Here is a 114,109-nt window from a genome sequence, read left to right as displayed (position 1 = left end):
CGAGCTCTTCGTGAAGCTCCCGGACAAGCGCCTCGGGCTGCGTCTCACCGGCTTCTACTTTTCCGCCTGCGAATTCCCACATGCCCGGCTGGTCGGCATGAGCCGGACGCTGGGCCAGTAAAATTTTGTTGTCTTTTTCGATGATTGCCGCAACGACATCGACTGTTTTTAGCATGGTCGTCAATACTTGTTAGCGAAAAACACCATATTATCGTGCCCTTTCTAAGAGTCCAGCCATCAGGAGAATCAGGTGAAAGAGACGTCCACCTGGGTAGATCCCATCGCCACCCTTCCGGTCAGCATAAAACCGATTGCCGCCATGCAGAAAAAACACTTTGGTGCCGTGCTTAACCCCACGCGCTGGTGGGGAAGGATGCCACGTCTTTTCTGGCTGGTGGCATTGTTCGTCGGTTTTCTCGAACGTCGTCACGCGCGCCTGTCGCCGGTGCTCCGTTCGCTGTTAATGACCCGGGTATCGCAGCTTTGTCACTGCGCTTTTTGTATCGATGCCAACAGTTTGCGCCTGGCGGAGCGCTCGGGCGCATTGGATAAGGTTCAGGCCGTCAACGCGTGGCGTGATTCCGCTCTTTTTAGCGAAGAGGAGCGTGCAGCGCTGGCCTATGCCGAGGCTGTCACCGCGACGCCGCCCCGTGTGAATGACGAAATCAAAAGTGAGATCAAACGCCATTTCAGCGAGGACGCGATCGCCGAAATGACGGCGCTGATTGCGTTTCAGAATCTCTCTGCACGCTTTAATGCCGCGCTGGACATCCCGGCGCAGGGGTTATGTGCCACGTTTAAAGAGGATCCCCATGCTTGATCGTCATCTGCACCCGCGGATTAAACCCACGCTCAACCGACTGGTGTCAGTACTGGATAAGCCGGGGATCACGCCTGACGGATTAACCCTGACCGGGTTTGCCATAGGCGTTCCGGCCTTACCGTTTCTGGCCCTCGGCTGGTATCCGGCGGCGCTCGTCGCCATCGTGCTGAATCGCCTGCTGGATGGTCTGGACGGTGCGCTGGCGCGCCGGCGCGGGCTGACGGATGCGGGAGGCTTTCTTGATATCGCCCTCGATTTTCTGTTTTACGCGCTGGTTCCCTTCGGATTCGCGCTGGCGGCCCCCGCAGAGAATGCGCTTGCAGCTGGCTGGCTGTTGTTTGCCTTTATCGGTACCGGGAGCAGTTTTCTGGCATTTGCCGCGCTGGCAGCGAAACACAACATCGATAACCCCGGCTACGCGCATAAGTCGTTTTACTATATTGGTGGGTTAACGGAGGGGACGGAGACGATCGCGCTGTTTGTGCTGTGCTGCCTCTTTCCAGCGCACTTCAGCGTGCTGGCGTGGATATTTGGCGCGTTGTGCTGGCTGACCACCACAACGCGCATCTGGAGTGGGTATGTGACGCTGAAGTCACTTATCCGTTAGCGTGAACTTTCTGGCCCGCGTTTTCCGCTGGAGACGGGGTTCTGTGGATGACTGCTCCACTCGTACCAGCCGCCGTCATAGACGGCGACATTTTTCCAGCCCATCGCCCGTGCGTACATAAACGTCTCGGACGCACGCCAGCCGGTGCCGCAGTAAAACGCGACGTGCTGTTCCGGCAGGATGTTCCAGGTTTTCCACATGGCGGCGATGTCGTCAGCGCTGCGCATGGTGCCATCCGGATTATGGAAATCTTCCATATGAGTGGCGTCGCTACCGGCATGCCCCCAGCGGGCACCGGCAATCTCACCTTTTGGCTTAATGTAGCTGTAGCCGCTGGTTTCGCCGATGAACTCCGGCCAGGAACGAATGCTGACCAGCGACGCGTCCTGGCGATGCAGCATCCCGCGTGCTTGCGCCATATCCACCATCAACTGCGGCTGGCCAGGGATCGGTGCACCAAAATCGGGGGCGGGCTTCACGTCTTTGGGCATTCCCCGTTCAACCGGCAGACCCGCGTCAGACCAGGCTTTCCAGCCGCCATCAAGAATGCGGACGTCCTTCACGCCCGCATACAGCATGATCTGCGCCACGCGGGCGGCGGCATATACGTCACGGCCATACAGAATGACGGTCGTATCGTGACGGATCCCGTGCTTCGCCAGCATCGCTTTTAGCGTGTCGTCAGAAACTTTATTCCACAGCGGTTCGCTTTCCACTTCGTTGGTATCAATGTAGCCGGCACCGGGAATATGGTTCAGCAGATAAAACTTCGGCGCACCCCATGCGGCTTCAATGACTTTCCAGTCGCCCGTCGGCGCGGCAGTGACGGGGTTACCCTGCTGAAGCTGGTGGATCCACTCCGGGTAGACGAGTTGTTCAAAGTGCGGCAAACGCTGCAGACGCTCAGGTACCTGCAGGGCATCGTTGAGCACGGAAATCTGGTGGTAGCCGGCTTTTTCCAGCCGCGCTTTGACCGCCTGATTATCGGCGTCGCGGCCGTAGAGCGCGATCGTCATGGCCGGCGTAAGCTGGTGCTGTCTGGCCCAGACGGCAATCTGGTCATCGCTCATCGCGCCAAGCCAGGAGGCGGAAAGGTTAAGTGCGGCGGGCTCATGCCCGGAGGGCGCGCTCAGCGTTTGCGGCCAGCCGTTGTAAAACGCGCTGGCGCGGGTGTCGATCACCGCGCCGTGTTGTGCCTGAAGTTGAGACAGCGTCATGGCGTGCGGCATATCAGCAGCCAGAGAGGAAAATGAAGCGAGGCCGCACAGCATGGCCAGCGCGGTCAGTTGAGAAACACGTTTCATCGAATAACCTGACGTCAGTAAAAGAGGGGGGCATTGTCGTCTCTCCTGAAAGGTAAAACATTGCGTTAGCACATTATTGCCAGCGAGAAATCTCAATCACTTCGCCGCCCGGGGGCATGTCTTCGTCGTCATGCGTGACCAGAACCACCGGAATATTGCGTGCGCGGGTAGTGTCAAATACCCATGCCCGAAACGAGGCGCGTAACGCATTATCGAGACGGCTGAACGGTTCATCCAGCAGTAACGCCTGCGGCTCTGCAAGCAGGGCACGCAGCAGACTGACCCGGGCACGTTCGCCGCCGGAAAGGGTCGCCGGATCGCTGGCGTAATACCCGGCAAGCCCGGCAGAACCGAGCGCCTGCTCGACCGCTTCCCGCCGTGCTCGTCCGACAATCCGTTCAGGTAATGCCAGCAGCAAATTTTGTCCGACGCTGAAATGGTCAAACAGCAGGGCATCCTGAAAGAGGATCCCCAACCCGCGGGCCTCCACGGGCAGTCCGTCGCAGCGACGTTCATCAAGCCACAGTTCGCCCTGAGCCTCGAAGTCGTCTGACAGTGCGCCCACCATCCAGGCAAAAAGGGTTGATTTTCCGCTGCCGGAAGGGCCCATCAGCGTGACTATTTCGCCGCGTGGCACACAAAAATTGACCTCGCGGAAAAGCGGTTCAATGGTGAGATTGCTGACCTGCAGCATTAACGTAATCCTCGTCGGTAACGGCTTGCGAGCCGGGATAGCAGGGCGGCAAGGCCAAACACGCTCCCCGTGACCAACAGCAACCCCAGCGCCCGGTTAGCCAGAAGCGGAATGCTGCCTCCACTGCTGAGCGCCACGGTTTCAGTGGTCAGCGTCGCAAAACGGCCTGCGCCCAGCCAGAGGGTTGGCATGTATTGCGCCATGCTGACGGAAAACCCGGTCGCGAAAGCCAGCAGCGCCGGGCGTACCAGCAAGGGGCATTTCAGCCAGCAGAAGATTTTTCCCCGCCGCCAGCCGAGCGTTCTGGCGGTAAGGATCAGCCGGGGATCGATCCTCTGCCAGGCTGGCTGGAGGACCAACAACATCCACGGTAAAACCCACAGCAGATGGCTCCATAGCACGGCGGCATAGTGTCCGTCGATACCCAGTCGCAACGCGATAACATATTGTCCGGTAACGAGGGGCAGCGCCGGCAGCGCCAGCGGCAACCACACCCACTGTGTGCCTCGCTGCGGTCCCCACTCAAGCCAGAGAACAATTACCCCCAGCGAAATCAGGCTGGCGAGCAGGCCAAAGGTGAGACTGGCGCCAACCGCACCGATGTCGTCCCGCTGCGCCAGCATGAGCAGCACGACCGCGCAAAGCACCCCGCAGGCGGGCAGAAATCCGCTGAGCAGACGCGCTGGTGGCGCGATAAGCGACATTCGACGGCGTCCGCTCAGATCCGGCAGCGTGCGACGCCAGAGTCTCCATGCGCCGTAACCCAGTGCAGAAAGCGCGGCCAGCAGCAGAAGGAGAAGCAGGCACAGCAGCGTTCCCTTTGTCTGCTGCTGCGCATCGCCCTGACTGAGCCACTGCCACGCCAGTACGGCAAGCGTCGGGGGATTGCCGGGCCCGAGCACCATCGCCACGTCCACTACCGACAGGGACCAGGCCAGCACCGCCAGCATCACCGCGCCAAGAGCCGGCGCGATCGTCGGAAGGATGAGCCAGTTCAGCGCCTGAAAACGCCCGTAGCCGAAGGTATGCAGCACGACCTTTTGCTGCGCAAGGCGTTTTTCCGGCAGGACGGCGTAAAGGGCCCACAGCACAAACGCGCTCTCTTTTACCGCAAGCGTCAGCCCCAGCCCTGCACCGTATCGGTCAAGTGGTGGCGTACAGACGCTACACACCTGATACAACAGGCCCCCTTCGGCAAAAAGCAGTAAAGCGCTGGTGGCAAAGGCCACATGAGGAACGGCGAGCAGCCACGGCAGCCGGCTGCTGAGCCGTCGCCAGCGCTCGCCCGGCCACAGGAGGGCCACGCTCACCAGAGCGATAAACATCGACCCCAGCGTCGCGATAAGCGTTGAGACCAGCGTGGCGACCGTTGCCTGTGGCAGCTGCGGGTCGTTAAGCAGCAACTGCCAGTTGTTCAGCGAGAATGCCGGGGCAAACAGTATGGCGGCGGCGGGAAGCAACGGCATATAGATGACCGCCATCGCCAGCCAGACGAGCCAGCTCAGCGGGTGCCGTAACGACGCAGCCATTCCTGCTCCAGCGCGTTAACCCAGGCAGCGTGCGGCTCGGGAAGCATTTTCGGCAGCCCTGCCGGCGTATGGGCAGCGAGCTGCTTCGCTTCTTTTTCGGGCAGTGTTTTCGCATCCAGTACGCTCGGGTCTCCCCAGATGGCCGGGTCGGCCTTGCGAATTTGCGCCTGCGGTGAAAGGAGGAAATTGGCGACCACCTTCGCACCTGCGCTTGCGCTGGCATTCGACGGAATGGCCACAAAATGGACATTGCCTATCATTCCGTTGTCAAAACCAACGCTGTAGCTGTCGGCAGGCAGTTCACCGCTGGCCACTTTTTGCTGCGCATGTGCCGGGTTAAAGGTCAGGGAGAGATTGAGGCTACCGCTGGCAAGCAAGGTATCCATTCTGGCGGGCGAGGGAGGAAAGTCCTCTCCCTTTCGCCACAGCAGCGGGTGTAATTTGTCCAGGTAGTGCCACAGCGGAGCCGTCACCTGGGCAAAGGTGTTATCAGGGGCTTTTTGCAACGCCTCCGGGTTAGCGGTGAGGGTCAGGAGCAACTGCTCCAGAAATGCCGTACCGGTAAAATCGGGCGGGCGTGGGTAGCTGACTTTGCCCGGATGCTGCTGCGCATACGCCAGTAACACCTGAGGATCGTTTGGGGGCGCAGGCAGGCTTGCGTGGCGGGCAATAAAGGTGAGCTGTGCACCGCCCCACGGGGATTCCGCGCCATCGGTGGGGAGAGCAAAATCCTCCATAACCGGTTTACGGGTATCGACATAGCGCCAGTTGGGCAAGGTCTGCGCCCATCCGGTTTGCAGCAGGTTAGCGGCTTTCAGGGTACGGAAGTTCTCACCGTTGACCCATAAGAGGTCGACTGACCCGTTCGTTTTCCGGCCTGCGGCGGCTTCTGTTTGAATACGTTTGACCGCATCGGCGGCATCCGCCAGTGGGACGATTTTAAGGGTTATGTCGTAATGCGTTTTCATCTCACCGCTTACCCACTCGAGGTAGCGGTTTACCGCCCGATCGCCGCCCCAGGCGTTAAACCAGACGGTCTGGCCTTTGGCTTGTTGTTGGATAGCCTGCCAGTTGTCCGCTGCAAACAGCGGGGCTGCCAGCAGCAGACCGCTCAGAAACGTGCAAAAACGCACACGGCGCATAATGCCTCACTTTTTTGATGAAGGGGTAAAACGGGAAAACAGCCAGCGCGTCGCCAGCGGCAATAACCCCAGTAGTGTAAAGGCGAATATCAGTCCCGGCGATAAAATATCGCGAAGCGAATTCACTTTCCCCAGCGCGCGTCCGGCGTTCAGAAAGATAATGGTTGCAGGCAGCATGGCGACCTGGCTCACCCACCAGTAGCGACTGACCGCAATACGGGTCAGCCCCATGAGCAGATTCACCAGAAAAAACGGGAACAAGGGCATCAGACGCAGGGCAAAAAGATACCCTGCACCGTCCCGCGCCATACCGGCGTTCACCGTATTCATCTGCGATGTGAATCGCCGCTGTACCCAGTCGCGCAGCAGATAACGGCTGGCAAGCATCGCCAGCGTGGCGCCGAGGGTAGAAGCAAACGAGACCAGTAGGGTGCCTTCCCACAGCGCAAACAGCGCTCCCGCCAGCAGCGTCAGTATCGCCGCACCGGGTATCGACAGGGCGGAGACCAACACGTAGAGGGCGAAAAAGAAAAACGCGCTTTGCCACGGTGCCTGTTCCACGTGCGAGAGGAGCGACTGCTGGTGCGTTTTGATGGTTTCCAGGGAGAGCGTCCCCGGCGGAAGAAAGACGAAGGTCAGAACAAATGCGCCCAGAAGGGCGCACATCAGGAGTATTTTTTGCGTGTTCACACGAGGTTACAGTTTGAATTTCGCCCAGACCGGCGCATGGTCAGACGGTTTTTCCATGCTGCGGATATCGTAGTCGATGCCGGTTTCGATGCAGCGTTCCGCCAGCGGCGGGCTGGCCAGCAGCAGGTCAATACGCAGACCGCGGTTGTCATCAAAGCCTTTTGAGCGGTAGTCAAACCACGAGAAGCGATCCTGCGTTTCCGGGTTGGCGGTGCGGAAAGTATCAACCAGACCCCAGCCGAGCAGGCGTTCCATCCACTCGCGTTCTTCCGGCAGGAAAGAACATTTACCGGTACGCAACCAGCGTTTGCGGTTCTCTTCTCCAATGCCGATATCGAGATCGGTCGGGCTGATATTCATGTCGCCCATGATCAGCACCGGATTCTCTTTTTTCAGTTCGGTGGTCAGGTAATCCTGCAGATCCTGGTAAAACTTTGCTTTGGCCGGGAATTTTGTCTCATGGTCGCGGCTCTCACCCTGCGGGAAATACCCGTTAATCACCGTGATATTGCCGAGTGGTGAAGGAATTTCCGCCATGATGATGCGACGCTGCGCTTCGCCATCATCGCCCGGGAAGCCACGACGTACGGAAACCGGCGTCTCTTTGGTCAGCAGCGCCACGCCATAGTGACCTTTCTGTCCGTGATAGAAGACGTTGTAACCGAGCTTCGCCACCTCTTCGAGGGGGAACATATCGTCGTGAACTTTTGTCTCCTGCAGGCCGATCACATCTGGCTGATGTTGCTCAACAATTGCTTCAAGCTGGTGAGGGCGGGCACGCAGGCCGTTGATATTAAAAGAGACAAATTTCATAGTCGCTGCCAATGCAAGGTGAATAGTGCATGGATGGTAGCAGAATTTGCGTCAACTGTTACGGGGTTCGACCAATAACTGCGACAGATCATGCCAACGGTGCAATATTTGCACCATTCTGACGCGCATTGCCCCCCAACAGGGCGTAAAGAACCGATAAATTTCGCGAGCGATCACAATTCCAGAATTATATTTGGCTTCTGCATACTCTTTCTTATTTTCGTGCGGCAAAGCGCCGCTTGCCGTAAAAATATTCACTTTTTATGCAATAACAGTGAATAACTCCATATCGTAACTTATTGATATTCTGTAACCCTAACCCGTTTATGCATTTTTATCGCTGGCTGGCACGAAGGCTGCAATCTACATTCACAATGCAAACACTCAATTATTTAACATCTAAATAACCTTTTATTTACCGGATGAGGTCGCTATGTCTCTGTCAATTACGCGTGAAAATTTCGATGAATGGATGATGCCGGTTTACGCTCCGGCGGCTTTTATTCCGGTACGGGGGGAAGGCTCACGCCTGTGGGATCAACAGGGCAAAGAGTATATCGACTTTGCAGGCGGGATTGCGGTAAACGCTCTGGGTCACGCGCACCCGGCACTGCGCCAGGCGTTGAACGACCAGGCGGCGAAGTTCTGGCATACCGGTAACGGTTTTACCAACGAGCCCGCTCTGCGACTGGCGAAAAAGCTGATCGACGCAACGTTTGCCGAAAAAGTCTTTTTCTGTAACTCAGGTGCGGAAGCAAACGAAGCGGCCCTGAAGCTGGCACGCAAATATGCACACGATAAATTCGGCGTTCATAAGAGCGGCATTGTGGCGTTTAAAAACGCGTTCCACGGCCGCACGCTCTTTACCGTCAGCGCTGGCGGTCAGCCGTCATACTCGCAGGATTTTGCGCCACTGCCGCCGGATATTCGTCACGGCGTGTATAACGATCTGCAGTCCGCCAGCGAGCTTATCAACGACACCACCTGTGCGGTGATCGTCGAGCCTATGCAGGGTGAGGGCGGGGTCCTTCCGGCACAAAAAGCGTTCCTGCAGGGGCTGCGTGAGCTGTGCGATCGTCATCATGCGGTGCTGATTTTCGATGAAGTCCAGACGGGGGTGGGGCGTACCGGTGAGCTGTATGCCTATATGCACTACGGCGTAACGCCGGACGTGCTCTCTACGGCGAAAGCGCTGGGCGGTGGCTTCCCGATTGGCGCCATGCTGACCACTGATAAATTCGCCAGCGTAATGACCGTGGGTACGCATGGTACAACATACGGTGGTAACCCGCTGGCTACCGCCGTGGCCGGACAGGTTCTCGACATCATTAACACGCCGGAAGTGCTCAAGGGCGTTAAACAACGTCATGACTGGTTTGTTGAGCGCCTGAACGCCATCAACAGCAAGACGGGACTGTTTAAAGAGATCCGCGGTCTGGGTCTGTTAATTGGCTGCGAACTCACACCTGAGTTTGCCGGAAAAGCTAAACTTATTTCACAGGAAGCGGCAAAAATGGGCGTGATGGTACTGATTGCCGGTGCCAACGTGGTGCGTTTTGCCCCTGCGCTGATTGTCAGCGAGGAAGAGGTGAGAACCGGTTTAGACCGTTTTGCACTGGCCTGTGAACATGTGAAGTCCGGGGTGTCATCATGATGGTCATCCGTCCCGTTGAGCGCGGCGATATCGCCGGGCTCATGCAGCTTGCCGGTAAGACGGGAGGCGGGCTGACCTCGCTTCCTGCCGATGAAAAAACGCTGTCGGCGCGCATTGAGCGCGCCCTGCAAACCTGGCAGGGGACGTTGCCAAAAAGCGAACAGGGTTATGTGTTCGTTCTCGAAGATACCGACACCGGTACCGTGGCCGGCATTTGCGCAATCGAAGTGGCCGTCGGGCTTAACGACCCGTGGTACAACTACCGTGTCGGTACGATGGTTCACGCCTCAAAAGAGCTGAACGTCTATAACGCGCTGCCCACGCTTTTTCTCTGTAATGACCACACGGGAGCCAGCGAGCTTTGCACGCTGTTCCTCGATCCTGCGTGGCGAAAAGAGGGCAACGGTTATCTGCTCTCCAAGTCGCGCTTCATGTTTATGGCCGCGTTCCGCGATCGTTTTAACGAAAAGGTCGTCGCCGAGATGCGCGGCGTAATCGACGACACCGGCTATTCACCTTTCTGGGAGAGTCTCGGCGAGCGCTTCTTCTCGATGGAGTTCAGCCGCGCGGACTATCTGTGCGGCACCGGGCAGAAAGCGTTTATCGCCGAACTGATGCCGAAACACCCCATCTATACCCATTTCTTAAGCCCCCAGGCGCAGGCGGTGATTGGCGAAGTGCACCCGCAAACCGCGCCGGCCCGGGCGGTGCTGGAAAAAGAGGGTTTCCGCTACCGTAACTATGTGGACATCTTTGACGGCGGACCCACCCTGGAGTGCGATATCGACCGCGTGCGCGCGATCCGTAAAAGCCGGCTGGTTGAGGTTTCCGAAGGCCAGCCTGCACCGGGTGAGTGGCCAGCATGTCTGGTGGCTAACGAGCAGTACAACAATTTCCGCGCCATGCTGGTGCGAACCAACCCGAAAAGTGAACGTCTGGTGCTGACGGCCGCGCAACTGGATGCCCTGAAATGTAACGCCGGCGACACGGTTCGCCTGGTGCGTCTCTGCCCTGAGGAGAAAACAGCATGACTTTATGGATCAACGGTGACTGGGTCACGGGCGAAGGCGAGCCGCGCATAAAGACCAATCCGGTCGGACAAGAAGTGCTCTGGAAGGGAAATGACGCCAGCGCCGGGCAGGTCGAACAGGCCTGTCACGCCGCCCGTCGCGCCTTCCCGGGATGGGCGAAACAACCGTTCTCCGTACGTCAGGGAATTGTCGAGAAATTTGCATCACTGCTGGAGGCCAATAAAGCCGAATTGACGCGCGTTATCGCTCAGGAAACCAGCAAGCCGCGCTGGGAGGCGGCCACGGAAGTGACGGCGATGATCAATAAAATCGCCATTTCGGTGAAGGCGTACCATACCCGGACCGGCGAGCAACATACCGATATGCCTGACGGCGCGGCCACGCTGCGCCACCGTCCGCACGGCGTGCTGGCGGTATTTGGCCCCTATAACTTCCCGGGGCATCTGCCGAACGGGCATATCGTGCCCGCGCTGCTGGCGGGCAATAGCGTGATTTTCAAGCCGAGTGAGTTAACGCCACTGACCGGTGAGGTGGTGGTGAAGCTCTGGGAACAGGCTGGTCTGCCGCACGGGGTGCTCAATCTGGTGCAGGGGGGACGTGAAACCGGCCAGGCGCTGAGTGCGTTGAGTGATATCGACGGCCTGCTGTTTACCGGCAGCGCCGGAACGGGCTACCAACTGCATCGCCAGCTGGCGGGGCAGCCGGAAAAAATTCTCGCGCTGGAGATGGGTGGTAACAACCCGCTGATCGTTGAAGATCCTGATGATATCGACGCGGCGGTGCATTTGACCCTCCAGTCAGCGTTTATTACCGCCGGACAGCGCTGCACCTGCGCGCGTCGTCTGCTGGTGAAACGGGGTGCACAGGGCGACGCCTTCCTCGCGCGGCTGGTGGAAATCAGCGCGCGTCTGGTGCCTGCGCAGTGGGATGCCGACCCACAGCCGTTTATTGGGGGGCTGATTTCCGAGCAGGCCGCGCTGAACGTGCTGAAAGCCTGGCAGGATCACGTGGCGCGCGGTGCGAAAACCCTGCTTGAGCCAAAGCAAATCAAGCCCGGAACATCGCTCCTGACGCCGGGCATTGTTGAGATGAGTGGCGCACGCAACGTGCCGGATGAAGAGGTCTTTGGCCCGCTGCTCTGCGTCTGGCGTTATGACGATTTTGACAGTGCCATTGAGATGGCCAATCACACCCGCTATGGCCTGTCGAGCGGTCTGATTTCCCCGCATCGTGAGAAATTTGATCAGCTGCTGCTCGAAGCACGCGCCGGGATCGTGAACTGGAATAAACCGCTTACCGGTGCGGCGAGTACGGCACCGTTTGGCGGGGTAGGCGCTTCGGGTAACCACCGCGCCAGCGCATGGTATGCCGCAGATTACTGCGCGTGGCCGATGGCGAGCCTGGAAACGCCTGCGCTGACGCTGCCGGAAACGCTGAGTCCGGGGCTGGATTTTACTCAGGGGGATCGTCATGAAAGCGCGTGAAGTTAACTTTGACGGGCTGGTGGGGCTGACGCACCACTATGCTGGCCTCTCGTTTGGTAATGAAGCCTCGACGAAGCACCGTTTTCAGGTCTCCAACCCGAAACTGGCAGCGAAGCAGGGGCTGCTGAAAATGAAAGCTCTGTCGGATGCCGGTTTCCCGCAGGCGGTGATCCCGCCGCAGGAGCGTCCGAACGTGGCGGTGTTACGTCAGCTCGGCTTTAGCGGCAGCGATGAGCAGGTTATCGAAAAAGCGGGTACGCAGACGCCGCACCTGCTTTCAGCGGCGAGCTCTGCCTCGTCGATGTGGGTGGCAAACGCTGCTACCGTTGCACCGTCGGCCGATACGCTGGATGGCAAAGTGCATTTAACGGTGGCGAACCTGAATAACAAATTCCACCGTGCTACCGAAGCGGAGACGACCGAGCGCGTACTGCGTGCGATTTTCCGTGATGAGGCCCACTTTGAGGTTCATCAGGCGTTGCCACAGGTGGCCATGTTCGGGGATGAAGGAGCGGCAAACCATAACCGTCTTGGGGGGGATTATGGCGATCCCGGCGTACAGCTGTTCATTTACGGGCGAGAAGAGGGCGGCCATTCGGCGCCTGTCCGTTATCCCGCCCGCCAGACGCTGGCGGCAAGCCAGGCCGTCGTGCGGCTGAACCAGGTGAATCCCTCACAGGTGATTTTTGCTCAGCAGAACCCGCAGGTGATTGACCAGGGGGTTTTCCACAATGACGTCATTGCCGTCTCTAACCGCCAGGTGCTGTTCTGCCATGAGCAGGCGTTTGCCCATCAGGAGAAGCTGCTCGCTACGCTGCATGAGCGGGTGCCGGGATTTATGCCGATTCAGGTGCCGACCCAGGCGGTCAGCGTGCAGGATGCGGTTGAAACTTACCTCTTTAATAGCCAGCTGTTGAGCCGTGAGGACGGCAGCATGATGCTGGTGCTGCCGCAAGAGTCGCAGGACCATAAAGGGGTGTGGCGTTATCTGTCTGAACTGGTGAAAGCCGATAACCCGATCGATGAATTGCGCGTCTTTGACCTGCGCGAAAGCATGGCCAACGGCGGCGGTCCGGCCTGTTTACGCCTGCGCGTAGTGCTGACGCAGAACGAAATGCAGGCTGTTAATCCAGCCGTGATGATGAATGAGACGCTGTTTAACTCCCTGAATGACTGGGTGGATCGTTACTATCGCGACAGATTAACGCAGGCCGATCTGGTCGACCCTCAGCTACTGCGTGAAGGGCGTGAGGCACTGGACGCGTTAACAACAATCCTGCAGTTGGGAACGGTTTATCCGTTCCAGCGCTAAAGGAGTGGCTATGGAAAATTTACTGGCGTTGACACTGGCCGATGAAACGCCCGAACAGCGTGAGGGGGAGGGCCCCTCATTTCACTGGCGGTGGCTGGGTCGCGGCGTCCTTGAACTGACACCGGCCGCGAAGAGTGAGTTATCGCTGCTGCTTTCAACCGGCATCCATGGTAATGAAACCGCGCCGGTTGAAATTGTCGACCTGCTGCTTCGCGCGTTGTATCGGGGAGATATCACCCTGCAGTGCCGTCTGCTGGTGGTGCTTGGCAACCCGCCTGCGCTGGCGCAAAACAAACGTTATCTTGAGAGCGACCTTAACCGCATGTTTGGCGGCCGCTGGTCACAGTTTGTGCCGGGCGATGAAACGTCGCGGGCGCAGTGGCTTGAGCACGTGGTTGCCACATTTTTCGCCGCGGCCGGTCCCGTGCGCTGGCATCTCGACCTGCATACGGCAATTCGCGCCTCTTATCATGTGCGCTTTGGTGTTCTGCCCCAGCGTAACCAGCCGTGGGATGAGGCGTTTCTGAGCTGGCTGGGCGACGCCGGGCTGGAGGCTCTGGTGTTTCATCAGTCGCCGGGGGGCACATTTACCCATTTCACCTGTGAGCATTTCGGCGCGCTGGCCTGCACGCTGGAGCTGGGAAAAGCGCTACCGTTTGGCCAGAACGATCTCGCGCGCTTCGCGCCAACGCATCTTGCGCTTCGCGCGCTGCTCGGGGGATTGGCACCCGAGCCAACGCAACAGACTGTCGTGCGTTATCGGGTCGTACAGCAGATCACTCGCCGCAGCGAGGCCTTCCGGCTGCATATGGCCGCCCACACGCTGAACTTCACCCCTTTTCGCAAAGGCGTTCTGCTGGCGGAAGATGGCGACGAGCGCTACGAGGTGCAGAAAACCACTGAATATGTTCTGTTCCCTAATCCATCGGTAGCGTTTGGCCTGCGCGCCGGACTGATGCTGGAAAAAGTGTCCTGAACATTTCCCCTCTCATTGCCTGAGAGGGGAGCGTCAAAATATTTTTCTTAGCGATTAAAGCGCAATGACAACTATTGCAGAATATTCCTGGTGAATTGCTTTATTATTGGTCTTCACTTCGCTATACTTTTCTAAATTGCTTTGAAAATCATCATTTTGAATATTTTCGTTGCAACTCTCCATCCTTTATCCTTAATTCCTCCACATTTGGCGATAATTTGTTTTTTACACTTTCATTGTTTTACTGTTGCTCTGATTAATTGACGATAAACCCCGTAAAGTTAATCTCGTCAACACGGCATAGCGCCGAAGAATAACTGAAAGTAAGGAAATAAATTATGCGTAAGTTTACTGCACTGTTTGTTGCTTCTACCCTGGCTCTGGGCGCTACCAGCATGGCGTTCGCTGCAGATACCGCGACCACCACCACTGCCGCGCCTGTCGAAGGCAAAATGATGATGCATCATAAAGGCAAGCCGGGTATGCACCACGAGATGATGATGTTTAAAGATCTGAACCTGACGGATGCACAGAAACAGCAGGTCCGCGACATCATGAAAAGCCAGCGCGACCAGATGAAACGTCCGTCACTGGACGAACGCCGCGCGATGCATGACATCATCGCCAGCGACAGCTTCGATAAAGCAAAAGCCGAAGCGCAGATCGACAAAATGGCTGAGCAGCATAAAGCCCGCATGCTGGCGCATATGGAAACCCAGAACAAGATCTACAACATTCTGACGCCGGAACAGAAAAAACAATTTAATGCCAATTTTGAGAAGCGTCTGACAGAACGTCCAGCAATGGAAGGTAAAATGCCAGCACCAACCGAATAATCGGTTCAACATCTTAAGACCGCCGGGATCCTGTCCACAAAAGCGCTAACGCTGTGGACAGGACCGGCGGTTTTTCTTTCCTGCCCTCTTGTCTGCCGCCGCCAGAGCGGTATTCTCCTGTAGTCGCTTCAGAGAATGTTTGCAGAGTCATGGCGTTATAATTTTTATTAACGTTCCGCTAAGGCCTGCCCGCTCTGCTGCCGATACTGTGTCTGTGAAAACCCAACGATAACAAACAAGACAGCAACGATAGCGATATCCTTGCCCTGGCACAGGTTGTGCCTTTCAGGAGTGGTGATGGAGTTCTTTGATATCCGTAAGATGCCGGTCAGCCTCTGGCGCAATGGCGCAGGCGAGACGCGGGAAATTTGTTGTTTTCCGCCCGCAACGCGCGATTTTTACTGGCGTGCCAGTATCGCGACCATCGCCAGCAATGGCGAATTCTCCTCTTTTCCCGGTGTCGATCGGGTGATTACCTTGCTTGAAGGGGGTGAGGTAACGCTGGATGCCGGTCAGGCGTTCTGCCATACCCTGAAACATCATCAGCCATACCATTTTTCCGGCGATCAGCCGGTGAAAGCGCTGCTTTCCGAAGGACGGATGTCGATGGATTTCAACATCATGACCCGGCGTGACCGTTGTCAGGCGAAAGTGCGTGTCGCTGACCGCACCTTTACCACGTTCGGCTCCCGCGGGGGCGTCGCGTTCGTGTTAAGCGGGGCGTGGCAGCTTGGCGATAAGTTGCTGACGGCCGATCAGGGCGCCAGCTGGGAGGAGGGCGTCCATACTCTCCGCCTGCTGGAGGCTCAGGGCACCTTATTATTCAGCGAAATTAATTGGCTGCCGGGGCACTAAGCTCTATGACCTCATACTTGCCGGTTAACACGGGCTTGCAGAGAATTTTGTAGCCATCGTGGTCGAAACCGGCGGGTGTGCGCAGCAAGGTTGCCGCATCGTTTACATCGTCAACAGCGCCCAGCCAGAGCCAGTTGTTGATGATGTGATACTGGGTCATCGCGTCACCGACTTCTTTTAGCGCAACGGCACCCTCCCACGGCCAGCAGTTAACGCTAAGCGCCGCCAGCCCTGCGAGGAGCCGGGCGTGGTGTTCCTCAATGCTTTCTTTCCCACAGCAGGCCCCTGCGCAGCGCTTTAACGCTGAGCGGAAACAGGCCCGCCCGCGGGTGGTTGCTTCGAGGCCTAGCAGGCTGTAGCACAGCTGTAACTCATCGGCCAGCGTTTGCAGAGCCTGCAGAGCCGCCCGTTTATTTGCGAACAGCCCGTAGAGATTGGGGGCGTGAGAAAAATCGACTTCGCGTGCGTAGACAACCTGCGGCTTACCGGCGTTTATCTGCAGGGAGCAGAGCTGCCGGTTGCGGCGCAGACGCTTATTGAACAGCGGCTGTTGCTCTTTGATCAGCCGGGCTTCCAGTAAGAGCGCGCCCATCTCTCCGGCGGTACGAAACCAGGTGATGCGTCGCGACTGGCGCAGCATTGCCGCCTCGTCTGGCGTACGCAGATGAGACATGACCCGGCTGCGAATATTTACGCTTTTGCCAATGTAGAGCGGAAGGGTGTCACTCTCACCGTGAAAGATATACACGCCCGGCTGTTTAGGCAGTTCCTCAAGCCAGGGGCGAAGATGTTCGGGATATTCGTAGATAGCCGCCGCTTCAAACTCAAGACGCGGGGCGGATTGACGCCTGCTCACATACTACTCCATATACTGTTCAGGCATACAGTGTAGCAGAGCCGGTTTGGTTAAAAAAGAGCCGGATGGCGCAACGGACGGTGCGGGAGAACACCCCCTCCCCAGAGAGAGGGTGCCAGAGTGTCACTTTTTCCAGAAATCATCGAACACGGTGATCGGTGGGCGACGCTTGTGCTCGGTTTTCAGATACCAGCTTTCAATGATCTTCGCGGTACCTTCATCCAGTTTTTTGCCTTCCAGATAATCATCAATATTGTCATAGGTGACACCCAGGGCCGCTTCATCCGGCAGGGAGGGGCGATCGTCTTCCAGATCTGCCGTTGGCGCTTTCTTGTAAAGGTGCTCCGGGCAACCCAGCGCGGCAAGCAGCTGCTTACCCTGACGTTTGTTCAGACGGAAGAGCGGGTTAATATCGGTACCGCCGTCGCCATACTTGGTGAAGAAACCCGTGATGGCTTCTGCCGCATGATCGGTACCGACCACAACGCCTTTGGTCATCCCGGCAATGCTGTATTGCGCTTTCATACGTTCACGGGCTTTTTCATTGCCGCGGACAAAATCGCTCAACTCAATGCCTGCTTCGCGAAGCGCCTGCTCGCTGGCCAGCACCGATCCTTTGATATTGACGGTGAGTACGCGATCGGGCTGGATGAAGGCGATGGCATCCTGGCAATCCTGTTCATCAGCCTGCACGCCATAGGGAAGACGCACGGCAATAAACTGCAGCGCGTCATCACCCGTCTCTTCGCGGAGCTCTGAAATTGCCATCTGGCAGAGTTTACCGGCCAGGGTAGAGTCCTGACCGCCGCTGATGCCCAGCACCAGGGATTTCAGGAACGAGTGAGTTTTTAAATAAGACTTTAAAAAATCCACGCTGCGGCGGATCTCTTCTTGTGCGTCTACCGCGGGCTTCGCGCCCAGCGCCTGAATAATCTCTTGTTGCAGAGCCATCACGCCCTCCATATGCAGAACATAAACAGATTGTGTTAACTGTTAAAACTAACCCTTTGAACGAGAAACGACAAGGATCACAGTTTCGAGTGCGCTAAATTGCGGCGATTTAGCAGGTTATCGTTGTTTTATTAGAATTTTCCGAAATTCGTCTGGCGGAATTCACAAAGTTGAACAATAGTACTTTTTATTCCATGCTTAGATAACACGCTGATAAACAAGAGGACGGAATATGAACAAGAACGTAGCAGGAATTCTTAGCGCAGCGGCGGTACTGACTATGCTGGCAGGGTGTACGGCCTACGACCGCACCAAAGATCAGTTTACACAGCCCGTAGTGAAAGATGTCAAAAAAGGCATGACCCGTTCGCAGGTGGCTGCGATTGCCGGCAAGCCTTCTTCTGAAGTGACAATGATTCATGCACGCGGTACCTGCCAGACCTATATCCTGGGTCAACGTGATGGTAAGGCAGAGACCTACTTCGTTGCGTTGGATGAGACCGGTCATGTGATCAACTCCGGTTACCAGACCTGTACTGAATACGATACCGATCCGCAGGCACCTAAGGCGCAGTAACCCTTCTTGCCTGAATATGTTAATAAACCGGCCGTTGGGCCGGTTTTTTTTTATACATACGTAAATCTTATTTCTTCTCGCGAATTATTTGCCTGAAATGTGAAGGTAGTCAACACACCAGGTCAATGAGAGACAATTTGACCCTGTGCAGAATTATCTCCTGTCTGTACCATTGCGTATACTCACTCCAACGACAAACAACAGTAAGCAAACTACCTGTCTGCCAGGATAGCGAGTCGAGTGATAGCGCGATGGCAGGTAGTCATACGAGAGGGAAGTTACTATGGAAAAGAAACATATCTATCTGTTCTGCTCAGCAGGCATGTCAACCTCGCTTCTGGTGTCAAAGATGCGTGCTCAGGCTGAGAAGTATGAAGTCCCGGTGGTAATCGAAGCGTTTCCGGAGACGCTGGCGGGCGAAAAGGGCCAGACAGCCGACGTCGTTTTACTGGGGCCGCAAATTGCCTATATGTTGCCCGAAATTCAACGTCTGTTACCCAATAAACCGGTCGAAGTGATCGATTCGGGATTGTACGGCAAGATTGATGGTTTAGGTGTATTGAAAGCTGCTGTTGCAGCAATTAAAAAAGCTGCTAATTAATTTTTATTTTTCCCGTCAAAGAGTTATTTCACACACAATACGCCGTAACCTGCGTTGCGGCATTTAAGGGTATTTTCCTATGAGTAAAGTCATCGCTTCACTTGAAAAGGTACTCCTTCCTTTTGCTGTTAAAATAGGAAAGCAGCCTCACGTTAATGCCATCAAAAACGGTTTTATTAGATTAATGCCGTTGACGCTGGCTGGGGCAATGTTCGTTTTAATTAACAACGTTTTTCTGAGCTTTGGTGAAGGTTCCTTTTTTTATTCATTAGGAATTCGATTAGACGCTTCCACAATTGAAACCCTTAATGGTTTAAAAGCCATCGGCGGCAACGTATATAACGGTACGTTAGGTATTATGTCGCTGATGGCACCTTTCTTTATTGGCATGGCACTGGCGGAAGAGCGGAAAGTGGATCCGCTGGCCGCAGGTTTATTATCCATTGCCGCCTTTATGACCGTGACGCCATACAGCGTCGGTGAGGCCTATGCCGTAGGGGCCAACTGGCTGGGGGGCGCTAATATCATCTCCGGTATCGTTATCGGCCTGGTGGTTGCGGAGATGTTCACCTTTATTATTCGTCGCAACTGGGTTATCCGTTTACCGGATAGCGTGCCGGCGTCCGTTTCTCGTTCATTTTCCGCGTTGATTCCAGGCTTCATTATTCTCTCCATCATGGGGATTATCGCCTGGGCGCTCTCTCATTGGGGCACTAACTTCCACCAGATCATTATGGACTCTATCTCAACGCCGCTGGCGTCAATGGGTAGCGTGGTCGGTTGGGCGTATGTGATTTTCACCTCCCTGCTGTGGTTCTTTGGCGTGCATGGTTCACTGGCACTGGCGGCGCTGGACAGCGGTATTATGACCCCATGGGCACTGGAAAACGTTGCACTTTACCAGCAGTACGGCTCCGTTGACGCGGCGCTGGCAGCCGGTAAAACCTTCCATGTGTGGGCGAAGCCGATGCTTGACTCTTATATCTTCCTGGGGGGTACCGGGGCGACGCTGGGTCTGATCATCGCGGTCTTTATTGTTTCTCGTCGCGCTGACCATCGTCAGGTTGCGAAGCTGGCGCTGCCGTCAGGCATCTTCCAGATTAACGAGCCGATTCTGTTTGGTCTGCCAATCATCATGAACCCGGTAATGTTCATTCCGTTCATTCTGGTTCAGCCACTGCTGGCGGCCATTACCCTGACGGCCTATTACCTGGGCATTATCCCGCCCGTCACCAACATTGCGCCGTGGACCATGCCGGCGGGTCTGGGGGCGTTCTTCAACACCAACGGTAGCGTGGCTGCCTTCCTGCTGGCGATATTCAACCTTGGGATTGCAACACTGCTCTATATGCCATTCGTGGCGATAGCAAACAAAGCTGCAACCGTTATCGATGAAGAAGAGAGCGAAGAGGATATCGCCCTCGCACTGAAATTCTAAAATTGCACGGCGCGGGTCAACCCGCGCCAGCCAAAAGGAGCTTAAAAATGTTAGATTTGGACAGTATTGTCGCAGAAGAAACCGCAGAGAACGATCTGGAAGAGGTGGTGATGGGGCTTATCATCAATTCCGGGCAGGCGCGTAGCCTGGCGTATGCCGCGCTCAAACAGGCCAAGCAGGGTGATTTCGCAGCCGCGAAAACCATGATGGAACAGTCCCGTACGGCGCTGAACGAAGCGCACCTGGTGCAGACAAAGCTTATCGAAAGCGACCAGGGTGAAGGCAAGATGAAGGTCAGTCTGGTGCTGGTGCATGCGCAGGATCATCTGATGACGTCGATGCTGGCACGTGAACTGGTGGCCGAGTTAATTGAGCTTCACGAGAAGATGCAGTAAGGCAGAGTTTGCAGCAGGAGGTCAGCGCGATGGAAATAAAAACCGCACTTGAACAGCAACTGTTTAATGGCAAAAATTTTCACGTGATTATTTACAACAAGACGGAGAGCGCGAGCGGTCTGCATCAGCATGACTACTATGAGTTCACGATTGTTCTGACCGGTCGCTACTACCAGGAAATCAACGGCAAGCGCGTCCTGCTTGAGCGGGGAGATTTCGTCTTCCTGCCGATGGGGTCCCATCACCAGAGCTTTTATGAATTTGGTGCAACCCGCATTCTTAACGTAGGTGTCAGCAGACGCTTCTTTGAGAAACACTATCTGCCGCTGGTGCCGTTCTGCTTTGTGGCCTCGCAGGTCTATCGCATCAAAAACGAGTTCATGACCTGGATTGAAACGGTTATCGCCTCGCTTAACTTTCGCGAGAATGAATTTGATGAGTTTATTGAAACGGTGACGTTTTATGTGATGAACCGTCTGCGCCACCATCGTGAAGAGCAGCAGGTGAGCGATGATATTCCGCAGTGGCTGCGCAGTACGGTTGAACTGATGCACGATAAAGGGCAGTTCAGCGAAAATGCGCTGGAAAATATGGTCGCTTTGTCCGGTAAATCACAGGAATATCTGACCCGAGCAACTCAGCGTTATTATCGTAAAACGCCAGTGCAAATTATTAATGAAATCCGCATTAATTTTGCTAAAAAACAGCTGGAAATAACTAACTACTCGGTTACCGATATTGCTTATGAGTCAGGCTACAGTAGCCCCAGCTTGTTTATTAAGACTTTTAAGAAATTGACCTCGTTCACACCGAACAGTTACCGGAAGAACCTGACGGTAATTAATTAAATTTCGGCGGATTTACCCGCCACAAATATTGCCTTGATTGCTTGCCCACAGAGCGGGAAGAGTACGCTACACCTTGCAGGCGATTAACCTGATATGCTAAGGGAGATATTATGCAGAAGAAATTAAAAGTCGTAACCATTGGCGGCGGCAGCAGTTATACCCCGGAATTACTCGAAGGTTTCCTGAAACGTTATCATGAATTACCGGTCAGCGAATTATGGCTGGTGGACGTTGAGGAAGGTCAGGAGAAACTGAATATCATTTTTGAGCTCTGCAAGCGGATGGTCGCGAAAGCCGGTGTGCCATTGACCGTGCATAAAACCCTCGACCGTCGCCTGGCGCTGCAGGATGCCGACTTCGTGACGACTCAGCTGCGCGTCGGTCAACTCAAAGCGCGTGAAATGGATGAACGTATTCCACTGAGCCACGGCTATCTGGGGCAGGAGACCAACGGCGCGGGCGGCCTGTTCAAGGGGCTGCGTACCATTCCGGTCATTTTTGACATCATCAACGATGTGGAAGCGATCTGCCCCAACGCGTGGGTGATTAACTTCACCAACCCGGCCGGGATGGTGACCGAGGCGGTCTATCGCCACACCGGTTTCAAACGCTTTATCGGCGTCTGTAATATTCCGATTGGCATGAAGATGTTCATCAGCGATGTGCTGGAGTTGACCGATACCGACGATCTTTCTATCGATCTCTTTGGCCTGAACCACATGGTGTTTATCAAAGATGTCATCGTGAATGGTCAGTCTCGCTTTAGCGAACTGCTTGACGGCGTAGCCTCCGGACGCCTGACCGCTGCGTCAGTGAAAAACATCTTTGACCTGCCGTTCAGCGAAGGGCTGATCCGCTCGCTTAATCTGCTGCCTTGCTCATACCTGCTTTACTACTTCAAACAGAAAGAGATGCTGGCCATCGAGATGGGTGAGTACTATAAGGGTGGCGCACGCGCTCAGGTGGTGCAGAAAGTTGAAAAGCAGCTGTTTGATTTGTATAAAGATCCGAACCTGAACGTGAAACCGAAAGAGCTTGAGCTGCGCGGCGGAGCGTATTATTCCGATGCGGCGTGCGAAGTGATCAACGCCATTTACAACGACAAGCAGGCCGAGCACTACGTCAATGTGCCGCATCACGGCCATATCGACAACATCCCGGCTGACTGGGCCGTTGAGATGACCTGCATTCTGGGACGTGATGGCGCCAGGCCGCATCCACGGATTACCCACTTTGACGACAAAGTGATGGGGTTGATCCACACCATCAAAGGGTTTGAAGTGGCAGCCAGCAACGCGGCGCTGAGCGGTGAACTCAATGACGTTCTTCTGGCACTCAATCTCAGCCCGCTGGTCCATTCCGATCGCGATGCCGAGCAACTGGCCAGCGAAATGATTCTGGCGCATGAAAAATGGTTGCCTAATTTTGCCGCCACGATTGAGAAGCTGAAATTCAAACAGCACTGAGAGGATGTGTGATGGAAAACCTGCTGATCGTCAATGCTGATGATTTTGGTCTCTCAAAAGGTCAAAACTACGGCATTATTGAAGCCTGCCGCCGGGGTGTGGTGACCTCAACAACGGCACTGGTTAATGGTGACGCGGTTGAACACGCCGCGCAGCTCAGCCGCGAAGTGCCAGCGCTGGGCGTCGGCATGCACTTTGTATTGACGCTCGGGATGCCGCTTTCACCGATGCCAGGACTGACGCGGGACGGACAGCTGGGCAAATGGATTTGGGAGCAGGCAGAGCAGGGCACGCTGCCGCTCGAGGAGATTACCCGCGAGCTGGACTGTCAGTTCAACCGTTTCGTCGATCTCTTTGGCCGTGAACCCACGCATATTGACAGCCATCATCACGTGCATATGATCCCGGCACTTTTCCCGTCAGTGGCGGAATTTGCACAGCGCAAAGGCGTGGCAATGCGCGTGGATCGTGAGATGCAGGCGCTGCACGGGCTGTCATTGTCTTCTGTGTCCACAACGGACGGGTTCAGTAGCGCGTTCTACGGCGACGAGATTAGCGAAGCGCTGTTCCTGCAGGTGCTGGATGAGTCCGCCACGCGCGGGGAACGGTCGCTGGAAGTGATGGCACACCCGGCGTTTGTCGATAACATTGTGCGTAAAAGTGCCTACTGCTGGCCGCGACTGGCGGAACTGGATGTGCTGACGTCGGCATCGCTGAAATACGCCATTGCCGAGCGTGGGTACCGTCTGGGCACCTTTGAGGATGTATGAAAATAGCCCGGAGGCGCGGTGCCTGCCGGGCTGAGTAAACGATGTCAATCAGCACCGGGTCGGGCAAAGCCAGACCCGGCTTTTCTTATGCCGGTATACGATCAATCTTACTGCTGCGTGACCACACACGGTGCGCTGCGAGCAGATCGAACAGCTTGGTCATAAACGCATCATCGACATTATCGCCTTCGACAATGCCATCTTCGCCTTGCTCAGCCACCTTCAGGTGCGCTTTAAACTGTCGCGCATCGCCGGAAAGGGCGATCGGCTTCAGGTGCTTATAGGCTTCCAGCAGATAATAAATCGCATCGCCATTGTTCAGCAGACTGTCGATGTCGCCGCACGGCACAATCACCGCATCAACGGTGAGCGATGGTGCTCCGGCAAAGGTGGCCGCAACCGGCAGCACTGAACCGTCGTCGGCGGTCACTTCCCCCATGCGGGAATAGAGCAGTTTGGCGTGAACGCCTTTGGTTTTCAGCGCCTGCATAATCCCCAGCACGTCGCTGGCACGGGTTTTGTCATTCAGCAGAATGGCCACTACCCGGCCTTTTATCGAGCCACCCGGCACCGCATACAGACTCAGGGACGGATCTTTCTTCAGTCCGTTAACGTCTTTCGGTGGGGCCGCATTGCGTTGCTCGTCCGTCAGCGTAATGCCAAGGTTATCCGCCACGCTCTGGGCAAGCTGAATATCGATATGGGCGAGCTGATCGACCACGCGCTCGCGGATGTAAGTCCGCACCACTTTGCTCAGTTCAAAGCTAAAGCCGCCGATAATGTGCTGTTGCTCGATCGGCGTCTGGCTGTTCCAGAACAGGCGAGGTTGGGCATAATACTCGCCGAATGACGGGCTGCGCTCGCGGATTTTATTGCCATCGATGCGCTCCTGGTACGACTCAAAACCACCGCGTTTCGGTCCCGGCGGCGTTTCGCGCGGCCAGTTATCGTTGATGGAGTTCGGCTCATAGTTAGCCGGATTGGTATCGATATCCTGGCGATGCATCCCGTCGCGCTGGAAATTGTGGTACGGGCAGGTTGGGCGGTTAATCGGAATTTCGTGGAAGTTTGGCCCGCCAAGGCGACTGATCTGCGTATCGGTATAGGAGAACAACCGCCCCTGCAGGAGGGGATCGTTCGTGAAATCCAGCCCCGGAACGATATGCCCCGGGTGGAACGCGACCTGCTCATTTTCGGCAAAGAAATTGTCCGGGTTACGGTTGAGCACCATTTTACCCACCAGCTGAACCGGCACCAGTTCCTCTGGGATCAGCTTTGTCGGGTCGAGAAGGTCGAAATCGAAGTTAAACTCATCCTCTTCCGGGATCAGCTGTAACCCCAGTTCATATTCCGGGAAGTCACCGGCTTCAATCGACTCCCACAGCTCACGACGGTGGAAGTCCGGATCGCGCCCGGTCAGCTTCTGGGCTTCATCCCACACCAGCGAGGCTTTGCCCGCCACAGGCTTCCAGTGGAAGCGTACGAATGTGGCTTTCCCGTCCGCGTTGATCATCCTGAAGGTATGAATACCAAACCCTTCCATCGTGCGGTAGCTGCGCGGAATGCCACGGTCTGACATCGCCCACATCACGTTGTGTAACGTTTCTGGTTGCAGTGAGACATAATCCCAGAAGGTGTCATGCGCACTTTGTCCCTGCGGTATGGCCCAGTGGGGCTCCGGTTTTACCGCATGGACAAAGTCAGGAAATTTATGCGCATCCTGAATGAAAAACACCGGGGTGTTATTGCCGACGAGATCGAAAATACCCTCTTCGGTATAAAATTTGGTGGCGAAGCCGCGGATATCACGCACGGTATCTGCCGAACCAGCGCCGCCCTGCACGGTTGAAAAGCGGACAAAGACCGGTGTGATTTTGTCCGGATCGGAAAGGAAATCCGCTTTGGTTATCTCTTTGAGGCTTTTGTAGGGCTGGAAGTAGCCGTGTGCCGCGGAGCCACGCGCGTGAACGATGCGCTCAGGTATACGTTCATGGTCAAAATGGGTGATTTTTTCCCGCAGAATAAAGTCTTCCAGCAGGGTCGGTCCGCGTGTTCCCGCACGCAGCGAGTTCTGATCGTCAGCAATGCGCACGCCCTGGTTGGTGGTAAGTGCAAAACCTTCGCCGCCTTTACGGTGGGACTCAAGGGATTTCAGCTTCTCGTTTCCGGTATCCGGGGATTTCATACTTCCCGGCGCGGTAGGCTGTTCGCCAGGTGCGGAAGGGCCGGGGGACGGGCGGTGAGAGCCGTCCGCTGGGGCCAGAGAGTCCATGCCTGGTTGAGATTCTTCAGTGCCATGAATGGGTGATTGATGTGTTTTATCTTTGTTCGACATTGCACGCTTCTCCTTTATCCATTGCTAAAAACCTTGTTAACTATAGAACAATGTGGCGAAAGGGCGGGCGAACTAAGAGTTTTCAGATGACCTGGTTAAGGAATGCGCTATCAGAGCGATGCAGGGCGCGACGCGTGGGGGGAGGATCGGCTATCATAGAATTTTCCTGCTTCCAGAATGTGCTTTAGTGAACCCGTCGCTTATGAAACCTTTTCGTCAACAAAACCGCCCTGTCATTAGCTACGTGCCCCGCGTCGAACCCGCGCCGCCCGAACACGCCCTGAAGGTGGATGGTTTTCGTGATGTCTGGCAACTGCGCGGTAAATACGTAGCGTTTGTTCTGATGGGAGAACACTTCCGCCGCTCGCCCACGTTTTCGGGGCCGGAGTCGGCCCAGCGATGGGCGAACCAGGTCCGCCAGGATGAAGAGATTGAAGAATAACAGCCAAAAAAAACCGCCATCAGGCGGTTTTTTTTATTCATCCGTGATTAACGGTGCGCCAGTTCAGCGTCGTCTTCACTTTCCAGAATGGTTTTATCGGTCTGCTTCAGCCACTGGCTGGTCAACGTACCGGCGGTCATGGAACCGCTCACATTCAGCGCAGTACGACCCATGTCGATCAGCGGCTCAACGGAGATCAGCAGGGCAACCAGCGTCACCGGCAGACCCAGGGCCGGCAGGACAATCAGCGCGGCGAAGGTTGCGCCACCGCCAACACCCGCAACGCCTGCGGAGCTGATGGTAACAATCCCGACCAGCGTGGCAATCCAGACGGGATCCAGTGGGTTAATACCCACGGTCGGAGCAACCATTACCGCCAGCATTGCAGGGTAGAGACCTGCGCAACCGTTCTGACCAATGGTGGCACCAAAGGAGGCAGAGAAGCTGGCAATAGATTCCGGTACGCCCAGACGACGGGTCTGCGCTTCAACGTTCAGCGGAATAGACGCGGCGCTGGAACGGCTGGTGAACGCAAAGGTCAGTACCGGCCACACTTTACGGAAGTATTTCAGCGGGCTAACGCCATTGACGCCCAGCAGGATACCGTGCACCACGAACATAATGCCCAGGCCCAGATAAGAGGCGACGACGAAGCTACCCAGCTTAATGATGTCCTGCAGGTTAGAGCCGGCAACCACTTTGGTCATCAGCGCCAGAACACCGTAAGGGGTCAACTGCATCACCAGACGGACCAGCTTCATTACCCAGCTTTGCAGGGTATCGATAGCCACCAGCACGCGCTCGCCTTTCGGCGCGTCGTCTTTCAGCAGCTTCAGCGCCGCCACACCGAGGAAGGCCGCAAAGATCACCACGCTGATAATGGAGGTTGGGCTGGCACCGGTCAGGTCAGCAAACGGGTTCTTCGGCACGAAAGAGAGCACCATCTGTGGCACCGTCAGGTCAGCGACTTTACCCACGTAGTTGGTCTGAATCGCGGTAAGACGCGCCGTTTCAGCCGTACCCTGGACCAGACCTTCAGCGGTCAGCCCGAACAGGTTGGTGACCAGCACACCGACCAGAGCAGCAATCAGCGTGGTAAAAAGCAGCGTACCGATGGTCAGGAAGCTGATTTTACCCAACTGGGTGGCGTTATGCAGACGGGCAACGGCGCTCAGAATAGAGGCAAACACCAGCGGCATAACGATCATCTGCAGCAGCTGGACATAGCCGTTACCGACGATGTTGAACCACTGAATAGAATCTTTCAGAACTGGATTATCGGAGCCGTAAATAGCCTGCAACGCCAGACCAAACACGACACCCATGGCCAGACCAACCAGCACTTTCTTCGCGAGGCTCCACTGTTTGTGGCGCGCTTGCGCGAGAAGCAATAGCAATACAACGAACACTACAATGTTCGCGATGAGTGGAAAATTCATCCCCGTTCTCCTGATTTATTATACGGTCGGTTTTTACCGATCCTGTTGGCGCAAGATTATCAGAAGTGTGATGTGGCGCTTATATCCAAATGGAATGGGTTATGACAAATGGAAATAATTTGTGTGCTTAGTGTTCAATCTGGTGATTAATGAACCGATTAAACTGAAATTGCAGCGAATTGATCATCTGGGATGACCAGCGCACTGCACTGTTTTCGGGCAAGGTTTGCGGCATCCAGACGGCGTAGGCAAAGAGCGCCATACACAACACACGCTCAAGCTGATTACCTTTCTGCGGCGCAAGAATGGGCAAACGGAAACGCCAGCGGCATGGCCAGAGCAGCGGCACGCCCGCAGGCGTCAGCATATCGGCAAGGATATGGCTTAAATAACCCAGCACCATTCCCTGGATAGCATCGGCGGGCACTATCCAGCTCTCAGGGACTTTTAAATAGAAAAGGGTGAGCAGGCCGAATACAGCCAGCAGGCTGTGGGTAAACCCGCGGTGACCAAACGCGCGGGCGATGGGTTTTGATATCCACTTTAGCCGCTGTCCCAGGAACGATTTTGGATGGTCGATATCGGGCAGCAGACAGGTCAACACGGCGGACGGGACAATATGCCACCAGTCCCCCTGTGCGAGCACAGGGGTAAGTTCAGCGTTTTTGGCAAAAACTGCGCACGCAATGGAAAAAAGCAGATGGCCTTCCGCCGTCATGATAAAACCCATAAAACTGTCAATACATACAGTATAGGGTTTTTATACAGTAGACGAAAGAGGTGACGGTGTAACTGTATGTCACAAACGCGCCTAGCGCGCCAGCCAGCCCCCGTCGACGGCTAACGTATGACCGTTCACGTAATCCGAGGCGGCGGAGGCTAAAAATACCACCGGTCCCTGCAGGTCTTCCGGAACTCCCCAGCGCCCGGCAGGTATCCGGTCGAGGATCTCCTGGCTGCGCTGCTGGTCATCTCGCAGTTGCTGAGTGTTGTTGGTCGCCATGTAGCCTGGCGCGATGGCGTTAACATTGATGCCGAGTGTCGCCCATTCATTGGCCAGCAGACGCGTGATCCCCAACACGCCGCTTTTGGACGCGGTGTAAGAGGGCACGCGGATGCCGCCCTGGAATGAGAGCATCGAGGCGATATTAATGATTTTCCCGCCCTGGCCCTGCGCAATAAACTGTTTAGCCACGGCCTGGGAGAGGAAAAAAAGCGATTTCAGATTCAGGTTGATGACGTCGTCCCAGTCCTTTTCGCTGAACGCGAGAGCATCTTCACGGCGTATGGTCCCGGCATTATTCACCAGAATATCGACTCGCCCCATCTCAGCCACCGCGCTGTCAACAACGTTCTGAAGACTCTCCTGCTGACTGAGGTCGGCCCGAATCGCCCTGAACCGCCTTCCGAGTGCGCTAATGCAGGCAGCCGTTTCCTCCGGCGCTTTGCGGTTAACACCCACGATGTCGCATCCCGCCTGCGCCAGCGCAATGGCCATGGCTTGTCCCAGACCGGTATCACATCCGGTGACGATGGCCACTTTTCCTGACAGAGTGAAGTTATCCAGTATCATACGCGCCTCAGAAGTAAGGTTATTGTCATTCTGACGCTAAGGATAGAAGCGGGGGATAAGAAAAGCAAACAAAATGAAACGATGTTTTGTTTTTAAAGCAGGCAGCCTGACGCTGCCTGAAAAGGGCGGGTTACTCGCCGCGCAGGTGCTGCGCCGTCAGCTCAACCAGTGAGTTCAGCTTTACGTCGGCAAGGGCAAAACGGGGATCGTGTCGGCCTTCCTCCGCGGGAACAACAATCGAGCGCATGCGCGCGGCCTTCGAGGCCACCATTCCGTTAACGGAATCTTCCAGCGCGACACAGCAGAGGGGATCAAGACCGAGCTTAGCGGCACAGTCGAGATAGACCTGCGGGTGCGGCTTGCTGTATGGCAACGTTTCCGCTGAGGCCAGCGCGTCGAAGCTGTCGCGCAGCTCAAACATGGTCAGCACTTTTTCCAGCATATGCAGCGGTGAAGCTGACGCCAGGCCGACTTTCAACCCCTGCGCTTTACACAGCGCGACGGCTTCACGCACCCCGGGCAGCAGGGGCTTGCTCTCTTCCACCAGTGAGATGGCGCGGCTGATAATGCGCGCGGTCACTTCGTCGCGATCGGGTCCCACCCACGGCTGCTGGGCATACCACAGATCCACCACCATATCGATGCGCAGACCAAGCGTATCCGGAAGTTCATTACGGCGGCTGATATCAACGCCCAGGCTGGCGATAACGTCCAGTTCGGCGCGATCCCACAACGGTTCGGAATCGATCAGTAATCCATCCATGTCAAAAATTGCGGCAAGAATCTGGCGCGGTGTCGACATCACAACGTCTCCTTATCCAGGGTGTACGACAGACGATAAATGCTAAGTGCACTCTGCAATTTAGCATATTGCCTTTAAAGAGCGGGCGAAAATGATGGTCAGCAGGTAGACTTAGGCAGAAATAACGCGTCTTTATGAAGGGGAACTGATGACGTATCAACAAGCTGGACGCATTGCTGTCTTAAAACGTATTGCTGGCTGGGTAATTTTTATTCCAGCCGTCATTTCGACGCTGATCTCTGTGCTTAAATTTATGTACGATCACAGTGAAAAACAGCCAGGTATTAATGCGGTAATGCTTGATTTTGCTCATGTCATGATTGAAATGATGCGTTTTAATACGCCGTTTCTGAATATCTTTTGGTTCAATTCGCCGACGCCGAATTTTCATCAGCAGTTGAATCTCGGGTTTTGGGTGATCTACGCGCTGATCTTTATTGGTATGGCGTTGCAGGCCTCTGGCGCACGCATGAGCCGTCAGACGCGTTTTTTACGCGAAGGTGTGGAAGACCAGATGATTCTCGAACAGGCGAAAGGCCCGGAAGGGATGAGCCGCGAGCAGATTGAGTCCCGCATTGTTGTGCCGCGTCACACCATTTTCCTGCAAATTTTCCCGCTGTATATCCTGCCAGTCATTATCATCGTGGCGGGTTACTTCTTCTTTTCGCTGTTGGGATTCCTGTAACCGATAAGGGTGGCGACATAGCCACCCGTCCCGCCATTACGCGGCAAGCACACGTTCAAGTGCCCTCTGGGCATTGACCAGATGCTCTCCGCCAAACAGAATGGCGCGGTTCATCAGTGTGTAGAGCTGATACACCGGCTGGCGCTCAAGAAAACCCTGCGGCAGAGGCAGCACGGACTGGTACCCGTCGTAAATTTGCGGCGGTTGCTCAGGGTGCAGTGGCAGCATCGCCAGGTCACACTCCCTGTCGCCCCAGTAACAGGCCGGGTCGAAGATATAGGGGCCGTCAGGACCCAGCGCGCAGTTATCTGACCACAAATCACCGTGCAGCAGAGACGGTTGAGGCTGGTGGGATGCCAGACGCTGCTGAATGTGTTCGACGATGGCATCGATATTGCCAAACTCCAGACCTTTCTCCGCAGCCAGTTCCAGCTGCCAGCCAATGCGTTGCTCAGCAAAGAATGTCGACCAGCGTCGTTGCCAGGCATTAGGTTGTGGAGTGGTGGAGAGGTCGTTGTCAAAATCGAGACCAAACTGCGGCTGGTCGCTCCATTGATGCAGTCGCGCTAACTGTTGGCCGAGAATGAAGGCGTTATGGGCGTCTAACGGGCGGGCAGGAAGAAATTCCATGACCAGAAAACTGTAGTCGCGGTCGCTGCCCACGGCCCAGACCTGCGGGACCGTCACCGTTTTACTGCGCGACAACAGTTCCAGCTGGTCGGCTTCGGCGGTGAAAATCGGAAGCAGCTCTCGCTCATCGCATTTAACAAAGAGATCGCGCCCGGCGTAGCGTAAGTGCCATGCGGCGTGGATTTCTCCGCCTGGCAGTTCGTTCCGCAGTTCAATTTCACCTTCACCCAGTTGCTCACTTAAAAGATGACTGATAGCCTGCCACATGTTGTCTCTCCCATGTTGTCTGCCAGATCATAAAGTTAGCGCATAATTGCGGTAAAAAAATACGAACTAACGCACACCTGAGCGGTTTAAATTCATGCAGGGCACTTATTGTTCTTTTTTCTGCCAGTTTTCCCAGGTATCAAGATCAATTTCTGCCGCTTTGTCGGTCACGCTTTCGACCAGACTGGCCGCCAGAGCGTGAACCTCTTCTTTACTCAGAGTGCTGATCAGGCCAAACGTCAGGGTGCCTAAATCATGGATATTGCCCTCGTCATCCGTGAGTGTGAGCAGGAAATTGGCCCGGGTAAAGGCGTTGTTGAGCTCATTAAGCTCAGTCAGCGACGCTTGATGAATGTTGATGGTAACGACGTAGCGGGTGATGTCACCACTGCTCATAATTCACCTCATTGTTATCTTGGAAGTTTTCTTAGCATAGTCGATAGGCTGCGTTTGGCGACTATGCCGCGTATTTCCCCTTCACAGAGAAGGGGAAAAGGGGGATTAATTTCGGGACAGGTAATCGACGATTTTTTGCGTGTCGCTAAGCGAACAGAGACGTGTGCCCTGGTTGATGGTGGCAGCGCTACCCGCTGCGACGCCGTAGCGTGTCATCTCCAGTAGCGAAGCACCCTGAGCCAGTTTCAGGGTCATCGCTCCAACCATGCTATCACCCGCGCCCACGGTACTCTGGCTTTTCATCGGCGGTGGGACAACCTGAACGGACCCCGTTTCGTCCACGGCCAGGGCACCCTGCGGGCCAAGGGAGACCACGACCCGTCGCGCTTTGCCGCTGTGAACCAATTCCTGCGCGGCGGTGAGGACATCGTCCGGCTGGTTCAGCTCGCGGTTCACCAGCGCGCTTAATTCTTTCTGGTTGGGTTTAACCAGCTCAAGATTGCCCGGCGTCAGGGCTGCCTGCAGCGCCTCGCCGCTACTGTCGACAATGCAGCGGATACCGCGTTGCTGCGCGGCCCGAATCAGCGCTGTCAGTTTTTCCGTGCTGACACCGGGCGGCAGGCTGCCGCTTATCACCAGCAGAGCTCCGCTCTCAATGGCCAGCACCTTCTCTTCAAGCTGACGAAACTCATCTTCACTGAGTTTTGCACCCGGCATGACGAAACGGAATTGCTCGCCGCTGGACTCCACGTGCACATGCAGGTTTTGCCGCGTCCAGTCTTTGGCCTCGACGGTCTGCGAGGCCACCTGTTCATCGGCCAGCAGAGAGACCAGGTGCTCACCGGTCGCGCCGCCTGCGGGGAAAATTGCTGTCGCCTTTCCACCGAGGTGCGTTATGGCTCGCGCCACATTGATGCCGCCGCCGCCGGGCTCAAACACCGGGGCGCTGCAGCGCAATTTACCTTCCGGGTAAATCTGGGGCGTCAGGGTGGCGGAGTCGAGGGAAGGGGAGAGCGTCAGGGTGTAGATAGAAACCATCATTACCTCCTTTTAGCGTGGGTTCCTTTTAGTCTGGCACCATTTGTCAGGAAGGCAATGTAAATAACAGTATGATTTTAAATATGAATACTGACATAAAGTCTGCTGCGGCTTATATAAAATAAAACGCTTTTTGAGATCGTTCTTATTCAAAAAATGAAATAAGAAATCATTGCTATGTTATTTGCGGCTTTTTATAATTTGTTACCTTTCTCTGGACGCCTTGTCATTGATCCTCAAGAAAGTTTCCGGGACCGTGTGGTCTCTTTTTTTGTTGTACGGACTCCTTAATAAAATGAAGCTTTTGAAGACAGTACCCGCTGCACTGATGCTGGCGGGTGGCGTGTTTGCTGCAATGAACGCGACCGCAGATGATTCCGTTTTTACTGTCATGGACGATCCAGCCACCGCGCAAAAACCGTTTGAAGGTAACCTGAACGCTGGCTATCTTGCACAATCCGGTAACACGAAAAGCTCCTCTCTCACGGCGGACAGTACGCTGACCTGGTACGGTAATACCACCGCCTGGTCTCTGTGGGGAAATGCCAGTAACACCTCCGCGAATGACGAACGCTCTTCCGAGAAATATGCGGTTGGCGGACGTAGCCGTTACAACATGACCGACTTTGACTACCTGTTTGGTCAGGCCAGCTGGTTAACTGACCGTTACAACGGCTATCGCCAGCGTGATGTGTTCACTGCCGGTTACGGTCGTCAGTTCCTGAACGGACCGGTACACAGTTTACGTTTTGAATTCGGTCCAGGTGTGCGCTACGACGAGTACACCGACGGCGAAACCAAAACTCAACCGCTCGGTTACGCTTCCGGCACCTATGCCTGGCAGATGACTGACAACACCAAATTTACCCAGGGGGTGTCTGTATTTGGTGCCGACGATACGACGCTGAACTCAGAAACAGCGCTGAACGTGGCTATCAACGAACACTTTGGCCTGAAAGTGGCCTACAACGTCACCTGGAACTCTTCTCCTCCTGATTCTGCTCCGGATCATACCGACCGCAGAACCACGGTTTCACTGGGTTATAAAATGTAATATTCTCGGGCCGATTACGCTATCGGCCCGTTTTTTATTTTTTGAAACTGTGCTGTTTTATATTAAACACTGTTTTGAAATATCTGGTCTGCTGATATCTCCATCATTTCTTCATAATGCATTTTCATTAATTTGCGGCTTATTTGACACGAATTGATAACGTAACAGGCTAGGCAAAAGTGTGATCTGGATCTACACTCTTAGCACGGGCTGAATTCGGCCTTAAGGTATTTAGCATTATTAGTATTAAATGTAGAAAGAGAAAAAACATTATGAAAAAAATCAAAACTGCCGCAGCAGCGATGGTGCTTTCCGCACTGTCTTTTGGCGTATTTGCTGCTGATGAAACCACCCCGACAGCCAGTGAGACCCACAGCCAAATCGGCATTGCGAAAGCCGCTGACGTTGAAGCCGGGTCTAACATCGCGCCAGCCTCTCAGTCCACCGGTCAGTCTATGAATGATGCTTTTGACGTCCATAAACTGGTTGCAGGTGAATGGTCCTGATGGGTTTTGCCGTGTTGTTATTGACGTTTAAACGCTAATTCAACGCGCCAAAAAAACCGGATTTTGTGGTACCGGTTTTTTCGCTGCAAACCTATTTGACGTAAACCTATCGTCCGTATTTCGTCCTGGCGGTGAATGTCCGCAAAATGGTATTACGGATAACGACGTTATTCCCTGCGCAGTTATTTATATCCACGTTCAGCCCCAAATCATTGCCGCCCAACGCAGAAGCAGCATCGCGCCGCAGATGGCAATCAGCACCAGTACCATTTTCCAGTGTTTTACGGCAAAGCGTTTTGTTGGCATAACCTGATCCTTGTAAGTTGATGCGAACAGTCTACCAAACAGGGCGGGGAAATGCCCCTTCTCCAGTGGTGAATCAGGTTATGCCAGCTTCCGGTTCGGTTAGAACCAGTGGAATCGTTCTGCAAGAATCAACAATAAACCGGTGGCTGAAAGGACGTTCAATATCACAACCGTTCTACTTGATACGTTCATGGTATGCACCTTTGGGTTTAAAGACTTGTTCAAGAGTAGCCCAGCATCTCTGGAATGCGAGCACCGGAGATATGCGCCCTGCAAATTCATGCGAAAGTGCCAGCGCAGCAATCTGCCAGCAAAGGGTGCAATCTCTCTTTTGTTAGTGTTACCATTGCAGGGCTTGCCGTAAATCCGCATTTATCTGATTTTCGGTGGGTGAATGATCGCGAGCCAATTTGACGATTGTTGGTCAGATGGTGTCGTAATCTATTGTCAAATCACGATTATTTTCTTTGTATATGCTCTTATGTGTGGGGCATCACTGCAAATAAGGATATAAAATGCCTGTAATTACTCTTCCTGATGGCAGCCAACGCCATTACGACCACGCTGTAAGCCCAATGGATGTTGCCCTGGACATTGGTCCTGGACTCGCGAAAGCAACCATCGCTGGCCGTGTTAATGGTGAGCTGGTTGATGCATCTGACCTGATTGAAAGCGATGCGCAGCTGTCTATCATCACAGCGAAAGACGAAGAAGGTCTGGAGATCATTCGTCACTCCTGCGCGCACCTGTTAGGTCATGCGATCAAACAGCTGTGGCCGAACACCAAAATGGCGATCGGTCCGGTTATTGACAACGGTTTCTACTATGACGTTGATCTTGACCATACCCTGACTCAGGAAGATATCGACGCGCTCGAAAAACGTATGCACGAGCTCGCCGAAACTAACTATGACGTCATTAAGAAGAAAGTCAGCTGGCACGAAGCGCGTGAAACCTTCGTGAAGCGTGGCGAGAGCTATAAAGTCTCTATTCTTGATGAAAACATCTCTCATGATGACAAGCCTGGCTTGTACCATCACGAAGAATACGTCGACATGTGCCGTGGACCGCACGTGCCGAACATGCGCTTCTGTCATCACTTTAAGCTGATGAAAATCGCGGGCGCCTACTGGCGTGGCGATAGCAACAACAAGATGTTGCAGCGTATCTATGGTACCGCGTGGGCCGATAAAAAAGCCCTTAACGCCTACCTGCAGCGCCTGGAAGAGGCGGCTAAACGTGACCACCGTAAAATCGGTAAGCAGCTTGACCTGTACCACATGCAGGAAGAAGCGCCGGGTATGGTGTTCTGGCACAATGACGGCTGGACTATCTTCCGTGAACTGGAAACGTTCGTACGCTCCAAGCTGAAAGAGTACCAGTATCAGGAAGTGAAAGGCCCGTTCATGATGGACCGTGTGCTGTGGGAAAAAACCGGCCACTGGGACAACTACAAAGATGCGATGTTCACCACCTCTTCTGAGAACCGTGAATACTGCATTAAGCCAATGAACTGCCCTGGCCACGTTCAGATCTTCAACCAGGGTCTGAAATCCTACCGCGATCTGCCGCTGCGTATGGCAGAGTTCGGTAGCTGCCACCGTAACGAGCCATCAGGTGCATTGCACGGTCTGATGCGTGTTCGTGGCTTTACTCAGGATGATGCGCATATCTTCTGTACTGAAGATCAGGTTCGTGATGAAGTTAACGCCTGTATTCGTATGGTCTACGATATGTACAGCACCTTTGGCTTCGAGAAGATCGTTGTCAAACTCTCAACGCGTCCGGAAAAACGTATCGGTAGCGATGAGACCTGGGATCGCGCAGAAGCGGATCTCGCCGTGGCGCTGGAAGAGAACGGCATTCCGTTCGAATACCAGCTGGGCGAGGGCGCATTCTACGGTCCGAAAATTGAATTTACCCTGTATGACTGCCTCGATCGCGCATGGCAGTGCGGTACTGTACAGCTGGACTTCTCCCTGCCGCAGCGTTTAAGCGCCTCTTATGTTGGCGAAGACAACGAACGTCAGGTACCGGTTATGATTCACCGTGCAATCCTCGGTTCTCTGGAGCGCTTCATCGGCATCCTGACTGAAGAGTTTGCCGGCTTCTTCCCAACCTGGCTTGCGCCAGTGCAGGTCGTGGTGATGAACATTACCGATTCTCAGGCTGAATACGTTAAAGAATTGACGCAGAAACTACAAAATGCGGGCATTCGCGTAAAAGCAGACTTGAGAAATGAGAAGATTGGCTTTAAAATCCGCGAGCACACTTTACGTCGTGTCCCGTATATGTTGGTCTGTGGTGATAAAGAGGTGGAAGCAGGCAAAGTTGCCGTTCGCACCCGCCGTGGTAAAGACCTGGGGAGCCTGGACGTAAGTGAAGTGATTGAGAAGCTGCAACAAGAGATTCGCAGCCGCAGTCTTCAACAACTGGAGGAATAAGGTATTAAAGGCGGAAAACGAGTTCAAACGGCACGTCCGAATCGTATCAATGGCGAGATTCGCGCCCAGGAAGTTCGCTTAACAGGTCTGGAAGGCGAGCAGCTGGGGATTGTGAGTCTGAGAGAAGCGATCGAAAAGGCTGAAGAAGCTGGAGTAGATTTAGTTGAAATCAGCCCTAACGCCGAACCGCCAGTTTGTCGTATCATGGACTACGGCAAGTTCCTTTATGAAAAGAGTAAGTCTTCTAAGGAACAGAAGAAAAAGCAAAAAGTTATCCAGGTTAAGGAAATTAAATTCCGTCCTGGTACCGACGATGGCGATTATCAGGTAAAACTCCGCAGCCTGATTCGCTTTCTGGAAGATGGCGATAAGGCCAAGATCACACTGCGTTTCCGCGGTCGTGAGATGGCCCACCAACAGATTGGTATGGAAGTGCTTAACCGCGTCCGTGACGATCTGATTGAACTGGCAGTAGTCGAATCCTTCCCTACGAAGATCGAAGGCCGCCAGATGATCATGGTGCTCGCTCCTAAGAAGAAACAGTAAGGCCTTCAAGCAGCAAAACCTGTGGAGCCTTCGGGTCTCATAGGTTTTGTTCGCCTATGTTTCGTTTATTTAACAATGCGAAGTGGAAGTAATTAAGATGCCAAAAATTAAGACCGTACGCGGTGCTGCTAAGCGCTTCAAAAAAACCGGTGGTGGTGGATTTAAGCGTAAGCACGCAAACCTGCGTCATATTCTGACCAAAAAATCTACTAAGCGTAAACGTCACCTGCGTCCAAAAGGCCTTGTTTCTAAAGGCGATCTGGGTCTGGTTATCGCGTGCCTGCCGTACGCATAAGCCGTTAACGTTTAATTTTTTACTAAGAATATAGATACAGGAGAGCACATATGGCTCGCGTAAAACGTGGTGTAATTGCACGTGCACGTCACAAGAAAATTTTGAAACAAGCTAAAGGCTACTACGGTGCGCGTTCACGCGTATACCGCGTTGCCTTCCAGGCTGTTATCAAAGCAGGTCAGTACGCTTACCGTGACCGTCGTCAACGTAAGCGTCAGTTCCGTCAACTGTGGATTGCGCGTATCAACGCAGCAGCACGTCAGAACGGTATTTCTTACAGCAAATTCATCAACGGCCTGAAAAAAGCCTCTGTTGAAATCGACCGTAAGATCCTGGCTGACATCGCAGTATTCGACAAAGTAGCGTTCACCGCTCTGGTCGAAAAAGCGAAAGCAGCACTGGCATAAGCCAGTTGAAAGAGGGGGCTTCGCTCCCTCTTTTCATTTAACACCATCAGAAGATTGACTTTTACCCGTGCAACCTTTTCAATAAGGTCTTAACGGTTTTTTACCACACAAGGTAACGCAAGCATGAATGCTGCTATTTTCCGCTTCTTCTTTTACTTTAGCACCTGAATTCAGGAGGCTAGCGCGTGAAAGATGAAACGAAAAACAGCGCCAGATAAGCCTCCTGATGGAGGCTTTTTTTGTGTCTAAATTCGAGAGAATAACTCCACCAAATCGGTGTCTGCACCGACATAATGAGGAAAATCATGTCACATCTCGCAGAGCTGGTTGCCAGTGCAACAGCCGCCATTAATCAGGCCTCAGATGTTGCCGCGTTAGACAATGTCCGCGTCGAATATCTCGGTAAGAAAGGGCATTTGACCCTTCAAATGACAACCCTGCGTGAACTGCCGCCAGAGGAACGCCCGGCAGCGGGTGCGGTCATTAACGAAGCCAAAGAGCAGGTGCAACAGGCACTGAACGCGCGCAAAGCTGAGCTGGAAAGCGCGGTGCTGAATGCGCGTCTGGCGGCAGAGACTATCGATGTCTCCCTGCCGGGGCGCCGTATCGAAAACGGTGGCCTGCATCCGGTTACCCGCACCATTGATCGCATTGAAAGTTTCTTCGGTGAGCTCGGCTTTACCGTGGCGACTGGCCCGGAAATCGAAGATGATTACCACAACTTCGACGCCCTCAACATTCCAGGCCATCATCCGGCACGTGCTGACCACGACACTTTCTGGTTCGACGCCACCCGTCTGCTGCGTACTCAGACCTCGGGCGTTCAGATCCGTACCATGAAGGAACAGGAACCCCCGATCCGCATTATCGCACCGGGCCGCGTGTACCGTAACGACTACGATCAGACCCATACACCGATGTTCCATCAGATGGAAGGCCTGATTGTTGATAAGAACATCAGCTTTACCAACCTGAAAGGTACGCTGCACGATTTCCTGAACAACTTCTTTGAGGAAGACCTGCAGGTTCGTTTCCGTCCGTCCTACTTCCCGTTCACTGAACCGTCTGCGGAAGTTGACGTGATGGGTAAAAACGGCAAATGGCTGGAAGTGCTGGGCTGCGGCATGGTGCATCCAAACGTTCTGCGCAACGTGGGTATCGATCCAGAAGTCTACTCCGGCTTTGCGTTCGGTATGGGCATGGAGCGTCTGACAATGCTGCGCTATGGCGTGACCGATTTGCGTGCATTCTTCGAAAACGATCTGCGTTTCCTCAAACAGTTTAAATAAGGGCAGGACAGAACAATGAAATTCAGTGAACTGTGGTTACGCGAATGGGTGAACACCACGCTTGATAGCGAAGCGCTTTCCAACCAGATCACCATGGCGGGTCTGGAAGTTGACGGTGTTGAGCCGGTTTCTGGCGCTTTCAATGGCGTCGTTGTGGGCGAAGTGGTTGAGTGCGGTCAGCACCCTAACGCTGACAAGCTGCGTGTGACAAAAGTTAACGTAGGCGGCGATCGCCTGCTGGATATCGTCTGCGGCGCGCCAAACTGCCGTCAGGGCCTGAAAGTGGCCGTGGCGACCGTGGGGGCTGTACTGCCGGGCGATTTTAAAATTAAAGCAGCGAAACTGCGCGGTGAGCCGTCTGAAGGCATGCTGTGTTCGTTCTCTGAGCTGGGTATTTCCGACGATCACAATGGCATCATTGAGCTGCCGCTTGATGCGCCTATTGGTACCGACATCCGCGAATACCTGAAACTTGATGACAACACCATTGAAATCAGCGTGACGCCAAACCGTGCGGACTGCTTAGGCATTATCGGCGTGGCCCGCGATGTGGCCGTGCTGAACCAGACTGAACTGAACGTACCGGAAATCGTACCGGTTGACGCTACCATCAGTGACACACTGCCGATTCAGGTTGAAGCCGCTGATGCGTGCCCACGCTACCTTGGTCGTGTGGTGAAAGGCATCAACGTAAAAGCGCCAACCCCGCTGTGGATGAAAGAGAAGCTGCGTCGCTGCGGTATTCGTTCTATCGACGCCGTCGTTGACGTGACCAACTATGTTCTGCTGGAGCTGGGTCAGCCGATGCACGCGTTCGATAAAGATCGTATCGAAGGCGGTATTGTGGTGCGTATGGCGAAAGAGGGCGAAACCCTGGTTCTGCTCGACGGTAGCGAAGCAAAACTGAATGCTGATACGCTGGTGATCGCGGACCACGTTAAAGCGCTGGCGATGGGCGGTATCTTCGGTGGCGAACACTCCGGTGTAAATGATGAAACGCAAAACGTTCTGCTGGAGTGTGCGTTTTTCAGCCCGCTCTCTATCACCGGTCGCGCACGTCGTCACGGCCTGCATACCGATGCCTCTCACCGTTATGAGCGTGGCGTCGATCCGGCACTGCAGCACAAAGCGATGGAGCGTGCGACGCGTCTGCTGATCGACATCTGCGGCGGTGAAGCGGGCCCGGTTATCGACGTCACCCACGAAGCGACGTTGCCGAAGCGTGCGACCATTACCCTGCGTCGTAGCAAGCTGGATCGTCTGATTGGTCACCATGTTGCTGACGCACAGGTCAGCGATATCCTTCGCCGCCTGGGTTGTGACGTGACCGAAGGACAGGACGAGTGGAAAGCCGTTGCGCCATCCTGGCGTTTCGACATGGAGATCGAAGAAGATCTGGTGGAAGAAGTGGCTCGCGTATACGGCTATAACAACATCCCGGATGAGCCTGTTCAGGCGGGTCTGGTGATGGGAAGCCACCGTGAAGCAGATTTGTCTCTTAAGCGTGTGAAAACCATGCTGAACGACAAAGGTTATCAGGAAGTGATCACCTACAGCTTTGTTGATCCAAAACTGCAGCAGATGATCCATCCGGGCCAGGAGGCGCTGCTCCTGCCAAGCCCAATCTCCAGCGAAATGTCCGCGATGCGCCTGTCCCTGTGGACCGGTCTGCTGGGAACTATCGTTTACAACCAGAATCGTCAGCAAAACCGCGTGCGAATTTTCGAAAGTGGTTTACGCTTTGTACCGGATAATCAGGCAAATTTAGGCATCCGTCAGGATCTCATGCTGGCTGGTGCCATCAGCGGTAACCGTTACGAAGAGCACTGGGACCTGGCAAAAGGCACGGTTGATTTCTACGATATGAAGGGAGATCTGGAAGCAATTCTCGATCTGACCGGTAAATTATCTGAAATTGAATTCCGTGCAGAAGCGATCCCTGCGCTGCATCCAGGCCAGAGCGCGGCTATCTATTTAGACGGCAAACGCATTGGTTTCATTGGCGTTGTTCATCCTGAGCTGGAGCGCAAGCTGGACCTGAACGGCCGTACCATCGTGTTCGAGCTGGAATGGAGCCCGGTTGCAGACCGCGTCATTCCTCAGGCCCGTGACGTCTCACGCTTCCCGGCAAACCGCCGTGATATCGCGGTTGTGGTCGCGGAAAATGTGCCCGCAGCAGATATTTTGGCCGAATGTAAGAAAGTTGGCGTAAATCAGGTAGTTGGCGTAAACTTATTTGACGTGTACCGCGGCAAGGGCGTAGCAGAAGGTTTCAAGAGCCTCGCTATTAGCCTTATCCTTCAGGATACCAGCCGTACACTCGAAGAAGAGGAGATTGCCGCTACCGTCGCCAAATGTGTAGAGGCATTAAAAGAGCGATTCCAGGCATCATTGAGGGATTGAACCTATGGCGCTTACAAAAGCTGAAATGTCAGAATATCTGTTTGATAAGCTTGGGCTTAGCAAACGAGATGCCAAAGAGCTGGTAGAGCTGTTTTTCGAAGAGATCCGTCGTGCTCTGGAAAATGGTGAGCAGGTAAAACTCTCCGGTTTTGGCAATTTTGATTTGCGTGACAAAAACCAACGTCCGGGCCGTAACCCAAAGACGGGGGAAGATATTCCGATTACAGCCCGCCGCGTGGTGACCTTCAGACCCGGCCAGAAGTTAAAAAGTCGTGTCGAAAACGCAACGCCCAAAGCAGAGTAATATGAACTAACTAAAAAGGCCGCTCACGCGGCCTTTTTTCTTTGCGCTCTCTGGCAAACCCGCCGTAAAATCAATTACATCACACGCTACTAAAACCATGTCCATGCTTGATTATGCCCATCGCCAGCACCGTTTAGATCAACGACACCTGCTTTTGCTCGTGCTGCTGCTCATTGTTACCGCAGGCGTCAGCCTGTGCGCCGGGGAACAGTGGATAGGGCCGGAACACTGGTTTGAGCCTGAGGGGCAGCTTTTCGTCTGGCAAATCCGTCTGCCGCGCACGCTGGCGGTGATCCTGGTGGGCGCCGCGCTGGCACTGTGCGGCACCATTATGCAGGCATTATTTGATAACCCGCTGGCGGAGCCCGGGCTACTCGGCGTGTCGAATGGCGCGGGCGTAGGGCTGGTGGCGGCGGTGATGTTGGGCGGGGGGGAACTCTCCTCATGGGGGATTAGCCTCAGCGCCATTATTGGCGCGTTGTTGATAACGGTAATCCTTTTGCGCTTTGCCAGACGGCACTTATCAACCAGTCGGCTGCTGCTTGCCGGGGTGGCTCTGGGGATCATCTGTAGCGCGCTGATGACCTGGGCGGTGTATTTCTCCACGTCCTTTGACTTGCGTCAGTTGATGTACTGGATGATGGGCGGCTTCGGGGGCGTAGACTGGCGCCAGGGCTGGCTGATGGCACTGCTGATACCGGTCTTGCTATGGGCAGGCCTGCAGGCACAGCCGCTGAATATTCTCGCGCTGGGGGAAACCTCGGCCCGCCAGCTTGGCATGCCAATAGGCTTCTGGCGTAACGTGCTGGTCATTGCCATTGGCTGGCTGGTTGGTGTGAGCGTGGCACTGGCCGGGGCGATTGGCTTTATTGGGCTGGTTATCCCGCACATGCTGCGTCTGTGCGATATCACCGACCATCGAACCTTACTGCCGGCCTCGGCGGTTGCCGGGGCGGTAACGCTGCTGGTGGCGGATATCATCGCCCGGCTCGCCCTGACAGCCGCTGAGCTGCCAATAGGTGTGGTGACCGCCACGCTGGGCGCGCCGGTATTTATCTGGCTACTATTAAAATCCGGACGTTAAATCACTACCCGTAAGATAACCTGAGGGAATGCTATGCAGTCTGATATTTTGAATACCGAAGTGACCACCATTGAGGGTGAGAAAACCACGCTGGAAAGCTATAAAGGCAACGTGCTGCTCATCGTGAATGTGGCCTCCAAATGTGGCCTGACGCCACAGTACGAGCAGCTGGAAAACATTCAAAAAGCCTGGGAGAAAGACGGTTTCACCGTGCTGGGCTTCCCGTGCAACCAGTTCCTGGGCCAGGAGCCGGGCAGCGAAGACGAAATCAAAACGTTTTGCAGCACCACCTACGGTGTGACGTTCCCGATGTTCAGCAAAATCGACGTTAACGGTGAACATCGCCATCCCCTGTATGCGAAGCTGGTGGCGGCCGCGCCGACCGCCGTTGCGCCGGAAGGCAGCGGTTTTTATGAGCGCATGGCCAGTAAAGGACGCGCGCCGCTCTATCCGGACGATATCCTGTGGAATTTTGAAAAATTCCTTATTGGTCGTGACGGACAGGTGGTGCAGCGTTTTTCACCGGACATGACGCCTGAAGATCCGATTGTGATGGAGTCTATCAAGCTGGCGCTGGCGAAATAATGACGTTGCTGATGCAGCTCACGGACGTCGCCGATACGGGGCGTCTGGAGCCGATAACCGGTGCCATCAATGCAGGCGAAATCCTGCATCTTGTCGGGCCGAACGGCGCAGGAAAGAGCACCTTACTGGCGCGCATGGCGGGGCTGACCGCCGGCGCGGGGGAGATAACCCTGCTGGAGCATAACCTTGCTGACTGGTCGCCAGTCTCACTGGCGCACAGGCGCAGCTATCTGGTGCAGCAGCAGGTCCCGCCCTTTGCGATGCCCGTCTGGCACTACCTGATGCTGCATCTGCACGATAAACAGCATACGTCGCTGCTCACGGAGGTGGCGGCGGGATTAGGGCTAGAAGATAAACTGTCCCGGCATGCCAGCCAGCTTTCGGGGGGCGAGTGGCAGCGCGTGCGTCTGGCGGCCGTCATTTTGCAGATTCACCCGGCCGGCAATCCACATGGCAGACTGCTGCTTCTGGATGAACCGATGAGCGGTCTGGATGTGGCACAGCAGGCCGCGCTGGACACCCTGTTAAGCTCCCTGAGCAGAAAAGGGATCGGCGTGGTCATGAGCAGTCATGACCTGAACCATACGCTGCGTCACGCCCATCGGGTGTGGCTGTTGGCGCGAGGAAAGATGATTGCCAGCGGCACGCGCGATGCGGTATTGACGCCGCCAAATCTTGCCCGCGCGTACAATATGTCTTTCCGCAGGCTGGATATAGAAGGGCATAAGATGCTGATTTCTACCGCGCAGGCGTAACCGTTTCTTGCCTGTTAACGCCGTTGCACGCTAAATTACGAAAAGAACAAAAAAAAGCAGAGGATTCGTCTGAAAATGCGATTCTGGTTTCTCCTGATGGCCGCGTTATTTCTTGCGGGATGCAGTAGCCATCGTGCGCCGCCGCCTAACCCGCGGCTTTCAGATTCTATTACCGTCATTGCCAGCCTTAACGATCAGCTGAGCAACTGGCGCGGCACGCCCTATCGCTATGGCGGCATGAGCCGTGGGGGCGTGGATTGTTCTGGCTTTGTTCTGATGACGTTTCGCGATAAGTTTGATTTACAGCTTCCGCGCGAAACGCGCAAACAGGCGGAAATTGGCACGGAAATCGATAAAGATGATTTGCTGCCCGGCGACCTGGTTTTTTTCAAAACCGGCTCGGGTGACAGTGGGCTTCACGTCGGTATTTATGATACCGATAATCAGTTTATTCACGCCTCGACCAGTCGTGGGGTGATGCGCTCGTCGCTCGATAATGTTTACTGGCGTAAAAACTTCTGGCAGGCACGACGTATTTAGTCTGTCAAAGAGCAGTCTCTTATGATGGCATGATAACTAATAAATCATGCCATTTTTTCTCAAATAAGAGGTTTAAAGTTAAATTTACGAAAAATGACTTATCTCCTCAGGTGTCTGTTTTATCTAAAACTGGCTATTACTGAGCAACCAGGATAAGATTATTTTAGATTCAGGGATAAATCTGAAAAATAATACGGAACTAATGAAATTAATCTTATTAAAATCAAGACAGTGGAATTGTGTCGGCAATTGCTCCAGGATGTCCTCTCTCATCTTTAATGCGGGGCGAGTGCAATGATTATTACGCTAGATAATGCTTACCAGTCTGAACTGATGCTTCTGCCTGCCCGTAATAGCGCCGGCGAGCTTAAAGGTTTAGAGGTTCTGGTTAACTTTACTGGCGTCGGTACCCACGTTCGGATCCCCACCGAACTCGTTATCCCGCGGCTTTCGGCTGAAGAAGAGTTAGCGTTGTTTAACGAGAAATTGCAATTGCTTGATACCTGTAAACTGTTTTTTATTCAGCATCAGTTAATTGCATGGATCAATATTACACCTGTAATTGTTGAATTTTTATTAAGTAATGGGAACGCTGTTTCAATACTTGAGCGTTATCCGTTTCTTGAGTTTACTGTTAATGAGAATTATCCAGGTTTAAATAACGGGAAGGACGATCTGCAACTGGCGAGAATGGCAATCCATTTTCCGCTGGTGCTGGCAAACTTTGGCGCAGGCGCAGCGTCGTTGAAAGCCGTTTATGATGGATTGTTTAAACGGGTCATTCTCGACAAGGGATTTATCCAGCAGCGTGCTTCTGAACTCTCTTTTGAGCCTTTTATGCGCGCAATCCTCTGGCAAATAACGCCTCACTGTCAGTCCGTGCTCGTCGGCGGCATTGATGACCACGGTTTATTGCAGCGCGTCTTGTCCTTTAACTTTGGCGCAATGCAGGGGGCGCTCTGGCCAGCCGTCTCTGCAGAGCACGTCACCACGCTCGTTCAGTGATAACCCTCTCTTTCGCCCGTGTTTAAGTCCGGGTAAACCCTCTACACTAAAAGCAGGAGGACCTATGACCCTGTCTTTTACTGCTCATTGGCATGACGAGTTGCCGGGTTTTTATACCGCACTCAAACCCACACCGTTACAAAATTCCCGTCTTATCTGGCATAACGATCGGCTGGCAGATGAGCTGGCTGTTCCACCTGAGATGTTTCAGCCCTCCGACGGCGCTGGCGTCTGGGGAGGCGAAGCGCTGCTTGCCGGTATGCAGCCTCTGGCTCAGGTCTATAGCGGACATCAGTTTGGCGTCTGGGCAGGACAACTGGGCGATGGCCGGGGGATCCTGCTGGGCGAACAACGGCTGCCCAACGGGGAGACGGTGGACTGGCACCTGAAGGGGGCCGGCCTGACCCCTTACTCGCGAATGGGCGACGGGCGCGCGGTATTGCGTTCGACTATTCGCGAATGTCTGGCCTCAGAAGCGATGCATGCGCTGGGGATCCCCACCACCCGCGCACTGTCGATTGTAACCAGTGACACCCCGGTGGCGCGTGAAACGATGGAAAAAGGGGCGATGCTCATGCGCGTTGCGCAAAGCCATCTGCGTTTTGGCCACTTTGAACACTTTTATTATCGTCGTGAGCCGGAAAAAGTCCGCCAGCTTGCGGATTATGCCATTCGTCATCACTGGTCTCATTTCCAGGACGAGGCCGATAAGTACATTCTCTGGTTCCGCGATGTGGTAGCCCTTACCGCAACCATGATTGCCCGCTGGCAGACGGTCGGGTTTGCCCATGGGGTGATGAACACGGACAACATGTCGCTTCTCGGGTTGACCTTTGATTACGGTCCGTTTGGCTTCCTTGATGACTATCAGCCGGGGTACATCTGCAACCATTCTGACTATCAGGGACGTTACAGTTTCGACAATCAGCCGGCTGTTGGCCTGTGGAACCTGCAGCGCCTTGCGCAAACTCTGTCGCCGTTTATCGACGTTGATGCCCTGAATGATGCGCTCGACAGCTACCAGGACATTTTACTGCGCGAATACGGCGCGTTGATGCGCAACAAGCTGGGGCTGGTGACGCAGGAGAGGGGCGATAACGACATCCTGAACGCTCTGTTTGCACTCATGGAACGTGAAGGCAGCGATTACACCCGCACCTTCCGGATGCTGAGCCAGACTGAGCAACACAGTAGTGCCTCACCGCTGCGCGACGAGTTCATTGACAGGCAGGGCTTTGACGACTGGTTTGCGCTTTACCGTGCGCGGTTGCAGCAAGAGCAAGTCGACGACGCAACCCGGCAGGCACAAATGAACGCGGCGAACCCGGCGATGGTGTTGCGCAACTGGCTGGCGCAGCGGGCCATTGAACAGGCAGAGCAGGGGGAGTATGACGAACTACATCGCCTGCATGTGGCTCTGCGTACGCCGTTTGCTGACCGTGATGACGACTATGTCAGCCGTCCGCCGGACTGGGGAAAACGCCTGGAAGTGAGCTGTTCGAGCTAGCCCGGGCGGACAAAACCTGACACCTTGCGGTGCCAGGTTTTTTTATGCCGATACCGCGGTCACTGTGCGACCCATCCGCCATCCATATTCCAGGCGGCGCCGCGGACCTGTACGGCGCTGTCACTGCACAAAAACAACGCCAGCTCGCCTAGTTGTTCCGGCGTAACAAACTCACCGGCGGGCTGTTTCTCTGCCAGCAGTTGCTCACGAGCGACATCCGGTGCGACGCCATCGGCAATACGTCTGTCGATTTGCTGCTGCACCAGCGGGGTCAGCACCCAGCCCGGGCAGATGGCATTGGCGGTAATACCGGTGCGGGCGGTCTCCAGCGCCAGGGATTTGGTAAAGCCCACCACGCCATGCTTGGCGGCAACATAGGCGGATTTCTCTTTCGACGCGACCAACCCATGCACGGAGGCGATATTAATGATGCGCCCCCAGTTTTTCGCCTGCATCGCAGGCAGCGCCAGCCGGCTGGTGTGAAAGACGGAAGAGAGGTTGATGGCGATAATGTCGTTCCATTTCTCCACCGGGAACGCATCAACAGGTGCGACGTGCTGTATACCGGCGTTGTTGATCAGAATATCGACTCCGCCATACCGGGTTTCGGCGTAATGCATCATGGCTTCAATCTGCTGGACGTCACGCAGGTCCGCATCGTGATAGCCCGGCGTTTTACCCCGTTTCGCGATTTCGTCTCTCGCCGATTCACTGTCGCCGAAACCGTTAAGAATCAACTGCGCGCCAGCCTTCGCCAGCACGCCAGCGATCCCAAGTCCAATACCGCTGGTCGAGCCGGTCACCAGTGCGGTTTTACCGTTCAGATTCATTTTATTCTCCTTACACAATGCCGGTGAGATAGAACACGGCAATGACAAAAAGCACCGCCAGACTTTTGATGAGGGTGATAGCGAAAATGCCGCCATACGCCTGACGATGGCTCAGACCCGTAATGGCAAGCAACGTAATCACGGCCCCGTTATGGGGAAGCGTATCCATGCCGCCGCTGGCCATCGAGGCCACGCGGTGGAGAACCTCCAGAGGGATATTGGCTGCGTGGGCGGCCGCGACAAACGTATCGGCCATGGCCGCAAGGGCGATGCTCATCCCGCCCGACGCCGAACCGGTGATCCCGGCAAGCACGGTCACGCTGATGGCTTCGTTGAGCAACGGGTTCGGGATAGCGGCGAGCGCTTTGGATAAGACCAGAAAACCGGGCAGCGCAGCGATCACCGCCCCGAAACCGTATTCAGATGCGGTATTCATTGCCGCCAGAATGGCGCCGCTGACCGCCGTCCGGCTGCCTTCTGCCAGCCGTCCCCGGATATTGCGAAATCCAAAAAGCAGTACCATGACAATACCCGCGATCAGCGCCGCTTCCACGGCCCAGATGGCGGTGATTTTGCTGACCTCGGTGACAATCGGCTTCGCCAGCCCGGGCAGGGTAAGCTCATGGTACGTCCCGTACCAGCCGGGGATCCAGCGGGTAAACAGCAGGTTGAGGATCCCGACCAGCAGCAGAGGGGAAATGGCGATCAGCGGATGGGGCAGATTAATGTTGTCCGGCGTTTCAGGTTCATTTTTCAGATCGGAACCGTAACCCTCATTGTTGTTGAGCGCCTTTCGCCGCTGACGCTCCAGCCAGAGCAGGCCAAAACAGAGGATAAACAGCGAGCCAATCAGCCCAAGCCACGGGGCGGCCCAGGCGTTAGTGCCAAAGAAGCTGGTGGGGATAATGTTCTGGATCTGCGGCGTACCGGGCAGGGCGTCCATGGTAAACGAGAACGCACCCAGAGCCACGGTCGCCGGGATAAGACGTTTGGGGATGCCGCTCTGGCGGAACAGTTCGGCGGCAAAAGGATAGACGGCAAACGCCACCACGAAGAGCGAAACGCCGCCGTACGTTAACAATGCACACACCAGCACAATGACCGGAATCGCATGGCGGCGCCCGAGGATCTGGATCGCTGCAGCGACGATAGCGCGTGAGAAACCGGAAAGTTCAATCAGCTTGCCAAACACGGCACCCAGCAGGAACACCGGGAAGTAGAGCTTGACGAAGCCGACCATCTTTTCCATAAACAGACCGGTAAACGTCGGGCCGACGGCCCCCGGGTCGGTCAGCAGCACGGCACCCAGCGCCGCGATGGGGGCAAACAGAATAACGCTGTATCCGCGATAGGCCGCGAGCATCAGCAATGCCAGCGCCGCCAGGGCAATCAACACACTCATTATGACTCCTCACTATCATTGTTATATTCGGGTACCAACGAGATGTCCGGGCGCGGTTAGCGCGCAAGGGTTAATGCAATGCCTTGCCCGCCTCCCACACACAGGGTGACGAGCCCTTTTTTCGCGTCGCGGCGTTGCATCTCATGCAGCAGCGTGACGAGGATCCGACAGCCAGAGGCGCCGATGGGGTGGCCAAGCGCAATCGCACCACCGTTTACGTTCACCTTACGTTCATCCCAGCCGAGCAGTTTGCCAACGGCCAGCGCCTGCGCGGCAAAGGCTTCATTTGCTTCAATGACGTCCACTTCATCCAGCGCCCAGCCTGCCCGGGCCAGAGCCGTCTGGCAGGCGCTGACCGGCCCGATGCCCATCACCGATGGATCAACGCCGGTCACGGCATAACTCACGACCCGTCCCAGGATCGGTAATCCGCTTTCACGCGCTTTTTCACCGCTCATCAACAGTACCGCGGCGGCACCATCGTTCAGGGTTGAGGCATTACCCGCCGTGACCGTTCCATCTTCACGACGAAAGGCAGGGCGCAACTGAGCGAGTTGCTCAGCGGTGGTTCCCGGCCGGGGTTGTTCATCACTACTGACCAGGCGCGGCGGCTTTTTACCCTCGCTCACCGTGACCGGAGCCATCTCCGCGTTAAACAGACCGCGCGCAATGGCCGACGCCGCTTTTTGCTGCGACCGGGCGGCAAAAGCGTCCTGCTGCTCGCGGGAGATGCCATACTGTCGGGCAACGTTTTCCGCGGTGATGCCCATGTGATAATCGTTAAATGCGTCCCACAGGCCATCCGTTATCATGCTGTCCTGCAACCCTGTATGACCAAAACGCAACCCTGACCGCGCTCCGTCCAGCAGGTAAGGGGCATTGCTCATGCTCTCCTGGCCGCCAGCGATAACCACGTCGGCATCGCCGCAGCGGATAGCCTGCGCGGCGAGCTGCACCGCTTTTAAACCAGCACCGCACACCAGATTGACGGTTGTCGCGGGGGTACTGACGGGCAATCCGGCCGTGAGAGCGGTCTGACGGGCGGGGTTTTGTCCGCACCCTGCCGTCAGCACCTGACCGAAAATCAGTTCGTCTACCTGATCTGCGCACAGCTGGCTGTTCTCAAGCAGGCGACGAACCGCTACGGCACCCAGTTCAACCGCGGAAAGGGAGGAGAGCGATCCGCGAAAACTGCCTACAGGGGTTCGCGTGGCCCCGACAATCATGACCTCATTCATGTTCACTCCTCAGTTGAAGCGCATCTCGCGCACGTCGTCCGCCACGATGATTTTCCCGGCTGTTTTACTGACGATGTCGTCAATACTGACGCCGGGGGCGTATTCCCGCAGAATGAACGCGCCGTCTTCAATCTCCAGCAACGCAAGGTCGGTTAACACCCGACGGATGCAGCCAGCGCCGGTCAACGGCAGCGTGCAGCGCGGCAGCAGTTTTGACTCTCCGTTTTTTGCGGCATGGGTCATCACCACAATGATGTTCTGCGCCCCGGCGACCAGATCCATCGCGCCTCCCATCCCTTTCACCATCTTGCCCGGGATCATCCACGAGGCGATGTTGCCTTCGACATCCACTTCGAACGCCCCGAGTACGGTCAGGTCAACATGACCGCCCCGGATCATGGCGAACGACTGGGCCGAGTCGAAAATGGCGGCACCGATCCTCGCGGTGACGGTCTGCTTACCGGCGTTGATCATGTCGGCGTCAAGGCTCTGCTCATCCGGAAAGGCTCCCATCCCCAGCAGGCCGTTTTCAGACTGGAGCATCACGTCCATTCCCGCCGGAATATAGTTCGCCACAAGGGTCGGGATCCCTATCCCCAGGTTGACGTAGTAACCGTCGCGCAGTTCTCGGGCAACGCGCATGGCCATCTGTTCACGGGTTAACATCTTCAGACTCCCTCTGCGCGCAGCGTGCGCTGTTCAATGCGTTTCTCGAACTGGCCGACAATCAGCCTGTCGACGTAGATCCCCGGGGTATGAATGGCCGACGGGGGCAGTTCGCCCGGGGCGACGATCTCTTCCACTTCCACTACCGTTATCCGGCCCGCGGTGGCCATCAGCGGGTTAAAGTTTTGCGCGGTATGGCGATAGATAACGTTGCCGTACCAGTCCGCTTTCCAGCCCTTGATCAGCGCAAAATCGCCGGTGATGGCCTCTTCGAGGACATAATGCTTGCCGGCAAACTGGCGAACTTCCTTGCCAGCAGCCACGGGGGTGCCATAGCCGGTGGCCGTGTAAAACGCCGGAATACCCGCTCCGCCAGCGCGAACCTTTTCTGCCAGGGTTCCCTGTGGGGTGAGTTCCACTTCCAGCTCGCCGCTCAACACCTGTTGCTCGAACAGCGCGTTTTCGCCCACGTACGACGCCACCACTTTTCGTACCTGGCGCGTCTCAAGGAGTATCCCGAGACCAAAACCATCGACGCCGCAGTTGTTTGAAACCACCGTCAGCCCCTGCACCTGACGGCGTCTGACTTCGGCAATCAGGTTCTCAGGAATGCCGCACAGGCCGAAGCCGCCCGCCAGCAATGTCATTCCGTCCGTCAGCCCGTCCAGCGCCTGCGCATAGCTGCCGACGCGCTTATCCAGTCCCGCCATAATCATCCCTCCCGTTATCCGTGCCGGTATCATTAGGGGCGGCGACTCATTTGTTAATTTTGAATTTGTGACCCACTCATTTGGTTTTTTTATTAATTTCTTGTTAACTAAATTTTTTCAATTAGTTAACAAGGTGAAAAATGAGAATGAGTGTCAAACAGTTACGCGCGTTTTTAGCGGTAGCTCACACTCTGAATTTCGCGCATGCCAGTGAACGGCTGAATCTTTCCCAGCCGGCGCTCAGCCTGACGATCAAGGGTCTGGAGGAGGCGCTGGGGGGACCGCTGTTGCAGCGCAGCACCCGCAAGGTGGCGCTGACGCAGGAGGGGGAGACCTTTTTACCGATGGCGCGGCAGCTGCTGGCAGACTGGGATAACGCCGAAGAGGCCATGCATCAGTGCTTTACGCTGCAGCGCGGCAAAATCTCAGTCGCGGCGATGCCGTCATTTGCGGCGAATGTCCTGCCGGAGGTGCTCAAGGCGTTTCGCGATCGCCACGCCGGGATCAACGTCACCGTGCACGATGTTATCAACGAGCAGGTAATTGAAATGGTGCGGGAAGGGCGGGTCGAAATGGGGATCGCGTTTGAACCGGCGCCGACCCATAACCTGCTTTTTACGCCGCTGGGTCTCGATCGATTTGTCGCCATTGTGCCGAAATCGTCCGCTCTGGCAGCCAAAAAACGCCTTTCATGGGAGGCGCTACTGACGCTGGATTTCATTACCCTGCAGCGCCCTTCGGCCGTTCGTCTGATGATGGAAGAGGAGCTGGCCCGCAGCGGTCGTAAACTGGATGTGGCGCTGGAGAGCCATCAGCTGGTGACGGTGGGCAGAATGGTCGCCAGCGGCCTGGGCGGCAGTGCGGTCCCGGCACTGTGTGAGGCGCAGATGACCTCGTTAGGGGCGGTCTGTATTCCACTCGATAACCCGCCGATTGAAAAATGCATCGGCGTGATCCACCCCGGGCACACGCAGCTTTCAAAAGCGGCGCATGCCCTGCTTGAGACGCTGAAAGATTTTTATCAGCCCGGTCAGGGGGCAAGAAACACCTGCGGCGAGGCGTGAACCGGATGTGGGCCAACGTATACCTGCGCGCCATACCACCGGGCCAGCGCATCGGCCTGTAAAACCGTTTCCGGCGTGCCCTGAGAAACCAGCGTGCCGTTATGCAGCAGCAGGATCCGGTCCGCCCACAGCGCTGCCAGATTAAGGTCGTGCAGCACCACGCACACGTGAAAATCGCCCTGACGGGTCAGGGATTTCAACAGCCGCAGCAGATGCTGCTGGTGGTAAAGATCCAGCGCGGAAGTGGGTTCATCGAGAAACAGCCAGCCGCGCGGACCGCCGTCATGCCAGAGCTGCGCCAGGGCGCGGGCGAGCTGGATCCGTTGTTGCTCGCCACCGGAGAGGGCCGAAAAGTGTCGGTCTGCGAGGGGCAGGCAGCCCGTTATCGCCATTACGGCTTCGACAACCGGGGCTTCCGGGTAACGCGTCCAGGGCGCGCGGCCCATACCCACCACCGCGTCGACCGGCCAGTCGAAACCGAGCTGCGTATTCTGGCGCATCACTGCCCGGCGGCGTGAAAGCTTTTGCGGGTGCCACGCCTCAAGCGGCGTACCCGCCAGGCTGCATTGCCCGCCAGAAGGCGTGAGATAGCCCGTGAGCAGGCGCAGTAACGTCGATTTTCCGGCACCGTTAGGCCCAATCAACGCCACCATTTCCCCCGGAGATAACGCCAGCGACACGTCGTTGATAAGCGTCCGTTGCCCGACCTGATAAACAAGACGTTCCGCGCAGTAGCGTTCAGCCATGTGCGCCTCCACGACGAAAAATGAGCCACAGGAACCACGGCGCGCCGAAGAGACTGGTCAGTAAACCGACCGGCATTTCAGCCGGCGCGACCAGCGTGCGCGCCACCGTATCGGCAACCAGCAGCAGCGACGCCCCGGCCAGTACGGAGCCAGGGATCACGGCCCGGTGATCGGCGCCCAGCCACATCCGTATCAGGTGCGGCACCACCAGACCGACAAAACCAATCACCCCGCTGACGGCAACCGCGGCGGCAACCAGTAAGGCGCTGCACAGCAACAGGATCCGCTGTACCTTCACTACCGCCACGCCAAGGTAGTGCGCTTCTTCTTCACCCAGCTGCAGTAAATTGAGCGCGCAGGCAAGACGCCAGATAATCAGAACGCCTGGCACCATCAGCGAGGTGACGGCCAGCAGCGTAGACCACTGTGCCTGACCCAGGCTGCCCATGCCCCAGAGGGAGAGCTGGCGAAGCTGGGCATCATTGCTGAGCCATGACAGCACGCCGACTGCCGCACCGCACAGGGCATTGAGGGCAATGCCTACCAGTAACAGCCGTGAAAGTGTGCTGTTACGCTGCTGGCTTAGGACGAAAATGACGAAAGTGGCCGCCAGCGCACCCCCAAATGCCGCGATCATGGGAGCGTAAAGCATCATCAGCGCGGGGAGCGAGAGGGGAATAACCACCCACAGCGCCACGGCCAGCGCCGCGCCGCTGCTGATCCCAAGCAGCCCCGGATCCGCCAGCGGATTACGAAAAAGCCCCTGCATTACGCAGCCTGCCAGCGCCAGCGAGCCGCCGGTGACCAGCGCCAGCAGGACCCGGGGGAGACGAATGGTTAGCCAGATCTGACGCAGGGTTTCATCACTGCCGCGCCACAGCAGACTGACCGGCAGATGCAGTGCGCCAGCCCCGGAGGCCGCCAGCGTCATGACCGTCAGGATGGCGGCCAGCATCCACAGCGACAACGCGATCCGTCTGGACATCAGGGCAGTTGCTCCGCCCGGGTGCGCAATTGCTGTATGGCCTGCGGCGTGCGCACGCTAAAGCCCAGCAGCGCCATATCGTCGATGGCCAGCACCTGCCTGTTCCGTCCCGCCGGCGTTTGCGCCAGGCCGGGAAGTGTCCACACATTCGCTTCGCCACCCAATGCCTTTACGCCATCTTGCGAAATCACCACAAGGTCAGGCTGGCTGGCAATCACGCCTTCCTGGGACAGCGGCTGATAACGGGTAAAGCCCTGCATCGCGTTTTGCAAACCCGCTGCGCGAATGGCTGCATCCGCGGCGGTCTGTTGTCCGGCAGCCATCGCGGTCATCCCGCCGTGGTTGAGGATAAACAGCACCCGTTTGTCGAGTGGCGAGGTGGGCAGGGCTGCCAGCGCCTGGCGCAGCGTAGCGCGCAATGCGTCCCCCTGTGCTTCGCGATGCGTCGCTTCGGCAATGACTCGCACCTTGTCGTCAATCACGCTCAGGTCATGACTGCCGGGAACGGTGACGACACTGACCTGACTTTGCTCGACCTGTTTTAACGCCAGCGAGGGCTGTGCCTGAGCACTGGCCAGCACCAGTGTCGGGCGCATGGATAAGATCCCCTCCGCGTTAAGCTGGCGCAAATAGCCGACGTCGGGCAGGGCGTTCGCCGCCTGCGGCCACTGGCTGGTGCTGTCGCGGGCAACCAGTGACGATCCCGCGCCAAGGGCATAAACAATCTCAGTCACGTCACCCCCCAGGGCGACAATTTTCTGCGGTGTGGCCGCGAACGTCACCAGCGGCAGGGCGCAGAGCAGGGCGAGCCATTTTTTCATGCGGCCAGCCCTTTTCGGGTCAGGGCGTCGACCTGGCTGCGCCACTGACGCTGCTCTGGTTCACCTTCGCTGCGTTGACCGTACAGTTGAGCGATTTGCGTCCCGTCGGCGGCGAAGAGCTCCAGGCTGGTGACGTGCCCGTCAGCGGTGGGTTTACGCGTCACCCATGTTTCGGCGATGGACGTATCCCGCAGATGCAGGGTAAAGGTTGGGTTGAAGATGTTGAGCCAGCCTTTCATCGGGACGACGTTTTCCACCACGCCGGTAAAGATCTGCACGCAGCCGCGGTTGCCGACGAAGATCATCATTTCATTCCCCTCCAGGCGGACCGTTTCCAGCAGCTGTGCCAGAGCGGTGTTGTCTACCCTGCAGGCCAGATCGTCACCCACCAGACGAAACGCCTGCTGACGGCTCAGATTGTGGCGCTTCAGCAGGCCGAAGAACTGATGCACGTCGGTCATGGCGCGCCACTCCTGATCAACGAGGGCGGCATCAGCCTTTTCGTTGTGGGCAGGGACATCGGCATGCTTCAGCGCCAGTGGCGGATTATCGGCAAAGATAAAGCGCGTAAGCAGGTCGCCCCAGGCAGAAATATCGGTGTTATCGGTCGTGTAAACTTTCAGCAGGGCATCGCCCTGAAGGTCGAAGAACTGAATGCTCTGCCGCTCACCGCGGGCGGTGGTTTCACTGATGTGGAACGCGCTCGCCCACTGGTTGAGAAACAGGCGCAGATCCAGCGCCCGCGGATTCAGTACCAGCACGGCGTGGCCGCTAAGGTGTTGATGCGTAAACGCGCCCACCTGCTCGTGAACTGCATAGTCGTTACGACAGATGCATTTGGTCTCGCCCACGGCTTCCAGCGCGCCGATGATTTCGCGGATGTCGCCGTGCAGGCGCCAGGCGTCGTGGCCCACGCGGGCGAAGGTCAGCTCTGCTTCGCTGATGTTCATTAAGCCTGCGATGTCACGTGCGTATTGACCCGGGTTTTCTTCTTTCAGCGCAAGCCAGCGTGTGTAGTGATTCATTGTCTCTTCCTTTCGAATAAGGGCCCCGGCAGGCCGGGGCGTGGGGATTACCACTGGTAACTCACAAAAATCTTACCGTTGCGTCCGTCCTGAGGAATGCCCTGAGGAGACCAGTACGCCTTGTCGAACGCGTTACCCAGCACCAGCGTCGTGGTTACCCCTTTGAGCTGCTCCTGGCCTTTATAGCTTACGTAGAAATCGTTAACCGCATAGCCAGGCTGTTCGCTGTAACTACTGCTGATATGGGTTGAGCGATCGACGAAGGTGCCGATCCAGCCGACGGAGAAACCGCTTTGCGCCACCGGGATATCCAGCTTGCTGGTGACGGTATCCGGGTTGATGCTGGAGATATACTCGCCCGTATCGGTATCTTTTCCCCGGGTGCGGTTATAGGCGACGTCGAGGTTGAACAGGTCGGCCGTGTATTTCGCCATCACGTCCCAGCCCCAGATTTTGGCGTGGGGAACGTTCATGGACATGGTGGTCGCAGCCGCAAAATCGACGCTGGTGGAGATGTAGTCTTTGGCTTTGGTGTCGAAGTAGCTGGCCTTGAACTCCAGCGCATCGTTAGCAAGCATGACGTTGTCAAAGCGCAGTCCGAAGCCAAATTCCTGCGTTTCATTGGTTTCCGGACGCAGGTTCGGGTTCGGTACCCAGTAGTTAGTGTAAAAGCGGCCGATGGAGAAGTGTTTGGCGTCGTTATACATTTCACCCATGGTCGGCGCACGGAAGGCCTGTGCGTAAGAGCCGAACAGCATCAGCCAGTCGGTCGGGCTGACGGTCAGTCCGGCACGGGAGGACCATCTGTCCGCGTTCACATCGTCGTATCCTTCACTGCTCCCGCGGTAATTATCGTAACGGGTACCGCCGAGAAGCGTGACCGGCAGGTCGCGCAGGGTGATCTCGTCCTGCAGCCAGCCGGAGCTGAAATCGATTTTAGCCTCCGGGAAGCCGGTGGTGGTGCCCCCCGGATGTTGCTCCTGACGGTAGTATTCGCCGCCATAGGTCAGAAGATGTGAGGCAAACGTGTCGCTGAACAGACGGGTGCGGTTTTCCACTTTGCCACCTTGGGTGGTCTGCTTGCGAAACTCGCCGGTGCCGTCAATGTTCTGGGCGTTAATGCGCGCTTCAGACCAGTAGAGTTTCGCATCGGCATTCAGCCAGTCGTTGCCCTGGGGAGCCAGGTGATAGCCCAGCTGAGCGTCTCGCTGAATGGTGGAGCGATCGGTCATGGGATTGCTGCTGGCGTCTGCGGCGGGGGTTTGCGGGTTTTTTGGCTCCTGCGCCGCGTTATTGTAATAGCGCAGGGATCCGCTCAGCGTCTGGGCCGGGTCGATGGCCCAGCGGCCTTTTGCCAGCATGTTGTTGATGGATTCGTCATTCGGTGCTGTTCCACCGTCGCTCTGGCGCAGATCGCCGCGATCGCGGCTCGACCAGGCAACCAGTCCGTCCAGGGTTTCGGTACGCCCGTAAGCGCTGGCCCCCATGCCCAGACTGTGATCGCCCGTCGCGCCCGTACCAAACACGCGGTAGCCGCTGTTTTTTCCCGGTTCCAGCAGGTCATTTGCATCGGCGGTGTCATACGCGATCACGCCCCCCAGCGCGCCGCTGCCGTACAGTAAGGCTGACGGGCCGCGAACCACTTCGATACGTTTAATCAGAGCCGGGTCGAGGAACGTGCTGTTCAGGTGGCCAGTGTCGGTCCCCTGGCGCACGCCATCCACCAGCACCAGCACGCCGCGGCGGTCGTAACCGCGCAGGTTGACGTCCTGACCGTTGGTGCGCCCGGTGCCGTCAAGCATCAGGCCTGGGACGTAGCGCAGCAGGTCGACGGCCGAGCTGGCGGTCTGGTTTTCCGGGGCCGCGGTGTCAATCACGCTGACCATCATCGGGGCTTCGAAGGCGCTGCGGGCGTTGCCGGTGGCGATAACGGTCATGTCATCTGTGGCCGCAAACGTGACGCCCGGCAGGGCGCTGACAACGGATAGCGCAAGGCAGGACGGGCGCAAAAATGCGGAATGCAGGTGTGGCATAGCAACTCTCCATAAAGAATCGAAAGCGCTGGCTGCCTGGGGATCACCTGGGTGGCTGGCGAAGGTATTGTGGTATTTATTTGGTGAGGATCAGCTTCCCGGCATGGGTCTGGCGCAACAGATAAAGCTGGCCGTCATGCTCGATGATCACGCGTCCCTCGTCCCCCAGCAGGCTTTTACTGTCGATCCGACGATCGGTGCGCGCTGGGGCAGGTGCTGTGTGTGTGTTTTCGGGCGTTGCCGCGTTGTTATCCGTACGTGACATAATGTTTATAAATAACAATCAATGTAACAATGATAATCATTATCAACAAAGTGAAAATTCACGGCAAGCGTTTTTGTGAAAAAACTGTGATGGGATCAAAACAGAAGAGGATGTGGCCGTGCGCGAACGTAGACCCTCTCCCGCAGGAGAGGGTAAAAGGCAAGGACTAAAAACGTGAATCGACCGCTGCCGCCAGTTTCTCCAGCAGCAGTTCGCTGTCTTCCCAGCTCAGGCACGGGTCGGTGATCGACTGGCCGTAAACCATTGGCTGTCCGGCTACGATTTTTTGCGTGCCTTCCCGGATAAAACTTTCGGCCATAATGCCCGCGATGGCGGTTGAACCGCTGACGATCTGCTGGCAGATCTCATCACACACATCCAGCTGGCGGCGATGCTGTTTCTGGCAATTGCCGTGGCTGAAATCCACCACCAGGTGTTCCGGCAGGTCGAACTCGGCCAGCGTTTCACACGCCGCAGCAATATCTTGCGCGTGGTAATTAGGCTTTTTCCCGCCACGCATGATGATATGCCCGTATGGGTTGCCGCTGGTCTGATAAATGGTCATCTGACCGCGCTTATCCGGCGACAGGAACATATGGCTGGCACGCGATGCGCGGATCGCGTCAACGGCAATTCGCGTGTTGCCATCGGTACCGTTTTTAAAACCAACCGGGCAGGAGAGGGCAGAGGCCATCTCACGGTGGATCTGGCTTTCCGTGGTGCGCGCACCGATAGCGCCCCAGCTGATTAGATCGGCGATAAACTGTCCGGTCACCATATCGAGAAACTCGGTGGCCGTCGGTACGCCCAGCTCATTGACCTGCAAAAGCAGTTTACGCGCCAGCTCAATACCATAATTAACACGGTAGCTGCCGTTCAGGTCCGGGTCGGAAATCAGCCCTTTCCAGCCCACGACGGTGCGCGGTTTTTCAAAGTAGGTGCGCATGACAATTTCAAGGCGATGCTGGTACTTGTCCCGCAGTCCCTGAAGCCGTTTTGCGTAATCCATTGCGGCATCCAGATCGTGGATGGAGCAAGGGCCAATCACCACCAGAAGACGTTTGTCTTCGCCATTAAGGATTTTTTCAATGCGACGGCGGGATGCCGTGACATGTTCCGCTACACCCGCGGAAACAGGATGCCGCTGTGCCAGTTCAGCCGGTGTGACCAGGCTGTCAATGCGCGCAGTGCGGAGTTCATCGGTTTTATTCATGAAATGTCTCAGAAAAATTTTTGCTTCATCGGCAGACTACCGGGAAGTGATGGGCATCACCTTAAACCAATCCCTGCTGAATTCAAGTTCGGCGCGTCTGCGCGCCGAGGATGTGGTGATGATACCCGATTCTGAGTTATTGTACTAGCATGTTAGTACATGCGGCGGTTGAGTCCCATGATATCGAGGATTTTGGTGGCGATCTCTTCTACCGAATAGTTAGTGCTGTTTAGCCACGGGATCTGGTTTTTGCGGTACAGCGCTTCCACCTCGGAAACCTCCATTCGACACTGGCGCATTGAGGCGTAGCGGCTGTTCTCACGCCGTTCTTCACGTATTGCCGCCAGCCGTTCCGGGTTGATGGTCAGGCCAAACAGCTTGTGCTGGAGCGGCTTAAGGGCGGCTGGCAGCACCAGATTGTCCATGTCGTCAGCAATAAAGGGGTAGTTGGCGGCGCGGATACCGAACTGCATCGCCAGGTAAAGGCTGGTCGGGGTTTTCCCGCAACGCGAGACGCCCAGCAGTATCACCTGCGCCTGGTCGAGGTTACGCAGCGAAATACCGTCGTCGTGCGCCAGGGTGTAATCAATGGCGGCGATACGCGCATCGTATTTGGTCAGGTTGCCGGGGTTCAGCCCGTGCGTTCGGTGGGCGATAGGCGTCGGATCGAGTTTCAGTTCGCTCTGCAGCGGGGCCACCAGCGCCTGGACGATATCCTGACAGAACCCTTCACTTTGCAAAATAATCGCGCGAATTTCAGGGATCACGATGGAGTAGAAGACCAGCGGGCGGACCCCCGTCTGCTGGAAGATGGCGTCAATCTGGTCCTTCACCGCCTTTGCACGGCTCTCATTTTCCACAAACGGCAGCGTGATGCTGTTAATCGAAACCGGGAACTGCGACATCACCGCATGTCCCAGCACTTCGGCGGTAATCGCCGTACCATCAGAAATATAAAAAACGTGGCGATCGACAGCATTATCCATTTTACCCACCCTGAATATCGTACGTAATTGTCTGAAAGCATAAATTAAAAAAGTAAATTACACAGCAAAGAACTTATCCTAATTATAAATGAAACGGTGTTTTTGATTTTCCTGAAAAGTGGATTTCATTTTTCAATTAGCGACTTTATTTTTAGGGTTTTTGGCTGAATATATAGGAATCATCGGGTTAGCGGATGGTGGGAAAGTATCCGAAAAGTTGAAAATTTAAATTGCTTACACGATTCACCGTTTTTTTAGCGGAAATAATTATGCCAGTATAAATACGTAGTCAGGTGTTTCTTACTCCGATCAAATATCACAAAAGGATTGTTTCGATGTCCAACAATGGCTCGTCACCGCTGGTGCTTTGGTATAACCAACTCGGCATGAATGATGTAGACAGAGTTGGGGGCAAAAATGCCTCCCTGGGTGAAATGATTACAAACCTGTCGGGTATGGGTGTCTCCGTACCGAACGGGTTTGCCACAACCGCCGATGCCTTTAACCTGTTTTTAGACCAGAGCGGTGTAAACCAGCGCATTTATGACCTGCTGGATAAAACGGATATTGATGATGTGACCGAGCTTGCGAAAGCCGGTGCCCAAATCCGCCAGTGGATTATCGACACACCTTTCCAGCCGGAACTGGAAAAAGCCATTCACGAAGCCTACAACCAGCTCTCAGCGGATGATGCCCAGGCGTCGTTTGCCGTGCGTTCTTCTGCCACCGCGGAAGATATGCCCGATGCGTCATTCGCCGGACAGCAGGAAACCTTCCTTAACGTCCAGGGTTATGACGCCGTGCTGGTGGCGGTGAAGCACGTCTTCGCGTCCCTGTTCAATGACCGTGCCATCTCTTACCGCGTGCACCAGGGCTATGACCATCGCGGCGTGGCGCTTTCTGCTGGCGTACAGCGCATGGTGCGCTCCGACGTGGGCTCTTCCGGCGTGATGTTCTCCATCGACACCGAATCCGGCTTCGACCAGGTGGTGTTCATCACCTCGGCGTGGGGTCTGGGTGAGATGGTAGTACAGGGTGCGGTGAACCCTGACGAATTCTACGTTCATAAGCCGACGCTGGCCGCAAACCGTCCGGCGGTCGTTCGCCGCACGATGGGCTCGAAAAAAATCCGCATGATCTATGCGCCGACGCAGGAGCATGGTAAGCAGGTTAAGATTGAAGACGTACCGCAGGAAATGCGTGACCGTTTCTCCCTGACCGATGCAGAAGTGCAGGAGCTGGCGAAACAGGCGGTACAGATCGAAAAACACTACGGCCGTCCGATGGATATCGAATGGGCCAAAGATGGCAACACCGGCAAGCTGTTTATCGTGCAGGCGCGTCCGGAAACTGTCCGCTCCCGTGGTCAGGTGATGGAGCGTTATACCCTGCACGCACAGGGCAAAATCGTGGCGGAAGGCCGCGCGATTGGTCATCGCATCGGTGCCGGTCCTGTCAAAGTGATCCATGACATCAGCGAGATGAACCGCATTCAGCCAGGCGATGTGCTGGTGACCGACATGACCGACCCGGACTGGGAACCGATCATGAAGAAAGCGGCGGCCATCGTCACCAATCGCGGTGGCCGTACCTGCCACGCGGCAATCATCGCCCGTGAGCTGGGGATCCCTGCCGTTGTCGGTTGCGGTGATGCGACCGAACGCATGAAGGACGATCAGAAAGTGACCGTCTCCTGTGCGGAAGGCGATACCGGTTACGTGTATGCCGATATTCTCGACTTCAGCGTGAAGAGTTCAAGCGTTGATACCATGCCGGATCTGCCGCTGAAGATCATGATGAACGTTGGTAACCCGGATCGTGCGTTTGACTTTGCCTGCCTGCCGAACGAAGGCGTTGGCCTGGCGCGTCTGGAATTTATCATCAACCGTATGATTGGTGTTCACCCGCGCGCGCTGCTGGAATTTGACGACCAGGACGCGAAGCTGCAGAACGAAATCCGCGAGATGATGAAAGGTTACGACTCGCCAAAAGAGTTCTACGTCGGTCGTCTGACCGAGGGGATTGCCACGCTGGGCGCGGCGTTTTATCCGAAGCGCGTGATCGTGCGTCTGTCCGACTTTAAGTCAAACGAATACGCGAATCTGGTGGGGGGTGAGCGTTACGAGCCAGAAGAAGAGAACCCAATGCTCGGCTTCCGTGGCGCCGGACGTTATGTTTCCGACAGCTTCCGTGCCTGCTTCGCGCTGGAATGTGATGCCGTGAAGCGCGTGCGCAACGACATGGGACTGACCAACGTTGAGATCATGATCCCGTTCGTGCGTACCGTGGATCAGGCGAAAGCGGTGGTGGAGGAGCTGGCACGTCAGGGTCTGAAGCGCGGCGAAAACGGGCTGAAGATTATTATGATGTGTGAAATTCCGTCCAACGCCCTGCTGGCTGAGCAGTTCCTGGAGTACTTCGACGGCTTCTCTATCGGCTCGAACGACATGACGCAGCTGACGCTCGGTCTTGACCGTGACTCCGGCGTGGTCTCTGAACTGTTTGATGAGCGTAACGAGGCGGTGAAAGCGCTGCTGTCGATGTCCATCCGTGCGGCGAAGAAACAGGGTAAATATGTCGGGATTTGCGGTCAGGGTCCGTCTGACCATGAAGACTTTGCCGCATGGCTGATGGAAGAGGGGATTGACAGCCTGTCCCTGAACCCGGACACCGTGGTGCAAACCTGGCTGAGCCTGGCCGAACTCAACAAGTAACGCCATCAGCACCAGAAAAAGGCGAGGATATATTCCTCGCCTTTTTTATTTCATGCCTTATTTGCTCCCCATCACAAATAAAGTAAAAAACCAAATATCATAATTTGTCTGTTAATTTAGACAATTGTTAGCGCGCAAAGCGTTGCTAATACTTGAGCCTTACCGCGCATTTCCCTCGCTGATGCGCAACTGGTTGAAATACGTTTTAACCTGATAAAAAGGCAAATAACAATGACAATCTCCTCTGTATTGCGTACCAAAGATAAAATAGGTTATGGCTTAGGTGATATGGCCAGTGCGCTGGTCTGGCAAACGGCAACCTTATTTCTCGCCTATTTCTATACGGATGTTTTCGGTTTGCCGGCGGCCATCATGGGAACCATGTTTTTAGTGGTGCGCGTGGTGGATGCTTTTGTCGACCCCTGCATTGGCGCGCTGGTCGACCGCACCCAGACACGGCACGGTCGCTTTCGTCCCTGGCTATTGTGGTTTGCCATCCCATTTGGCGTAAGCTGCCTTATCACCTTCTATGTACCGGACGTCGGGCCGGCGGCGAAAATCGTCTATGCCTGCGTTACTTACGCCATCTTAAGCCTTATTTATTCCGCGATTAACGTCCCGTATTGCGCCATGCCCGGGGCGCTGACGCTGGATCCGCGTGAGCGTCACTCGCTGCAGTCCTGGCGCTTCGGCCTGTCGTTCATCGGCGGGTTGATTGTGACGGTGATCGCCTTACCGCTGGTCTCGCTGTTAGGCCAGGGCAACGTTCAGAAAGGCTATTTCTATGCCATGAGCATGATGGGCCTGCTGGGTATTATTCTCTTCTTCTGCTGTTTCCTGATGACCCGCGAGCGTTATTCCCCTCGCAATGACACCTCGGGTTCGATGATCGGCGATTTAAAACTGCTGGCCGGAAATAGCCAGTGGCGAATTGTTTTCTTGTTTAATATTTTGCTGTTAACCGCAGTGGTGACGCGTGGTTCTGCCACCATGTATTACGTGAAATATGTGCTTCTGCGCCCGGAGCTGGTATTTGCCTTTATTGTTTCCGGGATGGTGGCGTCCTTAACGGGGGCATTATTATCTGAACGTCTGTTGGGGAAATTTGACCGCGTCCGTGCCTATCAGTGGACCATTATTTCCTTCGTGATTTTCGGCGCGCTGATTTTCTTTCTGCCGCCTTCGCAGATCTGGCTGATTTTTGGCCTCAACATTATCTTTAGCTTTATTCAGAACCTGACCACGCCGCTGCAGTGGACCATGTTCTCTGATGTGGTCGATTATGAGGAGCATCGCAGCGGCCGTCGTCTGGATGGTCTGGTCTTTTCTACCGCGCTGTTTGCCATCAAATTTGGTCTGGCGCTGGGCGGGGCGGTGGTCGGTTGGGTTCTCGGGATGGTGGATTATGCGCCCGGTCAGGCAACCCAGGCACCGCACGTGCTCTCTACCATTAATGCGCTCTTCACCCTCATCCCCTGCGTGCTGTTCCTCTGTATGGTCGCGCTGCTGACCATTTACAAACTCAACAGCAAGCTCGTCAATTCCATCGCCCGCGAGCTGGCCAGCAAACGCGAGGTGCGAGACGAGACAGGACAACTCACCCCGGCCACCCATTCCGCAATACAGGAGTAACACATGACTGCGATTTATAAGGACGCGGGACGTCCCGTGCATGAACGCGTCGCCGACCTACTGGCACGCATGACCCCGGAAGAGAAGTTCGCCCAGATGCATGCCTACTGGTTGATCCTCGATGAAAACGGTAACCACCGCGAACGCAGCGATCTGAGCGATGAATTCGCGGGTGTGAGCGAACAGGCTGCGCTTAGCGAACGGCTGAAACTGGGTGTGGGACAGATTACGCGTCCACTGGGCACCCATATTGTTGATGCGAAAACAGGCGTGCGTGCCGCTAACCGCCTGCAGTGCATGATGATGGAAGAGACGCGCCTCGGTATTCCGGCGCTGTTCCATGAAGAGTGCCTGGTGGGGCTGTTGTGCAAAGATGCCACGCTGTTCCCGTCGTCGCTGAACTACGGTTCGACCTGGGATCCGCAGTTGGTGCAGCGTGCGGCAGAACAGATTGGCAAAGAAGCACGCTCTGTTGGCTGCCAGCAGGGGCTGGCCCCGGTGCTGGATGTCTCTCGCGACGTTCGCTGGGGACGCACCGAAGAGACCTTCGGAGAAGACCCGTGGCTGGTGGGGGTGATGGCCACGGCATACGTGAAGGGTTTGCAGGGCGATAAGCGCGATCTTCTGGCAACGCTCAAACATTATGTGGGCCACTCCTTCAGCGAAGGGGCACGCAACCACGCGCCGGTGCATCTGGGCCTTAGCGAACTGAACGACACCTTCCTGCTGCCGTTTGAGATGGCGGTGAAGCTGGCCAATGCCGGTTCGGTGATGCCTGCCTATCACGATATCGATAACCAGCCCGGACACAGCGACCACTTCCTGATGACAACCGTGCTGCGTGAACAGTGGGGGTTCGATGGGATCATCGTTGCGGACTACGGCGGCGTGAGCCTGCTGCACCAGCATCATGGCATCTCGCACGATGCCGCCGAATCTGCAGCGCTGGCCTTCAATGCCGGGCTGGATGTCGAACTACCAAAAGATGACTGCGCGCGTCATCTGGCAGAAGCCGTTGAGCGCGGACTGATTTCCATGGCGAAAGTCGATGAAATAGTGGCACGCGTCCTGACCGAAAAATTCCGTCTTGGCTTGTTTGAAAAACCGTATGCCGATGAACAGGGCATCGATTTGCAAAATGAGGCAACGCGTCAGGTTGCAAGGGAAGTGGCGACCCGTTCGCTGACGCTGCTTGAGAATAACGGCATTTTGCCCCTCGGCGGCAACCCTCGCGTGGCGGTCGTCGGGCCAACGGCAGACGATCCGCTGGCGCTCCTCAGCGGTTACAGTTTTCCGGTGCACTTAATTATTAGCGACATGGTGGAAGAGACCTCGCAGGTCACGACACCGCGCGCGGCGCTTGAGCAGTATCTGGGGGCCTCGCGGGTACGTTATGCCAAAGGCTGTCACATTATCGAAAAACGGATGGCGGGTGCGCCGGTGTTTCCGGGTGACAGCGGCGGTAAACCTATGCAGCAATCTCCGGTTTCGCAGCGTACCGACCTGATCCCTGAAGCCGTAAAAGCCGCACAGGAGAGTGACGTGGTGGTGGCCTGCGTTGGCGATCTCGCCGGGCTATTCCAGAGCGGAACCGTCGGGGAGGGCTCTGATACCGACTCTCTGAATCTGCCGGGCGTACAGCAACAATTGCTGGCTGCGCTGGTGGCCACCGGCAAGCCGGTTATCGTGGTCATGACCGGCGGGAGGCCTTACAACCTTCAGGGGCTGGAAGATAACGTCGCCGCGCTGATGATGGCCTGGGCACCAGGGCAGGAGGGCGGCTGGGCGATTGCGGATGTATTAACGGGCCGCGCTGAACCGCAGGGGCGTCTGGTGGTCAGCGTGCCGAAAAGCGCGGGAGCAATGCCCTATTACTACAACCACAAGCTCAAAAGTGGCGGCACACCGTTTGCTTTCCATTTCGGCTCCCGCTATCCCTTTGGCTTCGGTCTCGGCTGGACGCAGTTTAGCTGGGGAGCGGCGCGCGTGGCTGAACCCCGCGTTCCGATCGACGGCGAGGTGGTCGTAAGCCTGGATATCACCAATAGCGGTGAGCGCAGCGGCAGCGAGGTGGTACAGGTCTATGTGCGGGATAACGTCGCCACGCAGGTGCGGCCCCTGCAGGAGTTGAAGGCGTTCCAGCGCGTCACGCTCTCACCGGGTGAAACCGCCACGCTCACCTTTACGTTGCCCGTTGAGATGTTCAACTTTACCCGTCGTGACGGCAAACGGATCGTCGAGCCGGGTGAATTTGAGCTGCAGATTGGTGCATCGTCGGCGGATATTCGCGAGGTGGTGACGGTCAATGTGACCGGGGAAACCCGTGTATTGTCAACGGAATGGCGGATGCTCAGCACCTGTGACGTCAGCCGCGCGTAATCAGGATAAAAAAAAGCCCATCGTGGGAGATGGGCAAAGACTACACACAGCAATTCGTTGTTTCACTCAGGGGATTTCCATGCTTATAAATCAAGGTGTTGATTTATAACCGTGTCCTAATAGTAGGCATGTCAGCTTTTAGCGTCGATCAGATTCGTCTCAATAGTTAAAGAGACGTAAAGATTTCTTGAGGTTAATAGGGGACTTAGAGCCGTAATAGCGGGTCTGACCAGTGCACAACGAATAAATACTTTAGCAACGTTTAAGTATTGAAGGGGAATATGTAGGCCGGGTACGCGACTGCGTTACCCGGCCTGTCCATTACTGCTTGTTCTTATCTTCCAGCTCTTCCAGTTCGCTCAAAATCACGTCCGGGTCCGTTCCCGGAGGCGGGATTTCGTGCACCCAGGCGGAGAACAGACGCCAGGTCACGGCCAGAAGCACCGGACCAATAAACAGACCAATCATCCCAAAGGCAATCAATCCACCAATGACGCCTGAGAGAATAAGGATCAGCGGCAGGTCTGCGCCCATGCGAATAAGGATGGGACGAATAACGTTATCCATGGTGCCGACCACGCAGCTCCAGACCAGCAGAACGGTGCCCCACGTGGTATCACCGGTCCAGTACAGCCAGATAATGCTGGGTACCAGCACCAGCAACGGACCCAGTTGCGCAAGGCAGGTCATCAGCATGACCACGGTGAAGACGGTGGCGTACGGCACGCCAGAAATCGCAAGACCAATACCGCCCAGCACCGCCTGAACCAGCGCCGTTACCACGACGCCAAGCGCAACCGCGCGCACGGCCTGCGCCGCCAGCAGAACCGCGGCATCACCCCGTTTGCCCGCCAGGCGAGTGGCAAAATGACGCACGCCTAAAGCCACCTGCTCACCGCGCCAGTACAGCAGGGCGCTAAAGACCAGCATCAGCGTACAGTGCATCATAAAGCGGCCAATGTGCGCTGCCTGACCCACAAACCAGGTGGTAGTGGTGCCAATATACGGGCGCACTTTCGCCATCAGCGCGCTGCCACCCATCTCCAGCAGGCCATGCCAGCCGCTGTAAAGTTTTGCGCCAACAACCGGAATGCTGTTAAGCCAGGCGAGATCCGGCGGCGTCAGATCGCCACTGGTCACGGCGCGAATCACCGGGCCGCTGGAGTCGACAAGGCTGTTGACCAGCAGCGCAACGGGAATAATGAACAGCAGGAACAACAGCAACGTCATCACCAGGACCGCCAGCCCACGACGTCCGAAGAGCAGTTTCTGCAACCGTAACAGTAAAGGCCAGGTGGCAACCACAACGGTTGCAGCCCAGGCGAAGCCGAGAATGAAGGGTTGAACGATCCACAAACACGCAATAATCATGAGGGCCAGGAACAGCACCGACAACAAAATTTGCGCAACATCCCTGGGCTGGCGAAGATTGACCATAAATGAAACTTTCCTTAATTGAACACCAGCGTGGCTGGCGGGAACGGAAAACCGCGATTCTCTAATCATTAATGATTTCAGCGATTTTTGACAGGCGAATTCTGCCTGTAATTCTGCAGAGCGTATAAGAAAAAAATGTGATAAAACTTTTACGATACACGCAAACGATTTCACACCTCTAATTAGGGTCGACAGTAATGATCCCACAGATTTCTCAGGCACCTGGCGTCGTTCAGCTGGTGCTTAATTTTTTGCAGGCACTGGAGCAACAGGGTTTTACAGGGGATACCGCCACGCATTATGCCGACAGGCTGACAATGGCGACCGACAACAGTATCTACCAGCTTCTTCCCGATGCAGTCGTGTTTCCCCGTTCAACGGCCGATGTGGCGCTTATTGCGCGACTGGCAACGCAGGAGCGATTTACCTCGCTGGTGTTCACGCCACGCGGCGGCGGCACCGGCACCAATGGTCAGGCGCTGAACCAGGGCATCATCATTGATATGTCGCGCTATATGAACCGCATCATTGAGATCAATCCCGAAGAAGGATGGGTGCGTGTCGAAGCGGGCGTCATCAAAGATCAGCTTAATCAGTACCTCAAGCCTTATGGTTACTTCTTTGCCCCCGAGCTCTCTACCAGCAACCGTGCGACAATCGGTGGGATGATTAACACCGATGCCTCCGGGCAGGGGTCGCTGGTCTACGGTAAAACCTCCGATCACGTTCTTGGCGTGCGCGCGGTGCTGCTGGGCGGCGATATCCTGGATACCCAGCCGATGCCGGTCGAACTGGCGGAAACGCTGGGTAAAGACAACACGGCCAACGGGCGGATTTACCGCACCGTGCTTGAGCGCTGTCGCGATAACCGCCAGCTGATCCTCGACAAATTCCCTAAACTGAACCGCTTCTTAACCGGCTATGATCTGCGTCATGTCTTTAACGATGACCTGACGCAGTTTGATTTAACCCGCGTGCTGACCGGCTCCGAAGGGACGCTGGCATTTATTACCGAGGCGCGGCTGGACATTACGCCGCTGCCGAAAGTGCGTCGGCTGGTGAACGTCAAATACAACTCCTTCGATTCTGCCCTGCGAAATGCACCCTTTATGGTTGACGCGCGGGCGCTGTCGGTGGAAACCGTCGACTCTAAAGTGCTTAATCTGGCTCGGGAAGACATCGTCTGGCACTCGGTGAGTGAGCTTATCACCGATGTACCTGATAAAGAGATGTTGGGTCTCAACATCGTTGAATTTGCCGGCGATGACGAAGCGCTGATTGAAAGCCAGGTCACCACGCTCTGTCAGCGGCTGGACGAACTGATTGCAGCAGGCGAAGGTGGGGTCATTGGCTGGCAACTTTGCAGCGAACTCTCCGGCATTGAGCGTATTTACGCGATGCGTAAAAAAGCGGTGGGGCTGCTGGGCAACGCGAAGGGGGCTGCCAAACCGATTCCCTTTGCTGAAGACACCTGCGTCCCGCCTGAGCATCTGGCGGATTACATCGTTGAGTTCCGCGCCCTGCTGGACAGCCACGGTCTGAGCTACGGCATGTTCGGCCACGTGGATGCCGGGGTGCTGCACGTGCGTCCGGCGCTGGACATGTGCGATCCGCAGCAGGAGATCCTGATGAAACAGATCTCCGACGATGTGGTGGCGTTGACCGCGAAATATGGCGGCCTGCTCTGGGGAGAACACGGGAAAGGGTTCCGCGCGGAGTACAGCCCGGCGTTCTTCGGTGAAACGCTCTACGCTGAACTGCGTAAGGTCAAAGCGGCATTCGATCCGGATAACCGTCTCAACCCGGGTAAAATTTGCCCGCCAGAGGGCGTCGATGCCCCAATGCTGCAGGTGGACGCCGTCAAGCGCGGCACCTATGACAGACAAATCCCGATTGCGGTGCGCGCCTCCTGGCGCGGTGCAATGGAGTGTAACGGTAACGGTCTGTGTTTCAACTTCGACGTGAAAAGCCCAATGTGTCCGTCGATGAAAATTACCAGTAACCGCATTCACTCGCCCAAAGGCCGCGCGACGCTGGTCCGCGAATGGCTGCGTCTGCTGGCCGACCGCGGGGTTGATCCGCTGAAGCTGGAACAGGAATTACCGGAAAAACGCGCCAGTCTGCGCTCGCTGATTGAACGTACCCGCAACAGCTGGCATGCGAACAAAGGCGAGTATGATTTCTCCCACGAGGTGAAGGAGGCCATGTCCGGCTGCCTGGCCTGTAAAGCCTGCTCAACCCAGTGTCCGATCAAGATTGATGTGCCGGAGTTTCGCTCACGGTTCCTGCAGCTTTACCATACCCGCTATCTGCGTCCAATGCGTGACCATCTGGTGGCGACGGTGGAGAGCTATGCCCCGCTGATGGCGCGTGCGCCGAAGACCTTTAACTTCTTCATCAATCAGCCGCTGGTGCGAAAGCTTTCCGAAAAACATATCGGGATGGTGGACCTGCCGCTGCTGTCAGTCCCTTCGCTACAGCGTCAGCTCGTGGGGCACCGCTCGGCGAACATGACGCTGGAGCAGCTTGAGGCGCTGACCCCTGAGCAGAAAGCCAATTTGGTGCTGGTGGTGCAGGATCCGTTTACCAGCTATTACGATGCCCAGGTGGTGGCCGATTTTATCCGTCTGGTAGAAAAATTGGGCTATCAGCCGGTGGTACTGCCGTTCTCACCAAACGGCAAAGCGCAGCACATTAAAGGTTTCCTTACCCGTTTTGCGAAAACGGCGCGGAAAACCGCTGACTTCCTCAACCGGGTGGCGCAGCTAGGGATGCCGATGGTCGGTGTCGATCCGGCGCTGGTGCTCTGCTACCGCGATGAGTATAAGCAGACGCTGGGGGAGCAACGTGGTGATTTCCACGTCATGCTGGTGCACGAGTGGCTGCCGGCGGCGCTGCAACAGGCGACCGTGAAGGATGTGAGCGGTGAATCGTGGTATTTGTTCGGTCACTGCACGGAAGTGACGGCACTGCCGGGCGCCCCGGCGCAGTGGGCTTCTATCTTTGCCCGCTTCGGGGCGAAGCTTGAGAGCGTCAACGTGGGCTGCTGCGGCATGGCAGGTACCTACGGGCACGAAGTGAAAAACCACGCGAACTCGCTCGGTATCTATGAGTTGTCGTGGCATCAGGCGATGCAGCGTTTGCCGAGGAACCGCTGTCTGGCTACGGGCTACTCCTGCCGAAGCCAGGTGAAACGGGTTGAAGGGAACGGGGTGCGTCACCCATTACAGGCCTTACTGGAGATAATTGGATGATCTGGAAACGAGCCGTGACGCTGCAGGCGCTGAATGCCATGGGCGAGGGGAATATGGTAGGGCTGCTGGACATTCAGTTCACGCGTATTGGCGAGGATGAACTGGAGGCCACGATGCCTGTCGATCATCGCACGCATCAGCCGTTTGGTTTATTGCACGGCGGCGCATCCGTCGTGCTGGCCGAAACCCTGGGGTCCGTGGCGGGCTATCTTTGCACCGAAGGGGAGCAAAAGGTCGTCGGGCTGGAGGTGAACGCGAACCATATTCGCTCGGTGCGAAGTGGACGGGTGCGCGGCGTTTGTCGCGCGCTACACGCCGGTAGCCGCCATCAGGTGTGGCAGATTGACATTCTTGACGAGCAGGATCGGCTCTGCTGCTCGTCGCGACTGACGACGGCGGTCGTGTAAAGTTTTCAGATGTTTTGCCTTTGGTCAAAAACTAGCCAGCCTCTTGTGATATACTGGTCAGGTTTTGTACATAAGCGAGGACATCATGGATACTGAAATAACCCCAACACAGCTGGCAATTGAATATTTACGTCGTGATAAAAGCAACCTGTCTCCGGCGCAGTACCTGAAAAAGCTGAAACAGCTTGAACTGGAGTTCACAGATTTGCTGGCGCTCTCTTCAAATGAGCTTAAAGAAGAGATCTACTTTGCCTGGCGGTTGGGCGTTCACGTCCATTGATCGTGACAGTAAAAAAAAGGCCGCGTCAGCGGTCTTTTTTGTATCTGACGTTCAGTACCGGGCAGGCAGTTTATTGATTTTAACGAGCCTGCCATCTTCTATCTCAATGAACCCGCCTGTTTTCAAATCCGCCAGAATACGCATCACCCCGCTGCGCGACAGCTGGGTTTTTTCGCGAATATACCGCTCTGCGGTGATGGCGTTGCGATAACTCTCATCTTCATCCATCAGCTTTATCAATTGCTGGCGAATCATCTCATAGGCCGTGGGCGCGCCCTGAGGCATCACATTATTGTATAGCCGGTTATAAACAAACATCAGGTGCTTAGACAACAACCCCCATAACCCATTCTTTTTGATAACGGCTTCTACCTGAGCGGTGGTAAGCATACCCGTCAGGCAGGGGGTCACGGTTTTAAGATAATCATTGAAGTAGATATCTGTCAGATTGGCGAGGCCAAAAAGCGCCGGGCTACGTGCGGTGGTGAGCATCATGTTGTCGCTTCTGCGGTAGATAGCAACGGTGCCTTCGAGGATCAAATAGCACACGCTCTGGCCATTAACCTGGAGATCCAGCTGTTCGCCGGGAGCGACATTGCGCGTGGTACAGTAGGGTTGCAGGAATGAAATCAGTTCTCGCGCGTAAGGAGAACCACGATGCGTTTTTTCAGTAGAGGACATAACCTATAACCCGTAGCGATAACCCCCCTGATTATAGCGTTACTCCTTATCGTAAACACGAGGCCAATCAGTATTTACGTGGTAAATGACGGATTTCCAGCAGCACGCCACGCTCCATCGTGATGTACTTTCCGGTACGCAGTTCCGCGAGAATACGCATAATCCCACTGCGTGAAAGGTAGGTTCGACTCTTGATATACGCTGCCGCCGTGATGTTTTTCCGTACGGCTTCTGGCTCCTGCATCAGTTCGACCAGCTGAAACCGGATAATGTCATAGGCTGACATCTGCGATATTTGCGCGCAGTGCTCGTATACCCGGGAGGCGGTATAGATGAGTAGCTTTGAAAAGTGTTCCCATAAGTTTTTTTCCGCCACGATCTTATTAAAATTATCCAGAGAGACATGCGCTATTTCTGAGGTTTCAAGCGCTCTGACGTACAGATGTTCAGAGGAGAACTGGCTGCTGACACCCAGAATAAAAGGTGAGGATTCTGAGTTTAAAACAATACCATCGCCACGACGATGCAGCGCAACGCTGCCGTGTAACAGCAAAAAACAGAGGCGAACATCATTATTGTGATACTGGATAATTTCGCCTTTCGCGAGAATATGCCTTTCCGTAAAAGGCAGCACAGTACTGATTAACTTATCAATATGGGCATACGGCTTTAAATCCAGTACGGTAGATTTTACATCGGTGAGGACCGCTGTCATTCGCGTGTTCATAAGGTGCTCCACTGCTTTCATTGCGATCATGGTTGACCGGCGTAGAGAATTATCTTAAAAAACAGCGACTACGGGAATATGCAGCACAGGTCTAAAAGTAGACTTTCAATATTATCCTGACTAACATTTTGAATTTAATGATCTTAACACTCCGGTCTATTAATAGACTGCCTGTTATATGCATAAGGTATTCCTTATTTACAATGTTTTATTTTTGTTAATTACGGGTCTACGGAAAGACTCCAAAAATGATTGTCGACGTCAACGGGGTTGTATAAATTTTATTTCATCGACAGCAAGTCATATGCGTCTTCAGACGTTTAATGAAATAAAGTTATTTCATTTTTTTTCGCTGCTGTCTGTAAAAGGCAAAACATTAAGCGGGTGAAAAAACCGACGCGTCTTTTTGTCTGAATGTTAATAATAAATAAAGTGATACAGGATATAGCATGATGAAAAAAACACTTCTTCTGGCAACGATCGCAGCAGGTTCCGTACTGACAATGGCCAATGCGTTTGCCGCTGCAGGTACCGTTAATTTTAACGGAAATATTCTGGATTCTGCCTGTGATGTTGATGTGGCATCGCAGAACCAGGTGGTTGTACTTGGGGATTATTATAAAACAGAGTTTACCGCGACGGGGGCGAGAACCGCGGCAACGAAATTCGATATTATTTTGAAAAACTGTCCGGTCTCGGTCACGAATGCCAAAGTGCGCTTTGACGGTACTCCGGATGCGTCTAATAGCAATCTTCTGGCGATTGACACCTCCGTGGCGGGGGCTGCAACGGGCGTGGCGATCAACCTGATGACCGCGGATAAAGCCGACCTGCCTCTGCATGGCAGCAATGGTTACACCTACATGCTCAGCAGCTCCGCAGACAACACGCTCAATTTCTATGCCCAGTATATTTCGACCACGGCCAGCGTCACGGCAGGCCCGGCGAATTCTGTCGCCAACTTCTCGGTGGTTTATAACTAGCTCTTTTGCCTGAACGTCGGGGCCGCCCCGGCCCCCAATTTTATGAGGAACAGAATGTATTTTTTCAGAACCCCTTTACTGGCAACAGCGTTGTTATCTCTGATGCTGTCAACGGCTCATGCCGGCGTCATTATTGGTGGTACGCGCATTATTTTTGATGGCGCTAAAAAGGAAACGTCACTCAGTGTGAATAACCCTGATGGTACGCCGTATTTAATTCAGTCATGGATCGACGTGCAGGAAGGGGCGTCAGGCAAGGTGCCTTTTATTATTACGCCGCCTTTGTATCGTCTGGATGGCGGGCAAAAAAACGTTGAGCGCATCGTGATGACGGGGGCACTGCCTCAGGATCGGGAAAGTTTATTCTGGCTGAATATTAAAGCGATTCCGTCTGCCTCAACGCAGATGAACGCATTACAAATTGCGGTTAAAACGCGCATCAAACTGATTTATCGGCCCGCTGAGTTGCACGCGTCCACGCCTGACGAACAGGCCAGTCAATTATGCTGGCGCAGAACCGGGAATGAACTTCAGGTTAATAACCCGACCGCGTATGTCATCAATTTTAATGAAATCACCCTTGGGGGTAAAAAAATCGATGACGTGTCGTATGTCTTACCCGGTGGCTCAGTCCGTTTCACGTTACCGCAGGGGGCCAGCGGCAGTGTACTGACGTTTAAAGTGATTAATGACTTTGGCAGCCCTGGGGGCGCGCATCAGGCAACCTTATAACCGGTGAAACGCGGGCATTGCCTGTCATAAATGAGTTAAAAGCGATGGCAATACACTATTTTCGGGCTCGACCTGCACCCCTGGCGACAGTGATCGGATTAATACTTGCAGGTTCATCGCAGGCGCTTTTTGCCGGTGAGACATTTAATGCCGAACTGGTTGAACTTGATAATCCAGGAAGGGGGAGAACCGATTTATCGGCATTTGAATCCGGATCGCAGGCACCCGGCACCTATCACGTCGATATTGTTCTTGATGACCAGCTAATGGCGACCCGCGATATCACCTTTACTGCAGTAAAAGACGAAAAGGGCAATGACGTCCTCCAGCCGTGCCTGAGCCTTGACCAGTTAAAACAGTGGGGCGTAAGAACCACGCTTTTCCCGCAGCTGGCGGCGAACAACGGTGAATGCGCAAACCTTCAGGCGATCCCGCAGGCCAGTAGCGATTTTCAGTTTGGCGCACAGCGGCTGGTGATCAGCATTCCTCAGGCCGCCATCGACCTGCCTGCCAGGGACGCGGTTCCGCCAGAGATGTGGGATGAGGGGATTAATGCCGCCATGCTTAATTACAGTCTGAGCGGCGCAAACGCGTGGGCGAAGAACACTCGCGGCAGCCAGAATGATAGCCAGTACGCCAACCTGCGCCCCGGGGTCAATATCGGGCCGTGGCGCTTACGTAATTACACCACCTGGTCTCGGGATTCCACCGGTGAGGATCGGTGGGACAACGTATATACCTATGCGCAGCGCGCCGTCATTCCGCTGAAAGCACAGCTGATTATTGGGGACAGTACCGCACCGGCGGATGTTTTCGACAGTATGCCATTTCGCGGCGGTCAGCTGGCCTCGGATGATGACATGCTGCCGGACTCTCTTAAAGGTTATGCGCCCGTGGTCCGCGGCATCGCGCGAACCAATGCGCAGGTGGTGGTCCGCCAGAATGGTTATCAAATTTATCAGAGCTACGTGGCGCCAGGCGCGTTTGAAATCTCGGACATGTATCCCACCGGCGGCGCAGGCGATCTGGATGTGACCATCAAAGAGGCTGACGGGAGTGAGCAGCATTTCACGCTGCCTTATGCCTCGCTGCCGGTCCTGCAGCGGGAAGGACGACTGAAGTATGCGGTGACGGCCGGGCAGTATCGTGCCTACAACAGCCGCGTGGAGAAAACGTCTTTTGGTCAAATCACCGGTATTTATGGGATTCAGCACGGCATCACCCTTTACGGTGGGATGCAGGGGTCTGATAAATACCGTTCAGTGGCGTTTGGCATCGGTAAAAACATGGGGGATATCGGCGCGATCTCTGCCGACGTGACCCAGGCCTGGTCAACGCCGAATAACACCGACAAAACATCCGGTCAGTCCTTGCGCGCGCGTTACAGCAAAAATATGGCGAAGACCGGGACAAACTTTTCAATTGCGGGATACCGATATTCAACCCGTGGCTATTACGGGATGCAGGACGTGCTGGATTCCTACGGCGACAGCAGTGCCCTGCAGGACCGGCGGCGTAACCGTGCTGAACTGACCATGAGCCAGGCGCTGGGCGGCGCGCTGGGTTCACTGACGCTCAGCGCCGCACGCGAAGATTACTGGAATTCTGGTCAGGCGATGGCCTCCTGGAGCGTGGGCTACAACAATGACTGGAACAACGTCAGTTACGGTTTGACCTGGACCTACAGCAAGAATGGACGCGGGAGCGCACAAAACGCGGACCACGATCGGTTGCTGGCCTTTAACGTCAGCGTACCGTTGGACAAATTCTTGCCGCGTACCTGGGCTAACTATGGCATGAACGCCAGTAAGCACAACGGCACGACGCACGTGGTCGGGCTGAACGGCGTGTCTCTGGAAAACAGTGCCCTGAACTGGAACGTGCAGCAAGGTTATGGCACACAGGGCAAGGGAAATACCGGCAACCTGAACGGCGACTATAAAGGCACCTATGGCGAAATTGTCGCGGGCTACAGCTACGACAAACACAGCGAGCGCCTGAATTACGGGTTGCAGGGGGGCGTCATTGCTCACCGTGACGGCATCACGCTTTCGCAGCCGCTCGGTGAAACCAATATCCTGGTGAAAGCGCCGGGTGCACACGGTGTCGATATTCGCAATCAACCCGGGGTTCGTACGGATTTCCGCGGGTATACGGTGGTTAACAATCTGTCGGTATACCGAAAAAACGACATCACCCTTGAGCCGGAAACTATGCCGGATGACGTGGAACTTGAGATTAATACGCGCACCGTAACACCGACCCGCGGGGCGATAGTGGAAGCCGATTATGTGTCTAAAATCGGGCGCCGGGTGTTAATGACCCTGTCCGACGGGCAGTATGCCGTTCCGTTTGGTGCGGTCGTCACGCTCAAAGGCGACAGCAACAGCAGCTTTATTGTGGGCGACCGTGGTCAGGTCTATTTAACGGGACTGCCCGGACAGGGAGAAATCGTGGCAACCTGGGGAAATCAACCCGGTCAGCAGTGCCGCGCGCAGTTTAGCCTGCCTGCACAACCCACCTACGGCGGAATAACCGACGTTAACGCGCTTTGCCGCCAGGAAGGTTAAAAATGAAATTTGCTTTATCTCTGATCCTGCTCTGTTTACTGAGCGGGTGGAATAGCGCCCGTGCCGGCACCTGTACAACCATCACGCCGCAAATATCGACGATATCTGTGGGCACGATTAACGTGCAGCGTGATGCCCCCGTGGGCACCATTATTTTTTCTCGCGCCGCCTCATCAACGGGAACCTATTTAACGGGATGTTCTAACCCGCTGATGCTGGGATTCAGTATGCGATATAACAATGGGAACCTGAGCAGCTACGGTAACCATGTTTATGCCACCAATGTCAGCGGTATTGGTATTCGCTTTTCCTCGGGGAATTATTTTGAAAACCCGGCTTACACGTTTTCGTATAACGCGGTGACGTCGTATGTGGATTGGTTTGGTGGAAAAGTTGAGCTGGTGGTGACCGGCCCGGTAACGTCGGGCGCTTTAACGCCGGGCGTTATCGGAACCGTGGCGCTTCAGGGAAGTGACGGTGTTTATCGTGACGGTCTGACGGTCCAGTTAACTGACGGCACAATTAATGCGCTGGCATGCACGATAACGACGGCGCAGTTGACGTTCCCGATAGGCGATATTCCGGCCTCATCGTTTGGCTCCGTTATTGGAACCACGCCATCCGGCGCCCAAAATACGCAAAATCTGGGGTTAACCTGCAGTGCCGGCACCAATATCAGTGTGTCACTCAGCGGTATGCAAAATCCGGACAGCGCCAATACCAGCGTCATGGCATTAACCGGTCAGGGGAATGCCGGTACGGCAAAAGGGGTAGGGGTTCAGCTACTTTATAACGGTTCTCCTTTAGTAATGAGCGGTCGCCTGTTATTAAAACAGTCTGCGGGAGGACAGGAGACGCTTCCGCTAACCGCGCGCTATTACCAGACGTTAACCACCGTGGAGTCAGGTTCGGCAAATGCGTCAGCCACGCTCACGATAACCTATCAATAACCGGTGAGATGATGAAAATAATTCCCGCGGCGTTGCTTGTGTCAGGTTTACTGTGCGGCAAAGCGCTATGTGCAGACAGCGTAAATATCGGGGTCACCGGAAATATCGTGGCCTCACCCTGCCTGTTTAATAACGGCAATACGAATCTCGATATTAATCTGGGCAATATCCAGGCGAGTAATATGGTGACGCCAGGATCATCCTCAGACCCGGTTACGTTTGATCTGTTATTTACCCAATGTCCGGTGGGGACGCGTAGCGTCACCGCTACCTTTACGGGTACACCCGACCCTGTTGCCGGCGCCGACTATTACATTAACCGCGGTACGGCCACCCACGTGGCGATAGCAATGCGCGAGGCCGGAAGTGGCATACTGAAAGGGAACGGCTCCAGCATGACGGAATATGTCGCCTCAGACCGGACGGCGAAGATGGCCATGCAGGCTGCGGTTATATCCACCGGAGGCAGGGCGACGGCCGGCACCCTCAGCGCAGTGGTGGTCATTACGCTGCAATACAATTAAGTCGCGCGGGATTTCACGCGCATTTTTGCTTCCCGTCGGTGTGGTCTATGTTGAATATTTTAATTAGCGAGACGGATTCGTTATTTCAGTCTGGTCTGCAGTATTTTTTTATGGATTTCTTTTGGCGTAATTTTAATGACTGTATTCACTTTGATTATGAAATGACGCCGCATAACGTCAGCACGGCGGATATTATTGTCCTCTCTTTATGCCAGGGAGAAACCCTGACCTGTTTTCCGGAATTACAGTCACGGCAAAAAGGCATTGTGATCGGCTGGGTTGACGATGAGCAACGGTCTACGGCGTCGCAATCCTGTTATCAGGATATTATTTTCATCTCCCGCAGGGCCTCTCTTGACATGATTGGCGAGACGGTATGGTGCGCGTGGCGTAAAGCGCAGTTGAAGGGACATGTGCTGCAGAAAACGTCCTGTTTCGATTGCGAGCATAAAATATTATCACCGCAGCAAATACGCATCGTCATGAACCTGTATAAAGGCTTATCCGTTATGCAGACGGCAGACGCGTTACAGATCGGCTATAAGACCGTTTTTGCGCACAAATACATGATCATGCAAAAATTTAACCTGCGAAGTGATTATGAGCTTATCGCGCTGCTCAACAGGATGGTGAAGAAAAACGGCACCCCCAATATTTTTCGTGATTCTGTGAGACAGGGTTTCCAGGACCGCCCCTGTCTGGAGGCGTAAAGGCACTTTTATTGATGACAGGAATAACGGAAACAAGTGTTCGGTTATGAAACTTTAGAGTTGCATCTGCAGCATGTTATTTTTACGTTTTATATAACGATTAATTAGCGATGCAAATTCATAAAACCCTGAAACCGATTTTTGTGACCAGGTTCAAGTGTGTGGGGCCGGAATGTTTAATTTCCTGCTGCCGCGGCTGGACAATTTCCATTGATAAAAAAACACATCAAAAATATCTTTCATCAACGCATCCCGGTATCGCTGCAATAGCCAAAGACAATCTGATTCTGCAGCGTAAAGGCAAAGTAAACTATTCCCGTATTAAACTGGATGAAAATGGGGAGTGTCCGTTTATCGATGAAAATAAGCTCTGTATGGTACACCGTGATTTAGGTGAAAGTGCCTTATCGCACACCTGCAGTACTTATCCCCGAAGCTCCACCCGCTATCTGGATGAAACTCGCCACAGCATGACCCTTTCATGTCCGGAAGTGGTCAGGCGGGTTCTCTTCGACCCCGATGCGATGTTATTGCAGGAGCAGGATGAACTGCTGGCCGTTTATAAAACCAATCTGATTGGTCAGCGCCAGTCTATGCCTCAAAGCAGCCAGGTCATTCATCTCCTTGCGTGGAAAATAATCCAGTCGCCAGCGAGGAATGTTGAAGAAAATTTGATGGCGCTGGCTCAGTTGATCCTGACCTTACAGCATGTGAACTTCGATTTGCACAATCAGTATGAGCAGGTTGAACGCTTTTACGAAGCCTTGCTGGAAGCGTTGCAGAGCGGTAAATCGCTGCTCTCTGAAAGCAATGTCGGGCGATCAAATGCGATGAAATATCTGGCGTTGTCGATCCTCGGCACGAACGTGGCGCGAGATTCTGCACGGGATGGGTATATCAACGAAGGGCATCGGCAAATTGCTGACTTTTTGAATTTCAGCCATGACAGCGATCCCGCCAGGCTGGCGCAGAAATTCGACGCGATTAACCAGCAGTGGGGGAAACTTTGCCAGGAATCCTGTCTGTCAGAGCCGTACGTATTACGCAACTATCTGTTGTACAAACTCTACAGCGGCTATTTCCCGGGTAAGAATACTGCCACCATTATGCGTCAGTTTTATCGCATCGTTCTGGACTTTTTCTACCTGAAAGTTTTCCTGAGCGTCAAATCAATGGATGAACAACTGGACCAGCAGATGGTCATGAAAACCATCGCCAGCTTCTCAGAAAAGACCCTGCACAATCAGACCATTGATGCCCGTATGGATTTTGCTATCGATAAGATTAACGGTGGGGACGACCTCTCGTGCCTGCTGCTCATTGGCTAACGTATAACGAGGCTCGCCGTGGCGAGCCTCTTTTTCCTCAGACGTTTACTGCCGTGATTAACCGCGTCTTCATGGTCTGATAAGACGACGCCGCAAAGTCTTCCGCCCAGCGTTGGTCTTCAATCGCCTCAAGCTTAACCGCACAATACTTGGTTTCTGGGGTTTTGGAGACCGGGTCAAGGTTATCCTGCGTCAGTTCGTTACAGGCACCAATCCACCACTGGTAGGTCATATAAACCGCACCGGCGTTGATGCGCTCGCTGATGCTGGCACGGGTAATGACTTTGCCCCGACGGGAATGCACCCACACCAGCTGTCCGTCTTTAATGCCCAGGTTGTCCGCATCAAGGGGGTTCATTTGTACACGGCCTGGTTCGTCGGCAAGGCTTTGCAGCGCGGCGCAATTGCCGGTCATTGAACGGCAGGAGTAGTGGCCGACCTCGCGCACGGTGCAGAGCACCAGCGGATACGTTTCGTCCGGTATCTCGGCTGGCGCGCGCCAGGCTGCCGCAAAAAGCTGGCCTTTGCCGCTCGGCGTATCGAACTGGTTATCTTTATAGAGATACGGCGTCCCCGGGTGATCGAGCGTTGGACACGGCCATTGCACATGGCCCATTTCACCCATTTTTTCGTATGTCACGCCATAGAATAGCGGACAGAGCTCGCGCATCTCGTCCCAGATCTGCTGGTTGGATGTGTAATGCATCGGATAGCCCATTTCGGTAGCAAGCAGGCTGATGATCTCCCAGTCCCGTTTCACGTTGCCGCTGGCCTCAATGGCTTTACCGAAACGCTGGAAACCACGGTCGGCACAGGTAAAGACGCCACCGTGTTCTCCCCACGATGTGGCAGGTAACAGAACATCCGCCACTTCCGCCGTTTTCGTCATAAAGATGTCCTGAACCACCACAAAATCGAGTGCTTCAAAACCGCGGCGCACCAGCCCCAGATCGGCTTCAGTCTGCAGCGGATCCTCGCCCATGATGTAATAAGCTTTTACCTTACCTTCCAGCGCAAGGTGAGGGACTTCGGTGATACGCGTTCCAACCTCTTTGTCCATAATCCCGACATCGATTCCCCAGGCAGTGGCGAATTTCTGCCGGACCGCCGGGTCCGTAACGTCCTGATACCCCGGGAACATATTGGGCAGAACGCCCATATCACACGCGCCCTGAACGTTGTTTTGACCACGTACTGGCCCAACGCCGACGGCAGGTCGACCAAGATTTCCGGTCAGCAGCGCCAGGCTGGAGAGACCTTTGACCACGTCTACAGCCTGACCAAACTGCGTTACGCCCATGCCCCACATGATGGTGGCGGAAGGCGCAGCCGCGAACGTCCGCATCGCCTGACGCACATCCCGGGCTGGAATGCCGGTGAGCTGTTCGACGTTTTCGGGCGCGTAGTCTTTGACCGTTTCCCGATAAGCGTCAAGCCCTTCGGTAAAGCGCGCGACGTAGTTTTTGTCGTACAGCTCCTCTTCCAGAAGGACATAGCCAAACGCATTGACCAGCGCCATGTTGCTGCCGTTTTTCAGCTGCAGGTGCTGGTCGGCAATGCGTGCGGTTTCAATGCGACGGGGATCGCAGACGATGATTTTCGCGCCATTTTCGCGGGCTTTTATGACCCGACGGGCGACGATGGGGTGCGAATCGGCGCAGTTATAGCCAAACACCAGCAGACATTTTGAGTTTTCAATATCGTTAATGGAATTGCTCATTGCACCGTTGCCGAGGGTTTCCTGTAACCCGGCAACAGAAGGGCCGTGACAGACGCGCGCGCAGCAGTCCACGTTGTTGGTATTCAGCACTGCACGGGCAAATTTTTGCATCACATAGTTCGTTTCATTCCCTGTTCCCCGGGAGGAACCGGTGGTCATGATGGACCGTGGGCCATACTGCTCTTTTATGCTCCTGAGTTTATGGGCGGTATAGCGGATAGCCTCTTCCCAGGTGACGGGGGTAAAAGCCTCTCCCTTGTGGTAGCGGATCATGGGCTGAGTCAGACGGGGGGTAAGCAGACGCGTATCGTTCAGGAAGTCCCAGCCATAAAAGCCTTTCAGGCACAGGGTGCCCTGGTTTGTTACGCCTTCGGCCGCTTCGGCACGGAGGATACGGTTATTTTCGACGACAAGGTTTAATTTGCAGCCTGCACCACAGTAGGGGCAGACGCTGGCGATTTTTTTCATCAATAACAGACCTGTTAAGAAATGAAGCAAAGTTGACTGGGTAGCCCAGTCCCGTAAACGGGAGTAAGCAGGAACCATGCCACATTTACTTTGTATGTTTTACAGGGTGTTATACGAGGAGGGAACGTGTCATCGTCAGCCCGATCGTCAGTTTTGACGATGACACGTTAGCCTTCACAGAGGGGAGGGTTTTTAGAGATCGTCCATGGTGTGACCCACAACGATTTCCAGGGTCTTACGAATGACATCTGCCTGCACAACGTCGTTTGTGGATTCCAGCGTCTGGATCAGCCACAAAATGATCGCTTTGTTGGACAGGTGTCCTTCAGAAGCCAGAACACAGCGTACTGCAGTAGAAAAAACAGCGGACTCTTCAGCAAAACGATCGCCTGCGTGACGGAAATATTCCGACAGCGCGCTTTCTAAAAAAGCGGAATGGTATTCGGGTTGAAGCTGAATATTTTGTCTCATTTGTTCTCACCGTAGCTGTAAAATTGCAGTCAATGTATTTTTCTGGGATCGGACGGTTTTCCATTTCCAAATAACGGCACTACATTGTCTCTTTTAACGTTGAGAGATCCCTCTCTATCCGTTCGTCCTTGCGCGGTTCTGCGACGTTTCAGGGCGATGTTGTTTGAACCGATATCGGCAATCACCATCGCAAGTGTCTCCCGCCGCTGGGGATCCTTTTCATGCGCTTTCATATCCCGCAGACGCTGAACCAGAGCTTCGGTTGTGACGGGGCCTCGCTCTTTCAAAAGAGAAAGAACGGCTTCACCGATAAGCTGGTCAATCAGTCGGTCTGCATCACTGCTGTTCATAACATTACCGTTCGAAAAGCAGACCAAGCAGCATGTGGTAATGCTGTTCCTCTTCAGGCCCATCGGCCTTTTCGAGGCGGCTTAAGAGTTTGGTACAGAGCGATTTGCGATTCAGATTTCGCCCGTCGCTAAGAATCTCAACCACGACCTGACCGAGCGTCTCCTGTTGGGTAGGAAGCGCGGCCTTCTCGAAGTAGTGCGCGATCGCTGCTGCTGAATCTGCGACATAATCCTTCTGCTGCATGTTTCGCTCCTGTAAAAAAATGTAATCACTAACGTTACATTTAAGGTATACACAATTTCCAAATTTGTACATAGAAAATGTACAATTTTTTAAAATAATTGTGATATATTTTATAAATTCTATGTTTATCAGGTGGTTGGGTCATGAAAATGAAGCATTTCCGTTACAGAATATATTGTACAATACGCACGGTGATGGATAAGTTGTACAACGCAGGAAACGGATGCGTTAGGTGCCGTAAATGGTTGAGATGTAAATTATTTGTCACGTAATTAATATGCTATAACAGATGTTTACCGACGTGTTTTTGTGGCCAACCCCTAACCCCCTTCAGGATAAGCATGCTTACAACCATCATATACCGCAGTCATATCTGCGAGGACGTTCCAGTGAAAGCGCTGGAAAACATGGTAGCTGCTGCAAATAGTAAAAACCGGCAATCCAATGTCACGGGGATCTTGCTGTTTAACGGCACGCATTTTTTTCAGTTGCTCGAAGGCCCAGCGGAAAACGTTTCATCCATTTACGAGCAGATTTGCCAGGACACGCGCCACCATAACGTGGTGGAGCTGATGCGCGATCACGGCCCCTCCCGACGCTTCGGCAAGGTTGGCATGGAGCTTTTTGACTTGCGTCAGTTCGACAGGGAAGAGGTGCTTCAGCAGGTTCTTGACAAAGGCACCAGCAGGTATCAACTGACATATAGCGATCGCGCCCTGCAGTTTTTCCGCACCTTCGTGGAGGCCACGGAGAAAGCCAACTATTTTGAACTGCCCCCTGCAGATGCCTGGGATTTTATCCCGGAAGAGACGCCTTTATCGGCGCAACCGGAGGTGGTGGCTAAAGGCGCGGATTGCAGCTTTGCGTTCCAGCCTATCGTGGATCCGTTTATGCAGCAGGTCGTCTCCTGGGAGGCCTTGATCCGCACGCCCACCGGTGAATCGCCCGGAACCTATTTTGCCCAAATTCCTCGTGAAGAGGTGTACGCCTCTGATTTGAAAAGCAAGCAGGTTGCGCTCTCCATGGCGAGCGCTCTGGGATTACAGGATCAGACATTATCCATTAACCTGCTGCCCATGACGCTGGTCAACGTGCCTGGCGCCGTGGATTTCCTGCTGACGGCCATTGACGCAAATGGCTTTGTGCCGGAGCAGATTGTGGTGGAATTCACCGAGAGCGAAGCGATTTCCCGTTTTGAAGAGTTTACCCATTCGGTCAGGCAGTTAAAAAGTGCCGGTATCAGCGTAACCATCGATCACTTTGGTGCCGGTTTTGCCGGTCTACAGTTACTGGCGCAATTCCAGCCTGACAGAATTAAGATTAACCGCGATCTGGTCGCGAATGTGCACAAAAGCGGCCCGCGGCAGGCCATCATTCAGGCGATTATCACCTGCTGTTCCTCGCTGGAGATCCAGTTCTGTGCCGTCGGCGTTGAGAAGCCTGAAGAGTGGATGTGGCTGGAGTCTGCAGGCATTTCCCAGTTCCAGGGGCACCTGTTTGCCAGCCCGCGTCACGGGGGAATTCCGGCGATCGCGTGGCCAGAGAAGAAGTTTGAATTTTGAGAAAGCTGTACATAAACCTGCAAGCTTGACTGTACGCGCGGCAAAATTTGTACAACAATACATTAACGGGTGAAGGAACTTGTATACCCTTCACCCGCTCAAAAAGAGGCCTTAGTTATACAAATGGTTTGTACAATCTGATAAGGTTGGTCTGGTTGGGTATGGAAGTTCTAAGCGTGAGGGAGTTAATGGCCTATTACAGTATCGGCGAAGTGGCCGAACGATGCGGTATCAACCCCGTTACGCTGCGTGCCTGGCAGCGCCGTTATGGATTGTTGAAGCCGCAGCGAAGCGAAGGGGGCCATCGTCAGTTTGACGATGAAGATATCCTGCGTATTGAAGAGATCAAACGCCTGATGAAAAGCGGCGTTTCGGTCGGCAAAGTCAAAGGCTTGCTGGAAAACAAAGAAGTGATGACTCAGGGTAACTGGGCATCAATCCAGGAAGAGATGATGACGGTTTTGCGTTATGCCAGCCCGGCAAAGCTGCGCGCCAAAATAGGCGAGTTCCGCCGCGATCACGCGATGGATGCGCTTATCGATAATATTATTTCTCCCGTTCGTCAGCGAATGAATCAGGATCAAAATACGGTGCGTCATATGGCGAGCCTGCTTGACGGTGTGCTGATAGAGTTTGCTGTCGCAAGCCTGGCGGAGTCACGTAAGAAAGCCGGTAAAGATGCTCTGCTTATTGGCTGGGAGTGCGATGACCGGACACACCTGTGGCTTGAGGCTGCGCGTCTGGCACAGAAGGGATGGCATATTGACGTGCTGGCCGACCCGATTGATTCCCCTCGTCCGGAGCTTTTTCCTGGGCAAAGAATTTTCGTCTGGACCGGTAAAGCGCCGACGCCGCGTCAGCAGGAACTGCTTGACCACTGGCGTGAACAGGGTTTTGTTGTCTCCTTTCATCATTAATTTCCGCAGGCCTTGAAGGCCTTTTTTTTTGCCCGTCGTTTCTCTGGATAAAATCTATCTTAAAAATAGGCATTTCCGATGCATATTTTACTTTTCCCCTTTACTCCGCTTTTCTGATTCGATAACCCATTATTTTTCAAAGTAATGAACAATTAAATCCATCCCGCCCGCATCCGCTGACAGGGTCTATGCTTAATAAAAGTATGCAAAAAGGGCGATTTAGCCCAATGCCCCTGCTGACAGAGGGTTGAAGTGATAATCGTTATCACTAACATGGTGTTATGCCCTGGGGCTTATTAGATGAGGTGGACCTATGGAACTGCATTCAGAAACCTTCAATCCTGCCGACTTTGCCTGGCGTGGCTTAACGCTCACGCCAGCGGCGGCGGCACATATTCACGAACTGGTGGCGAAAAAGCCAGAGATCCTCGGCGTGCGCCTGGGGGTGAAACAGACCGGCTGCGCAGGATTCGGTTACGTGCTCGATACCGTCACAGAACCCGAGAAGGATGATCTGGTATTCGAAACTGACGGCGCAAAATTGTATGTCGCCCTGCAGGCCATGCCGTTTATTGACGGCACGGAAGTGGACTACGTACGTGAAGGTTTAAACCAGTTATTCAAATTTCATAACCCGAAAGCCCAGAACGAATGTGGGTGCGGCGAAAGCTTTGGGGTATAGGCGGTACTATGTCTCGTAATACTGAAGCAACGAGTGATGTTAACACCTGGAGTGGCGGCCACCTCAATTATAAAGAGGGGTTCTTTACCCAGCTGCAGACCGATGAACTGGCGAAAGGCATCAATGAAGATGTCGTCCGGGCGATCTCGGCCAAACGCAATGAACCTGAGTGGATGCTGGAGTTTCGTCTGAGCGCCTTCCGGGCCTGGCTGGAAATGGAAGAACCTCACTGGCTGAAAGCGCATTATGACAAGCTGAACTATCAGGATTACAGCTACTACTCTGCGCCATCCTGCGGGAGTTGCGACGACACCTGCGCCTCACAGCCTGGCGCGGTGCAGCAAACCGGTGCGGACAACAGCTTCCTGAGCAAAGAAGTGGAAGAGGCATTTAACCAGCTGGGTGTGCCCGTTCGCGAAGGGAAAGAGGTGGCGGTGGACGCCATTTTTGACTCCGTCTCAGTGGCGACAACCTACCGTGAAAAACTGGCAGAGCAGGGGATTATTTTCTGCTCCTTCGGCGAAGCGATTCACGAGCACCCTGAGCTGGTGAAAAAGTACATCGGCACCGTGGTGCCAAGTAACGATAACTTTTTTGCCGCGCTTAATGCGGCGGTAGCGTCTGATGGCACCTTTATCTACGTGCCAAAAGGCGTTCGCTGCCCGATGGAGTTGTCGACCTATTTCCGCATCAACGCGGAAAAAACCGGTCAGTTCGAACGCACCATTCTGGTGGCCGATGAAGGCAGCTACGTCAGTTACATTGAAGGCTGCTCCGCACCGGTCCGTGACAGCTACCAGCTTCACGCCGCGGTGGTTGAAGTCATCATTCATAAAGATGCCGAGGTGAAATACTCCACGGTGCAGAACTGGTTCCCGGGCGATGGCAACACCGGCGGTATTCTGAACTTCGTGACCAAGCGTGCGCTGTGCGAAGGCGAAAACAGCAAAATGTCCTGGACCCAGTCGGAAACCGGCTCTGCGATCACCTGGAAATACCCGAGCTGTATTCTGCGTGGGGATAACTCGATCGGTGAGTTCTACTCCGTGGCGCTGACCAGCGGCCATCAGCAGGCAGATACGGGTACCAAGATGATCCACATCGGTAAAAACACCCGGTCGACCATTATTTCCAAAGGCATCTCCGCCGGGCACAGTCAGAACAGCTATCGTGGGCTGGTCAAAATCATGCCGACGGCCACCAATGCCCGAAACTTTACCCAGTGTGACTCAATGTTAATTGGCGCAGACTGCGGGGCACACACCTTCCCGTACGTTGAATGCCGTAACAATACCGCCCAGCTTGAGCACGAGGCGACGACGTCACGTATTGGGGAAGATCAGCTCTTCTACTGCCTGCAGCGCGGGATCAGTGAGGAGGATGCCATCTCAATGATTGTGAACGGCTTCTGTAAGGATGTGTTCTCTGAACTGCCGCTGGAATTTGCCGTTGAAGCCCAGAAACTCCTCGCCATTAGTCTTGAACACAGCGTCGGTTAAGGAAAGCACATGTTAAGTATTAAAGATTTACAGGTTAGCGTGGAAGACAAAGAGATCCTGCGTGGTCTCAATTTTGACGTCAAACCAGGTGAAGTCCACGCCATTATGGGGCCCAATGGCTCCGGGAAAAGTACGCTCTCCGCGACGCTGGCAGGACGCGAAGATTACGAAGTGACCCACGGGTCGGTCGAGTTTAACGGCAAAGATTTGCTGGAGATGTCGGTGGAAGAGCGGGCCGGTGAAGGTATCTTTATGGCCTTCCAGTATCCGGTGGAGATCCCGGGGGTGAGTAACCAGTTCTTTCTGCAAACGGCGCTGAACGCGGTACGTAAATATCGCGGACTGGAGGCGCTGGACCGCTTTGATTTCCAGGATCTGATGGAAGAGAAGATTAAGTTGCTGAAAATGCCGGAAGACCTGCTGACCCGCTCGGTCAACGTCGGTTTTTCAGGCGGTGAGAAAAAGCGTAACGACATTCTGCAGATGGCGGTCCTTGAGCCTGAACTGTGTATTCTGGATGAGACCGACTCCGGTCTGGATATCGATGCCCTGAAGATTGTCGCCGACGGGGTGAACTCCCTGCGCGACGGCAAACGCGCGTTCATCATCGTCACTCACTACCAGCGTATTCTGGATTACATCAAGCCGGATTACGTCCATGTGCTTTACCAGGGGCGTATTGTGAAATCCGGTGATTTCACGCTGGTTAAACAACTGGAGGAGCAGGGTTATGGCTGGCTTACCGAACAGCAGTAATGCGCTCCAGCAGTGGCACCGTCTGTTTGAAGCGCAGGGCAATACGCGCTCGGAACAGGCGCAACAGCACCTGCAGCAGATGCTGCGTCTCGGTTTGCCGTCACGCAAGCAGGAGAACTGGAAATACACGCCGCTTGATGGCCTGCTGAACGGCGAGTTTGTCACCCGCCTGGCAGACATCAGCCCGGCGCAGCGTGATGCCCTGGCATTGACCGTGGATGCCGTGCATCTGGTCTTCGTCGATGGTCAGTTCCGCCCTGAGCTGAGTGACAGCATCCAGGATAGCGGGTTTGAGATTGCCATTAACGATGACCGTCAGAACCTGAGCGCCCCGGTACAGCCCGAGGTCTTCCTGCATCTCACCGAGAGCCTGGCGCGGAGCGTGACGCATATTCGCGTTAAGCGTAACCAGCGTCCGGTAAAACCGCTGCTGCTGATGCACATCACCCAGGGAGCAGACGGCGACGAGATCAACACTGCTCACTACCGCCACCATCTTGAGCTGGCGGAAGGGGCGGAGGCCACGGTGATTGAGCATTACGTCAGCCTCAACGAGGCCCGGCACTTTACCGGGGCGCGTTTGACAATGCATGTTGCCGCCAATGCCCAACTTCACCATATCAAACTGGCGTTTGAAAACCCGCAAAGCCACCACTTTGCGCATAACGACATGCTGCTTGGACAAGATGCCGCGGCATACAGCCACAGCTTTTTGCTGGGCGGCGCGGTACTGCGCCACAACACCAGCACGCAGCTTAACGGCGAGAATACAACGCTTCGCATCAACAGCCTGGCGATGCCGGTTAAAACGCAAGTGTGCGATACACGCACCTGGCTTGAGCACAACAAAGGTTACTGTAACAGTCGCCAGCTGCACAAAACCATTGTCAGCGACAAAGGGCGGGCGGTGTTTAACGGCCTGATTAACGTGGCGCAGCACGCGATTAAAACCGACGGGCAGATGACCAACAACAACCTGCTGTTGGGACGCCTGGCGGAAGTGGACACCAAACCACAGCTTGAAATCTATGCTGATGACGTGAAGTGCAGCCATGGCGCGACGGTCGGGCGAATTGATGACGAACAGATGTTCTATTTACGCTCCCGCGGTATCGACCAGCAGGCGGCGCAGCAAATGATTATCTATGCGTTTGCCGCTGAACTGGCGGAAGCGCTGCACGATGGCCTGTTAAAACAGCAGGTGCTGGCCCGTATCGGGCAGCGTCTGCCTGGAGGCGAAGCATGAGTTTTCCCGTAGAGAAAGTACGGGCAGATTTTCCGGTTCTGACCCGTGAAGTGAACGGTCTGCCCCTGGCGTATCTGGACAGTGCGGCCAGCGCGCAGAAACCGAATCAGGTGATCGAAGCGGAAGCGGAATTCTACCGCCACGGTTATGCCGCCGTGCACCGGGGGATCCACACCCTGAGTGCGGAGGCGACCCAGCGTATGGAAAATGTGCGTACCCAAATCGCCGCTTTCCTCAATGCACGCTCGCCAGAGGAACTGGTGTTTGTGCGTGGTACCACCGAGGGGATCAACCTTGTTGCCAACAGCTGGGGCAACGCGCAGGTCCACGCGGGGGATAACATCATCATCACCCAGATGGAGCACCATGCCAATATCGTGCCGTGGCAGATGCTCTGTGAGCGTGTCGGTGCGCAACTGAGGGTGATCCCATTGAACGTTGATGGCACCCTGCAGCTTGAGCAACTTGACGCGTTGCTGGATGCGCGTACGCGGCTGGTGGCCGTGACCCAGGTTTCTAACGTGCTGGGAACCGAGAACCCGGTGGCAGCGATTATTGAGAAAGCCCACCAGGCTGGCGCGAAGGTGCTGATTGATGGTGCGCAGGCGGTCATGCACCACGCGGTCGACGTCCAGGCGCTGGACTGCGATTTCTACGTCTTCTCCGGGCACAAGCTCTATGGGCCGACCGGGATTGGCGTGCTGTACGTGAAAGAAGATATTCTGCAGGCGATGCCACCGTGGGAAGGGGGCGGCTCGATGATCGCGACCGTCAGTCTGTCGGAAGGGACCACCTATGCACGCGCGCCGTGGCGCTTTGAAGCTGGCACGCCGAATACCGGCGGGATTATCGGGCTGGGAGCGGCCATCGCCTATGTCACGTCTGTTGGCCTTGACGCGATTCAGGAGTACGAACAACTGCTGATGCACTACGCGCTGCAGGAGCTTGCCAGCGTACCGGCGCTGACCCTGTATGGCCCGGCGGACCGCCAGGGGGTAATTGCGTTCAATCTGGGTAAACACCATGCATACGATGTGGGCAGTTTCCTCGATAATTACGGCGTGGCCGTTCGCACCGGACACCACTGTGCTATGCCGTTGATGGCGTTTTACCAGGTGCCGGCGATGTGCCGCGCATCGCTGGTGATGTACAACACAACGGAAGAGGTCGACAGGCTGGTGGCGGGGCTTAAACGTATTCACCAGTTGCTGGGCTAACGGAGAGGCGAAAGATGGCAGATTTGCCGGATAAAGAAAAATTACTGCGTAACTTCGGGCGTTGCGCAAACTGGGAAGAGAAGTACCTCTATATTATTGAGCTGGGTCAGCGTTTACCGCCGCTCAGCGAAGAGGCACACAACCCGGGAAATATTATTCAGGGCTGTCAGAGCCAGGTCTGGATTGTGATGGAGCAGACGCGCGACGGCGTGATCGAATTACAGGGCGACAGCGATGCTGCTATTGTGAAAGGGCTTATTGCGGTGGTATTTATTCTCTATCACCAGATGTCAGCGCAGGATATTGTCGCTTTTGATGTCCGCCCGTGGTTTGAAAAAATGGCCCTGACCCAACACCTCACCCCGTCCCGTTCCCAGGGGCTGGAAGCGATGATTCGCGCCATCCGCGCCAAAGCTGCAATCCTTAGCTAGACTTACAGAACAGCATTCATTCTGTTTCGCGAGGTGGTTCCCGCCTCGCTGGTTTTTCAGCTTTCTGGCATCCGGCCAGTGAATAAGGAATCTCAGCATGAAGCGCGCGTCTCTAATAACTCTATTACTCCTGGGTTCGCTCGGTGCTCTTAATTCGGCCCGCGCGATGGATTACCCGTTGCCGCCCGCAGGCAGCCGTCTGATTGGGCAAAATCAAACCTACACGATACAGGAAGGGGATAATAAACTTCAGACCATCGCTCGCCGGTTTAATACTGCAGCGCAGCTTATCCTTGAAGCCAATAATACTATTGCGCCGGTAAACCCTGCGCCGGGGACGGCGATCACGATCCCTTCGCAGATGCTGTTGCCCGACACGCCCCGTGAGGGGATTGTCGTGAACCTGGCGGAGCTGCGGCTTTACTACTTCCCGCCGGGCGAAAACATCGTTCAGGTTTTCCCGCTCGGCATTGGGCAACTGGGACTGGAAACGCCGGTCACTACCACCCGGGTCAGCCAGAAGATCCCTAATCCTACCTGGACCCCAACACCGGGCATCAGAGCGCGCTCTCTGGAGCAGGGCATCAAATTGCCGCCCGTGGTCCCGGCCGGGCCAAATAACCCGCTAGGACGCTTTGCATTGCGTTTAGGCGTGGGTCACGGGGAATACCTGATCCACGGCACCAGCGCACCGGACAGCGTCGGCCTGCGGGTCAGCTCTGGCTGTATGCGCATGAATGCGCCGGATATCAAAGCGCTGTTTGAGCAGGTGCGGGTCGGCACGCGGGTGCAAATCATTAATGAGCCGGTGAAGTTCTCCGTTGAGCCTGACGGTAAACGCTATATTGAAGTGCATCGTCCGCTGGCGCAGGTTGAGGGTGAAAACCCCCAGATGACACCCATTTCGCATTCCGCAGACTTTGCGACGTTTGTCTCGCAGTCAGGAAGTGATAAAGCGCTTATCGATAAAGCCTTGTCACGCCGCGCGGGGATCCCGGTAGCCGTGTCGGCCGATAACGGCGCGTCAGCGCGTCAGAACGTGTTGTCAGTACAGAACAGTCGGACATCCGCTGTGGTCGCGGAAAATGACGGTGAGAAGGTGACGCAGTAGGGGTTTGACGCAGACAAAAAAAATGGCGCACAATGTGCGCCATTTTATTAACAGGTACTATTACTTACGGTATTTAGTAGCCTGGTTGTCCAGACGCTGGTTAGCGCGAGCTGCGTCGTCTTTAGCAGCCTGAACGTCGGAACGCATTGCGTTCACGTCGTTGCTCAGCTGGTCAACTTTAGCGTTCAGAGTCTGAACGTCAGAAGACAGCTGATCGATTTTAGCGTTGCTGGAGCAACCAGCCAGCAGAGTAGAACCCAGGATTACCGCGCCCAGTACCAGTTTAGTACGATTCATTATTAATACCCTCTAGATTGAGTTAATCTCCATGTAGCGTTACAAGTATTACACAAAGTTTTTTAGGTTGAGAATATTTTTTTGATGGGAATACGCCTATTTTTGATCGTTCGCTCAAAGAAGCATCGAATCGGCCCTTTTTTGGCAAAAAGCTCTGTAAAAAAAGGCATTTTTCATCGGATTCATCTTAGATAATTCGCAATTAAATAGAGAAACCCGATTTGCTTTTTGAATGACTTTGGCTAATGCATGAAATAAAAAAAGCGTCCCGGAGGACGCTTTTTATGAAAATTAATTCGTTCGGGAATTATTACAGCACGTGAACAGATGCTGTGTTGGTGGTTCCGCTTGGTACCAGCGCACCAGAAACCATGACCACAACGTCGCCTTTCTGTGCCAGGCCGCTTTCCAGCGCCAGCGCTTTACCCTGAATGTAGAAATCGTCGGTAGACGCGATTTCTTTCACCAGATGCGCAACCACGCCTTTGCTCAGCACCAGCTGACGGGCAGTGGTTTCGTTGGTGGTCAGCGCCAGGATCGTCGCGTCCGGGAAGTATTTACGGACTGCGCGAGCAGATTTACCGCCCTGGGTGGCAACCACAATCAGAGGCGCTTCCAGTTTCTCAGCGGTTTCTACCGCACCGCGGCAGACTGCTTCGGTAATACGCAGTTTGCGGCTGTCGTTGTTGAAGTCCAGACGGCTGGTCATCACGCGGTCAGTACGTTCGCAAATGGTCGCCATGATGCCAACGGCTTCCAGCGGGTATTTACCTTTCGCGGATTCGCCGGACAGCATGACTGCATCGGTACCGTCGAGGATGGCGTTAGCCACGTCGCCAGCTTCAGCGCGGGTTGGGCGTGGGTTTTTGATCATGGAGTCCAGCATCTGCGTTGCGGTGATAACCACTTTACGCGCGCGAACACACTTCTCGATCATCATCTTCTGCGCGAAGATAACTTCTTCAACCGGGATTTCAACACCCAGGTCACCACGTGCAACCATGATGCCGTCTGATGCTTCGAGGATTTCGTCGAAGTTGTTCAGGCCTTCCTGGTTTTCGATTTTGGAGATGATCTGGATCTTCTCGCCGCCGTGCGCTTTCAGGTGCTCACGGATTTCAACCACGTCGGAACGTTTACGGATGAAGGATGCCGCAACGAAGTCGACGCCTTGCTCGCAACCGAAGATCAGGTCTTGTTTGTCTTTTTCAGCCAGGGCTGGCAGCGCGATGGAAACGCCTGGCAGGTTAACGCCTTTGTTTTCACCCAGGTCGCCGTTGTTCAGCACTTTACAGATAACCTTGTTACCTTCGATGGCGGTCACTTCCATGCCGATCAGACCATCGTCTACCAGCACGGTGTTGCCAACGGACAGGTCGCTGGTGAAACCTTCATAGGTGACCGCAACGATTTCGTTGTTACCGACAACAGTCTTGTCAGTGGTGAAGGTGAAGGTCTGGCCCGCTTTCAGAGAGACGTCGTTACCGCCTTCCAGTTTGATGGTGCGGATTTCTGGACCTTTGGTATCCAGCAGGATGGCTGCTTTTTTACCGGTCTTGCTCATCACGTTGCGCAAGTTCTGGATACGCTGACCGTGTTCAGCATAGTCACCGTGGGAGAAGTTCAGACGCATAACGTTCATGCCGGCGTCCAGCATTTTGCTCAGCATCTCTTCAGATTCGGTTTTCGGGCCGATAGTACAAACAATTTTCGTCTTTTTCATGACAGTCTTAGTCTTTAAGTTGGGAAGGATATGGAAATCTCGCTCCGGGGGCGCACCGCCGCGGAGTCAAACCTGTGTTGCAAAAGAGTATATGACACGCACTAAGGATAGGAGACATCAAATGAGCGTGCAGAAGAAAGTGTGCCTGAGTGACAGCCCAACGAAGGAGAGGAGTAGTTGTACGTTGTTTTTTGTATTCCAAGCGCTGAAACCATTCACCAGGGATTAGGCGCGCATTATACGCTGATTTTAAGATAAAAGGAAAATGAAAACAGCGTTTCAAAAATAATCTGTGCAGAACCACATGAGATTGTTATCAAGGCGTTAAGGTTAGATGACATCTTATCGCGGCAGGTGCGTGACCTGCCGCATTTTGCTTAGTTTTTCAGCGCCTGGCTGAGGTCGGCAATCAGGTCTTTGGCATCTTCAATGCCCACAGACAGGCGAATCAGCTGCGGTACGATGCCGTTGGCCAGCCGCTGCTCAAGCGGAATCGAAGCATGAGTCATGCTGTAAGGCTGGCTGACCAGACTTTCCACGCCACCCAGGCTTTCTGCGAGGGTGAATAATTTCAGTTTGCGGATCACCTCTGTGGCCCGTTGCGCATCACCTTTCACCACCAGAGAAATCATGCCGCCCGGCAGCGCCATCTGCGTGCGGGCAAGCGAATATTGCGGGTGTGATTCCAGCCCCGGATAAAATACCTTTTCGACCTGCGGTTGTTGCTCCAGCCATTGCGCAATGGCCAGCGCGTTGGTGCTGTGTTTTTCTACCCGCAGCGACAGCGTACGAATACCGCGCAGCGTCAGGAAGCTGCTAAACGGATCCAGTACACCGCCGACCGCGTTCTGCAGGTAGGCAAGCTTGTCCGCCAGCGCGGCGTTATTTCCCACAACCGCCAGTCCGGCGACCACGTCCGAGTGACCATTCAGGTATTTGGTGGCAGAGTGCACGACGATGTCGAAACCCGTTTCCAGCGGGCGATGGATGACGGGCGACGCGAAGGTATTATCGGCCACGCTGATGACGTGATGACGACGGGCGATGTCGGCGATAGCCGCCAGATCCGCCAGTTTAAGCAACGGATTGGTTGGCGTTTCAACCCATACCATTTGCGTATCCGGCCGGATGGCGGCTTCAAGACCGGCCAAATCGTCCGGCTTGACCCAGCTCACCTGCAGGCCGGTGCTACGTTTACGCACATTTTCAATCAGGCGCCAGGTCCCGCCGTAGACATCGTCAATGGCGACGATATGGCTGTCTTTATCCAGCAGTTCAAGCACGGTAGAGATGGCGGCGAGGCCGGAAGCGAAGGCATAGCCGCGGGTCCCGCCTTCCAGTTCGGCGATGGCGGTTTCCAGCGCATGGCGGGTCGGATTGCCGCTGCGCGAATATTCATAGCCGGTGTGCTCGCCGGGTGACGGTTGCGCAAACGTGGAGGTGGCGTAAATTGGGGGCATGACCGCGCCATGCCGATCGTTAAACTCACCGCTGTGTACGCTCAGGGTTGCCAGATTTTTCATCATGTATTCCTTTATTGCTGAAGACGGTTGCGCCAGGCGGTAAGAACATCGCTGCGCGTAATCAGGCCCAGGAAGCGGTCATTGTCATTAATAACCGCCACCAGACCGCGATCGAAAATGGCGTTCAGGGCGCTCTCCGGGGCGTTTTTATCGAGGAACTCCACCTGACGGGTCATTGCCGCGGTCACGGGAAGCGAGAAGCGGTCGCTATCGCCACCGATATGGCGCAGAAGATCCCACTCGTCGATGATGCCCACGACCTGACCGTTCTCCAGGACCGGCAACTGGGAGATGTCATACAAACGCATCCGCGCCAGTACGGTGGAGAGGGTGTCATCTGGCGCGGCGGTGACGGTTGCGCCTTCATCGTGGCGCAGGGCAATGTAGTCGGAGAGATCGCCAGCCTGCGGCCGGGAGATCAAACCCTGCTGGCGCATCCAGTCATCGTTGAACATCTTTGAGAGATATTTGTTACCACTGTCGCAGGCGAAGGTCACAACCCGTTTCGGGGTGGTCTGTGCCTGGCAATATTTCAGCGCAGCCGCCAGCAGGGTGCCGCTGGAGGAGCCTGCCAGGATACCTTCCGTTTTCAGCAGCTCGCGGGCGGTGGTGAAAGCCTCGCGATCGGTGATGCGCCAGGCACGATTCACCCCTTCGATGTGTGCCAGCGGAGGAATAAAGTCTTCACCGATCCCCTCAACCAGCCACGAGCCCGCATCCTGATAGCGTCCCGTTTCTACCTGATCGGCCAGGACCGAACCGGCCGGGTCGGCCAGCACAAATTCAGTCTGCGGTGAGTGCTCAGCGAACCACGCCTGTAGCCCACCCAGCGTCCCGCCAGACCCCACGCCGACGACAATGGCGTCAATCTTACCGTCAAGCTGTTCATACAGTTCAGGCGCGGTGGTGGTGCGGTGCGCCAGCGGGTTGGCTTCGTTATTAAACTGATCGATGTAATACGCCCCCGGCAGTTCATTCGCCAGACGTTGCGCGTAATCCTGATAGTAGGCAGGGTGGCCCTTATTGACATCGGAGCGGGTCAGTACCACCTGAGCCCCCAGTGCCCGCAGGTGGAAAATCTTCTCGCGGCTCATTTTGTCTGGCACCACCAGGATCAGCGAATAGCCTTTCTGCGCGGCGATCAAGGCCAGGCCAAGACCGGTATTTCCCGCCGTCGCCTCAATGATGGTACCGCCTGGCTGGAGCTGGCCGTTGCGCTCCGCTTCGTTAATCATCGACAGTGCAACGCGGTCTTTAATCGAACCGCCCGGGTTCTGGTTTTCCAGCTTCAGAAACAACGAGCAGAGACCGGTATCAAGCTTATGCAGCTGGATAAGCGGGGTGTGGCCAATCAGTTCGGTGACGGAGTGGTAAATCGTCATGGTGTTTTCCTTTCAGGAGGTCATGACAGGATGATAGGGCGGGGAAATTAACCCCTTAAAGAATCCTTCACTCCGTTTTAGAACAGAAAAGAATATAAATGCCGTTTTTGGATGGAGGGATAGCAAGACGTAAAGTGCTCTGGATGTGAGGATGGCTATATCAGTCAAAAATGCTGAAAAATTAACCGTTTTCATCAGGTGATGAACCACTGATATGCACATGCCAGATAATCATTTCTGAAATTGGTCTAAATGCCTGCCGGTACGAAAATCGCTATTTATTCCTGCAAGTTATAACAAATTCCTTTTTGTTCATTTAAAAGGTGATAACGCCTGTTTACTATCATTTGGACATCCATACTGCTAAACCGCCATGCGCGGGACGGATTACACATAAGAATGATTGTACTCAGCAATATTTCGAAGGTTTTTGACAACGGGAAGGTTGCACTCACTGCCGTTGATAACGTCAATTTGACGATAGAGCAGGGGCAGATATACGGCATTATCGGTTACAGCGGCGCGGGTAAAAGTACTCTTATTCGTTTGCTGAATGGACTGGAAAAACCCACTCGCGGCAGTGTGACCATCAACGGACAGGACATTTCTGCCGCAAAGGGCGAAGCACTACGCCAGGCGCGTCTGAAAATCAGCATGGTCTTCCAGCACTTCAATCTGCTTTGGTCGCGCACGGTGAGTGAGAATATCGCGTTCTCAATGCAAATCGCCGGTGTGCCAAAAGCCAACATTAAGGCCCGCGTGGCCGAACTGGTCGATCTCGTTGGGCTGAAGGGACGCGAGAACGCCTATCCCTCGCAGCTGAGTGGCGGGCAAAAACAGCGTGTGGGGATTGCGCGTGCATTGGCCAATAACCCCGACGTATTGCTGTGCGATGAAGCCACGTCAGCCCTCGACCCGCAGACCACCGATCAAATCCTCGATCTGCTGCTGGACATTAACCGCCGCTTCAGGCTGACCATTGTGCTGATCACGCACGAGATGCACGTGGTGCGCAAAATTTGCGACCGCGTGGCGGTGATGGAGAACGGCAAAGTGGTGGAAGAGGGGGAGGTGCTGAGCGTCTTTACCCGTCCGCAGCAGCCTATCACTCAGCAGTTTGTCCGCCAGGTGAGCCAGTATGCCGAGGAAGAGACGTTTAATACGGAGCTGGCAGCTGACCTTGAAGGTAGCGTCATCAGGTTGACCTTTACGGGCCACAGCACCCATAAGCCGATCGTGGGCGAGCTGACTCTGCGTTACGGCCTGCCGTTTAACATTCTGCACGGAAAAATGACCCAAACGGCCCACGGCGTATTTGGGCAACTCTGGGTACACGTCGTGGCATCGGATGAACAACTGAGCAATATCCTCGCCGACCTGAAGCACAGCGATATTGAAGGCGAGGTAATTAAACATGGCTGAGACGCTTTTTCCTCATCTGAAGTGGGAGCAACTCTGGGCGGCGACGCTGGAAACGCTGTACATGACTGCCCTTTCCGGCGTGGCAACCTTTGTTCTTGGGATCGTCCTTGGCCTGGCGCTGTTTTTAACCGCGCGCGGCGGGTTGTTCCACAACCGCGCGGTCTACAGCGTGATTTCAATTGTGGTGAACGTGTTTCGTTCTATCCCGTTCATCATTCTGATTGTGCTGTTGATCCCGTTCACGAAAACCCTTGTCGGCACCATTCTTGGCGCCAACGCGGCGCTGCCGGCTCTGATTGTCGGTGCGGCACCGTTCTACGCTCGCCTGGTCGAAATTGCCCTGCGTGAAGTGGACAAGGGGGTTATTGAAGCCACGCGCTCAATGGGCGCACGGCTGAGCACCCTGGTGTTTCGGGTTTTACTGCCGGAGTCATCACCTGCACTGGTATCAGGTATTACGGTAACGCTGATTGCGCTGGTGAGTTACAGCGCCATGGCGGGGGTGATTGGCGCAGGCGGTTTGGGAAATCTGGCATATCTGGAAGGATTCCAGCGCAACCATGGCGACGTCACGCTGGTGGCGACGGTGACCATTCTGATCATCGTTTTCATTATCCAGTTCTGCGGCGACGTCCTGACCTCACTGTTAGATAAACGATAATCTCTAATAACACACAGGAACCATCATCATGAAAAAAACACTGACACTGATCGCCGTAGCAACCCTGAGCGCCCTGAGCTTTGCCACCTGGGCTGATACCCTGACCGTGGGGGCATCCAACACGCCGCACGCCGAAATTCTGGAGCAGGCGAAGCCTATCCTGGCGAAGCAGGGTATCGATCTGGAGATCAAACCTTTCCAGGACTACATTCTGCCCAACACCGCGCTGGCGGGTCATGATATTGACGCTAACTATTTCCAGCATATTCCTTACCTGAACAGCGTGCTGAAAGATCACGCCGGTGATAAGGATTATGATTTTGTCAGCGCGGGCGCGATCCACATCGAGCCAATCGGGATCTACTCCAAAAAATACAAATCCCTGAAAGATCTGCCGCAGGGCGGCAAAATCATCATGCGTGATGCTGTATCTGAAGAGGGCCGCATTCTCTCTATCTTCGAAAAAGAGGGGGTGATCAAACTGAAGCCGGGCATCGACAAAGTGACCGCGCGTATCAGCGATATCGTGGAAAACCCGAAAAAACTGCAGTTCACACCTAACGTGGAAGCCTCTCTGCTGCCACAGATGTACAACAACGACGAAGGTGACGCGGTCGTGATTAACGCCAACTACGCGATTGATGCGGGCCTTGATCCTGTACATGACCCGATTGCGGTAGAGAGTGGTGAAAATAACCCGTATGCCAACATCATTACCGTGCATCGTGGTGACGAGAAGAAGAAAGATATCGTCGCGCTGGTGAACGTTCTGCACTCCAAAGCGATTCAGGACTGGATCCGCACCAAATACAAAGGCGCAGTGATCCCGGTAAACAACTAATTTATTGATTTTACGAATGAAGCCCGGCGGGACTCTCGCCGGGCTTCTTTTTTGTATCCGGGCGATGAATCATTTAAGCTGAGAGTTTAGGGCAATGGAGTGATGACGATGGGTAATGTGACCAAAGACGAAGCGCTGTATCAGGAGATGTGTCGGGTGGTCGGGAAGGTCGTTCTGGAGATGCGTGATTTGGGGCAGGAGCCGAAGCATATTGTCATTGCGGGGGTGCTGCGTACGGCGCTGGCGAACCAGCGCGTAAAACGTAGCGAGTTAACCACCCAGGCGATGGAAACCGTGGTCAAAGCGCTGGTCGGTTGAAGCGCCAGCGTTTCGCAAGCTGCTCAAGGGAGCAGCAGAGCAGGTAATAGACCACACCCGTAAAGATAAAAATGGCCGCCGGGTAAATTTGCACCCGGTTGTTCACCTGGCCGGCCACCGTGGTGAGCTCAGGGACATTCACAATAAACGCCAGCGACGTATCCTTCAGCAGGCTGATAAAAATCCCCACCAGTGACGGCAGAATATTGCGCAGCGCCTGCGGCAGCAGCACGCGCGACAGCGTTTGCCGGGTACTGAAACCCTGAGACAGGGCGGCCTCGTACTGCCCTGACGGTAAGGCGCTGAGTCCGGCCAGTACTGAATGCATAACCGAAGCCGTGGTAAACCAGGCCAGGGCCAGCGTGACGGTGAGCGCCCCCGGGAGATCGCCGTCGGTGATGAGCGGCAGCAGATACCACATCCAGAAAATCACAAAGATTAACGGGATCCCGCGAATTAACTCCGCCCATACAAAGAGCGCCTTGCGCACAAGCCCCGTAAAACGCCAGGCCAGGCACGCGAGAGCAATTCCACCGGGCAGGGCGAGAGCCGCCGCGCCCAGCGCCATCAGCAACGAGAGCAAGACCCCGCCAGGCTCACCGACTGCTGCACGTCCCCAGAGCAGGTAATCCAGGTTATCGGTAATGACATTAAGTCCGGCAAGCATGGTTTCCCCTCCCTGAGATTGGGCCGAGGCGCACCAGCACCGCCCCCATCAGCATACCGGTAAGCAGGTACAGGACGGTGCCGACGGTAAACGCCTCCAGCGCATGGGCGTTGTAGCTTTCAATCTGTCTCACCTGATAGGTCAGTTCGGCAAAGCCAATGCCGCTGGCGAGCGATGAGAGTTTCATCAGATTGAGATACTGCCCGACAACGGGTTGCCAGGCGTTGGCCAGCCCTTGCGGCAGAAGGATGTAACGAAACAAGCGCCACGCGGAAAATCCCTGTGCGAGCGCCGCTTCCCGTTGCCCGGCAGGGACTGAACGTAGTCCCGATGCCACTTCCTCAATCAAGAAAGCCGAGGTGAATACGCCTAACCCCCATGCAGAGCATAAAAACTCGGGGGTAAACCACCAGACGTCACCGGGCAAAACGGACCAGCGGTGATCCGCATTCACGGCATCCCGGAACGCCTGTGGTAACCCGTTCCAGGCGGCAAAATACCAGAACAGCAGCTGCACCAGCAGCGGCGTATTGCGAAACAGCGACACCCAGCTACTGACGACCGCGTTCCCGACACGTCCACCCGTCAGGCGAAGAAGCAGAAAAAGCAGCGCGAGCAGGGTTGCCAGCAGCATCCCCGCGAGCGTCACCCACAGGGTGGTGAGAAATCCGGATACGATCCACTGCAGGGGCTGTCCGGTCAGCACGCCCTGCCAGTCAAGTGCGGGCATTAGAGATGCTCCTGATGCAGCGGGTTCAGGACTTTTTGCAGGAATCGCTGAGCGCGTGGGTGCGACGGTTGCCTGAAAAATTGCTCCGGTGGCGCGGTTTCAAGAACGTGCCCGGCGTCGATAAACACAATCCGGTCGGCAATTTCCCGGGCAAATTGCATCTCATGCGTCACCACAATCATGGTGATCCCGCTGTGCGCAAGCGCCTTCATCACGAACAGCACTTCGCCAATCATCTCCGGGTCAAGCGCGGAGGTTGGCTCATCGAACAGAATGATTTGCGGTGAAGAGGCCAGCGCGCGGGCAATCGCCACGCGCTGTTGCTGACCGCCGGAAAGTTCGGCAGGGAAATGGTGTGCTTTTTCCAGCATCCCCACTTTTTCCAGCAGTGCCAGCGCCCGCGCCTGAGCTGGCTGGGCCTTCCAGCCGTGAACATGCTCCAGCGCCAGCGTGATGTTTTGACTGGCGGTGAGGTGGGCGTAAAGATTGAACTGCTGAAACACAAACCCGACGCGGCTGCGCAACTGACGCAGCGCGGTACCGGAGAGCCGTCCGGTGGGCTTGTTATCGATCAGGATCTCGCCACCGCTCAGGGTTTCAAGCTGATTGATAAGCCGGATCAGGGTGGATTTACCGGAACCCGAAGGCCCGAGAATGGCCACCACTTCACCTGGCGTGATGGTGAGGTTAATGCCCTTTAAGACCTGATGGTTACCGTAATGTTTCTGCACATCGCGAAACTCGACGCTGGCGTGTTCCAGATGTGAAAAATCCGCGGCACCGGCCGCGGAGTGTGAAAAAAGCGCTGAGAGCATATTACTGAGCTTCTATTTTAAAGGCACGAGGCTGTGGGGAGGGGGTATCCGGACCGAACCAGACGTCATAGATTTTTGCCGCCTGACCGTTCTTCTCAAGGTTAACAAGCTCGTCGTTGACGGCTTTCAGCAGTGCGGTTTCGCCTTTTTTTACCCCCACGCCAATCTCTTCTTTGCTGAGCAGATCGGGCAGGATTTTGAAGTTCGCCTTGTCCGGCGCCTGCGCCAGCAGACCGGCCAGAATCGTACTGTCCTGAGTGATAGCCTGCACGTTACCGTTGCGCAGGGCCGTCAGCGCCAGCGGAATATCGTCATAAGAGAGCACGCGGGCGCGCGGGAAACGCTGGTGCAGCGCCTGTTCACCCGTTGTGCCTTTTACCGCGCCAATGCGCGCCCGGCTATAGGCATCAAGCGTATCGGCAGCTTTTACCGGTACCAGGAACTGTTGGCCGGTCACGAAATAGGGAAGGGAGAAATCAACCACCTGCGCCCGTTCCGGGGTAATGGTGATATCTGCCACAATCAAATCTGCCTTACCGGACTGCAGGAGGGGAATGCGGTTAGCCGGGTTGGTGGCGACCAGTTCAAGCTTCACGCCAAGTGCACTGGCAAGCGCTCTGGCGAAATCGACGTCGTAGCCGATAATCTCATGGGTCTTTGCATCGATGGAGCCAAACGGCGGATTGGCATCAAAGGTGGCAACTTTGACCACGCCTGCGGCTTTAATATCCGCCAGTTTATCGGCCTGCACCTGCATCGAGAACAGACCGCCTGCCGCCAGTAAGCCCAGCACCAGTGTCCTTTTTTTAAACCCTTTCGTGTTTGCTGCCATAGTGATTGTTCATCCCGTTGTTTTTGTTTTACCCCGTTACGCTCCCATAAGCGAAAGCTCTCGCCAAATAAGAAATCGTTCTTTGCTATAAGCAAAAAAGCATTAGTGAACAAGGTGTTAATGGCGAGTAAAAGAATGGAGGGCTATTTGCAAATCCTGCACATCGACAGTGGATTTTGGTATTTCCCCTGTGCGGGTGTTGGGTGTTTAACTTAGGGCAAGTGAAGCGAAAGGGGGAAAGACGATGAAAAAGTGGATAAACACGTTACGGCGGTTTTTTGCGACCCGACCAGCGAATGCGGAGAACAGCGCGCAACGTGTTCTTGAGTCCGTACTGCCTGTCGCCAGCCTGTATGGCGTGGACGTTGCCAACATTGATCCGGAGTGGTTCCATGATAAAACGTCACGCTGAACTGCGCCGCACGCGCGAAATGTACTGGAATGAGCTGTGCGAAATTTTGTTCTGACAACGGTTAACTGCTAATGTCGGCAGGATGAATCTCCTGACCCGTTAACGGAATGAATAACACTCTTTTCAGGCGCACGGTTATTGTCTGGCTGCTGGTGTGCCTCATCAGCGGCGTTTTGCTCTATGCCGAACAGATCCGCCGCCAGTTCTGGGAACGCGATCGTGAGTTTTCGACACGCTATTCCACCCTTAGCGCCGTGCTGACGCAAAATGAATCTGTTTTGCCGTTACTCAACGGTGAGGAAGACCTCGCGGCTCTGCGCAAAAAATTCCCGCACATCCTCGCCCTTGAGAAAACCTCAGGCCGTGCGCTGAACGCTGCCCGTGTGGAATCGACCCGCGATTGTCAGTACTGGCTGTATAATCCCTGGCGTCAGATCCGCGTACTTATCGATCTTGCGCCGCTGCTCAGCACCCAACATACCTTTGATGCACTTGCCATTCGCTTCAATGACGCAGATAACGCGCCCCCTGCCGGGGCTTTCTGGCACTGGCAGCGGACCTTCGCGCAACCCACACAACCCTTTACCCTTATGGCCACGGCAAAGCCGCACTGGCTGGCCGTCTCCTGGTGGGTATATCCGTTCCTGTTCTTCGGCTGGGCGGTGCTTATCGCCGCGGCCAGCCTGCTGCTCTGGCAACGGCGCCAGCGCCAGCACGCCGAACAGCGCGCACACTATTACCAGCATGCAAGGCTCAACACCCTGGGAGAGATCACCGCTGGGATCGTGCATGAGATTAACCAGCCGCTGACTGCCGTTCAGACCTGGATTCAGGGTGCTCAGCGTCAGCAACAGCAGGCGAATCCGCAGGCCGTATCGCAGGCGCTGGCTGCCGCGCTGGTACAAACCCAGCGTATCAGCGCGCTCTTAACCCGCTTTCGCGAACATGTGGTTCAGGAAAAAGTCACCTTGCGCGACATCGACCTGAAACCGTGCTGGCAGCAGGTGGTCGATCTCCTGGAACATGAACGCCGCTCTGAGCATATCGCGGTGAGCCATGCGTTCGCGGTAGGTGCCACGCGGGTTCTGGCAGACCGACTCTGGCTTGAACAGGTGCTGCATAATCTGCTCAGTAATGCCATTCAGGCCCAGCAAGAGTGCGCGCAAGGATGGGTGAAAATTACCAGCGAGAAACGGGAAAACTGGATTTATATCACCCTCACCGATGGCGGACCTGGCTTTAGCCCGGAGGCCTTGCAGAACGCCTTTATGCCGTTTTACAGCGGGCGGACGGAGGGAATAGGGCTGGGAATGACGTTAACGGAGTCGTTGATGACGCGCATGAACGGATCAATTACGCTGGGCAATGCGGCCCAGGGCGGGGCGCAGGTCCGGTTACAACTGGCGAGTGGAGAGGTAAATACGCGTGGATAACACAGTCTGGCTGATTGATGACGATGAATCCATCCGTGAGTCGCTGGCCTTCTTACTCTCGGGAATGGGCTGGCAGGTCAATGGGTTTGAAAGCGTAGACGCGTTTACGTCAGCGCACGGTGGGCGCGCGGCGCTCGTCGGCTGTCTGCTGCTGGATATGCGCATGCCGGGAAAAGGCGGGCTGACCTGGCTGGAGGAGGGCAAATGGCCCTGGCCGCTGCTGCCGGTTATCGTCATGACCGGACACGGCACCGTTGATGCCTGCCGCCGCGCCTTTCGCAATGGCGTCTTTGAATTTTTCACCAAGCCGCTGGATGCCGATAAGCTCATTGAAACGGTAGGGCTCGCCTTCGAAGAGAGCCAGAGACGACTGACCCGCTGGCAGGAAACGTCGCGGATTAAAGCGCGTTTCGAACAACTGACGGCGCGTGAGCACGAGGTGCTGGCGGTGCTGATGGAAGGACGCAGCAATAAAGAGGTGGCCCTGCAGTTGAACCTCTCGCCCAGAACGGTTGAAGCGCACCGGGCCGCGGCGTTCGCCAAGCTTGGCGTGACCAGCCTGGTGCAGGCAATCCGCGATTACGACAAATTACAATCCGTATAACTACCAGGATAATTGCGTAATCAACCGAATTACGCCTCATCGCACGTCTGAGTACGATTGAACGGTATTCAATCATTCGAGGACGTGCGATGAAAAAAGTAATGATGGCAGCCGCGCTTGTCGCCGGTAGCGTAAGCCTGACGGCACAGGCCGACGCGTTGAACCAGAAAAACCTCTCCCTGGCGCAGGCCAACGCGCTGGCGACCTCCGCCATTCAGGCCTGCATAGCGAAAAACTACCAGGTGACGGTCACCGTGGTGGACCGCGCCGGTGTGGTCAAAGCGGTGCAGCGTACAGACAATGCCGGGCCACACACGGTAAAAGCCAGCGAAATGAAAGCCTATACCGCGCTAAGTGCAAAAAATGCGTCAGGCAAGGTTATGGAAGCCGCGCAGAGCAATGCCGGCGCACAAAACATGCGTGATATTCCGGGCTTCCTGCTGCTGGCCGGTGGTCTGCCGGTGAAAGAGGGGGATGAGGTGATCGGCGCAATAGGGATCGGCGGTGCGCCGGGTGGTCATCTGGATGAAGCGTGCGCGCAGGCGGCGATTGACGGGCTGAAGAAATAATATAAAAAAGCACCGGGTTTTCCGGTGCTTTATCATCAGATCTTGCAGGCATCACCGCAGTCGTCATCGGCGATAATCGACTGCGCTTTTTTATCAGCGTCGTCGAGACGTTCCGCGTTACGCTCTTCAGCTTCATCCAGCCCGTTAAAGACCAAGTTTTCGAGATCAATTTCCATATGGCACCTGCTTTGTTCGGTTTTTGATACTGGCACAGTATAGGGCAAAAAGAGCCGGCAATGTACCGCGCAGCACATAACGATAATCCCTGCCATACTCAGTGCTTTATCGCTGAGGAGAGCTCATGATTATACTGTGTAAAACCTGCGGTACCTCTTATGACGCAACGCCGGCGCGATGCCCTGTGTGCGAGGATGAACGCCAGTATGTTCCGGCCAGCGGCCAGGCGTGGAGTGATTTTGCGACGGTGACGGCCACACACAGCAATAAATGGCAGCAGCTGGAGCCGCAGCTGCTCAGTATCAAAACGGTGCCCGCTTTTGCCATCAACCAGCGCGCGCTGCTTCTGCGTACCCCCCACGGCAATATCCTTTGGGATTGCATTGCGAATCTCGACCCGGCAACCAGAACCATCATCACGGCGCTCGGCGGCATCAGCGCGATCGCAATTTCACATCCTCACTACTACACCACGATGCAGGAGTGGGCCGGGGCTTTCGATGCGCCGGTTTACCTGCACGCGAACGATCGCGAGTGGGTTATGCGCGACAGCCCGATGCTCCACTTCTGGCAGGGCGATACGCTGGATATTTTCCCCGCGGTAACGTTATTACGCCTCGGAGGACATTTCGCTGGCGGAACGGTGCTGCACTGGCAGGAGGGTGATGGTGTCTTACTGTCAGGCGATATTCTACAGGTCACGCCGGGCAAAGATGCTGTCTCGTTTATGTGGAGCTATCCGAATATGCTGCCGTTGCCCGCCCGCAGCGTCGAAGACGTGACCGGGCGGCTGGTGGGGAAAAAATTCGCTCGCCTGTACGGCGCTTTTGAAGGGCAAAATATCCTGGCGAATGCAGATGAGATTGTGCAGCGGTCGGGCCAGAAATATATTGCTTGTCTGAAGTAAAGTCCGGTGGGTAAACTTTACTTGTGTGATCCCGATCATACCTAAACTAAAACAGATAAAAGAGAAATTGCTATGCAACATATCATTGAAGGTTTTCTCAGCTTTCAAAAAGAGATTTTCCCGCAACGTAAAGAGCTCTTCCGCAGTTTAGCGTCCAGCCAGAATCCCAAAGCGCTGTTCATCTCATGCTCTGACAGCCGTCTGGTCCCAGAACTGGTCACTCAGCAAGAGCCAGGACAACTCTTTGTCATTCGTAATGCTGGCAACATCGTGCCACCGTTCGGCCCTGAGCCAGGCGGTGTCTCCGCAACGATTGAATACGCGGTTGTTGCGCTGGGCGTGACCGATATTGTTATCTGCGGCCACTCCAACTGTGGGGCCATGAAAGCCATTGCCGACAATGCGGACCTCGAACCTATGCCGGCGGTTTCTCACTGGTTACGCTATTCCGATGCGGCAAAAGCGGTGGTTGAGAAGAAAACCTGGGATAAGCCAATCGATAAAGTGAATGCGATGGTGCAGGAAAACGTGTTTGCGCAGCTGAGCAACATTAAGACTCACCCGTCAGTGGCGGTGGGCCTGCGCAACAACGCCATCCGTCTTCACGGCTGGGTGTATGACATTGAAAGCGGCAAAATTCTTGCACTGGATAAAGAGACGAAAACCTTCGTCTCTTTATCCGATAACCCGCAGGTTTACTTCGAGTAATCCCGCATTGCAGGGCACGGATGCCCTGTCAGTCATCACTGTACGGTAATTTCCTTCTTGAACCCGATGCGGTTTTCTCTGCGGCTTTTGCCATCGCCTCTGCTATCTCTGCACATTCCGCCAGTCCCTGAACAAAAGGGTGATCGTGCATCAGCCACGGGATTGCGCCAAATGCAATGCGTCCGCGAAGCGTTTCCGGCGCTTTTAACGTGTAATCCTCGCCAATATCCGGGATCTCATCGCCCGTCGCCTGTAGCTGCTTGCGCAGCGTAGGGAAGGGCAGATCTTTTGTTTTAAGCGGCTTTTGCCCGCGGGCATCAATAAAGACGTCGAAACGGTAGGTCGTCTCTTTAGTGGCGATCACCGTCTGCGCGCTGCCAATATCCAGCGTGTAATCATCACCCAGCGCCACAACACTAATGATGCCGGCCTCACGAAGCGCGAGAAGCCTGCGAATCGACTGCGGGGGAATGGCGGCATAGTTGTCGATAAAGACGCGCGCCAGCCCGTTTTTAAAGCGTTCAGCGTCCTCCTCGGTAAGATGAGGAACCATCTCCTGAACCACTTCATGCAGCCGAAGCACGGTGTAGCGCCAGGCCACCGTGCGCCGGTCACGTTTGTTCCGCTCGACCTCATTCAGGTTCTCTTCAGCCCAGGTAAACGGACCGTGCTGTTTTCGATCCTCAAACCACGCTTCGCGAAGGCTGTCCGCCGTCTGCATGCGCAGCGATATTTTCTCACACCAGGCCGGGTCGGCGAGTTCAAGCTCTTTCACCATCAGGGCGAAAATGCGGTCAAGCAGACCGTCTGATCCTTTGGCGATTTCGGCTTCGAGTACCGATTCGGTTAATACCGACAGCGGTTCGTACGGAATAGGACAGTAAAAATCGGCCTCTGGCAGAATCCCGGTCCTGGACATGAGTACTATTTTTAACGCTTCACTTCCTTTATCGAGGAGGAACGTGCCGTCGCGAAACTCACCGTGCTGCATCACCACGGCCATCGCCGCGTCCAGCCCGCTTAAGGATGTTCCCATAATACCGACGCGGCAGGGGCGGATGCGGGCATCCATCAACCCTGACCACGGGCTTGGGAAATACGCGCGCGTGGCCTCCTCTTCTTCTGGCCAGACATGCCCGGTGGCGATCACGGCGAGATCGAATCGTTCCGGAAACGGCGTGTCATTGACCGAAAGCGTCACGCCGGAGGAGGACGGGGCAACATCGGTGACGGTGGCAGACGTGTGGATCTCAACCTGAAATCCCCGCCTCTTAGCTTCCTGGACAATCGTCTGGAAACTGTCGCGAAAATACTCGCCCAGCAGAATACGGGGCAAAAACTGTCTGTCATGCAAGGTGGCTTTATCAACCTTAAAGCGCGCCAGATGGGCTTCACTCTGGCGCTTAAGCCAGTCGAGGTAGGTCATAAAAAGGGGCGGGATTTCAATGCTGGCAATGTTGGCCAGCATCAGGCGAGAGTTATCGTCGTCGTTGTAGGGCATTCCCACGCCAGCTTCGTCTGCCTGTTCAAAAACGGAGACAGAGAGCGGCGACGCGTTCTTAAGAAGAGAATAAAAGGTGTAAATCCCTGTAGGGCCGGAGCCGATAATGGCGATTTTCTTCATCGACAGTCTTCCTGTTTTTTTTCCATAAGAAAAGCGTAGCAGGAGAATAATGATGAAATTGGGGTATTAAGAAAAATTAGGACTTAAGAAGAGGATTTGCACCATTTCAGGACTGAAATGGTGCGTCCGAGTGGACTCGAACCACCGACCCCCACCATGTCAAGGTGGTGCTCTAACCAACTGAGCTACGGACGCAGAATGGTGCGTTC

At 55.0% G+C, this 114,109-nt stretch carries 116 protein-coding genes, 2 tRNA genes, 1 other RNA gene and 1 other annotated feature (2 of these 120 cut by a window edge); of the genes, 67 read left to right on the top strand and 52 right to left on the bottom strand.

All coding sequences use genetic code 11. The features are described from left to right. A protein-coding gene (locus tag F8561_RS15740) for a pyrimidine (deoxy)nucleoside triphosphate diphosphatase (protein ID WP_151887685.1) crosses the window boundary here: on the bottom strand, nt 1–175 show its beginning. The gene continues 242 nt to the left of window position 1, outside the view; 175 of the gene's 417 nt are visible here — the first part of the coding sequence; the start codon lies at nt 173–175; its stop codon lies beyond the left edge, outside the window. A 75-nt stretch (nt 176–250) separates the two neighbouring features. Here F8561_RS15740 and F8561_RS15735 point away from each other — a divergent pair, with 75 nt between their 5' ends. Both F8561_RS15735 and F8561_RS15730 read left to right on the top strand, forming a co-directional pair. Continuing rightward, nucleotides 251–820 (top strand): carboxymuconolactone decarboxylase family protein, encoded by a 570-nt coding sequence (locus F8561_RS15735; RefSeq protein ID WP_044868261.1) that lies wholly within the window; start codon nt 251–253, stop codon nt 818–820. Further along, nucleotides 813–1,430: a CDP-alcohol phosphatidyltransferase family protein gene (locus tag F8561_RS15730; RefSeq protein ID WP_151887684.1), complete on the top strand. Its 618-nt coding sequence runs from the start codon at nt 813–815 to the stop codon at nt 1,428–1,430. Before F8561_RS15735 ends, F8561_RS15730 begins: the two co-directional genes overlap by 8 nt. Here F8561_RS15730 and F8561_RS15725 read toward each other — a convergent pair. From F8561_RS15725 to xthA, 6 genes are all read right to left on the bottom strand, one after another. Then, nucleotides 1,427–2,734 carry a rhodanese-like domain-containing protein gene (locus tag F8561_RS15725; protein WP_151887683.1) on the bottom strand — a complete coding sequence of 436 codons (1,308 nt, stop codon included), beginning with the start codon at nt 2,732–2,734 and terminating at the stop codon, nt 1,427–1,429. The genes F8561_RS15730 and F8561_RS15725 overlap by 4 nt on opposite strands. Nucleotides 2,735–2,807: 73 nt before the next feature. Beyond that, nucleotides 2,808–3,428: an ATP-binding cassette domain-containing protein gene (locus tag F8561_RS15720; protein ID WP_151887682.1), complete on the bottom strand. Its 621-nt coding sequence runs from the start codon at nt 3,426–3,428 to the stop codon at nt 2,808–2,810. Further along, a complete protein-coding gene (locus F8561_RS15715; protein WP_151887681.1) occupies nt 3,428–4,957 on the bottom strand; it encodes a thiamine ABC transporter permease in 1,530 nt (509 codons plus the stop codon). The genes F8561_RS15720 and F8561_RS15715 overlap by 1 nt, the downstream gene beginning before the upstream one ends. Beyond that, entirely contained in the window at nt 4,930–6,090 is a 1,161-nt protein-coding gene (locus tag F8561_RS15710; protein WP_410375784.1) for an ABC transporter substrate-binding protein, read from the bottom strand. Before F8561_RS15710 ends, F8561_RS15715 begins: the two co-directional genes overlap by 28 nt. Nucleotides 6,091–6,105: 15 nt before the next feature. Further along, entirely contained in the window at nt 6,106–6,789 is a 684-nt protein-coding gene (locus tag F8561_RS15705) for a TVP38/TMEM64 family protein (protein ID WP_073396594.1), read from the bottom strand. 6 nt (nt 6,790–6,795) lie between these two features. Beyond that, nucleotides 6,796–7,602, bottom strand: coding sequence for an exodeoxyribonuclease III (xthA, locus tag F8561_RS15700; RefSeq protein WP_020884424.1), 807 nt, complete (start codon nt 7,600–7,602; stop codon nt 6,796–6,798). 433 nt (nt 7,603–8,035) lie between these two features. Between xthA and F8561_RS15695 the strand changes: the two genes are divergently transcribed. The 7 genes from F8561_RS15695 (at nt 8,036) to ves (ending at nt 15,750) form a co-directional block, all read left to right on the top strand. Continuing rightward, nucleotides 8,036–9,256: an aspartate aminotransferase family protein gene (locus F8561_RS15695; RefSeq protein ID WP_014169663.1), complete on the top strand. Its 1,221-nt coding sequence runs from the start codon at nt 8,036–8,038 to the stop codon at nt 9,254–9,256. Then, nucleotides 9,253–10,287: an arginine N-succinyltransferase gene (gene astA / locus F8561_RS15690; RefSeq protein WP_014169664.1), complete on the top strand. Its 1,035-nt coding sequence runs from the start codon at nt 9,253–9,255 to the stop codon at nt 10,285–10,287. The genes F8561_RS15695 and astA overlap by 4 nt, the downstream gene beginning before the upstream one ends. Beyond that, entirely contained in the window at nt 10,284–11,771 is a 1,488-nt protein-coding gene (gene astD, locus F8561_RS15685) for a succinylglutamate-semialdehyde dehydrogenase (protein ID WP_020884423.1), read from the top strand. The genes astA and astD overlap by 4 nt, the downstream gene beginning before the upstream one ends. Then, entirely contained in the window at nt 11,758–13,083 is a 1,326-nt protein-coding gene (gene astB, locus F8561_RS15680) for an N-succinylarginine dihydrolase (RefSeq protein WP_151887679.1), read from the top strand. Before astD ends, astB begins: the two co-directional genes overlap by 14 nt. Nucleotides 13,084–13,093: 10 nt before the next feature. Next, complete coding sequence (astE, locus tag F8561_RS15675) at nt 13,094–14,059, top strand: succinylglutamate desuccinylase (RefSeq protein WP_047955473.1); 966 nt, start codon at nt 13,094–13,096, stop codon at nt 14,057–14,059. Between the two features lie 338 nt (nt 14,060–14,397). Further along, a complete protein-coding gene (gene spy / locus F8561_RS15670; protein WP_020884420.1) occupies nt 14,398–14,895 on the top strand; it encodes an ATP-independent periplasmic protein-refolding chaperone Spy in 498 nt (165 codons plus the stop codon). Between the two features lie 297 nt (nt 14,896–15,192). After that, the gene (gene ves / locus F8561_RS15665) at nt 15,193–15,750 is read left to right on the top strand and encodes an environmental stress-induced protein Ves (RefSeq protein ID WP_020884419.1); all 558 of its coding nucleotides are present in this window, start codon (nt 15,193–15,195) and stop codon (nt 15,748–15,750) included. On the opposite strand, the gene cho is transcribed toward ves, so the two are convergent. Next, complete coding sequence (gene cho / locus F8561_RS15660; protein ID WP_151887678.1) at nt 15,728–16,606, bottom strand: excinuclease Cho; 879 nt, start codon at nt 16,604–16,606, stop codon at nt 15,728–15,730. The genes ves and cho overlap by 23 nt on opposite strands. Nucleotides 16,607–16,729: 123 nt before the next feature. After that, the gene (nadE, locus tag F8561_RS15655) at nt 16,730–17,557 is read right to left on the bottom strand and encodes an ammonia-dependent NAD(+) synthetase (RefSeq protein ID WP_020884418.1); all 828 of its coding nucleotides are present in this window, start codon (nt 17,555–17,557) and stop codon (nt 16,730–16,732) included. A 232-nt stretch (nt 17,558–17,789) separates the two neighbouring features. Here nadE and osmE point away from each other — a divergent pair, with 232 nt between their 5' ends. The 7 genes from osmE to chbG all read left to right on the top strand — a co-directional run bounded on the left by osmE (nt 17,790) and on the right by chbG (nt 23,652). Then, the gene (gene osmE, locus F8561_RS15650) at nt 17,790–18,134 is read left to right on the top strand and encodes an osmotically-inducible lipoprotein OsmE (RefSeq protein ID WP_014169673.1); all 345 of its coding nucleotides are present in this window, start codon (nt 17,790–17,792) and stop codon (nt 18,132–18,134) included. Between the two features lie 283 nt (nt 18,135–18,417). Further along, on the top strand, nt 18,418–18,735 hold the full coding sequence (gene chbB / locus F8561_RS15645) for a PTS N,N'-diacetylchitobiose transporter subunit IIB (RefSeq protein WP_008500676.1): 318 nt from the start codon (nt 18,418–18,420) through the stop codon (nt 18,733–18,735). A 79-nt stretch (nt 18,736–18,814) separates the two neighbouring features. Then, entirely contained in the window at nt 18,815–20,173 is a 1,359-nt protein-coding gene (gene chbC, locus F8561_RS15640) for a PTS N,N'-diacetylchitobiose transporter subunit IIC (RefSeq protein WP_014169674.1), read from the top strand. Between the two features lie 47 nt (nt 20,174–20,220). Continuing rightward, on the top strand, nt 20,221–20,568 hold the full coding sequence (gene chbA / locus F8561_RS15635; RefSeq protein WP_020884417.1) for a PTS N,N'-diacetylchitobiose transporter subunit IIA: 348 nt from the start codon (nt 20,221–20,223) through the stop codon (nt 20,566–20,568). A gap of 8 nt (nt 20,569–20,576) precedes the next feature. Continuing rightward, nucleotides 20,577–21,416: a transcriptional regulator ChbR gene (chbR, locus tag F8561_RS15630; protein ID WP_014169676.1), complete on the top strand. Its 840-nt coding sequence runs from the start codon at nt 20,577–20,579 to the stop codon at nt 21,414–21,416. A 110-nt stretch (nt 21,417–21,526) separates the two neighbouring features. Continuing rightward, entirely contained in the window at nt 21,527–22,882 is a 1,356-nt protein-coding gene (locus F8561_RS15625) for a 6-phospho-beta-glucosidase (protein WP_025204406.1), read from the top strand. A gap of 11 nt (nt 22,883–22,893) precedes the next feature. Then, nucleotides 22,894–23,652, top strand: a complete 759-nt coding sequence (chbG, locus tag F8561_RS15620) for a chitin disaccharide deacetylase (protein ID WP_151887677.1) — start codon at nt 22,894–22,896, stop codon at nt 23,650–23,652. 85 nt (nt 23,653–23,737) lie between these two features. Here the strand turns inward: chbG and katE are convergent, their stop codons facing one another. After that, a complete protein-coding gene (gene katE / locus F8561_RS15615) occupies nt 23,738–25,987 on the bottom strand; it encodes a catalase HPII (RefSeq protein WP_020884413.1) in 2,250 nt (749 codons plus the stop codon). A 187-nt stretch (nt 25,988–26,174) separates the two neighbouring features. Between katE and cedA the strand changes: the two genes are divergently transcribed. Beyond that, nucleotides 26,175–26,429, top strand: coding sequence for a cell division activator CedA (cedA, locus tag F8561_RS15610; protein ID WP_226778064.1), 255 nt, complete (start codon nt 26,175–26,177; stop codon nt 26,427–26,429). Between the two features lie 47 nt (nt 26,430–26,476). On the opposite strand, the gene F8561_RS15605 is transcribed toward cedA, so the two are convergent. The 4 genes from F8561_RS15605 to hxpB all read right to left on the bottom strand — a co-directional run bounded on the left by F8561_RS15605 (nt 26,477) and on the right by hxpB (nt 30,243). Next, nucleotides 26,477–27,868 carry an L-cystine transporter gene (locus F8561_RS15605; RefSeq protein WP_014169681.1) on the bottom strand — a complete coding sequence of 464 codons (1,392 nt, stop codon included), beginning with the start codon at nt 27,866–27,868 and terminating at the stop codon, nt 26,477–26,479. 127 nt (nt 27,869–27,995) lie between these two features. Further along, a complete protein-coding gene (locus F8561_RS15600) occupies nt 27,996–28,586 on the bottom strand; it encodes a metal-dependent hydrolase (RefSeq protein ID WP_020884412.1) in 591 nt (196 codons plus the stop codon). A gap of 93 nt (nt 28,587–28,679) precedes the next feature. Continuing rightward, on the bottom strand, nt 28,680–29,441 hold the full coding sequence (gene kduD / locus F8561_RS15595) for a 2-dehydro-3-deoxy-D-gluconate 5-dehydrogenase KduD (RefSeq protein ID WP_151887675.1): 762 nt from the start codon (nt 29,439–29,441) through the stop codon (nt 28,680–28,682). Nucleotides 29,442–29,571: 130 nt separating this feature from the next. Then, the gene (gene hxpB, locus F8561_RS15590; RefSeq protein ID WP_025204401.1) at nt 29,572–30,243 is read right to left on the bottom strand and encodes a hexitol phosphatase HxpB; all 672 of its coding nucleotides are present in this window, start codon (nt 30,241–30,243) and stop codon (nt 29,572–29,574) included. 148 nt (nt 30,244–30,391) lie between these two features. Between hxpB and F8561_RS15585 the strand changes: the two genes are divergently transcribed. After that, nucleotides 30,392–30,928 carry a YniB family protein gene (locus tag F8561_RS15585; RefSeq protein WP_138613791.1) on the top strand — a complete coding sequence of 179 codons (537 nt, stop codon included), beginning with the start codon at nt 30,392–30,394 and terminating at the stop codon, nt 30,926–30,928. A gap of 36 nt (nt 30,929–30,964) precedes the next feature. Here the strand turns inward: F8561_RS15585 and F8561_RS15580 are convergent, their stop codons facing one another. The 3 genes from F8561_RS15580 to pfkB form a co-directional block, all read right to left on the bottom strand. After that, complete coding sequence (locus tag F8561_RS15580; protein ID WP_014169687.1) at nt 30,965–31,825, bottom strand: fructosamine kinase family protein; 861 nt, start codon at nt 31,823–31,825, stop codon at nt 30,965–30,967. Nucleotides 31,826–31,930: 105 nt separating this feature from the next. Beyond that, entirely contained in the window at nt 31,931–32,221 is a 291-nt protein-coding gene (ghoS, locus tag F8561_RS15575; RefSeq protein WP_151887674.1) for a type V toxin-antitoxin system endoribonuclease antitoxin GhoS, read from the bottom strand. Between the two features lie 105 nt (nt 32,222–32,326). Further along, a complete protein-coding gene (gene pfkB / locus F8561_RS15570; protein ID WP_151887694.1) occupies nt 32,327–33,259 on the bottom strand; it encodes a 6-phosphofructokinase II in 933 nt (310 codons plus the stop codon). 295 nt (nt 33,260–33,554) lie between these two features. Here pfkB and F8561_RS15565 point away from each other — a divergent pair, with 295 nt between their 5' ends. After that, nucleotides 33,555–34,313, top strand: coding sequence for a YdiY family protein (locus tag F8561_RS15565; protein ID WP_025204400.1), 759 nt, complete (start codon nt 33,555–33,557; stop codon nt 34,311–34,313). A 272-nt stretch (nt 34,314–34,585) separates the two neighbouring features. Further along, nucleotides 34,586–34,819 (top strand): hypothetical protein, encoded by a 234-nt coding sequence (locus tag F8561_RS15560; protein WP_014169691.1) that lies wholly within the window; start codon nt 34,586–34,588, stop codon nt 34,817–34,819. Nucleotides 34,820–35,017: 198 nt separating this feature from the next. On the opposite strand, the gene yniD is transcribed toward F8561_RS15560, so the two are convergent. Continuing rightward, nucleotides 35,018–35,125: a small membrane protein YniD gene (yniD, locus tag F8561_RS15555; protein ID WP_008500658.1), complete on the bottom strand. Its 108-nt coding sequence runs from the start codon at nt 35,123–35,125 to the stop codon at nt 35,018–35,020. Between the two features lie 99 nt (nt 35,126–35,224). Further along, a complete protein-coding gene (gene yncL, locus F8561_RS15550; RefSeq protein WP_071886547.1) occupies nt 35,225–35,317 on the bottom strand; it encodes a stress response membrane protein YncL in 93 nt (30 codons plus the stop codon). Between the two features lie 323 nt (nt 35,318–35,640). On the opposite strand from yncL, the gene thrS reads away from it, so the two are divergent. The 14 genes from thrS (at nt 35,641) to selO (ending at nt 48,289) form a co-directional block, all read left to right on the top strand. After that, nucleotides 35,641–37,569, top strand: coding sequence for a threonine--tRNA ligase (gene thrS / locus F8561_RS15545; RefSeq protein WP_014169692.1), 1,929 nt, complete (start codon nt 35,641–35,643; stop codon nt 37,567–37,569). Nucleotides 37,570–37,572: 3 nt separating this feature from the next. Then, nucleotides 37,573–38,115, top strand: a complete 543-nt coding sequence (gene infC, locus F8561_RS15540) for a translation initiation factor IF-3 (RefSeq protein ID WP_151887673.1) — start codon at nt 37,573–37,575, stop codon at nt 38,113–38,115. 97 nt (nt 38,116–38,212) lie between these two features. Beyond that, a complete protein-coding gene (gene rpmI, locus F8561_RS15535) occupies nt 38,213–38,410 on the top strand; it encodes a 50S ribosomal protein L35 (RefSeq protein WP_003030583.1) in 198 nt (65 codons plus the stop codon). 50 nt (nt 38,411–38,460) lie between these two features. Beyond that, nucleotides 38,461–38,817, top strand: coding sequence for a 50S ribosomal protein L20 (gene rplT / locus F8561_RS15530; protein ID WP_000124850.1), 357 nt, complete (start codon nt 38,461–38,463; stop codon nt 38,815–38,817). A gap of 118 nt (nt 38,818–38,935) precedes the next feature. Then, nucleotides 38,936–39,060 (top strand) — a sequence feature (Phe leader region). Then, complete coding sequence (gene pheM, locus F8561_RS15525) at nt 38,941–38,985, top strand: pheST operon leader peptide PheM (protein ID WP_001386830.1); 45 nt, start codon at nt 38,941–38,943, stop codon at nt 38,983–38,985. Its footprint overlaps the feature before it by 45 nt. A gap of 62 nt (nt 39,061–39,122) precedes the next feature. Continuing rightward, a complete protein-coding gene (pheS, locus tag F8561_RS15520; protein ID WP_020884406.1) occupies nt 39,123–40,106 on the top strand; it encodes a phenylalanine--tRNA ligase subunit alpha in 984 nt (327 codons plus the stop codon). Between the two features lie 15 nt (nt 40,107–40,121). Then, complete coding sequence (gene pheT / locus F8561_RS15515) at nt 40,122–42,509, top strand: phenylalanine--tRNA ligase subunit beta (RefSeq protein ID WP_151887672.1); 2,388 nt, start codon at nt 40,122–40,124, stop codon at nt 42,507–42,509. A 4-nt stretch (nt 42,510–42,513) separates the two neighbouring features. Next, nucleotides 42,514–42,813, top strand: a complete 300-nt coding sequence (gene ihfA / locus F8561_RS15510; RefSeq protein WP_003857805.1) for an integration host factor subunit alpha — start codon at nt 42,514–42,516, stop codon at nt 42,811–42,813. Nucleotides 42,814–42,916: 103 nt separating this feature from the next. After that, nucleotides 42,917–43,897 carry a vitamin B12 ABC transporter permease BtuC gene (gene btuC, locus F8561_RS15505; protein WP_151887693.1) on the top strand — a complete coding sequence of 327 codons (981 nt, stop codon included), beginning with the start codon at nt 42,917–42,919 and terminating at the stop codon, nt 43,895–43,897. Between the two features lie 33 nt (nt 43,898–43,930). Next, complete coding sequence (locus F8561_RS15500; RefSeq protein WP_014169696.1) at nt 43,931–44,482, top strand: glutathione peroxidase; 552 nt, start codon at nt 43,931–43,933, stop codon at nt 44,480–44,482. Next, nucleotides 44,482–45,237 (top strand): vitamin B12 ABC transporter ATP-binding protein BtuD, encoded by a 756-nt coding sequence (gene btuD / locus F8561_RS15495; RefSeq protein ID WP_020884404.1) that lies wholly within the window; start codon nt 44,482–44,484, stop codon nt 45,235–45,237. Before F8561_RS15500 ends, btuD begins: the two co-directional genes overlap by 1 nt. Before the next feature lie 75 nt (nt 45,238–45,312). Beyond that, complete coding sequence (locus tag F8561_RS15490) at nt 45,313–45,777, top strand: NlpC/P60 family protein (RefSeq protein ID WP_020884403.1); 465 nt, start codon at nt 45,313–45,315, stop codon at nt 45,775–45,777. Nucleotides 45,778–46,071: 294 nt separating this feature from the next. Next, on the top strand, nt 46,072–46,782 hold the full coding sequence (locus F8561_RS15485; RefSeq protein WP_020884402.1) for an EAL domain-containing protein: 711 nt from the start codon (nt 46,072–46,074) through the stop codon (nt 46,780–46,782). A gap of 64 nt (nt 46,783–46,846) precedes the next feature. After that, nucleotides 46,847–48,289, top strand: coding sequence for a protein adenylyltransferase SelO (gene selO / locus F8561_RS15480; protein WP_049022629.1), 1,443 nt, complete (start codon nt 46,847–46,849; stop codon nt 48,287–48,289). A gap of 59 nt (nt 48,290–48,348) precedes the next feature. Here the strand turns inward: selO and F8561_RS15475 are convergent, their stop codons facing one another. From F8561_RS15475 to F8561_RS15455, 5 genes are read right to left on the bottom strand one after another with little or no spacing between them, the layout of a single operon-like run. Continuing rightward, the gene (locus tag F8561_RS15475) at nt 48,349–49,119 is read right to left on the bottom strand and encodes a 3-hydroxybutyrate dehydrogenase (protein WP_032681201.1); all 771 of its coding nucleotides are present in this window, start codon (nt 49,117–49,119) and stop codon (nt 48,349–48,351) included. A gap of 10 nt (nt 49,120–49,129) precedes the next feature. After that, nucleotides 49,130–50,524, bottom strand: a complete 1,395-nt coding sequence (locus tag F8561_RS15470; RefSeq protein WP_217193212.1) for a GntP family permease — start codon at nt 50,522–50,524, stop codon at nt 49,130–49,132. Between the two features lie 53 nt (nt 50,525–50,577). Beyond that, on the bottom strand, nt 50,578–51,759 hold the full coding sequence (locus F8561_RS15465) for an acetyl-CoA C-acetyltransferase (protein ID WP_151887671.1): 1,182 nt from the start codon (nt 51,757–51,759) through the stop codon (nt 50,578–50,580). Between the two features lie 9 nt (nt 51,760–51,768). Next, nucleotides 51,769–52,425 (bottom strand): CoA transferase subunit B, encoded by a 657-nt coding sequence (locus tag F8561_RS15460; protein ID WP_014169704.1) that lies wholly within the window; start codon nt 52,423–52,425, stop codon nt 51,769–51,771. Between the two features lie 2 nt (nt 52,426–52,427). Further along, on the bottom strand, nt 52,428–53,135 hold the full coding sequence (locus tag F8561_RS15455) for a CoA transferase subunit A (protein ID WP_032677981.1): 708 nt from the start codon (nt 53,133–53,135) through the stop codon (nt 52,428–52,430). A 140-nt stretch (nt 53,136–53,275) separates the two neighbouring features. Between F8561_RS15455 and F8561_RS15450 the strand changes: the two genes are divergently transcribed. Further along, on the top strand, nt 53,276–54,199 hold the full coding sequence (locus F8561_RS15450) for a LysR family transcriptional regulator (RefSeq protein WP_020884395.1): 924 nt from the start codon (nt 53,276–53,278) through the stop codon (nt 54,197–54,199). Here F8561_RS15450 and F8561_RS15445 read toward each other — a convergent pair. From F8561_RS15445 to ppsR, 8 genes are all read right to left on the bottom strand, one after another. After that, nucleotides 54,166–54,945, bottom strand: coding sequence for a heme ABC transporter ATP-binding protein (locus F8561_RS15445; protein ID WP_020884394.1), 780 nt, complete (start codon nt 54,943–54,945; stop codon nt 54,166–54,168). The two genes, F8561_RS15450 and F8561_RS15445, sit on opposite strands and share 34 nt — an antisense overlap. Continuing rightward, on the bottom strand, nt 54,938–55,930 hold the full coding sequence (locus F8561_RS15440) for a FecCD family ABC transporter permease (protein WP_150343749.1): 993 nt from the start codon (nt 55,928–55,930) through the stop codon (nt 54,938–54,940). Before F8561_RS15440 ends, F8561_RS15445 begins: the two co-directional genes overlap by 8 nt. Then, nucleotides 55,930–56,751, bottom strand: coding sequence for a heme/hemin ABC transporter substrate-binding protein (locus F8561_RS15435; RefSeq protein ID WP_086532645.1), 822 nt, complete (start codon nt 56,749–56,751; stop codon nt 55,930–55,932). The genes F8561_RS15440 and F8561_RS15435 overlap by 1 nt, the downstream gene beginning before the upstream one ends. Continuing rightward, on the bottom strand, nt 56,748–57,776 hold the full coding sequence (locus F8561_RS15430) for a hemin-degrading factor (RefSeq protein ID WP_151887670.1): 1,029 nt from the start codon (nt 57,774–57,776) through the stop codon (nt 56,748–56,750). The genes F8561_RS15435 and F8561_RS15430 overlap by 4 nt, the downstream gene beginning before the upstream one ends. Before the next feature lie 47 nt (nt 57,777–57,823). Next, complete coding sequence (locus tag F8561_RS15425; RefSeq protein WP_151887669.1) at nt 57,824–59,809, bottom strand: TonB-dependent hemoglobin/transferrin/lactoferrin family receptor; 1,986 nt, start codon at nt 59,807–59,809, stop codon at nt 57,824–57,826. Nucleotides 59,810–59,885: 76 nt separating this feature from the next. After that, nucleotides 59,886–60,074 carry a hemin uptake protein HemP gene (gene hemP, locus F8561_RS15420; protein ID WP_020884389.1) on the bottom strand — a complete coding sequence of 63 codons (189 nt, stop codon included), beginning with the start codon at nt 60,072–60,074 and terminating at the stop codon, nt 59,886–59,888. A gap of 166 nt (nt 60,075–60,240) precedes the next feature. Beyond that, the gene (gene aroH, locus F8561_RS15415; RefSeq protein WP_025204385.1) at nt 60,241–61,287 is read right to left on the bottom strand and encodes a 3-deoxy-7-phosphoheptulonate synthase AroH; all 1,047 of its coding nucleotides are present in this window, start codon (nt 61,285–61,287) and stop codon (nt 60,241–60,243) included. 152 nt (nt 61,288–61,439) lie between these two features. Further along, on the bottom strand, nt 61,440–62,273 hold the full coding sequence (gene ppsR / locus F8561_RS15410) for a posphoenolpyruvate synthetase regulatory kinase/phosphorylase PpsR (protein WP_020884387.1): 834 nt from the start codon (nt 62,271–62,273) through the stop codon (nt 61,440–61,442). 335 nt (nt 62,274–62,608) lie between these two features. Between ppsR and ppsA the strand changes: the two genes are divergently transcribed. The 3 genes from ppsA (at nt 62,609) to F8561_RS15395 (ending at nt 68,998) form a co-directional block, all read left to right on the top strand. Continuing rightward, nucleotides 62,609–64,987: a phosphoenolpyruvate synthase gene (gene ppsA / locus F8561_RS15405; protein ID WP_020884386.1), complete on the top strand. Its 2,379-nt coding sequence runs from the start codon at nt 62,609–62,611 to the stop codon at nt 64,985–64,987. A gap of 231 nt (nt 64,988–65,218) precedes the next feature. After that, nucleotides 65,219–66,619 carry an MFS transporter gene (locus tag F8561_RS15400; protein ID WP_151887668.1) on the top strand — a complete coding sequence of 467 codons (1,401 nt, stop codon included), beginning with the start codon at nt 65,219–65,221 and terminating at the stop codon, nt 66,617–66,619. 3 nt (nt 66,620–66,622) lie between these two features. Then, nucleotides 66,623–68,998: a glycoside hydrolase family 3 N-terminal domain-containing protein gene (locus F8561_RS15395; RefSeq protein ID WP_151887667.1), complete on the top strand. Its 2,376-nt coding sequence runs from the start codon at nt 66,623–66,625 to the stop codon at nt 68,996–68,998. 5 nt (nt 68,999–69,003) lie between these two features. Here the strand turns inward: F8561_RS15395 and rprA are convergent. Both rprA and ydiK read right to left on the bottom strand, forming a co-directional pair. Then, nucleotides 69,004–69,111, bottom strand: an RNA gene (gene rprA / locus F8561_RS15390) — antisense sRNA RprA. Between the two features lie 208 nt (nt 69,112–69,319). Then, on the bottom strand, nt 69,320–70,435 hold the full coding sequence (gene ydiK / locus F8561_RS15385; RefSeq protein ID WP_020884383.1) for an AI-2E family transporter YdiK: 1,116 nt from the start codon (nt 70,433–70,435) through the stop codon (nt 69,320–69,322). A gap of 197 nt (nt 70,436–70,632) precedes the next feature. Between ydiK and F8561_RS15380 the strand changes: the two genes are divergently transcribed. The 3 genes from F8561_RS15380 (at nt 70,633) to F8561_RS15370 (ending at nt 74,376) form a co-directional block, all read left to right on the top strand. Next, complete coding sequence (locus F8561_RS15380; RefSeq protein WP_151887666.1) at nt 70,633–73,689, top strand: FAD-binding and (Fe-S)-binding domain-containing protein; 3,057 nt, start codon at nt 70,633–70,635, stop codon at nt 73,687–73,689. Further along, nucleotides 73,686–74,096: a 1,4-dihydroxy-2-naphthoyl-CoA hydrolase gene (menI, locus tag F8561_RS15375; RefSeq protein ID WP_020884381.1), complete on the top strand. Its 411-nt coding sequence runs from the start codon at nt 73,686–73,688 to the stop codon at nt 74,094–74,096. The genes F8561_RS15380 and menI overlap by 4 nt, the downstream gene beginning before the upstream one ends. 85 nt (nt 74,097–74,181) lie before the next feature. After that, on the top strand, nt 74,182–74,376 hold the full coding sequence (locus F8561_RS15370; RefSeq protein WP_003857766.1) for a YdiH family protein: 195 nt from the start codon (nt 74,182–74,184) through the stop codon (nt 74,374–74,376). Nucleotides 74,377–74,427: 51 nt separating this feature from the next. Here the strand turns inward: F8561_RS15370 and F8561_RS15365 are convergent, their stop codons facing one another. Both F8561_RS15365 and F8561_RS15360 read right to left on the bottom strand, forming a co-directional pair. Beyond that, on the bottom strand, nt 74,428–75,057 hold the full coding sequence (locus tag F8561_RS15365; RefSeq protein ID WP_020884380.1) for a winged helix-turn-helix transcriptional regulator: 630 nt from the start codon (nt 75,055–75,057) through the stop codon (nt 74,428–74,430). A 67-nt stretch (nt 75,058–75,124) separates the two neighbouring features. Then, complete coding sequence (locus F8561_RS15360; protein ID WP_020884379.1) at nt 75,125–75,784, bottom strand: winged helix-turn-helix transcriptional regulator; 660 nt, start codon at nt 75,782–75,784, stop codon at nt 75,125–75,127. A 452-nt stretch (nt 75,785–76,236) separates the two neighbouring features. Between F8561_RS15360 and F8561_RS15355 the strand changes: the two genes are divergently transcribed. The 7 genes from F8561_RS15355 to fliB all read left to right on the top strand — a co-directional run bounded on the left by F8561_RS15355 (nt 76,237) and on the right by fliB (nt 83,581). Then, nucleotides 76,237–76,767: a fimbrial protein gene (locus F8561_RS15355; protein ID WP_020884377.1), complete on the top strand. Its 531-nt coding sequence runs from the start codon at nt 76,237–76,239 to the stop codon at nt 76,765–76,767. Between the two features lie 54 nt (nt 76,768–76,821). Continuing rightward, entirely contained in the window at nt 76,822–77,499 is a 678-nt protein-coding gene (locus F8561_RS15350) for a molecular chaperone (RefSeq protein WP_151887665.1), read from the top strand. Between the two features lie 44 nt (nt 77,500–77,543). Continuing rightward, nucleotides 77,544–80,069, top strand: coding sequence for a fimbria/pilus outer membrane usher protein (locus F8561_RS15345; RefSeq protein WP_151887664.1), 2,526 nt, complete (start codon nt 77,544–77,546; stop codon nt 80,067–80,069). 2 nt (nt 80,070–80,071) lie between these two features. After that, nucleotides 80,072–81,019 carry a fimbrial protein gene (locus F8561_RS15340; protein ID WP_138013764.1) on the top strand — a complete coding sequence of 316 codons (948 nt, stop codon included), beginning with the start codon at nt 80,072–80,074 and terminating at the stop codon, nt 81,017–81,019. An 11-nt stretch (nt 81,020–81,030) separates the two neighbouring features. Continuing rightward, on the top strand, nt 81,031–81,543 hold the full coding sequence (locus tag F8561_RS15335) for a fimbrial protein (RefSeq protein WP_032670431.1): 513 nt from the start codon (nt 81,031–81,033) through the stop codon (nt 81,541–81,543). A 47-nt stretch (nt 81,544–81,590) separates the two neighbouring features. After that, nucleotides 81,591–82,253 carry a helix-turn-helix transcriptional regulator gene (locus tag F8561_RS15330; RefSeq protein WP_138013765.1) on the top strand — a complete coding sequence of 221 codons (663 nt, stop codon included), beginning with the start codon at nt 81,591–81,593 and terminating at the stop codon, nt 82,251–82,253. A gap of 110 nt (nt 82,254–82,363) precedes the next feature. Beyond that, nucleotides 82,364–83,581, top strand: coding sequence for a flagellin lysine-N-methylase (fliB, locus tag F8561_RS15325; protein ID WP_044859405.1), 1,218 nt, complete (start codon nt 82,364–82,366; stop codon nt 83,579–83,581). A 37-nt stretch (nt 83,582–83,618) separates the two neighbouring features. Here the strand turns inward: fliB and fdhF are convergent, their stop codons facing one another. The 4 genes from fdhF to ycgZ form a co-directional block, all read right to left on the bottom strand. Next, nucleotides 83,619–85,769, bottom strand: coding sequence for a formate dehydrogenase subunit alpha (gene fdhF / locus F8561_RS15320; RefSeq protein ID WP_151887663.1), 2,151 nt, complete (start codon nt 85,767–85,769; stop codon nt 83,619–83,621). A gap of 192 nt (nt 85,770–85,961) precedes the next feature. Next, on the bottom strand, nt 85,962–86,240 hold the full coding sequence (locus tag F8561_RS15315) for a biofilm development regulator YmgB/AriR family protein (RefSeq protein WP_014169732.1): 279 nt from the start codon (nt 86,238–86,240) through the stop codon (nt 85,962–85,964). A 29-nt stretch (nt 86,241–86,269) separates the two neighbouring features. Next, on the bottom strand, nt 86,270–86,590 hold the full coding sequence (locus tag F8561_RS15310; RefSeq protein WP_020884369.1) for a hypothetical protein: 321 nt from the start codon (nt 86,588–86,590) through the stop codon (nt 86,270–86,272). Nucleotides 86,591–86,594: 4 nt separating this feature from the next. Next, nucleotides 86,595–86,834: a regulatory protein YcgZ gene (ycgZ, locus tag F8561_RS15305; protein WP_020884368.1), complete on the bottom strand. Its 240-nt coding sequence runs from the start codon at nt 86,832–86,834 to the stop codon at nt 86,595–86,597. Between the two features lie 341 nt (nt 86,835–87,175). On the opposite strand from ycgZ, the gene F8561_RS15300 reads away from it, so the two are divergent. The 9 genes from F8561_RS15300 (at nt 87,176) to ldtE (ending at nt 96,255) form a co-directional block, all read left to right on the top strand. After that, the gene (locus tag F8561_RS15300; RefSeq protein ID WP_014169734.1) at nt 87,176–88,396 is read left to right on the top strand and encodes a diguanylate phosphodiesterase; all 1,221 of its coding nucleotides are present in this window, start codon (nt 87,176–87,178) and stop codon (nt 88,394–88,396) included. 188 nt (nt 88,397–88,584) lie between these two features. Beyond that, nucleotides 88,585–89,313 (top strand): MerR family transcriptional regulator, encoded by a 729-nt coding sequence (locus F8561_RS15295; protein ID WP_020884367.1) that lies wholly within the window; start codon nt 88,585–88,587, stop codon nt 89,311–89,313. A 313-nt stretch (nt 89,314–89,626) separates the two neighbouring features. Then, complete coding sequence (gene sufA / locus F8561_RS15290; protein WP_008500631.1) at nt 89,627–89,995, top strand: Fe-S cluster assembly scaffold SufA; 369 nt, start codon at nt 89,627–89,629, stop codon at nt 89,993–89,995. Between the two features lie 8 nt (nt 89,996–90,003). Then, the gene (gene sufB, locus F8561_RS15285) at nt 90,004–91,494 is read left to right on the top strand and encodes a Fe-S cluster assembly protein SufB (RefSeq protein WP_020884366.1); all 1,491 of its coding nucleotides are present in this window, start codon (nt 90,004–90,006) and stop codon (nt 91,492–91,494) included. A gap of 9 nt (nt 91,495–91,503) precedes the next feature. Beyond that, complete coding sequence (gene sufC / locus F8561_RS15280; protein ID WP_020884365.1) at nt 91,504–92,250, top strand: Fe-S cluster assembly ATPase SufC; 747 nt, start codon at nt 91,504–91,506, stop codon at nt 92,248–92,250. Next, nucleotides 92,225–93,496, top strand: coding sequence for a Fe-S cluster assembly protein SufD (gene sufD, locus F8561_RS15275; RefSeq protein WP_151887662.1), 1,272 nt, complete (start codon nt 92,225–92,227; stop codon nt 93,494–93,496). Before sufC ends, sufD begins: the two co-directional genes overlap by 26 nt. Beyond that, nucleotides 93,493–94,713 (top strand): cysteine desulfurase SufS, encoded by a 1,221-nt coding sequence (sufS, locus tag F8561_RS15270; protein WP_032681180.1) that lies wholly within the window; start codon nt 93,493–93,495, stop codon nt 94,711–94,713. Before sufD ends, sufS begins: the two co-directional genes overlap by 4 nt. A 14-nt stretch (nt 94,714–94,727) precedes the next feature. Continuing rightward, nucleotides 94,728–95,144, top strand: a complete 417-nt coding sequence (gene sufE / locus F8561_RS15265; protein WP_020884362.1) for a cysteine desulfuration protein SufE — start codon at nt 94,728–94,730, stop codon at nt 95,142–95,144. A gap of 97 nt (nt 95,145–95,241) precedes the next feature. Beyond that, entirely contained in the window at nt 95,242–96,255 is a 1,014-nt protein-coding gene (gene ldtE / locus F8561_RS15260; protein WP_113656700.1) for a L,D-transpeptidase LdtE, read from the top strand. A 60-nt stretch (nt 96,256–96,315) separates the two neighbouring features. Here the strand turns inward: ldtE and lpp are convergent, their stop codons facing one another. From lpp to F8561_RS15240, 4 genes are all read right to left on the bottom strand, one after another. Continuing rightward, complete coding sequence (lpp, locus tag F8561_RS15255; RefSeq protein WP_001082307.1) at nt 96,316–96,552, bottom strand: murein lipoprotein Lpp; 237 nt, start codon at nt 96,550–96,552, stop codon at nt 96,316–96,318. Nucleotides 96,553–96,862: 310 nt separating this feature from the next. Further along, a complete protein-coding gene (pykF, locus tag F8561_RS15250; protein ID WP_014169744.1) occupies nt 96,863–98,275 on the bottom strand; it encodes a pyruvate kinase PykF in 1,413 nt (470 codons plus the stop codon). A 377-nt stretch (nt 98,276–98,652) separates the two neighbouring features. Then, complete coding sequence (locus F8561_RS15245; RefSeq protein WP_063156080.1) at nt 98,653–99,798, bottom strand: trans-sulfuration enzyme family protein; 1,146 nt, start codon at nt 99,796–99,798, stop codon at nt 98,653–98,655. Between the two features lie 11 nt (nt 99,799–99,809). Next, nucleotides 99,810–101,180, bottom strand: a complete 1,371-nt coding sequence (locus tag F8561_RS15240) for a pyridoxal-phosphate dependent enzyme (protein ID WP_151887661.1) — start codon at nt 101,178–101,180, stop codon at nt 99,810–99,812. 399 nt (nt 101,181–101,579) lie between these two features. Between F8561_RS15240 and F8561_RS15235 the strand changes: the two genes are divergently transcribed. From F8561_RS15235 to fumD, 4 genes are all read left to right on the top strand, one after another. After that, on the top strand, nt 101,580–102,602 hold the full coding sequence (locus F8561_RS15235) for a methionine ABC transporter ATP-binding protein (RefSeq protein WP_020884357.1): 1,023 nt from the start codon (nt 101,580–101,582) through the stop codon (nt 102,600–102,602). Next, on the top strand, nt 102,595–103,263 hold the full coding sequence (locus F8561_RS15230) for a methionine ABC transporter permease (RefSeq protein ID WP_025204366.1): 669 nt from the start codon (nt 102,595–102,597) through the stop codon (nt 103,261–103,263). The genes F8561_RS15235 and F8561_RS15230 overlap by 8 nt, the downstream gene beginning before the upstream one ends. Before the next feature lie 28 nt (nt 103,264–103,291). After that, nucleotides 103,292–104,104 carry a MetQ/NlpA family ABC transporter substrate-binding protein gene (locus F8561_RS15225; protein ID WP_040017291.1) on the top strand — a complete coding sequence of 271 codons (813 nt, stop codon included), beginning with the start codon at nt 103,292–103,294 and terminating at the stop codon, nt 104,102–104,104. Nucleotides 104,105–104,212: 108 nt separating this feature from the next. After that, nucleotides 104,213–104,422, top strand: a complete 210-nt coding sequence (fumD, locus tag F8561_RS15220; RefSeq protein ID WP_151887660.1) for a fumarate hydratase FumD — start codon at nt 104,213–104,215, stop codon at nt 104,420–104,422. Here fumD and F8561_RS15215 read toward each other — a convergent pair. From F8561_RS15215 to F8561_RS15200, 4 genes are read right to left on the bottom strand one after another with little or no spacing between them, the layout of a single operon-like run. Then, nucleotides 104,403–105,089 carry an amino acid ABC transporter permease gene (locus F8561_RS15215; RefSeq protein WP_151887659.1) on the bottom strand — a complete coding sequence of 229 codons (687 nt, stop codon included), beginning with the start codon at nt 105,087–105,089 and terminating at the stop codon, nt 104,403–104,405. The genes fumD and F8561_RS15215 overlap by 20 nt on opposite strands. Next, on the bottom strand, nt 105,073–105,819 hold the full coding sequence (locus F8561_RS15210; RefSeq protein WP_040017295.1) for an amino acid ABC transporter permease: 747 nt from the start codon (nt 105,817–105,819) through the stop codon (nt 105,073–105,075). The genes F8561_RS15215 and F8561_RS15210 overlap by 17 nt, the downstream gene beginning before the upstream one ends. Beyond that, on the bottom strand, nt 105,819–106,634 hold the full coding sequence (locus F8561_RS15205) for an amino acid ABC transporter ATP-binding protein (protein ID WP_014169754.1): 816 nt from the start codon (nt 106,632–106,634) through the stop codon (nt 105,819–105,821). Before F8561_RS15205 ends, F8561_RS15210 begins: the two co-directional genes overlap by 1 nt. A 1-nt stretch (nt 106,635) precedes the next feature. Then, entirely contained in the window at nt 106,636–107,466 is an 831-nt protein-coding gene (locus F8561_RS15200) for an ABC transporter substrate-binding protein (protein ID WP_151887658.1), read from the bottom strand. Between the two features lie 244 nt (nt 107,467–107,710). Here F8561_RS15200 and F8561_RS24215 point away from each other — a divergent pair, with 244 nt between their 5' ends. From F8561_RS24215 to F8561_RS15185, 4 genes are all read left to right on the top strand, one after another. Then, entirely contained in the window at nt 107,711–107,878 is a 168-nt protein-coding gene (locus tag F8561_RS24215; protein ID WP_014169756.1) for a hypothetical protein, read from the top strand. Nucleotides 107,879–107,985: 107 nt separating this feature from the next. Continuing rightward, nucleotides 107,986–109,311, top strand: a complete 1,326-nt coding sequence (locus F8561_RS15195; protein WP_151887657.1) for a sensor histidine kinase — start codon at nt 107,986–107,988, stop codon at nt 109,309–109,311. Next, nucleotides 109,304–109,915 (top strand): response regulator transcription factor, encoded by a 612-nt coding sequence (locus F8561_RS15190; protein ID WP_014169758.1) that lies wholly within the window; start codon nt 109,304–109,306, stop codon nt 109,913–109,915. Before F8561_RS15195 ends, F8561_RS15190 begins: the two co-directional genes overlap by 8 nt. A gap of 89 nt (nt 109,916–110,004) precedes the next feature. After that, the gene (locus F8561_RS15185; RefSeq protein ID WP_134179171.1) at nt 110,005–110,484 is read left to right on the top strand and encodes a GlcG/HbpS family heme-binding protein; all 480 of its coding nucleotides are present in this window, start codon (nt 110,005–110,007) and stop codon (nt 110,482–110,484) included. 35 nt (nt 110,485–110,519) lie between these two features. Here F8561_RS15185 and F8561_RS15180 read toward each other — a convergent pair whose 3' ends face one another. Next, the gene (locus F8561_RS15180; protein ID WP_020884349.1) at nt 110,520–110,660 is read right to left on the bottom strand and encodes a hypothetical protein; all 141 of its coding nucleotides are present in this window, start codon (nt 110,658–110,660) and stop codon (nt 110,520–110,522) included. Nucleotides 110,661–110,785: 125 nt separating this feature from the next. On the opposite strand from F8561_RS15180, the gene F8561_RS15175 reads away from it, so the two are divergent. After that, nucleotides 110,786–111,568: an MBL fold metallo-hydrolase gene (locus tag F8561_RS15175; protein ID WP_032681168.1), complete on the top strand. Its 783-nt coding sequence runs from the start codon at nt 110,786–110,788 to the stop codon at nt 111,566–111,568. A gap of 72 nt (nt 111,569–111,640) precedes the next feature. Beyond that, nucleotides 111,641–112,276: a carbonic anhydrase gene (locus F8561_RS15170; protein WP_014169762.1), complete on the top strand. Its 636-nt coding sequence runs from the start codon at nt 111,641–111,643 to the stop codon at nt 112,274–112,276. Nucleotides 112,277–112,304: 28 nt separating this feature from the next. Here F8561_RS15170 and F8561_RS15165 read toward each other — a convergent pair whose 3' ends face one another. From F8561_RS15165 to F8561_RS15155, 3 genes are all read right to left on the bottom strand, one after another. Further along, nucleotides 112,305–113,900 carry an FAD-NAD(P)-binding protein gene (locus F8561_RS15165; protein ID WP_134179170.1) on the bottom strand — a complete coding sequence of 532 codons (1,596 nt, stop codon included), beginning with the start codon at nt 113,898–113,900 and terminating at the stop codon, nt 112,305–112,307. Between the two features lie 118 nt (nt 113,901–114,018). Continuing rightward, nucleotides 114,019–114,095 (bottom strand) — tRNA-Val (locus F8561_RS15160). 4 nt (nt 114,096–114,099) lie between these two features. Further along, nucleotides 114,100–114,109 (bottom strand) — tRNA-Val (locus F8561_RS15155); it runs 67 nt beyond the window's last position.

It is taken from the genome of Enterobacter sp. 198 (assembly GCF_009025585.1).
Classification (GTDB): Bacteria; Pseudomonadota; Gammaproteobacteria; order Enterobacterales; family Enterobacteriaceae; genus Enterobacter; species Enterobacter ludwigii.
This window is presented reverse-complemented; position numbering and strand designations above follow the sequence as displayed.

Coding starts and splice junctions, on each gene's coding strand:
- sufB (WP_020884366.1), top strand. CDS start 90,004: ATGTCTCGTAATACTGAAGCAACGAGTGATGTTAACACCTGGAGTGGC.
- F8561_RS15565 (WP_025204400.1), top strand. CDS start 33,555: ATGAAGCTTTTGAAGACAGTACCCGCTGCACTGATGCTGGCGGGTGGC.
- btuD (WP_020884404.1), top strand. CDS start 44,482: ATGACGTTGCTGATGCAGCTCACGGACGTCGCCGATACGGGGCGTCTG.
- ydiK (WP_020884383.1), bottom strand. CDS start 70,435: ATGGTCAATCTTCGCCAGCCCAGGGATGTTGCGCAAATTTTGTTGTCG.
- lpp (WP_001082307.1), bottom strand. CDS start 96,552: ATGAATCGTACTAAACTGGTACTGGGCGCGGTAATCCTGGGTTCTACT.
- F8561_RS15315 (WP_014169732.1), bottom strand. CDS start 86,240: ATGAGACAAAATATTCAGCTTCAACCCGAATACCATTCCGCTTTTTTA.
- ppsA (WP_020884386.1), top strand. CDS start 62,609: ATGTCCAACAATGGCTCGTCACCGCTGGTGCTTTGGTATAACCAACTC.
- F8561_RS15230 (WP_025204366.1), top strand. CDS start 102,595: ATGGCTGAGACGCTTTTTCCTCATCTGAAGTGGGAGCAACTCTGGGCG.
- F8561_RS15350 (WP_151887665.1), top strand. CDS start 76,822: ATGTATTTTTTCAGAACCCCTTTACTGGCAACAGCGTTGTTATCTCTG.
- F8561_RS15605 (WP_014169681.1), bottom strand. CDS start 27,868: ATGAATTTTCCACTCATCGCGAACATTGTAGTGTTCGTTGTATTGCTA.
- btuC (WP_151887693.1), top strand. CDS start 42,917: ATGCTTGATTATGCCCATCGCCAGCACCGTTTAGATCAACGACACCTG.
- thrS (WP_014169692.1), top strand. CDS start 35,641: ATGCCTGTAATTACTCTTCCTGATGGCAGCCAACGCCATTACGACCAC.
- astE (WP_047955473.1), top strand. CDS start 13,094: ATGGAAAATTTACTGGCGTTGACACTGGCCGATGAAACGCCCGAACAG.
- F8561_RS15215 (WP_151887659.1), bottom strand. CDS start 105,089: ATGCTTGCCGGACTTAATGTCATTACCGATAACCTGGATTACCTGCTC.
- sufD (WP_151887662.1), top strand. CDS start 92,225: ATGGCTGGCTTACCGAACAGCAGTAATGCGCTCCAGCAGTGGCACCGT.
- F8561_RS15170 (WP_014169762.1), top strand. CDS start 111,641: ATGCAACATATCATTGAAGGTTTTCTCAGCTTTCAAAAAGAGATTTTC.
- F8561_RS15580 (WP_014169687.1), bottom strand. CDS start 31,825: ATGTGGCAGGCTATCAGTCATCTTTTAAGTGAGCAACTGGGTGAAGGT.
- pfkB (WP_151887694.1), bottom strand. CDS start 33,259: ATGGTTTCTATCTACACCCTGACGCTCTCCCCTTCCCTCGACTCCGCC.
- fumD (WP_151887660.1), top strand. CDS start 104,213: ATGGGTAATGTGACCAAAGACGAAGCGCTGTATCAGGAGATGTGTCGG.
- F8561_RS15245 (WP_063156080.1), bottom strand. CDS start 99,798: ATGAAAAATCTGGCAACCCTGAGCGTACACAGCGGTGAGTTTAACGAT.
- selO (WP_049022629.1), top strand. CDS start 46,847: ATGACCCTGTCTTTTACTGCTCATTGGCATGACGAGTTGCCGGGTTTT.
- F8561_RS15430 (WP_151887670.1), bottom strand. CDS start 57,776: ATGAATCACTACACACGCTGGCTTGCGCTGAAAGAAGAAAACCCGGGT.
- F8561_RS15485 (WP_020884402.1), top strand. CDS start 46,072: ATGATTATTACGCTAGATAATGCTTACCAGTCTGAACTGATGCTTCTG.
- katE (WP_020884413.1), bottom strand. CDS start 25,987: ATGTCGAACAAAGATAAAACACATCAATCACCCATTCATGGCACTGAA.
- F8561_RS15205 (WP_014169754.1), bottom strand. CDS start 106,634: ATGCTCTCAGCGCTTTTTTCACACTCCGCGGCCGGTGCCGCGGATTTT.
- ihfA (WP_003857805.1), top strand. CDS start 42,514: ATGGCGCTTACAAAAGCTGAAATGTCAGAATATCTGTTTGATAAGCTT.
- nadE (WP_020884418.1), bottom strand. CDS start 17,557: ATGGCTCTGCAACAAGAGATTATTCAGGCGCTGGGCGCGAAGCCCGCG.
- sufS (WP_032681180.1), top strand. CDS start 93,493: ATGAGTTTTCCCGTAGAGAAAGTACGGGCAGATTTTCCGGTTCTGACC.
- chbC (WP_014169674.1), top strand. CDS start 18,815: ATGAGTAAAGTCATCGCTTCACTTGAAAAGGTACTCCTTCCTTTTGCT.
- F8561_RS15720 (WP_151887682.1), bottom strand. CDS start 3,428: ATGCTGCAGGTCAGCAATCTCACCATTGAACCGCTTTTCCGCGAGGTC.
- xthA (WP_020884424.1), bottom strand. CDS start 7,602: ATGAAATTTGTCTCTTTTAATATCAACGGCCTGCGTGCCCGCCCTCAC.
- fliB (WP_044859405.1), top strand. CDS start 82,364: ATGCAAATTCATAAAACCCTGAAACCGATTTTTGTGACCAGGTTCAAG.
- F8561_RS15310 (WP_020884369.1), bottom strand. CDS start 86,590: ATGAACAGCAGTGATGCAGACCGACTGATTGACCAGCTTATCGGTGAA.
- hxpB (WP_025204401.1), bottom strand. CDS start 30,243: ATGTCGACACCGCGCCAGATTCTTGCCGCAATTTTTGACATGGATGGA.
- F8561_RS15210 (WP_040017295.1), bottom strand. CDS start 105,819: ATGCCCGCACTTGACTGGCAGGGCGTGCTGACCGGACAGCCCCTGCAG.
- kduD (WP_151887675.1), bottom strand. CDS start 29,441: ATGATACTGGATAACTTCACTCTGTCAGGAAAAGTGGCCATCGTCACC.
- F8561_RS15370 (WP_003857766.1), top strand. CDS start 74,182: ATGGATACTGAAATAACCCCAACACAGCTGGCAATTGAATATTTACGT.
- pykF (WP_014169744.1), bottom strand. CDS start 98,275: ATGAAAAAGACGAAAATTGTTTGTACTATCGGCCCGAAAACCGAATCT.
- F8561_RS15460 (WP_014169704.1), bottom strand. CDS start 52,425: ATGTTAACCCGTGAACAGATGGCCATGCGCGTTGCCCGAGAACTGCGC.
- F8561_RS15435 (WP_086532645.1), bottom strand. CDS start 56,751: ATGAAAAAATGGCTCGCCCTGCTCTGCGCCCTGCCGCTGGTGACGTTC.
- rpmI (WP_003030583.1), top strand. CDS start 38,213: ATGCCAAAAATTAAGACCGTACGCGGTGCTGCTAAGCGCTTCAAAAAA.
- ldtE (WP_113656700.1), top strand. CDS start 95,242: ATGAAGCGCGCGTCTCTAATAACTCTATTACTCCTGGGTTCGCTCGGT.
- F8561_RS15600 (WP_020884412.1), bottom strand. CDS start 28,586: ATGACGGCGGAAGGCCATCTGCTTTTTTCCATTGCGTGCGCAGTTTTT.
- F8561_RS24215 (WP_014169756.1), top strand. CDS start 107,711: ATGAAAAAGTGGATAAACACGTTACGGCGGTTTTTTGCGACCCGACCA.
- F8561_RS15300 (WP_014169734.1), top strand. CDS start 87,176: ATGCTTACAACCATCATATACCGCAGTCATATCTGCGAGGACGTTCCA.
- F8561_RS15185 (WP_134179171.1), top strand. CDS start 110,005: ATGAAAAAAGTAATGATGGCAGCCGCGCTTGTCGCCGGTAGCGTAAGC.
- F8561_RS15225 (WP_040017291.1), top strand. CDS start 103,292: ATGAAAAAAACACTGACACTGATCGCCGTAGCAACCCTGAGCGCCCTG.
- sufA (WP_008500631.1), top strand. CDS start 89,627: ATGGAACTGCATTCAGAAACCTTCAATCCTGCCGACTTTGCCTGGCGT.
- F8561_RS15425 (WP_151887669.1), bottom strand. CDS start 59,809: ATGCCACACCTGCATTCCGCATTTTTGCGCCCGTCCTGCCTTGCGCTA.
- F8561_RS15445 (WP_020884394.1), bottom strand. CDS start 54,945: ATGGCTGAACGCTACTGCGCGGAACGTCTTGTTTATCAGGTCGGGCAA.
- ves (WP_020884419.1), top strand. CDS start 15,193: ATGGAGTTCTTTGATATCCGTAAGATGCCGGTCAGCCTCTGGCGCAAT.
- F8561_RS15715 (WP_151887681.1), bottom strand. CDS start 4,957: ATGGCTGCGTCGTTACGGCACCCGCTGAGCTGGCTCGTCTGGCTGGCG.
- F8561_RS15335 (WP_032670431.1), top strand. CDS start 81,031: ATGAAAATAATTCCCGCGGCGTTGCTTGTGTCAGGTTTACTGTGCGGC.
- F8561_RS15355 (WP_020884377.1), top strand. CDS start 76,237: ATGAAAAAAACACTTCTTCTGGCAACGATCGCAGCAGGTTCCGTACTG.
- F8561_RS15330 (WP_138013765.1), top strand. CDS start 81,591: ATGTTGAATATTTTAATTAGCGAGACGGATTCGTTATTTCAGTCTGGT.
- chbB (WP_008500676.1), top strand. CDS start 18,418: ATGGAAAAGAAACATATCTATCTGTTCTGCTCAGCAGGCATGTCAACC.
- ppsR (WP_020884387.1), bottom strand. CDS start 62,273: ATGGATAATGCTGTCGATCGCCACGTTTTTTATATTTCTGATGGTACG.
- F8561_RS15440 (WP_150343749.1), bottom strand. CDS start 55,930: ATGTCCAGACGGATCGCGTTGTCGCTGTGGATGCTGGCCGCCATCCTG.
- astA (WP_014169664.1), top strand. CDS start 9,253: ATGATGGTCATCCGTCCCGTTGAGCGCGGCGATATCGCCGGGCTCATG.
- F8561_RS15695 (WP_014169663.1), top strand. CDS start 8,036: ATGTCTCTGTCAATTACGCGTGAAAATTTCGATGAATGGATGATGCCG.
- F8561_RS15625 (WP_025204406.1), top strand. CDS start 21,527: ATGCAGAAGAAATTAAAAGTCGTAACCATTGGCGGCGGCAGCAGTTAT.
- F8561_RS15200 (WP_151887658.1), bottom strand. CDS start 107,466: ATGGCAGCAAACACGAAAGGGTTTAAAAAAAGGACACTGGTGCTGGGC.
- F8561_RS15195 (WP_151887657.1), top strand. CDS start 107,986: ATGAATAACACTCTTTTCAGGCGCACGGTTATTGTCTGGCTGCTGGTG.
- astB (WP_151887679.1), top strand. CDS start 11,758: ATGAAAGCGCGTGAAGTTAACTTTGACGGGCTGGTGGGGCTGACGCAC.
- F8561_RS15475 (WP_032681201.1), bottom strand. CDS start 49,119: ATGAATCTGAACGGTAAAACCGCACTGGTGACCGGCTCGACCAGCGGT.
- pheT (WP_151887672.1), top strand. CDS start 40,122: ATGAAATTCAGTGAACTGTGGTTACGCGAATGGGTGAACACCACGCTT.
- F8561_RS15340 (WP_138013764.1), top strand. CDS start 80,072: ATGAAATTTGCTTTATCTCTGATCCTGCTCTGTTTACTGAGCGGGTGG.
- chbA (WP_020884417.1), top strand. CDS start 20,221: ATGTTAGATTTGGACAGTATTGTCGCAGAAGAAACCGCAGAGAACGAT.
- F8561_RS15395 (WP_151887667.1), top strand. CDS start 66,623: ATGACTGCGATTTATAAGGACGCGGGACGTCCCGTGCATGAACGCGTC.
- fdhF (WP_151887663.1), bottom strand. CDS start 85,769: ATGAAAAAAATCGCCAGCGTCTGCCCCTACTGTGGTGCAGGCTGCAAA.
- F8561_RS15240 (WP_151887661.1), bottom strand. CDS start 101,180: ATGACGATTTACCACTCCGTCACCGAACTGATTGGCCACACCCCGCTT.
- osmE (WP_014169673.1), top strand. CDS start 17,790: ATGAACAAGAACGTAGCAGGAATTCTTAGCGCAGCGGCGGTACTGACT.
- F8561_RS15175 (WP_032681168.1), top strand. CDS start 110,786: ATGATTATACTGTGTAAAACCTGCGGTACCTCTTATGACGCAACGCCG.
- ghoS (WP_151887674.1), bottom strand. CDS start 32,221: ATGAGCAGTGGTGACATCACCCGCTACGTCGTTACCATCAACATTCAT.
- F8561_RS15585 (WP_138613791.1), top strand. CDS start 30,392: ATGACGTATCAACAAGCTGGACGCATTGCTGTCTTAAAACGTATTGCT.
- yncL (WP_071886547.1), bottom strand. CDS start 35,317: ATGAACGTATCAAGTAGAACGGTTGTGATATTGAACGTCCTTTCAGCC.
- yniD (WP_008500658.1), bottom strand. CDS start 35,125: ATGCCAACAAAACGCTTTGCCGTAAAACACTGGAAAATGGTACTGGTG.
- sufE (WP_020884362.1), top strand. CDS start 94,728: ATGGCAGATTTGCCGGATAAAGAAAAATTACTGCGTAACTTCGGGCGT.
- F8561_RS15365 (WP_020884380.1), bottom strand. CDS start 75,057: ATGTCCTCTACTGAAAAAACGCATCGTGGTTCTCCTTACGCGCGAGAA.
- aroH (WP_025204385.1), bottom strand. CDS start 61,287: ATGAATAAAACCGATGAACTCCGCACTGCGCGCATTGACAGCCTGGTC.
- F8561_RS15725 (WP_151887683.1), bottom strand. CDS start 2,734: ATGAAACGTGTTTCTCAACTGACCGCGCTGGCCATGCTGTGCGGCCTC.
- F8561_RS15400 (WP_151887668.1), top strand. CDS start 65,219: ATGACAATCTCCTCTGTATTGCGTACCAAAGATAAAATAGGTTATGGC.
- F8561_RS15560 (WP_014169691.1), top strand. CDS start 34,586: ATGAAAAAAATCAAAACTGCCGCAGCAGCGATGGTGCTTTCCGCACTG.
- F8561_RS15380 (WP_151887666.1), top strand. CDS start 70,633: ATGATCCCACAGATTTCTCAGGCACCTGGCGTCGTTCAGCTGGTGCTT.
- F8561_RS15730 (WP_151887684.1), top strand. CDS start 813: ATGCTTGATCGTCATCTGCACCCGCGGATTAAACCCACGCTCAACCGA.
- sufC (WP_020884365.1), top strand. CDS start 91,504: ATGTTAAGTATTAAAGATTTACAGGTTAGCGTGGAAGACAAAGAGATC.
- F8561_RS15180 (WP_020884349.1), bottom strand. CDS start 110,660: ATGGAAATTGATCTCGAAAACTTGGTCTTTAACGGGCTGGATGAAGCT.
- F8561_RS15500 (WP_014169696.1), top strand. CDS start 43,931: ATGCAGTCTGATATTTTGAATACCGAAGTGACCACCATTGAGGGTGAG.
- F8561_RS15295 (WP_020884367.1), top strand. CDS start 88,585: ATGGCCTATTACAGTATCGGCGAAGTGGCCGAACGATGCGGTATCAAC.
- F8561_RS15450 (WP_020884395.1), top strand. CDS start 53,276: ATGAGAATGAGTGTCAAACAGTTACGCGCGTTTTTAGCGGTAGCTCAC.
- F8561_RS15465 (WP_151887671.1), bottom strand. CDS start 51,759: ATGAATGAGGTCATGATTGTCGGGGCCACGCGAACCCCTGTAGGCAGT.
- F8561_RS15360 (WP_020884379.1), bottom strand. CDS start 75,784: ATGAACACGCGAATGACAGCGGTCCTCACCGATGTAAAATCTACCGTA.
- F8561_RS15165 (WP_134179170.1), bottom strand. CDS start 113,900: ATGAAGAAAATCGCCATTATCGGCTCCGGCCCTACAGGGATTTACACC.
- chbG (WP_151887677.1), top strand. CDS start 22,894: ATGGAAAACCTGCTGATCGTCAATGCTGATGATTTTGGTCTCTCAAAA.
- pheS (WP_020884406.1), top strand. CDS start 39,123: ATGTCACATCTCGCAGAGCTGGTTGCCAGTGCAACAGCCGCCATTAAT.
- menI (WP_020884381.1), top strand. CDS start 73,686: ATGATCTGGAAACGAGCCGTGACGCTGCAGGCGCTGAATGCCATGGGC.
- F8561_RS15345 (WP_151887664.1), top strand. CDS start 77,544: ATGGCAATACACTATTTTCGGGCTCGACCTGCACCCCTGGCGACAGTG.
- rplT (WP_000124850.1), top strand. CDS start 38,461: ATGGCTCGCGTAAAACGTGGTGTAATTGCACGTGCACGTCACAAGAAA.
- spy (WP_020884420.1), top strand. CDS start 14,398: ATGCGTAAGTTTACTGCACTGTTTGTTGCTTCTACCCTGGCTCTGGGC.
- ycgZ (WP_020884368.1), bottom strand. CDS start 86,834: ATGCAGCAGAAGGATTATGTCGCAGATTCAGCAGCAGCGATCGCGCAC.
- astD (WP_020884423.1), top strand. CDS start 10,284: ATGACTTTATGGATCAACGGTGACTGGGTCACGGGCGAAGGCGAGCCG.
- F8561_RS15490 (WP_020884403.1), top strand. CDS start 45,313: ATGCGATTCTGGTTTCTCCTGATGGCCGCGTTATTTCTTGCGGGATGC.
- F8561_RS15455 (WP_032677981.1), bottom strand. CDS start 53,135: ATGGCGGGACTGGATAAGCGCGTCGGCAGCTATGCGCAGGCGCTGGAC.
- F8561_RS15235 (WP_020884357.1), top strand. CDS start 101,580: ATGATTGTACTCAGCAATATTTCGAAGGTTTTTGACAACGGGAAGGTT.
- hemP (WP_020884389.1), bottom strand. CDS start 60,074: ATGTCACGTACGGATAACAACGCGGCAACGCCCGAAAACACACACACA.